The sequence below is a fragment of the Streptacidiphilus sp. PAMC 29251 genome, from assembly GCF_054208735.2.
Window position 1 is genome coordinate 2,607,706 of sequence record NZ_CM135725.2, and the last position, 113,276, is coordinate 2,720,981.

The window sequence follows — 113,276 nt, forward strand, 5'->3', positions numbered from 1 at the left end:
GCGGCTGACCGGCGGCGAGCCGCTGCTGCGGCGCGGCCTGCCGGGCCTGATCGCCCGGTTCACCGCGCTTCCCGACGCCCCCGAACTGTCGCTCACCACCAATGGCGTCGGCCTGGCCCGCAGCGCCGCCGCCCTGCGCGAGGCAGGCCTGCGCCGGGTCAACGTCAGCCTGGACACCCTGCGCCCCGAGCGCTTCGCCGAGATCACCCGCCGCGACCGGCTCGCCGACGTGCTGCTCGGGCTGGCCGCCGCGCAGGCGGCCGGGCTGGCCCCGGTGAAGATCAACGCGGTCCCGGTGCGCGGGGTCAACGACGACGAGATCGCCGACCTGGCCGGCTTCGCCGCGGAGCACGGCTACCAGTGCCGCTTCATCGAGTCGATGCCGCTGGACGCCCAGGGCGCCTGGGACCGCGCGCGGATGGTCACCGCCGACGAGATCCTGGCCAAGCTCGGCGAGCGCTTCACCCTGGAGCCGCTGCCGCGCGAGGACAACGCCCCGGCCGAGGAGTGGCGGATCGCCGGGACCGACAGCCGGGTGGGCGTGATCGCCAGCGTCACCCGCCCCTTCTGCGGCGGCTGCGACCGGGTCCGGCTCACCGCCGACGGCCAGCTGCGCAACTGCCTCTTCGCCAGCGAGGAGTCCGACCTGCGCGCCCTGCTGCGCTCCGGCGCGGACGACGGCGCCATCGAGGCCGCCTGGCGCGGCTCGGTCGCGGGCAAGGGCCCCGGGCACGCCATCAACAGCGCGGACTTCCGCCGACCGGAACGGCCGATGTCGGCCATCGGTGGCTGACCCGCCGCAGGTTCCGTCCCGATCCCGTCCCGGTCTGCGAAAGGGCCTCCCCGAACCGGCCTGGATCAGGGACGATGGTTGGGCAGTCGGAGCCCTCCAGGTCCCTCCAGCCGAACGGACGGTACGTGATGCCCGGTACGCCGCAGCCCGACAACACGGGAGCCCAGCCCGTCGGCGACAGCTCCGACGGCAGCAAGCCGTCCGCCCGCCCGGTGCGCTGTCCGTCCTGCCGCCGAGAGCACTCCTACGAGCCGCCGGTGTTCCCCTGCTCCTGCGGGGCCAACCTCAAGGTGCCGCTGCTGCGCGGCGGGATCCCGGTCCAGGTGCGGTTCCGCTCCTGGGAGGACGCCTGGCTGAGCATGCGCTGCCCGTCCTGCGGGCGCTCCGAGCAGTGGCCGCAGCCCGAGTTCACCTGTGACTGCGGGGCCCAGGTCCGGCTGCCGGTGGACACCGCCCGTCGCCCGGTCCCGGTCACCCCGGCCCTGCCCTCGGTCCAGCCGCAACCGCCGCGCAGCGCACCGCCGGCCCGCCCGGTCTCGGCCGGACGCCCGCCGCAGTCGGCCCCGGCGCCGGCCCGTGCCGCGCGGGCCGTGCCGCCGCGGCCCCCGTTCGTCCCGCACCCGGTCCGGACCTCGGACGACGCGATCCTGGCCGCCGCCCGCTACCTGGAGTGGCTGGGCTTCGGCGAGCTGGAGGTGTCCGACTCGCAGGACCGCGAGGGCGTCTGCCTGCTCGGCACCACCATCGTGGCCCAGGTCGACACCTGGACCGAGCCGGCCGACCTGCGCGCGGTCGAGTGCCTGTGGCTGAACACCCTGCACGCGGACGAGCTGCAGCCGGTGATGTTCACACTGGCCGGCTACAACCAGGAGTCCCGCAACCGGGCCGATCAACTGCTGGTCGCCCTCTTCGAGTTGGATCTCGCCGGGGTGCCGCAGCCGGTGAACTCCGCCGCCCGCGAACTGCTCCGCACCGGCGGGTCGAGCTGACGGTCCATCAGCAGGTCAGTGCGCGTGGCCGGAGCCCCGGCCAATCCCAACTGATGTTGTCATTGATCTGGCGCGGCTCCCCGACCACGTGTTGGAATTCCGTCACCACCGGCCCGCAGCACGGAGGGGAACCGTCCTTGTCGGACCATCGAACGGCGTCGGAGCAGCGCACGGCCCGGATCGACGACTCACGCGACGGCAGTGCGGCCCAGCCCCCGCCCGACACCGTCTGGCTGCTGCGCTCGCGCGGCTGCTGGCAGGCTGCCGCGGCACTGCTGGAGGGCGAGGCCGCGCACTCCCCCGGGGCCGCGCTGACCCGGGCCGAACTGCTGATCGAACGAAGTCTGTTCGAGAGCGACGGCTGGGGCGACGCCGAGAGCGCCCTGCGGCTGGCCGAGAGCGGGGCCCGCAGCGACACCGAGCGCGCCGCCGCCGCCTGCGCCCGCGGCTACCTCGCCTATGTGGCGACCCTGCTCCGGGTGCACGACCGGCTGGACGAGGCACAGGCCGCGCTGGGCCGGGCCTCGGCGATGCTGGCGCCCGGTGCGGCCGGACGGCCGCTGCTGGACTTCCGGCGCGGCCTGGTCGCCGAGAACCTGCTCAAGGACCCGGTCGCCGCCCGCACCGCCTACCGCCGCGCCCACGCCGGGGCCGAGCAGCAGCAGGACGACCTGCTGCTCTCCTACACCTGGCGGCACCTGGCCAGCATCGCCCAGCAGGACGGCAACCTGGCCGGCGCCAGGCACGGCTTCGCCGAGTCGCTGCGGCTGCGCGAGCTCACCGGCTTCGCCGTCGGTATCGCCCCGGCGCTGGCCTCGCTGGCGGACGTCTCCCCCACCCCGGAGGCCGCCGAGCTGCGCGGCCAGGCGGCGCGGCTGGTCAGCGCCTTCGGCGGCGTCCCGGTGTGGCTGGCGCAACCCGGTCCGGTGCAGGAACAGGCACCGGGGCGGGCCTAGCAGCCCTGCGCCTCCATCACGGGGACCGCCACCTCTATCACGGAGAGTAGGACGGGCGCCACCGGATACACCCGTCCTGGTGTATCAGCCCCAAAAGCACCACGGGCCACGGAAGCCTGGGCCAGCATGGTTCCCACTTCGGCCAGAGCCCATGTTCTGGTCATCAGCCGAGGTTTGGGCGAGGCATGAGACTTTCCGACATAACGCTTGGGTGGGGCGTCGCTGCCGTCGCGGGCCTCCTACTCGTCGCCGGACTGGTGACACTGCTGCGGTCACGCGGCTCGGCGGCACGCGAGAGCACCGACTCCTGGGAACGCAGCGAGGAGCGGCGGCGCAAGAAGGAGGCCCTCTACGGGTCGGCCTCCTATGTGCTGCTGTTCTGCTGCGCGGCGGTCGCCGCGGCGCTGTCCTTCCACGGGCTGGTCGGCTTCGGCATCGAGAATCTGAGCCTCTCCGGGGGCTGGGAGTACCTGGTCCCGTTCGGTCTGGACGGCGCCGCGATGTTCTGCTCGGTGCTGGCCGTGCGCGAGGCCAGCCACGGTGACGCGGCGCTGGGCTCGCGGCTGCTGGTGTGGTTCTTCGCGGGTGCCTCGGCCTGGTTCAACTGGGTGCACGCCCCGCGCGGCATCGACCACAACGGCGCCCCGCAGTTCTTCGCCGGCATGTCGCTCTCGGCCGCGGTGCTGTTCGACCGCGCGCTGAAGCAGACCCGCCGGGCCGCGCTGCGCGAGCAGGGCCTGGTGCCCCGCCCGCTGCCGCAGATCCGCATCGTCCGCTGGCTGCGCGCCCCCAGGGAGACCTACGCGGCCTGGTCGCTGATGCTGCTGGAGAACGTCCGCACCCTGGACGAGGCCGTGGACGAGGTCCGCGACGACAAGCGGCAGCGCGGCATCGACCGGGACGAGCAGCGCCGGGCCTCCCGGCACGAGCGGGCCGAGCTGCGGGCGCTGAGCAGTCGCGGCTGGCCGCGCGGCGGCCGCGCGCCCGGGGAGCTCCCGCCGCCACCGCGGACCGGCGGCGGCGAGCGCGAGTCGGTCCCCGCGGAGCCCGTCATAGCCGACCACGAGGCCGACCCCGTGGTCGAGCTGCCGGTGCGGCCCCGCCCCGCCGAGGAGCGGACCTTCGACCTGACCGCGGAGGACGACACACTGACGCTGCCCCGGCTGGACTCGCTGGAGCAGAAGCTCAAGGACCTGGAGCAGCTCTACGGCTGACCGGCCGCCGTGCTTCGTGACTACTCGCGGTGGATGAGCTCGAACCACATCCGCTTGCCGCTGCCGCGCGGGTCGACGCCCCAGGCGTCGGCCAGGGCCTCCACCAGCATCAGCCCGCGCCCGGAGGAGGCCTGCTCACCGGGCGTGCGGCGCTTGGGCCAGAGGTCGGACTCGTCGTCCACCTCCACCCGGAGCCGGGCCGGGCCGGCCGGGCCGCCCTCCTGGTAGAGCCTGGCCGTCAGCAGGGCGTCCCGGTCGGTGTGCACCAGGGCGTTGGTGACCATTTCCGAGGTGAGCAGCTCCACGGTGTCGGCCAGGTCGCCGACGCCCCAGCGGCGCACCGCGTCCCGCAGCTCGCCGCGCACCTCGGAGATCTGCTGCAGGTCGGCCTGCGGGATCCGGCGGCGCAGCTGGCGCGGCCTGGCCTCGGCCGGGCCCTCCCAGCGGAGCAGCAGCAGGGCGATGTCGTCGTCCCGCTCATGGCTGTCGGCGGCGGAGGTCGCGATCCGGTCGGCCAGCGCCTCCAGCGCGTCAGGACCCTGCGGCTGCGGCTGGGCGCCGCCGATGGCGAGCCGCAGCCGTTCCATGCCCTCGTCGATGTCGACGGTGCGGGTCTCGACCAGGCCGTCGGTGCAGAGCAGCAGCATCTCGCCCGGGTCCAGGGTGAACCGGGTGACCGGGTAGGAGTTCTCCGGGTCGATGCCCAGCGGCAGCCCGCCGGCCACCGGCTGGACCGCGCTGCTGCCGTCGGCCCGGCGCACCAGCGGGTCCAGGTGCCCGGCGCGGACCGCGTAGGCGGCCCCGTAGTCGACATTGACCTCGACATAGAGGCAGGTCGCGAAGTGGCCGGTGTCCAGGTCCGCCAGGAAGCGCGAGGCCCGGGACATCACCGCGGCCGGCGGGTGGCCCTCGGCGGCGTAGGCGCGCAGCGCGATCCGCAGCTGGCCCATCACCCCGGCGGCGTGCACGTCATGCCCCTGGACGTCGCCGATGACCAGGCCGACATGGCCGCCGGGCAGCGGCACCACGTCGTACCAGTCGCCGCCGATCTGCAGCCCGGTCCCGGCCGGGAGGTAAGCGGACGGCGCTGGTGAAGCCCGGCAGCGGCGGGATGCTGCGGGGCAGCAGCACCCGCTGCAGCCCGGCGGCCAGCTCGTGCTCGGCGTCGTGCAGCCGGGCCCTGGCCAGGGACTGCGCGACCATCCCGCCGAGGGTGCTGAGCAGGGTGCGGTCCTCGCTGTCGAGGGCGCGCTCCTCGTCGAAGCTGACCAGGCAGACCCCGATCGGCCGACCGCCGGCCACCAGCGGCAGGAAAGCCCAGGCGCAGCGCGGCGAGGGGACGACCTGCTGCCAGGCCCCCGGGAAGCGGTCCTGGTACTCGGCCCGGCTGCTCAGGAAGACCGGGGTACGGGTGCGCAGCGCCAGCGCCGCCGGGTGGTCGGCGTCCAGCGGGACGTGGTTGTGCGGCGGCGGGGACCCCTCGGGGTCGTAGCCGGTGGCGCGGAGGATCTGGATCCGGCTGCTCTCCAGGATGGCGAGGATCAGCCCGTCCGGGGGGATGCCGGGCAGCGGCAGCTCGGTGAACACCCGGGCCACGTCCTGCATGGTGGTGGCCTCGGAGAGGGCGCGGGCCGCCTCCTTGATGAAGCGGGTGCGCTCCTCGCGGAGCAGGGCGAGCCGGTCGGCGCGGACCCGCTTGTTCAGCTCGACGGTGGCGTCCCAGACGAAGCCCACCATGTGGGAGGGCCGGCCGAGCTCGTCGGCGAGGACCCGGGCGCGGAAGCGCACCGCGTGCATCTCGCCGTCCGCGAAGAGGGTGCGGTAGTAGGCGCCGCACTGGCCCAGCTCCTTGACCGCCTGCTCGACCCGGCGGCGGACTATCGGCGCGTCCTCGGGGTGCAGCAGCGCCAGGAAGGACTCGGAGTCGAGCGGGGCAGCTCCGGGTGCTCGGCGGGGTCCTCGATGCCCAGGATCCGGCAGGCCCGGGCGTCGCCGACGATGATGTCGCGGTAGAGGTCCCAGTCGAAGGAGCCGATGCCGTTGGCGGCCATGGCGGGCTCGAGCGCGATCGGCTGCTCCAGCGCGGGCTCCAGCGCGTTGACGGACTGGCGTGGCGACGGGGGTGTGGACGCCACTGCATCTCCTGCCGGTCTGCGCTTCTGGCCTTCTGGCCTGGTGGGCTGCTCGGATTCACTGGACACATGTCCGGTCTTCATCCTGTCGGATGAAACGAGCAACGGCAATGCCGACGCTCCCGCACAGCGCCGCGCGCCGCCGGGTTCAGCTCGCGACCGGCCGGGCAGACCGCAGTCGGAGGTGAGGCGTCGTGCATGACGACCGTCGGATGGTGGAGGGCCGCCTGGAACGGGCCCTGTCGCAGCACATCCGCCCCGCGAGGTACCCGCTGACCACCCCGCTGCGGGTGCTGGCCTGGCACACGCCCGGCGAGCCGGTCCCGGTCGCGGAGGCGCTGAAGGCCGAATACACCCCCTTCGCGCTGGGGACGGCCTGGGGCGCGCCCTGGTCCACCACCTGGTTCCGCTTCGAGGGCGAGGTTCCGGCCGAATGGGCCGGACGGCGGGTCGAGGCACTGTTCGACCTGGGCTACGGCGGGGTGTGGCCGGGCTTCAACGCCGAGGCCCTGGTCCATGACGCCGACGGGGTGCCGATCAAGGGCATCCACCGCGACAACCGCTGGATCGCGGTCGCCCGCCCGGCCCGCGGCGGCGAGCCGGTCCGACTGCTGGCGGAGGCCGCGGCCAACCCGGACATCTTCGTCCACGGCTTCCGTCCCACCGCCCTCGGAGACCGGCTGACCAGCGGCGACACCCCGCTCTACCGGCTGGCCCAGGCCGATCTGGCGGTGCTGGACGAGGAGGTCTGGCAGCTGGAGCTCGACATCGACGTGCTCAGCGGGCTGATGCAGGAGCTGAGCACCGACGACCCGCGCCGGCACGAGATCCTGCGGGCCCTGGAGCGGATGCTGGACGCCCTCGACCTGCACGACCTGGCCGGGACGGCCCCGGCCGCCCGGGCCGAGCTGGCCGAGACCCTGGCCCGTCCGGCCCACGCCAGCGCCCACCGGCTGTCCGCGGTCGGCCACGCCCATATCGACTCGGCCTGGCTCTGGCCGCTGCGGGAGACCGTCCGCAAGACCGCCCGTACCTTCGCCAATGTCACCGCGCTGGCGGCCGACTACCCGGAGCTGGTGTTCGCCTGCTCGCAGGCGCAGCAGTACGCCTGGACCCGGGACCACCAGCCGGTGCTGTGGCAGCGGATCAAGGACGCGGTGGCGGCCGGCACCTGGGCCCCGGTCGGTTCGATGTGGGTGGAGTCGGACACCAATATGCCCGGCGGCGAGGCGCTGGCCCGGCAGCTGGTGCACGGCAAGCGCTTCTTCCTGGACGAGCTGGGGGTGGAGACCGAGGAGGTCTGGCTGCCCGACTCCTTCGGCTACACGGCGGCGTTCCCGCAGCTGGCCCGGCTGGCCGGGGCGCGCTGGTTCCTGTCCCAGAAGATGTCCTGGAACGAGACCAACCGGATGCCGCACCACAGCTTCTGGTGGGAGGGCATCGACGGCAGCCGGGTCTTCACCCACTTCCCGCCGGTCGACACCTACAACGCGACCGTCTCCGGCCATGAGCTGGCCCACGCCGTGCGCACCTTCAGCGACAAGGGCCTCGCGACGCGCTCGCTGCTGCCCTTCGGCTACGGCGACGGCGGGGGCGGCCCGACCAGGGAGATGCTGGAGCGGGCCCGCCGGGTCCGCGACCTGGAGGGCTCGCCCCGGGTCGCGGTCGAGGCGCCCGCGACCTTCTTCGCCGCCGCCGAGGCCGAGTACGGGGCGGCGGCACCGGTCTGGTCCGGCGAGATGTACCTGGAGCTGCACCGCGCCACCTACACCACCCAGGCCGCCACCAAGCGCGGCAACCGCCGCAGCGAGCACCTGCTGCGCGAGGCCGAGCTGTGGGCGGCGACGGCGGCGGTCACCGCGGCTGGGTACGGATATCCGTACGAGCAGCTGGACCGGCTGTGGAAGACGGTGCTGCTGCACCAGTTCCACGACATCCTGCCGGGCAGTTCCATCGCCTGGGTGCACCGCGAGGCCAGGGAGACCTACCGGGCGGTGGCGGAGGAGCTGGAGGCGCTGATCGCCGAGGCGGCCGGGGCACTTTCCGGCTCTGCCGCGGGGGTGCTCAACGCCGCCTCCTTCGACCGGGCCGAGGTGGTCGACGACGGCTGGGCCACCACTCCGGCCCTCGGCGTCGGCATCGTCACGACTGACCTCCCGCCCGGCGTCGCCCCGGTGACCGTCACCCGCGGCCCCGCCGCCGACCTGGTCCTCGACAACGGCCTGCTCCGGGTCGTCGTCAACGCCGACGGCCTGCTCACCTCCGTCCGCGACCTGGCCGCCGACCGCGAGGCGCTGGCCCCCGGCAGCTACGGCAATCTGCTGCAGCTCCATCCGGACCACCCCAGCAAATGGGATGCCTGGGACATCGACCGCCACTACCGCCGCCGCTGGACCGACCTCACCGCCGCCGAGTCGGTCGCCGTCACGGCCGAGGGGCCGCTCCGCGCCGTGGTCCGGGTGGAACGCGCCTTCGGCGCCTCCCGGATCGTCCAGGAGCTGCAACTGGACGCCGGGGCGCGGCAGTTGACGGTGACCACGGACGCCGACTGGCAGGAGTCGGAGAAGGTGCTCAAGGCCGCCTTCCCGCTGGACGTCCACGCCGCCCGCTCCAGCGCCGAGATCCAGTTCGGCCATGTGCAGCGGCCCACCCACAGCAACACCAGCTGGGACGCCGCCCGCTTCGAGCTGTGCGCCCACCGCTGGGTCCACGTCGGCGAGGCCGGCTACGGCAGCGCCGTGCTCAATGACTCCACCTACGGCCATGACATCACCCGGACCAGCCACGAGGGCCGCACCACCACGACCGTCCGGCTGACCCTGCTCCGCTCCCCGCACTCCCCCGACCCGGAAACCGACACCGGACGCCACCGTTTCCGCTATGCGCTGTACCCCGGCGCGACCATCGGCGAGTCCGTCGCCGCCGGCCAGGCCCTCAACCTCCCGCTGCGCCGGGGAGCATCCCCGGCCGCCCCGCTGGTCCGCATCGACGGGCCCGGCGCCGTCGTCGAGTCGGTCAAGCTCGCCGACGACGCCTCCGGCGATGTGATCGTCCGGCTGTACGAGTCCCTCGGCGGCCGGGCCGGGCTCACCCTGTCCACCGCCTTCCCGCTGGCCGCCGCCACCCTCACCGACCTGCTCGAACGTCCCACCGAAGCACTGACCCCCAGCGGGAACGCCCTCGCCCTCGCCCTCCGCCCCTTCCAGATCATCACCGTTCGGCTAACGCCGGATAACGGAACCATCTCGCCGGGTTGATCGTCCGTACCCCATGACAGCAGCAGGGCTCGGCTCTTGAGGGGTTGAACGACGTATGAAGGTTCTGATCACCGGCGGCGCGGGATTCATCGGCAGCACGGTCGCCTCGGCCTGCCTGGACGCCGGTATCACCCCGGTCATCCTGGACAACCTGGTAACGGGCCGCCGGGAGTTCACCGAGGGACGTGCCTTCTACCAGGGCGACATCGCCGACGGGCCGCTGCTCGACCAGATCTTCGCCGAACACCCGGAGATCAGCGCCGCGATCCACTGCGCCGCGCTGATCGTCGTGCCCGAGTCGGTCGAGCAGCCGCTGCGCTACTACCGCGAGAACGTGGCCAAGACCGTGGCCCTGCTGGAACACCTGCAGCGCAACGGCTGCGAGCGACTGCTGTTCAGCTCCTCCGCCTCCATCTACACCCCCGGCGCGGACTTCTCGGTGGACGAGGACTCCGCGCTCGACCCGCTCAGCCCCTACGCCCGCACCAAGATGCTGATGGAGCTGGCGTTCAAGGACACCGCCCAGGCGACCTCGCTGCGGGTGCTGTCGCTGCGCTACTTCAACCCGGTCGGCGCGGACCCGCAGTTGCGCACCGGGCTGCAGACCCCGCTGCCCTCGCACGCGCTCGGCAAGCTGATCGAGGCCCACCGCAACGGCACGCCGTTCCGGATCACCGGCACCGACTGGCCCACCCGCGACGGCAGCGGCATCCGCGACTACGTCCACGTCTGGGACCTGGCCCGGGCCCATGTCGCCGCCCTCCAGCGCTTCGAGCTGGCGCTGCCCGCGGACGGCCCGGAGTCCTACCAGGTCATCAACCTCGGCACCGGCGCGGGCACCACCGTCCGCGAACTCATCGCCGCCTTCGAACGCGTCACCGGAACCCCCGTCCTGACCGAGGAGTCCACCCGCCGCCCCGGCGACAACGCCGGCGCCTTCACCGGCAGCACCCGCGCCGCCACCCTCCTCGGCTGGCGCCCCGAACTCACCCTCGACCAGGCCATCACCGACACCCTCGCCTGGTTCGCCCACCGCGAGTCGGTCCTCGACCTGGCCTGACCACCCCGGCGCAGCCGGGGGCGCCATCCGATTGACCCGACCGGGGAGGCCTCCCCGACGCGCGTTCGCGTCACGCTGGACAGAGGGGCAGGGGCGGGGGTTCAATACGGGCAAGAGTTTGAACGCCGTTCTAAACTTCTCCGGACGAGGCGACGAGGCACCGTGCGACTGACACCCACCGAGCGGGACCGGCTGCTGATCTTCACGGCCGCCGAGCTGGCCCGCGCCCGCCGTGCCCGGGGGGTGCGGCTGAACGTGCCGGAGGCGACCGCGCTGATCGCGGACACCGTCTGCGAGGCCGCCCGGGACGGCCGCCGGCTCGCCGAGGCGATCGAGGCCGGGCGCAATGTGCTCAGCGCCCAGGACGTGCTGCCCGGGGTGCCGGACGTGGTGACCACGCTGCAGGTGGAGGCGGTGTTCGACGACGGGACCAGGCTCTGCGTGATCAACGACCCGTTCCGCGGCGCGGGCTCGCTCGGCCCGGACGCACCCGGCGCGGCGCTCCCCGGCGACGGCACGGGCTACCAGCCGCAGCAGCCGGCGCTGCGGCTGCCGGTGCGCAACACCTCCACCGTGCCGATCAGCGTCACCTCGCACTTCCACTTCTTCGAGGCCAACCCCCGGCTCGCCTTCGACCGGGCCGCCGCCTACGGCACCCGGCTCGCCGTCCCGGCCGGGTCCACGGTCCGCTTCGACGCCGGGGCGACCGTCGAGGTCGACCTGCTGCCGATCGGCGGCGCCCGCGTCGCCATCGGCTTCGCCGGGCTGGTGGACGGGCCGCTGGACGCGCCGGGGGCGCGCGAGGCGGCGCTGGCGAAGGCCCGCGCGACCGGCTATCTGACCTCGTACGAACCGGAACAGCAGGGACAGGAACCGGAACAGCAGCAGGAGCAGCAGGAGGACGACCAGTGACCGCGAGCAGCTTCGAGGCGCGGGGCTGTCACGGCCGCCCCTCCGGCCCGTCGAACACCATCACCCCGGAGGACTACATCGCCGTGCACGGCCCCCGGGCCGGCGACCGGCTCCGGCTCGGGGATTCGGGGCTGATCGTCCGGGTCGAGTCGGACTCGCAGCAGCCGGGCGAGGAGTTCCTGGCCGGTTTCGGCAAGACCGCCCGCGACGGCCTGCACCTCAAGGCCGCCGCCGTGCGCGACACCTGCGACGTGGTGATCAGCAACGTCCTGGTGATCGACGCGGTGCAGGGCATCCGCAAGACCAGCATCGGCATCCGCGAGGGCCGGATCTCGGCCATCGGCCGGGCCGGCAACCCGGACACCCTGGACGGGGTGGAGGTGGTGGTCGGCACCGGCACCACCATCGTCTCCGGCGAGGGCATGATCGCCACCGCCGGGGCCATCGACACCCACGTCCACCTGCTGTCGCCGCGGATCATGGAGGCCTCGCTGGCCTCCGGCGTCACCACGATCATCGGCCAGGAGTTCGGCCCGGTCTGGGGCGTCGGGGTCAACTCCCCCTGGGCGCTGCGCCATGCCTTCAACGCCTTCGACGCCTGGCCGGTCAACATCGGCTTTCTGGCTCGCGGCTCCTCCTCGGACGACGCCCCGCTGATCGAGGCGCTGGCCGAGGGCGGCGCGTCCGGCTTCAAGGTGCACGAGGACATGGGCGCGCACACCCGCGCCCTGGACACCGCGCTGCGGGTGGCCGAGGACCACGACGTCCAGGTCGCCCTGCACACCGACGGCCTCAATGAGTGCCTGTCGGTCGAGGACACCCTGTCCGTGCTGGCCGGACGCACCATCCACGCCTACCACATCGAGGGCTGCGGCGGCGGGCACGTCCCCAACGTGCTGAAGATGGCCGGGGTGCCCAATGTCATCGGCTCCTCCACCAACCCGACCCTGCCGTTCGGCCGGGACGCCCTGGGCGAGCACTTCGGCATGATCGTCTCCGCGCACGACCTCAAGGTGGACCTCCCCGGCGACGCCGCGATGGCCCGGGACCGGATCCGGGCCGGGACCATGGGCGCCGAGGACGTGCTGCACGACCTCGGCGTCATCGGCATCACCTCCTCCGACGCCCAGGGCATGGGACGCGCGGGCGAGACCGTGCGCCGGACCTTCGCCATGGCCGGGAAGATGAAGTACGAACTGGGGCCGCTGGACAGCACAGGCTCCTTCGGCGAGACCGACGGCGGCGACGACAACGAGCGCGTGCTGCGCTACATCGCCAAGCTCACCATCAACCCCGCCATCGCCCACGGCCTGGCCCACGAGATCGGCTCGATCGAGGTCGGCAAACTCGCCGACCTGGTGCTGTGGCGGCCGGACCACTTCGGCGCCAAGCCGCAACTGGTGCTGAAGTCCGGCTTCCCCGCCTACGGCGTCACCGGTGACCCCAACGCCTCCACCGACCGCTGCGAACCCCTGGTCCTGGGACCGCAGTTCGGCGCGCACGGCAGCACCGCCGCGGACATCTCGGTGGCCTTCGTGGCCCAGGCCGCCGTCGACAACGGCGACCTGATGCCCACCCGGCGCCGCCGGGTCGCCGTCCGCGGCACCCGCGGCATCGGCCCCCGCGACATGGTCCGCAACGGCCGCCTCGGGACGGTCGACGTCAACCCGGCCTCCGGGCTGGTCTCGTTGGACGGCGAGCTGCTGCAGTCCGTCCCGGCCGACTCGGTCTCGCTCAGCCGCCTCTACTTCCTCTGACTTCGAAGGAGCCTCTTATGACGACCCATCAGCAGACCCCCGCCGAGCTGGGCTTCGCCATGCCCGCCGAGTGGCAGCCGCACGACCGCACCTGGATGGCCTTCCCCACCCCCAACGACACCTTCAGCGCGGACGACCTCCACGCCGCCCGCGAGGCCTGGGCCGCCGTCGCCAACACCGTGGTCCGCTACGAGCCGGTCACCCTGATCGTCAACCTGGGCGAGACCGAGCAGGCCCGCGGCTACCTCTCCGCCGAGGTCGAGATCGTCGAACGCCCGCTGGACGACGCCTGGATGCGCGACATCGGCCCGACCTTCCTCACCGACGGGAAGGGCGGCATCGCCGCCGCCGACTGGATCTTCAACGGCTGGGGCGCCCAGGACTGGGCCAGTTGGGAGCACGACCAGGACATCGCCGAGGAGATCACCACCCTCACCGGCATCCGCCGCTTCGCCTCCCGGCTGATCAACGAGGGCGGCGGCATCCATGTCGACGGCGAGGGCACGGTGCTGCTCACCGAGACCGTGCAGCTGGGCGAGGGCCGCAACTCCGACTGGACCAAGGCTGCGGTCGAGGCCGAGATCCACGCCCACCTCGGCACCACCAGGGCGATCTGGGTCCCGCGCGGCCTGACCCGCGACTACCAGCGCTACGGCACCCGCGGCCACATCGACATCGTCGCCGCCTTCCTCAAGCCCGGCACCGTGGTGGTCCACAGCCAGACCGACCCGGCCCACCCCGACTTCGAGGTCAGCAAGGAGATCATCGCGCTGCTGCGGACCGCCACCGACGCCCGCGGCCGACAGCTCCAGGTGGTCGAACTCCCGGCTCCCACCGTCCTCTTCGAGGAGGACGGCGAGCCGGTCGACTACTCCTACATCAACCACTACCTCTGCAACGGCGCGGTCGTGCTCTGCGCCTTCGACGACCCCAACGACCAGTTGGCCGCCGCCGTCTTCGCCGAGCACTTCCCCGACCGCAAGGTCGAACTCGTGGACGCCCGCGAGATCTTCGCCAACGGCGGCGGCATCCACTGCATCACCCAGCAGCAGCCGCGCCCCTGAGCGTCAGCGTTACCAGGGGTTGTCTCAGCGGTGCTTGACGTAGGCGACGTGGGAGTTCTTGTAGGCGAGGGAGTCGACCACGGCGTTGTGCGAGTTGCGCAGCGTCGCGGCGTCGGTGTCGTTGTTCCAGATGTAGTTGCCGGAACCCCAGTAGCGGTTCGCGGCGGTGTTGCCGCCCTTGCCGGTGTGCAGCACCACCGTGCCGTGGGCCTTCAGCGTGAAGGCGGTGAAGCGGTAGGTGTGGTTCTGCCGGTCCTTGACCGTCCAGCCGGTGAGGCTGACCGCGTGCGCGGTCGGGTTGACGATCTTGACCCACTCGGCGTCGCGAGAGGCGTTGGAGCGGTTGTCGCTGCCCGGCGAGTTGTAGTAGATCTCCGCGATGTAGGGGTGCCCGGTGGGAACGGCGGCGGCGGTCCCGGCCAGCGGGACGATCACGGCGGCGGCGGCAAGCGCGGCGGCGCCGACTATCTTCGCGGTCTTCATTCGGGCAACCCTACTGATCCCGAACGCCCGATCGGTGCGCGAGGGCATTATTGCCTCGGCGAATCGCGCCTACCGGGTGGGCTGGCCGACCGGCGCCGACAACGGTGCCGGGACCTCCAGCCAGACCGTCTTCCCCTGGTCCTTCCGTACCGTCCCCCACGCCGAGGCGAGCCGCTCGACGATGTGCAGCCCGTGGCCGCCCGGCCGTCCCGGCTCGTGCGGGACCCGCGGCACCGGGCTGCCGACGCCGGCGTCGGAGACCTCCACCCGCAGACAGCGGGTGGTGCCGTGCAGGGCCAGCTCGGTCGGGCCGCCTGCGTGCAGGCAGGCGTTGGTGACCAGCTCGGAGACCAGCAGCAGCACGTCCTCGGCCACCGCCGTCTGCTCCTCGGTCAGGCCCGGCAGCCACTGCCAGTCCTGCAGCGCCTCACGGGTGAACCGGCGGGCCAGTCCGACCGTGCCGCTGGTGCCGGAGAGCCCCAGCCGCCGGATCTGGCCGCCCGGCGGCAGCCCCCGGCCGGAACGCCGAGGCGCAGCGGAGTGCTTGCGGTGGTGCTGCTGCCCGGCTCCTGCGGACGAAGCGCGTTCACCACGCCTCACCCCGCTGCCAGTGCGTCGGCCAGATCCGGGTGGATGCTGAAGATGCCGCCGGCGCCGGTGATCTCGAACATCCGCACGACATGGCCGCGGAGCGCGGACAGCCGGATGTCGACGCCCACCTCCTCGGCCCGCAGTCGGGCGGTGAGCAGCACATTCAGCCCGGTGGAGTCGCAGAACCCCAGCTCGGCGCAGTCCACCACGACCACGACCGGCGCCGCCGAACCGCCCGACGCGGCTGCCGCCTCGAACACCTCGTCCAGACGTTCGCGCAGCTCAGGGGCGGTGTCGTGGTCCAACTCCCCGGTCAGCACCAGCACCGTGGCCGAACCCTCGGTCCTCACTCCGACCCCGAACCGGGGCGCGAGCGGCTCTGCCGACTCCAGCACCTGGCCCGGTTCGGGCCTCCCCTCCCTCATGACTGCTCCTCCCGCAGCTGCTGCATCACTCGTCGCCCGTCGCTCGTCGTCGCCCGTCGCTTCTCGACAGGCCGGTCACTTTTCGACAGGCCGGTCACTCCTCGACGAGCAGGTGCGCCCGCAGCTTGCCCAGGGCCCGGGCCAGCAGCCGCGAGACATGCATCTGCGAGACGCCGAGCTCGGCGCCGATCTGCGACTGGGTCATCTCGGCGACGAAACGCAGCGACAGGATGGTCCGCTCCCGCTCGGAGAGCTGGGCGATCAGCGGCTTGAGCGACTCGAGGTTCTCGATGCCCTCCATGCCGGGGTCGATGCAGCCGACCCGGTCGGCGAAGGAGCCCTCGGTGTCGTCCTCGCTGGGCTGGGCGTCCAGCGAGCTGACCGAGTACGCGTTGCTGGCGGTGAGGCCCTCGCAGACCTCCTCCTCGGTGAGGTTCAGGTGGGCGGCCAGCTCGGCGACGCTGGGGGCGCGGTCGAGCTTCTGCGAGAGCTCGTCCCCGGAGCGGGCGAGCTGCAGCCGCAGCTCCTGCAGCCGGCGCGGGACGTGCACGGCCCAGCTGGTGTCGCGGAAGAAGCGCTTGATCTCACCCAGGATGGTGGGCATGGCGAAGGTGGGGAACTCCACCTCGCGCTCCGGGTCGAACCGGTCGATCGCTTTGATCAGGCCGATCGTGCCGACCTGGACGATGTCCTCCATCGGCTCGCTGCGGGTGCGGAACCGCGCGGCGGCGAAGCGGACCAGGGCGAGGTTCAGCTCGACCAGGGTGTTGCGGACGTACTGGTACTCATGGGTGCCCTCCTCCAGGGTGGCCATCCGCAGGAAGAGGGTCTTGGAAAGGGCTCGGGCGTCCATGGGGCTCACCGCGTGCAGGTCGGAAACCGCGTGCCGATCAGGGACCTCGTGCAGGTCAGGGACCGCGGGGCAGGGGCCACGGCCTCCCGGGTCACGGTTCCTCGGACGGCGGTGGGAACGCCGCTCCTCGTCATGACCTCGGACATGCTGTTCATGGTGTGCTCCTCCCTGGAATATGACCGGCACGACTGGCTGCCGCACGGCTCCACGCTCACTGGTCAGTACTCGTTACCGGGCCTCGTGTACCCCGGTTCTCCGGGGCCATGCGCGGTGAATCACGGGAAACTGACAATCTTCTCGCCGACCCCCATTGTCCCATCCGCCACCCGACCAGGAGGCCCCGCCCTATGGCCGAGATCCCCGGACGCCGCACGGCCCCGCCCCGCGAGGAGGTGTTCGCCGCCGCGATGGCGGCCATCGCCGAACACGGTCTGGCCGAGCTGACCATGGCCGGACTCGGCCGCCGGCTCGGGATGAGCGGCGGTCATCTCCTCTACTACTTCGGCAGCAAGGACCAACTGCTGCTGGAGACCCTGCGCTGGAGCGAGGACGAGCTGGGCGAGCGCCGCCGGGCCGCGCTGGCCGCGCCCGCCTCGGCCGTCGCCCGGCTGGACGCCTATGTCGCGCTCTACCTCCCCACCGGCCCCGGGGACCCGCGCTGGACGCTCTGGGTCGAGGTGTGGGGGCGCTCGCTCGCGGTGGAGTCGATGCGGACCGGGCAGGCCGCGATCGAGGCGGCCTGGCGCACCGACCTGATCGCGCTGCTGCGCGAGGGGATCTCCGCACGGGAGTTCCGTCCGGTGGCTCCGGCCCGGTTCGCGGTGCGGCTCAGCGCCCTGCTGGACGGCTTCGGCACCCCGGTGGTGACCGGGCTCCCCGGGGCCAGCCGGGAGGCCGCGCTCGAACACATCGGTGAATACCTGGACGAGTCGCTGCACCGGCTCTGAGCAGGGCTGCTGTCCGTTCACCAAGCCGATGGACGGTCGCCGCCCAGGTCGCATACCATCAGCGCCTCCCCGCCGCCCCGGAGCGGGTCGACCTGGTGGAGTCCCGGTGCCCTGTCCGTCCTGTTCGTCCGCGTACCTCGACCCGTACGGACGCTGCCCCGCCTGCGGCTACTACGGCCCACCGGGCGCGGGCGCGTACCCGCCGCCCGCCGCGCCGGTCGTCTACGGCGCCCCGTCAGCCCCCAGCGGCGTCGCCACGGCCACCCAGATCCTGCTCGCGGTCCAGGCCTTCGCCAGTGTCTTCGGGATCGTCGCGAGCGCGGTCGCCCTGGCCTCGCTGCTCGACACCGGGTACACCAGCGACATATCGACCGCCCTGAACGCCCTGACCAGCCTGCTCGCCGCCCCGACCTTCCTGGCCGCGGTCGTGCTCTTCATCATCTGGTTCTACAAGTCCCGGGTGAACGCCGACATCCTCGCACCGGGCTCGCGCAAGGTCTTCTCCCGCGGCTGGTCCATCGGCGGCTGGTTCACCCCGATCGGCTTCTGCTTCATCCCCGCGGGGTGGCCGGGGACATCTGGGCGGCGAGCCGCCCGCTGGGGCAGGAGGACGGCCGCGACCCGCGTCGTTCCGGACTGCTGACCAGCTGGTGGATCTGCTGGTGCCTGATGTGGGTGCTCTCCACCGTGGGCGGCGGTTTCGCAGGCGCCGAACCCGGTGGCGAGACGCTGAGGGTGCGCGAGGCGGCCGCCATCATCGGCATCGCCGGCTCGATGGCGCATGTCGCCGCGGCTGTGCTGGCGCTGTTCGTGGTCCGCCGGATCACCACCATGCAGCAGATCCGCATCCTGCAGGGCCCCGGCCTGAACCACCCCTACGCACTGCAGACGCCGACGACCGGCGCTCCTGGCCTGCCGCAGCAGCAGCCGGGCTACTACCCGGCCCAGCAGTACGCACCGCAGCCGTACGCGCCGCAGCCCTACGCGCCGTCCTCGCAGCCGTACCTGCCGACCCAGCCCCAGTACCCGCCGCAGGCCGCCCCGGTCGCGGCGCCGACGCCGGCTGCGGGCCCGGAACCGACGCCGGTGGTCGCGGACCAGGTTCCCGAGGACGCCATTCCTCAAGACGCCGTCCCCGAGGACGCCAAGCCCGCCGCCGAGCCGACCGTGGACCTCGGCAAGCCCGCGCCGGACAGCGCGGACGCCCCGTAGCAGCCGTCGTCCCTCAGTCCTCCCAGATCGCCGCCGCCGTGCGGTCCGCCGCATACCCCTTGGCGCGGACCTGGACGTGGCGGAGGAAGTCCACGGTGCCCGGCGGGTGCGGGTGGGCCCAGTGGTCGGCGAGGAAGTCGGAGACCGCGGGCTCCTCCCGCAGCGGCTGAGCCAGGCCGTCGCTGCAGAGCAGCAGCACGTCGCCCGGTTCCGGCACCACCACCCGGAACCGGAAGCGGTCCAGCGGCTGCGGGTCGCCCGCCACCACCGTCGCTCCTCCCCGCCCGGCTGCTGCGCCACCAGTCGCCGACCGGCGTAGGCGTCGTACCAGGCGTCGTCGCCGAGCAGCAGCAGGCCGCCGGGGCCGAGCCCGAACCCGGCCCTGAGCCGGCTGGTCGGATCCAGCGGAGCGATCAGCGCATGCAGCGCCGCGCCGTTGCCGCCCGACGCACCGGTCGCGGACGGCGCGTTCTGCAGCCGGACCGCCGCGCGCGCGGTCAGCCGCTGCAGCCCGTAGCGCAGCCGCTCCTGGGCGCCTACCCGCAGATCGGCCAGCAGTTCGGTACGGCTGCGGCCGACCGCCGCGGCCAGTTGCCGACAGGCCTCGTCCGCGGGTGCCGGGTTGTCCGGGCGGGGCGGGGTGGCCAGCACCACCAGCAGCAGCGCCTCGCTGCCCTCGCCGAAGCGCACGGTCAGCAGCCGGTCCGAGCGGGCCGCGCCGTGGTGCCGGGCCGCGTCGCCGCGGACCGAGGCGGCACGGAGCGTCATCGTCCCGTAGCGGGCGCCGTCCAGGGCGGTATCGGGGACGATTCCGGCGAGCAGGTCCGGGTCGGCGGCCGGGAGCAGGGTGGGTTCCGGCTCGTACTCCGGCGGCTGCGCCCCGACCTGCGGCAACGGCTCGGTCGACGGCGGCTCGGCCGACAGCGGTTGGGCCGACAGCGGTTGGGCCGACAGCGGTTGGGCCGACGGCGGTTGGGTCGACGGCGGCTCGGCAAGGGAGTCGGGCTCGGTGGTCGGTTCGGCCGCGGCGGCCTCCGCCTCATTGGCGTCGCGGACGTCGTCCAGGTCGCGGACCGGGCGGTCCGGGCCGCCGCCACGGGCGTCGCTGACGGCCTTCGGCTCGGCATAACCCTCGTCGTCGTAGACGTCGTCGGCGCCATCGGCCTTGTAGCCGCCATAGGGGTCGTAGCCGCCTGCGTCCTCGAACTCGGGCTCGGTCGCCCGCGGCGCGGCCAGCCGGGGGTCCGGCGGGGGCGAGGGCTGGCGCAGGGTCAGCGGCACCGCCTGGGGCGGGATCCGCGGCGGCCGGAACGGCAGCGGGGGCAGCGGGGGCGGCGCGGGCACCCGGTCCGCGGGAGCAGCGGGCTCCGATCCGTCCGGTTCAAAGGGCGGCGGCTCAAGCGGCGCGGGCTCCGGTGGAAGCGGCTGCACCGGCTGCACCGGCACGATCGGCCGCCGATAGGACCCGGGGTCGTACGGCGGCGGCAGCGGGATCGACGGCGGGGCGGACGGCCGCGCCGGGGCAGGTCCGTCCACCAGGGTCGGCGGGCCACCGGGGACGTCGCTACCACCAGGGACGGCACCTCCGCTGGGGGCGCCACTGCCGCCTGGGGCGGCCCTGCCGCTGACCACCCCGCTCGCGGAGTCGAAGCGCTCGTCGACCGTCCCCTGGCGCGGATCCGCCCCGGGAGTGTCGGGAACCTCGTCGTCGGGGCCCTCGTAGAGGGCGTCCCACCAGGCGCCGTCCGCCTTGCCCGAGGAGGGTCCACCCTGGCTGCTCATCGATTCGTCTCCTCAGCGACATGCGGCATGCCCGGACCGTGGCCATTCTCCATGGCGGACCACCGCTCACCGGGCAGAACGGTGGAATCGGAACACTCTTGGGGCAGTAGACCTGCGCAGATCGGCTCATCGGACACAGATCCCTCACACCGGCTCAACTACCCGGAAACCACCTGGCCAGGCATGATGACCTTCAACACGCAGACCACCCCGCCGATCGGCGCGGGTCGACGGAGGAGCGAGGTGCGGGCAGGTGCTTGGCTTCGTCGGGCTGGACGAGGACAGCGAGGAGGCCTACCGGCTCCTGGTCGGCCTCGGCTCCGCCTCCGTCCCCGAACTGGCTGGCAAGCTCGGCTGCTCCGAGCAGGCGCTCGGCCGCACCCTGACCGTCCTGGAGGACCTCGGCCTGGTCGCGCAGACCGCCGGTGAACCGCTGCGCTACACGGCCGCCCCGCCCGCGGTCGCGCTGGGGGCGGCCCTCTCCCAGCGCCGGCACGAGCTGTCCCAGGCCGAACTGGCGGTCGACCTGCTGGCCCGGGAGTACCGCAACAACGCGGTCGGACTGGCCGTCAACGACCTGATCGAGGTGGTGATCGGCGCGGACGCGGTCCGGCACCGCTTCGAGCAGTTGCAGCTCGGCGCGGAGCACGAGGTGCTCGCCCTGGTCACCGACGCGCCGGTGGCCGTCCGCGGGGACGACAACGACGCCGAGCCGGTCGCGGTGGCCCGCGGGGTGTCCTACCGGGTGGTGATCGAACGCGGGGTGCTGGACGCTCCGGGCGGCATGCCGCATGTGGTGGCGGCGCTGGAGCGGGACGAGCAGATCCGGGTCGCGCTGCGGGTGCCGACCAAGCTGATCGTCGCGGACCGCTCGCTGGCGATGGTGCCGCTGCGCCCGCTGGCCTCGCCCGGCGAGCCCTCGGCGCTGGTGGTCAGGGCCGGCGGGCCGGTGGAGGCGATGGTCGGACTGTTCGACTCGGTCTGGGAGCAGTCGCTGCCACTGCGGCTGGCCTCGCCGGTCCCCGCCGGGACGGACGGCCAGCCGGCCGCCCCGGCCGAGGACCCGGAGGTGCTGATCGACGCGGGCGAGCAGCCCGACGACGTGGACCTGCAGATCCTCTCGATGCTGCTGGTGGGGATGACCGACGTGAGCGTGGCCAAGCAGCTGGACCTCGGACTGCGCACGGTCCAGCGCCGGGTGAAGCGGATGATGGACCTCGCCGAGGTCACCACCCGGATGCAACTGGGCTGGCACGCCTACGAACGCGGCTGGGTCTCCCGGCACCGGACGCTCCCCCGGACCTGAATCGTCCGTACGTCGGACTAATCTGTGCACATGCCCGAACCTGCCGCAGCACCGCCCGCTCTCGCCACTGCCACCGACCCGGCGCAGGTGCAGCGCCTGACCGATGTGGTGACCCGGCTCCGCCGCGCCCTGCGCAGCAGCATCCGCACCGAGTACCCGTGGGAGTCGCTGCCGATGGCGCAGGTCGAACTGCTGCAGACGCTGGCCTCGGGGCCGATGCGGGTGGGTGAGCTGGCGTCCCGGCAGCGGCTGGCGCCCAACACCGTGAGCGGGTTGATCGGCAAGCTGCTGGAATCAGGATTCGTCGACCGCCAGGCCGACCCGGGCGACCGCCGCACCGCGCGGATCGCCCTGACCGAGGCCGGCCACCGGCAGCTGGTGGACTGGCAGCGGGCGCACGAGCGGCGGATCGCCACCGCGCTGTCGGCGATCTCGGTGGAGGACAACGCGGCGGTGATGGACGCCCTCGGCGGCCTGGAGCGGCTGGCCGCGGCGCTGGGCGCGGAGCAGCCGCCCCCGCCGCCCGCCGACTGAGCCGTCGGCCTTGAGCCTTGAGCCGCACGGGAGCTGTCAGCTGCACAACGGCCGTCAGCTGAACAGTGCCGTCTCCGGCGACTCCAGTCGCAGCAGCAGCCGCTTGGCGTCCAGCCCCGCGGCGAAGCCGGTCAGCGAGCCGTTGGCCCCCACCACCCGATGGCACGGCCGGATGATCAGCAGCGGGTTGGCGCCGATCGCGCCGGCCACCGCCCGTACCGCGCTGGGGGGCTGGCCGGCCGCCGCGCCCAGTTGGCCGTAGGTGACGGTGCTGCCGTAGGGGATGCTGTCGAGCGCCTCCCAGACCCGGCGGCGGAACTCGCTGCCGTGCGGGGCCAGCGGCAGGTCGAACTCCTTGAGGTCACCGGCGAAGTACGCGGTGAGCTGCTCGACCGCCGCGGCGAAGGGCTCCGGATCCTCGGTCCAGGCCGGGTCGGGGCGGCTCACCTGGCCCTTGGTGTTGGGGGCGAGCGCCGCGCTCAGACTGCCGTCCTCGTCGGCGACCAGCAGCAGCGGGCCGAGCGGGGAGTCCATCGTGGTGTAACGGGTCATCAGCTGCCCCATCGTCAGTTCGTTTTGCTTCCAGGAGAGTTCACAGCGCCGAGCGCGGCCCAGAGGTGGTGCACGGCGTAGGAGCGCCAGGGCCGCCAGGCCGAGTCGTCCGGGGCCTCCGGCGCGCCGATGCCCCGCAGCCCGTGCCGGACGCCGATGTCGCTGGGCAGATAGGCGTCCGGGTCGCCGAGGGCGCGCATCCGGATGTAGGAGACGGTCCAGGGGCCGATGCCGGGCAGCGCGAGCAGCGCCGCGGCGGCCTGCTCGCGGTCGACGCCGGGGCTGAGGTCGACCGCGCCGGTGGCCAGGGCCGCGCACAGCCCCCGCAGCGCCCGCTGCCGCGCGCCGGGCATGGCCAGATCCGCGGAGTCGGCCTCGGCGAGGGCGGCCGCCCGGGGAAAGAGCCTGGTCAGGCCGCCGCTGGGGGTGGGCAGCGGTTCGCCGTAGCGCTCGGTCAGCCGTCCGGCGAGGGTGCGGGCGGCGGCCACGGTGACCTGCTGGCCGAGCACCGCGCGCACCGCCAGCTCATGCGGGTCGACATGGCCGGGCGAACGGAGCCCGGGCCGGGCGGCGACCAGCGGGGCCAGCACCGGATCCGCGCCGAGCTGCCGGTCCACCGCGTCCGGGTCGGAGTCGAGGTCGAACAGCGCCCGGATCCGCTGCACCGCGCTGGTGAGGTCGCGCAGCGAGGTGAGGGTGAGCCGGCAGTCCAGCCAGCCCTGCGGCTTGCGCGGCTGGTCCACCTCGGCGGTCCCCGGGCCGCCGGGCAGCGCCAGCGTCCGGCGGTAGCTGCGGACCCGGCCGGTGCCCGCACCGGTGCCCCCACTGCTGCCCCGGCCGGTGCTGACCACCTCCTCCACCCCCGGCACCGCACGCAGGGCCAGGAAGTCGAACAGGTGGACGGCGTCCAGCGGGCCCCGGTGCGCCAGCCGGAGCGCGATCGTCCCCGGCACCGCGGCCGGACGGCCCGGCCGGCGGCGCAGCTCGGTCGGGGTGAGCCCGTAGACCTCGCGGACGGTCTCGTTGAACTGACGGACGCTGGCGAAGCCGGCCGCGAACGCGGTGTCGGTGGCGCTGAGGTCGGTGGTCTGCAGCAGCAGCCGCGCGGTGTGCGCCCGCTGCGAGCGGGCCAGCGCCTGCGGTCCCGCGCCCAACTCGGCGACCAGTTCCCGGGTGAGGTGCCGCTCGCTGTAGCCGAGGCGGGCGGCGAGGCCGGTGACGCCCTCGCGGTCGACCACCCCGTCGCCGATCATGCGCATCGCCCGGCCGACCAGGTCCGCCCGCAGGTTCCATTCCGGCGATCCCGGCACGGTGTCCGGACGGCAGCGGCGGCAGGCCCGGTAGCCGGCGCCCTGGGCGGCTGCGGCGCTGGGGTAGAAGTGGACGTTCTGGCGCTTGGGGGTGGTCGCGGGCAGCTCGGCCGGCAGTAGATGCCGGTGGTGCGGACCGCGGTGAAGAACACGCCGTCGAAGCGGGCGTCGCGGCTGCTGACGGCTCGGTAGCTGGTCTCCTGGTCAATCACAGGGTCCAGTGTGCGGCATTTCCGGAGCCCGGACTGGCGGTGATCGGACATGGAGGTTCGCCCCGCACCGCTGGCGGAATCTTTGCGTGAGGCGGCGTCCACGCCACTCGCCGGGCCCTACCCCGGTGGCGGACGATCGTTGCACCAGCGACCGCACCCAAGGAGCCCCGATGACCGCCCCGACCGTCCCCACCAGCGCCGTCCTCGGCGTGGCCGCCGCCGACCCGGCCGTGGCCGCCGCCCACTTCGCCGCCCGGCTCGCCTTCGAGGCCGATGTCTCCGACGTCCGCGCCGACCTGCTGGCTGCCGTGCCCGGCCTGGTCCTGGTGGACTCGCGCAGCGACGTCTCCTGGGCCCAGGGCCACATCCCCGGCGCCGTGCACATCCCGACCGCACGCATCCCCGAACTCGCGCCCGGACTGGTCGACCCGGCCGCCACCGTGGTCACCTACTGCTGGGGCCCCGGCTGCAACGGCGCCACCCGCGCCGCCCTCGGCTTCGCCCGGCTCGGCTACACCGTCAAGGAGATGCTCGGCGGCTTCGAGTACTGGGCCAGGGAGGGCTTCCCCTACGAGACCGCCCAGGGCACCGACCAACGCCCGGTCGACGACCTCACCGCCCCCCGCTCCGGCATCTCCTGCGCCTGCTGAGGGCCGCCGCCGTCCGGGAACCGATCCGCCCGGCTCGGCGTCGCACCTCCGCATCGTCTACGGAGGAGAACCCATGCGCCGCGCGCCTGTTCTGATCGCCTGCACCGCCGCCGTCCTGCTCGCCGCGGGGTGCGCGGCGGCGCCCGGAAGCACCGTGCGGATCTCCGCACAGGCCGCCGCGCCCGACAAGACGATCGGGGGGACCGCCGGGAAACCCTGCCCCGGCTACGACCTGGCCCAGGCCAAGGCCCAGCCACTGCCCGAGGTCAGCGGAAACGCCGATGAACACCCCTCAGGCCGAGGAGCTGGCGCAGGCGTTGAACCCCAGGGGCGACAAGACCTTCGCGGACGTCTTCGGCACCCTGGTCGTCGACTCCCCGCCGGGACGGGTGCTGCTCTGTGTCACCGACCTGGACCAGGGCCGGAAGATGGCGGCGGCGGCCAAGAAGAAGGACCCGGGCATCGATCTGACCAGGCTCGACATCGACCAGTGCCGCTACTCCCAGCGGACCCTGGACGCCGCGATCGGCCGGTTGACCAAGGCGGTCGGCTTCAAGGCCGCCGGATTCCCGCTCTACACCTGGTCGCCCACCTCGGACTCCTCCGGCGTCACGGTGACCACCACCAAGCAGGGCGCGGCGTCCAAGGCCCTGCGCCAGAAGCTGACCGCACTGTCCGGCGGCATACCGGTCACGGTCGCCATCGGCTCAGCGGTCGTCCCGCTGTAGACGAGGATGCGCGGCCCCAGCAGGGGCCGCGCATCCTCGTCCCGTCTGCCTACTTGTAGCTGACGGTGACGGTGGTGAAGCCCAGGGAGGTCAGCAGCCCCTTGAGCATCGAGGTGGTGTTCTGCTCCGCCCTGGTGGTCAGCGCGGTGGACTTGGCCGCGTCCTGGATCTTCTGCGCCGCAAGGATGTTCAGCTTCTGCTGGTCGTTGGGGTCGCTGGAGAAGAAGTCGCCGATCCGGTTGAAGAACCCGCGCTGCTCGGCGAAGGTGTAGCTGCGCTTGGGGTCCAGCGCCGCCGAGGCCAGCTGCGCGTGCGGGAGCACCAGCGTGGCGGTCTTCCGGTCGGGAGTGACGGTCACCCCGGCCTTACCCAGGTCCACATAGGAGTCGACGGTGCCGGCCGCGACATAGAGGGTGCGCTTGCCGAGCAGCTGCGAGGGCAGGAACTTGGCTTCGCTGTCCACGTCGACGACTATCTGGAAGTTGCCGTCGGCCGCGTCGTAGCGGCTCATGTTCTCGATCGACTGGAGTACGGCCGGCTGGCTGCGGTCGACCTCCTTGGTGCCGAAGGGGTTGGGGATACCGGGCAGCCAGTTGAACTTCCCAGCGGCGATGAACAGCCCGACGATCACCACGAAGGTGATGGGGATGCTGATGTACCAGGGGATGCGGCGCGGTGCGTACCGGCGCTCCTCCGCGACGGGCGCCGCTCGGTCTCCACCGCGTCGCCACGCAGGGACCTCATGGGATGTCTCCTTCTACCAGGGGCTGGCACAGGGGCGTCGTGCTGACGCCCTCAGAGGTTCTCTTACCCAGCGTTCACCAACCCAAGGACCCCTCAGTTCGACAGTGGGGCACAACAGCTTTGTCACCGGCCGGACCCGGCCGAACCCGACCGAACCCGGACCCGGGCTCAGCGCCGCCCCTTGGCCCGCATCGCCTCGGCCCCCGCCTTTCCGATGGCCTTCCAGCGCCGCAGCTGCTCGGCCCGCAGCCGGGCGTCGGTCCGGGAGGCGATCCAGGCGTTCTCGCGGAGCAGCTTGCGGTAGCTCTCCAGCCGACGCTCGGTCAGCACCCCGTCCGCCAGCGCCTCCAGCACCGCGCAGCCGGGTTCGGCGACATGGCCGCAGTCGCCGAAGCGGCAGCCCTCGGCCAGTTCCTCGATCTCGGCGAAGACCTGCTGCAGGCCCTCCGCGGAGTCGTACATGCCGACCCCGCGCAGCCCCGGGGTGTCGATCAGCACGCCGCCGCCGGGCAGCGGCAGCAGCTCGCGGGTGGTGGTGGTGTGCCGGCCCTTGTTGTCGCCGTGCCGGGTCTCCCTGACCTCCATGACGGGCCGGCCGAGCAGCACATTGGCGATGGTGGACTTGCCCGCGCCGGACTGCCCGATCAGGGCGCTGGTGCCGGGCAGGCAGGCGGCCAGGACGTCCATGCCGCGCCCGGTGGCGGCGCTGATGACCAGCACGTCCGCGCCGGGGCAGACCTGTTCCACGTCCTCCCGGATGTGGTCGGCGTCGGGGGCGAGGTCGGACTTGGTGAGGACGACCAGCGGTTGCGCGCCGCTCTCCCAGGCCAGGGCGAGGAAGCGCTCGATCCGGCCGAGGTCGGGCGGGGTGGCCAGCGAGGCGGCGATGACGACGGTGTCGACGTTCGCGGCCAGCACCTGGCCCTCGGACCGCTGCGAGGAGGTGGAGCGGACCACCGCGGTCCGCCGCGGCAGCAGGGCCTGGACGTAGGTCCCGGCGGCGCCGGTGGCGACGGCGGCCCAGTCACCGGTGCAGGCCCAGTGCAGCGGGTCGTGGTGGCTGACGGGTCCGGTGTCGGCGCGTACGGTCGCGACGGTGTCGCCGTCGGCGATCGCCACGTCGCAGATGCCGCGGTCGACCCGGACGATGCGGCCGGGGACGAGACCCGCCTCGGCCATGGGTGCGAAGAGGTCGTCGAGCTCAGAGGTCCAGCCGTAGGAGTCCAGCGGCTGGGAGTATGCGGAAGGCAACGCGATGGGGCCCTTCGGGAGTTGCTCCCGAGGCGCAGAGTCGCTGGTGGCGCGGTGTCAGTCTGCGGCCGGGAACGGGGAGAGGTTGGCTGAGGTGCTGCCCAGGGCAGCCGTGGAGACAGTGATGTCCACGGGGCTCACCCCTCTCTCGTTGCATGGTTCCCGATGCGCGGTGCACCGAACGGGGACGAGACTACGAGGCCCGTCATCCCACCCGCAACAGGTTTTTGACCTGCGGTTTCGATCCGACCAGCAGAGCCACCCGGTCAGGGCCGGCGCCGTCCCCGGTCGCCGCGGCGCCACTTCTCCAGCTCCTCCTCCGGCGGCGGGTAGGGGTTGCGGCGCGGGTTGCCCCTGGCCTGGATCCGGCCGCGGAGATTGGTCGGCGGCAGGAAGTCGGCCCAGCGCTCCGGGTACTCGGCCGGGGCCTCGCCCTCCGCCTCCTCGCCCTCGGGGGCCGGGTTGGCCGCGTTGTTGCGCACCGCCGAACGGCGGGCCTCGGAGCGGCGTATCAGCTCGGCCGCCGCCTCCTCCCTGGCGCGCTCGTTCTCCTCGCGGGCCAGCGCGGTCTCCCGGCTGGGCCACATCCGGTCGATCGCGGCGTTCATCGCGGCGCCGATCAGCACCGCGAGCGCGGTGACCCCGATCCACAGCAGCACCGCGATCGGCGCCGCCAGCGAGCCGTAGACGGTGGGGCCCTCGACCGCGTGCACCAGGTAGAAGCGCAGGATCCCGCTGCCGATCACCAGCACCAGCAGCGCCACCAGCGCCCCCGGCAGGTCCTCCCGCCAGGGCGTCCGGACCGGCACGGCGACGTGGTAGAGCGTGGTCAGCAGCAGCACCGAGAGCAGCAGCGCGGTGGGCCAGTACAGCGCGTGGATCGGTCCCTGCGCGGCCGGGAACTCGTGCTCGACCCAGCCGGGGCCGGCCACGATCAGCGGCAGCACGATGGTGCCGACCAGCAACGCGATGATGTAGAGGCCCAGCGAGAGGATCCGGGTGTGGATGATCCCGCGGTTGCCCTCCAGCCCGTACATGATGGTGACGGTCTCGACGAAGACGTACAGCGCCCGGGAGCCCGACCACAGCGCGAGCAGGAAGCCGATCGAGATCAGATCCGGCCGGCCGCCGCTGAAGACGCTCTTGAGCAGCGGTTGGACGATCTGGTCGATGGACGACTGGGACAGCACGGTTCCGGCCGCGTTGAGGATGTTCTGCTCCACCGCCTGGATCGTCCCGGCGCTGAGGTAGCCGAGGGTCCCGGCCACCGAGAGCAGCAGCGGCGGCACGGACATCAGGGTGAAGAAGGCCACCTCGGCGGCGAGGCCGGTGACCCGGTACTCCATGCAGGTGTTGGTGGTGTCCTTGATCAGCTGCCAGACGATCACCCGGTACGACGCGCCGGAGCGCCGCCGCCCGGCACGCCGGGACGGCCGGCCCCGATGCCGGGCCTTGGGTGGAGTTTCGCCTGCTGGTTGCACGTTCAGAGACTATCCAATCCCGAACGGCGAAGAACCCGCCCCGACATGCTGTCAGGACGGGTTCTCACCAGCGGGAGCGGACCTCAGCGGCGGTCCTGCGCCTCGGCCGCGGCCTCGCTCGCGTCGAGCATCCCCTCGCGGGGGACGATCTTGATGCGCTCGCGCCCCTCGGCCGCGCCCAGGGCGCGCTCGGCGGCGTCCAGCCGGTACCAGCCGTCCCAGGTGGTGTAGCGGACGCCGGCGGCCTCCAGGAAGGCGGTGACCGCCTCCTCGGCGGGCTGGGCGGGCTCCTGCAGCCGCTCCGCGCGGAAGTCCTCGACCAGGTGCGCCACGGTCTCGTTGGCGTCGCCCTTGGTGTGGCCGATCAGGCCGACCGGGCCGCGCTTGATCCAGCCGGTGACATAGGTCGACCGCAGGTGCTCGCCGCCCTCGATCACCCGGCCGCCCTGGTGCGGGACGGTGCCGCTGTCGGTGTCGAAGGGCAGCTTGGGCAGTTCGGCGGAGAGGTAGCCGACGGCCCGGTAGACCGACTGCACGTCCCAGTCGTGGAACTCGCCGGTGCCGGTGACATTGCCGGTGCCGTCCAGCGCGGTGCGCTCGGTGCGCAGCCCGACCACCCGGCCGTCCTCGCCGAGTACCTCGGTGGGCGACTCGAAGAAGTGCAGGAACAGCTTGTGCGGGCGGTCGCCGACGTCGCGGATGGCCCAGTTCTCCAGCGTGGAGGCGACCATGTCGGCCTGCTTGTTGGAGCGGCGGGTGGTGACGCTGCCCTCGTCGTAGTCGATGTCCTCGGGGTTGACGATGACCTCGATGGTCGGCGAGTGGTCCAGCTCGCGCAGCTCCAGCGGGCTGAACTTGGCCTGGGCCGGGCCGCGGCGGCCGAAGACGTGCACCTCGAGGGCCTTGTTGGCAGCCAGGCCCGCGTAGACATTGGCCGGGATCTCGGTGGTCAGCAGTTCGTCGCCGGTCTTGGCGAGGATCCGGGCCACGTCCAGGGCGACATTGCCGACGCCGAGCACGGCGACCTTCTCGGCGGCCAGCGGCCAGCTGCGCGGCACGTCCGGGTGGCCGTCGAACCAGGAGACGAAGTCGGCGGCGCCGTAGGAGCCGTCCAGCTCGATGCCGGGGAGGTCCAGCTCCCGGTCGGCGCTGGCGCCGGTGGAGAAGACCACCGCGTCGTAGAAGGTCCGCAGGTCGTCCAGGCTGATGTCATTGGGGTAGTCGACATTGCCGAAGAGGCGGATCTGCGGCTTGTCGAGGACCTGGTGCAGGGCGCTGATGATGCCCTTGATCCGGGGGTGGTCCGGCGCCACGCCGTAGCGGATCAGGCCGAAGGGGGCGGGCATCCGCTCGAAGAGGTCGATCGAGACCCCCGGGTCGGCGGCGACGTCGGACTTCATCAGGGCATCGGCGGCGTAGATGCCGGCGGGGCCGGCTCCGACGATGGCGACCCGCAGGGGGCGAGGCATGTGATGGTTCCTTTGACTTGCGTGGCCGCGGGGGCCGGACGGGCGGACGAGCTCCGGTAAGGGTAAGCATGCCTAAGTGGCACCGCGTCACAGTACCCGGCTCCGGGCTATGGATGCATAAGCCAAATTTATGGCCCATCAAAGATCTCGATCGGTTCTGACCCCTATCGGCGCACCGCCCACCGACCTTACTGTTCAGTAAGTATCCCCAGGGAGGGTCTTCATGCCGCATGCCACGACCGGCGACGACGAGCACCACGGGCTGGTGCTGCAGCCCAGGGACGTCCACTTCGACTGGGACGCCCTGCCGATGCACTGGATCCCCGGTGAGCCCCTGGCCACCCATGTCGTCAATGTGCTGCACCTGCTGCTGCCCGAGGGCGAGCGCTGGTTCGTCCGGACCTTCAAGGAGGCGCTGCCGCTGATCAGGGACGAGCGGCTGCGCGAGCAGGTGCTCGGCTTCGTCGGCCAGGAGGCGATCCACGCCGAGGCGCACCAGGGCGTGCTGGACCACCTGCTCGCCAAGGGCCTGGACCCCCGGCCCTATGTCGCCCAGGTCGAGTACCTGTTCCAGCGGATCCTCGGCGAGCGCCCCGAACTGACCGGGACGGCCTCCCGGGAGAGCCTGATCGAACGGGTGGCCATCGTCGCCGCCATCGAGCACTTCACCGCCTTCCTCGGCGACTGGGTGCTCAACGCCGACGGCCTGGACCGGGCCGGGACCGACCCGACCATGCTGGACCTGATCCGCTGGCACGGCGCCGAGGAGGTCGAGCACCGCAGCGTCGCCTACGACCTGCTGCGGCACCTGGATCCCGGCTATCTGCGCCGGGTGCGGGCGATGGCGATCACCGGTCCGGTCATGCTCAAGCTCTGGATCAGCGGCACCCGCTTCCTGCTGGCGCACGACCCGGAACTGGCCTCCGCGGTGGTCCCGAGCTGGCGCGGCTACACCTCGGCCTCCCGGCGCGGGCTGCTGCCCCGGCTGGGACGGGCCTCCCGCTCGGCGGCGCGCTACCTCAGCCCCCGCTACCACCCCACCCAGGAGGGCTCGACCCGGCAGGCCGTCGCCTACCTGGGCACCTCCCCCGCAGCCCGCGCCGCCGCGCACTAGCGGCCACCGCCCACCTGCACCGACCGCCGGCCCCGGGCCGGGCCGGGCGCACCTTCGGACGTATGGAGAGAGGGACCAGCCGCCCCATGAGCCACGAGCTGCCTCCGGCCGACCCGCACGGTCGCCGACCCGAGGCTCCCGCCGACCCCTACGGTCACCGACCGGAGGAGCGCTACCTGCGCTTCCTGGACACCCTGGTCCGCTACTACCTGCCGCTCACCACCCGCAGGGACCGCTACGGCCGCCGCCCGCCCCAGCCCGTCAGCGACCAGCTGACGGTGCTGGTCGCCGCGCGCACGCCCGTGGCCGAGGGCGTGGTCTCGCTGCTGCTCCGGGCGCCGGACGGCGCACCGCTGCCGCCCTGGCAGCCCGGCGCGCACCTGGATCTGACCCTGCCCTCGGGCCTGCGCCGGCAGTACTCGCTCTGCGGCGATCCGGCCGACCGCAGCGGCTACCGGATCGCGGTCCGGCACCTGCCGGCCGGCGGGGGCGGCTCCGCCGAGATCCACACCGGGCTGCCGCAGGGCACCCGACTGACCGTCAGCGCCCCGCGCAACGCCTTCCCCTTCGCCGCCGACGCCTCGGTGCTGCTGGTCGCGGGCGGCATCGGGATCACCCCGATCCTGGCGATGGCCCGCGAGGCCGCCCGGCGCGGCCTCGACTGGCGGCTGGTGCACACCGGCCGATCCCGCGGGTCGATGCCCTTCGCCGAGGAACTGGCCGCGCTGGACCCCGGCGGCGAGCGGATCACCTTCTGCGCCGACGACGAGCACGGCGGCCCCGCCGAAGGGGCCGAGCTGCTGCGCGGAGCAGGCCCCGGCACCGCCGTCTATGTCTGCGGCCCGGCTCCGATGCTGGACACCGTCCGCGCCGCCTTCGAGACCTCCCCCGCCACCGCGCTGCACTTCGAGCGCTTCAGCGCCGCCCCGGTGGTCGGCGGCCGCCCGTTCACCCTGCGGCTGCGCGGCAGCGGCCGGGTGCTGCGGGTCCCGGCCGACCGCAGCGCGCTGGACGTGCTGGCGGCCGACGACCCGGGCACCGCCTACTCCTGTCGCCAGGGCTTCTGCGGGGTCTGCCGCCGCCAGGTGGTCTCCGGCACGGTCGAGCACCGCGACCGCAGGCTCAGCGACCAGGAGCGGGCCGAGGGCCAGATGCTCGTCTGCGTGTCCCGCGCCCCCGAGGGCGAATGCCTGGAACTGGAAGGATAGGCACCATGCCTGACGCACCATCAGCCCTCAAGACCGTCATCGGCTCCTCCCGCGTCCCGCTCGCGGTCCACGCCGCCGGGAACCCGGACCACCCCACCGTGCTGCTGGTGCACGGCTACCCGGACACCCACGCGGTCTGGGACGACGTGGCCGCGGACCTCGCCGCCGACCACCATGTGGTCCGCTACGACGTCCGCGGCGCCGGGGCCTCCGGCCGTCCGTCCCGGGTCAACGACTACCGGCTGGAACTCCTCGCCGACGATCTGTTCGCGGTCGCCGAGGCGGTCAGCCCCGGGCGGCCGGTGCATGTGGTGGCGCACGACTGGGGCTCGGTGCAGTCCTGGGAGGCGGTCACCCGCCCCGGTGCGGAGGTGGCGATCGCCTCGTTCACCACCATCTCCGGCCCCTGCCTGGACCATGTCGGCCACTGGCAGCGGCGCCGCGCGGGCCGGCCGACGCCGCGCCACCTGGTCCAGCTGGTCAACCAGCTCACCCACTCCTGGTACATCGGCGCCTTCCACGTCCCGGTGCTCGCCCCGGCCGCCTGGCGGTACGTCCTGGCCCGGCGCTGGGGCGCGCTGCTGCAGCGGATCGAGGCGGTCCCGCCCCGCCCCGGCCACCCGCAGGCGACGCTGGCCGAGGACGCCGTGCACGGCATCAAGCTCTACCGCGCCAATATGCTGCCCCGGCTGCTGAAGCCCCGTCAGCGGACGACCGATCTGCCGGTGCAGCTGATCACCCTCAGCCGCGACAACTACGTCCGCCCGGCCCTGAACGAGGACCTGGAGCGCTGGGTGCCGGCTCTGCGCCGGCGCACCCTGGACACCGGGCACTGGGCCGCGCTGCTGGTGCACGGGAGCGCCACAGCAGGCCTGGTCCGCGAGTTCGTCGCCGACACTGCTGGCCTCGCCCACCCTCCGGGCCTACGGTGACAGGCATGACGACGCCCCCGCCCGCGACCCACACCGTCACCAACCAGCCGCCGCCGCTGGTCGACTACGACGTCTACGCCGCGGACACCGCGCTGCGCGAGGGCGTGGCCCGCTACGCCACGCCCAAGCGGCTCGGCGAGATCGACGCGGAGCTGAGCGTGCTGGGCCGGGCGGCCGGCTCGGCCGAGGCGCAGCGCTGGGGCGAGCAGGCCAACAGCAGCGAGCCGGAGCTGCGCACCCACGACCGCTACGGCAACCGGATCGACGAGGTCGAGTTCCACCCGGCCTGGCACCAGCTGCTGGACCGCGCCGTCTCGGCGGGCCTGACCGGCGACGCCTGGACCAGGATGAACGGGCATCTGCGCCGGGCCGCGGGCTTCATGGTGTGGTCGCAGGCCGAGTACGGGCACGGCTGCCCGGTGTCGATGACCCATGCCGCTGTTCCGGCCCTGCGCGCCGACCCGGCGCTGGAGCAGCAGTGGGTGCCGCTGCTGACCTCCCGGACCTACGACCCGGGGCTGCGGGCGCCGGGCGAGAAGCGCGGGGCGCTGGCCGGGATGGGGATGACCGAGAAGCAGGGCGGCTCCGACGTCCGGGCGAACACCACGACGGCGGTGCCGCTGGCGGCCGACGGCGAGTACGCGCTGACCGGGCACAAGTGGTTCTGCTCGGCGCCCATGTCGGACGTCTTCCTGGTGCTGGCGCAGGCCCCCGGCGGCCTGACCTGCTTCGTTCTGCCCCGGGTGCTGCCGGACGGGACCAGGAACGCCTTCCGGATCCAGCGGTTGAAGGACAAGCTGGGCAACCGCTCCAACGCCTCCTCGGAGGTGGAGTTCGACGGCACCACCTGGGCCCAGCGGCTCGGCCCGGAGGGGCGCGGGGTGCCGACCATCATCGAGATGGTGGCGGCGACCCGGATGGACTGCGTGCTGGGCTCGACCTCGCTGATCCGGCAGGCGCTGGCCCAGGCCTCGCACCACGCCGCGCACCGCAGCGCCTTCGGCGGCCTGCTGCTGGAGAAGCCGCTGATGCGCAATGTGCTCGCGGACCTGTCGCTGGAGTCGGAGGCGGCCACGGTGACGGCGCTGCGGCTGGCGGCCGCCTTTGACTCGGCCACGTCCGAGGAGAGGGATTTCCGCCGCCTGGCGGTCGCCGTGTCCAAATACTGGATTACCAAGCGGGCCCCGGCCGTGGCCGCCGAGGCGCTGGAGTGCCTGGGCGGCAACGGCTATGTGGAGGAGTCGGGGATGCCCCGGCTGTTCCGCGAGTCCCCGCTGAACTCGGTCTGGGAGGGCTCCGGCAGCGTCAACGCCCTGGACGTGGTCCGGGTGCTGACCCGGGAACCGCAGGTGGTGGACGCCTTCCTGGCCGAGCTGCGACTCGCCGAGGGCGCCGACCGGCACTTCGACGCCGCGCTGAAGGAGCTGCTCACCGAGCTGGCCGACCAGGAGGGCCTGGAGGCCAGGGCGCGCCGGGTGGTCGAGCGGCTGGCGCTGCTGCTGCAGGCCTCGCTGCTGCTGCGGCAGGCCCCGGCCGCGGTCGCCGACGCCTTCTGCGTCTCCCGCCTCGGCCGCGACTGGGGTTCGACCTTCGGTACGCTGCCGGTGGGCCTCGATCTCGGTGCCATCGTGGACCGGAGCAGGCCTCTCATCAGCTGATCTCACCAGGCGAGACATATTTGTTCATATAATGGACGGTGCTGGACGCAAGAAACCTCGGCATGCGAGGCTTCTGCCATGTCTGGTTCTGGAACTGCCCTGGTCGGTCGACTTCACGTCGATCTCGGCCGCATGTCCAGCGCCATCTGTCCGGCGACCTGAGACCACACTGCCGTAGTGCTGTAACGACCCGCCGCCTGTCGGCCCGGATCAGGTCACCGCCGCGCACACCCACACGAGCCGAGACATGATCGTGCAGGTCAGCGCCGCTGTGCAGACCGGGAACCGCCGTCAGGCACCCAGGCCCCCGCCACTCTGCCGAAGGACTGCACCATGGCTTCCGCCCCCACCCCCGACGACGCCGAGCGCCGCCCGGCGGTCACCCGCAAGGTGACCCGCCACCGCGGTGAGGGTCAGTGGGCCATGGGTCACTTCACTCCGCTGAACGCCAATGAGCAGTTCAAGAAGGACGACGACGGTCTCAATGTGCGGACACGCATTGAGACGATCTACTCCCAGCGCGGCTTCGACAGCATCGACCCGGCCGACCTGCGCGGCCGGATGCGCTGGTGGGGCCTCTACACCCAGCGCAAGGCCGGCATCGACGGCGGCAAGACCGCGATCCTGGAGCCGCACGAGCTGGACGACGAGCACTTCATGCTCCGGGTCCGGATCGACGGCGGCCGGCTGACCACCGCTCAGCTGCGCGCCATCGGCGAGGTCTCCGACACCTACGCCCGCGGCACCGCCGACATCACCGACCGGCAGAACATCCAGCTGCACTGGATCAGGATCGAGGACGTCCCGGCGATCTGGCAGAAGCTGGAGGCCGTCGGCCTGTCCACCACCGAGGCCTGCGGCGACTGCCCGCGCGTCATCATCGGCTCCCCGGTCGCCGGTATCGCCGAGGACGAGATCATCGACGGCACCTGGGCCGTGGACGAGATCCACGAGCGCTACATCGGCAACAAGGAGTTCTCCAACCTCCCGCGCAAGTTCAAGACCGCGATCTCCGGATCCCCGGTCCAGGACGTGGTGCACGAGATCAACGACATCGCCTTCGTCGGCGTGGTCCACCCCGAGCACGGCCCCGGCTTCGACGTCTGGGTCGGCGGCGGCCTCTCCACCAACCCCCGGCTGGCCGAGCGCCTCGGCGCCTGGGTGCCGCTGGACGAGGTCCCGGACGTGTGGGCCGGCGTGGTCGGCATCTTCCGCGACTACGGCTACCGCCGACTGCGCACCCGGGCCCGGCTGAAGTTCCTGATGGCGGACTGGGGACCGGCCAAGTTCCGGCAGATCCTCGAGGACGAGTACCTCAAGCGCCCGCTGCTGGACGGCCCGGCCCCGGCCGAGCCCAGCACCCGCTGGCGCGACCACGTCGGCGTCCACCCGCAGAACGACGGCAACTTCTACGTCGGTTTCGCCCCCAAGGTCGGCCGGGTGGACGGGGCGACCCTGGCGAAGATCGCGGACGTCGCCGCCGCCCACGGCTCGGACCGGCTGCGCACCACGGTCGAGCAGAAGATGATCATCCTGGACGTCGCCGCCGACCAGGTCGAGTCGCTGGTCGCGGCACTGGACGCGCTGGACTTCCAGGTCCGCCCGTCCTCGTTCCGGCGCGGCACCATCGCCTGCACCGGCATCGAGTTCTGCAAGCTCGCCATCGTCGAGACCAAGGGCCTGGGCCGGGATCTGATCGCCGACCTGGAGCAGCGCCTGCCCGACTTCGACCAGCCGATCAGCATCAACATCAACGGCTGCCCCAACGCCTGCGCCCGGGTCCAGACCGGCGACATCGGGCTCAAGGGCCAGCTGGTGCTGAACGCGGACGGCGAGCAGGTGGAGGGCTTCCAGGTGCACCTCGGCGGCGCCCTCGGCTTCCAGGCCGGCTTCGGCCGCAAGATCCGCGGCCACAAGGTCACCGCCGACGAGCTCCCCGACTATGTGGAGCGGGTGCTGCGCCGCTTCGAGAAGGAGCGCACCGAGGACGAGCCCTTCGCCGAGTGGACCCTGCGCGCGGACGAGGAGGCCCTCAAGTGAGCGAGCGTGCCGCACCGTTCCACTGCCCCTACTGCGGGGACGAGGATCTGCGCCCCAGCGAGGAGGGCGGGCACGGCAGTTGGGAATGCGGCTCCTGCCGAAGGGCGTTCCAGCTGAAGTTCCTCGGCCTGCTTTCTGCCGATACGTCTTATTCTGGGGGATCGCCGGATGACCACAGAGACTGACATACCGACCCGCACACCCGAACAGCTGGAAGCCCTCGCCGTCCAGGCGGGCCATGACCTGGAGCACGCCTCCGCCCAGGAGGTGATGCGCTGGGCCGCCGAGACCTTCGGCCGGCGCTTCGCGGTCACCTCCTCGATGGAGGACGCCGTGGTCGCGCACCTGGCCTCCACCGCCCTGCCCGGGGTGGACGTGATCTTCCTGGACACCGGCTACCACTTCCCGGAGACCATCGGCACCCGCGACGCGGTGGCCGAGGTCTACCCGGTCAATGTGATCACGCTGACCCCGCGTCAGTCCGTGGCCGAGCAGGACGCCGAGTACGGGCCGCAACTGCACGACCGCGACCCCGACCTCTGCTGCAAGCTGCGCAAGGTCGAGCCGCTGAACCGCGGCCTGGCCGGCTACGACGCCTGGGCCACCGGGCTGCGCCGGGACGAGTCGCCGACCCGGGCCGACACGCCGGTGGTCTCCTACGACCCCAAGCGGCAGAAGGTCAAGATCGCCCCGATCGCCCGCTGGACCCAGGCCGACGTGGACGCCTATGTGGCCGAGCACGGCATCCTGCTGAACCTGCTGCTCAGCGACGGCTACGCGTCGATCGGCTGCGCCCCCGAGTCCTGCACCCGGCGGATCCTGGCCGGCGAGGACGCCCGCTCGGGCCGCTGGGCCGACGCCGGCAAGACCGAGTGCGGCATCCACCTCTGAGCTCCCGCCCCACCCGACACCCCAGACCTCTGGAGCAGACCTTGACCACCACAGTCGACGCAGCGCCCGCCACGGCGGCCGCCGTGGCGCAGTGCGGCGCCACCGTGTGGCTGACCGGCCTGCCCAGCGCCGGGAAGACCACCATCGCCCTCGCCCTGGCCGAGCAACTCCGGGCCGAGGGGCACCGGGTGGAGATCCTGGACGGCGACGAGATCCGCACCTTCCTCTCCGCCGGGCTCGGCTTCACCCCCGAGGACCGCGACACCAACATCCAGCGGATCGGCTTCGTCGCCGAGCTGCTGGCCTCCAACGGCGTCAAGGTGCTCGCCCCGGTGATCGCCCCCTACGCCGCCTCCCGCGCCGCCGTCGCCGCCCGCCACGCGGAGCAGGGCACGCCGTACCTGGAGGTGCACGTCGCCACGCCGGTCGAGGTCTGCTCGGTCCGCGACGTCAAGGGCCTGTACGCCAAGCAGGCGGCGGGCGAGATCTCGGGCCTCACCGGGGTGGACGACCCCTACGAGGCCCCCACCGCCCCCGACCTGCGGATCCAGGCGCACACCCAGCCGGTGGCCGACTCGGCCGCCGCCCTGCACGCGCTGCTCACCGAGAGGGGACTGGCGTGACCACCGCGACCGACATCCCGGCCTCAGCCCCGTACGACAACCCCTATGCGCTGTCCCACCTGGACGCCCTGGAGGCCGAGGCCGTCCACATCTTCCGCGAGGTGGCCGGCGAGTTCGAGCGCCCGGTGGTCCTCTTCTCGGGCGGCAAGGACTCCATCGTCATGCTGCACCTGGCGCTGAAGGCGTTCTGGCCGGCCGCGGTGCCGTTCTCGCTGCTGCACGTCGACACCGGCCACAACTTCCCCGAGGTGCTGGCCTACCGCGACCGCACCGTGGCCGAGCACGGCCTGCGGCTGCATGTCGCCTCGGTCCAGGACTTCATCGACGACGGCCGGCTGCGGGAGCGTCCGGACGGGCTGCGCAACCCGCTGCAGACCGTGCCGCTGCTGGACGGCATCGAGTCCAACCGCTTCGACGCGGTCTTCGGCGGCGGCCGCCGGGACGAGGAGAAGGCCCGCGCCAAGGAGCGGGTGTTCTCGCTCCGCGACGAGTTCGGCGCCTGGGACCCGCGCCGGCAGCGCCCCGAACTGTGGTCGCTCTACAACGGCCGGCACTCCCCCGGCGAGCACGTCCGGGTCTTCCCGCTCTCCAACTGGACCGAGCTGGACGTCTGGCAGTACATCGAGCGCGAGGGCATCGAGCTGCCGGAGATCTACTACGCGCATGAGCGCGACGTCTTCAAGCGCAGCGGGATGTGGCTGACCGCGGGCGACTGGGGCGGCCCCAAGGCGGGCGAGACGGTGGAGCGCAGGCTGGTCCGCTACCGCACCGTCGGCGACATGTCCTGCACCGGCGCGGTCGACTCGGCCGCCGCCACCGTCGCCGACGTGGTCACCGAGGTGGCCGCCAGCCGACTGACCGAACGCGGGGCCACCCGTGCCGACGACAAGGTGTCCGAGGCAGCCATGGAAGACCGCAAGCGCGAGGGGTACTTCTAGACATGTCGACCGAACTGCACAACGAATCTCCCCCGTTGGAGACCGGGTCGGCCACCGCCCTGCTGCGCTTCGCCACGGCCGGCTCCGTCGATGACGGCAAGTCAACTCTGGTCGGGCGGCTGCTTCATGACTCCAAGTCAATCCTCACCGACCAGATGGAGGCGGTCACCGACGCCTCCACCAAGCGCGGGCAGGAGGCACCCGACCTGGCGCTGCTGACCGACGGCCTGCGGGCCGAGCGGGAGCAGGGCATCACCATCGACGTGGCGTACCGCTACTTCGCCACCGCGCGCCGCCGCTTCATCCTCGCGGACACCCCGGGGCATGTGCAGTACACCCGGAACATGGTGACCGGCGCGTCCACCGCCGAGCTGGCCGTGGTCCTGGTCGACGCCCGCAACGGCGTGGTCCAGCAGACCCGCCGGCACGCGGCCGTGGCCGCGCTGCTGCGGGTGCCGCACGTGGTCCTGGCCGTCAACAAGATGGACCTGGTCGACTACGCGGAGCCGGTGTTCGCGGCCATCGCCGAGGAGTTCAACGCCTACGCGGCCTCGCTCGGCGTGCCGGACGTGACCGCCATTCCGATCTCGGCGCTGGCCGGGGACAACGTGGTGGAGCCGTCCGCGCACATGGACTGGTACGGCGGCCCGACCCTGCTGGAGCACCTGGAGACGGTCCCGGTCGGCACCGACCGCTCGGCCGAACCGGCCCGCTTCCCGGTCCAGTACGTGATCCGCCCGCAGAGCGGCGAGCACCTCGACTACCGCGGCTACGCCGGGCAGTTGGCCTCCGGGGTGCTCCGCAAGGGGGACGCCGTCACCGTGCTGCCGTCCGGGCTGACCACCACCGTGGCCGGGATCGACGTGCTCGGCAAGCAGACCGACCTCGCCTGGGCCCCGCAGTCGGTCACGGTCCGGCTGACCGACGACCTCGACGTCTCCCGCGGCGACCTGATCGCCTCCGGCACCCCGCCGGAGCCGACCAAGGACGTCGTGGCGACGGTCTCGCACCTGCACGAGCGGCCGCTGTCGGTCGGCGACAAGGTGCTGCTCAAGCACACCACCAGGACCGTCCGGGCGATCGTCAAGGACATCCCGTACCTGATCGACATCGACAGCCTGGACCGGATCGAGCGGCCGGGCAGCCTCCGGGTCAACGACATCGGCCAGGTCGTGCTGCGCACGGCCGAGCCGCTGGCGCTGGACCCGTACGCGGTCAGCCGGTTCACCGGTTCGTTCCTGCTGATCGACCAGGCGGACGGCACCACCCTCACGGCCGGCATGGCCGGCGAGGCGTTCTAGTTCTTTACAGCACCACCAACACGAAGGGTTCTCACGATGGGCGGCGAGGCATTCTCCCGCATGGCGAAGGAAGGCGGACGGGTCGGCAGCGGCGCGCTCGGCGCGGGCCAGGGCGGGATCGCCCGCTGTCGTCCCGCAGGGCGTTGACCGGGATCCGCTGATCCCGGCCCCGGATCGTCGCGGCAGCCGCGCCGCCCTCCCGGGTTCCCCGGCCCCCGCGTCCCCATGGCGCGACGGTCGAGCACCACGCCGTACCCTCCTGCCCCACCATCGTGAGGACACCTCCATGTCTGCCCTGCCCCTGCCCCTGAACCGCACCCGTGCCAGACGCGCCGCCCTTGTGGCCACCGCCGGCCTTGCCGCCGTCAGCCTGCTCAGCGCGTGCAGCTACGGCTCCAAGTCCACCACCGCGGCGGCCCCCTCCTCCTCTGCTGCTGCCGCTGGTTCCGCCTCTGCCGCCAAGCTGTCCGCGGACACGGTGCACATCGGCTACTTCGCGAACCTGACCCACGCGACGCCGCTGATCGGCATCCAGAACGGCCAGTTCCAGAAGGACCTGGGCTCGACCACCATCAAGACCCAGATATTCAACGCGGGACCCTCCGAGATCGAGGCGCTGAACTCCGGCGCGATCGACATCGCCTGGATCGGCCCCTCCCCCGCGATCAACGGCTACGTCAAGTCCAAGGGCGCCGCGCTGAAGATCATCTCCGGTGCCACCTCCGGCGGCGCCGAGCTGGTGGTCAACCCCGCGAAGATCAAGAGCGTGGACGACCTCAAGGGCAAGAAGATCGCCACCCCGCAGCTGGGCAACACCCAGGACGTGGCGCTGCTGAACTACCTGTCCACCAAGGGCTTCAAGGAGGACGCCAAGACCGGCAAGGGCGACGTCTCGGTGATCCGCACCGACAACTCGATCACCCCGACCGCGTACTCGGCCGGCTCCATCGACGGCGCCTGGGTGCCCGAGCCGACCGCCTCCAAGCTGGTGGCCGAGGGCGCGAAGATCCTGATCGACGAGAAGACGCTGTGGCCCGAGGGCAAGTTCGTCTCGACCAACGTGATCGTCTCGCAGACCTTCCTCAAGGCCCACCCGGACGTGGTCGAGGCCGTGCTGAAGGCCTCGGTGGACACCAACACCTGGATCGCGGGCAACCAGGACGCGGCCAAGAAGGACGCCAACGACGCGCTGACCACGCTGACCAAGAAGGCCCTGTCCGACAAGGTCCTCGACGCCGCCTGGTCCGAGCTCAGCGTCACCAACGACCCGCTGGCCTCCACCCTGAAGACCGAGGCGGACCACTCGGTGACGGCCGGGTTCATCACCGCCCCCGACCTGTCCGGGATCTACGACCTGACCCTGCTCAACAAGGTCCTCGCCACGGCGGGCCAGCAGCCGGTCTCCGCGGCCGGTCTCGGCGCCCAGTAGTCCCGGGATCATTGGTCCCCCGGATCATTGGTCTTCCGGATCATTGGTCTCCCGGATCCCGTGAAAAGCTCCGGTGCCCGTCCCGAGTCCGCGTCGATGCCCGTCGCAACGGACCGGGACGGGCCCCGGCCCCCTGCTTCTCCCCACCAGCCCAGCCCTGTTCCAGGAGGTGACCGGATGGCCCCGGTAGTCACCGAACCACTGCCCGGCCCCGCACTCGCCACCGAGCCCCCGGCCGTGACGCTGGACCACGTCAGCAAGTCGTTCGGGCGCGCGGGCGCCACGCACCCCGTTCTCGACGACATCAGCCTCACCGTCGCGCCCGGCGAGTTCGTCTGCCTCCTGGGAGCCTCCGGCTGCGGCAAGTCCACCCTGCTCAACCTGGTCGCCGGACTCGACCAGCCCACCAGCGGCAGCATCGAGGTGCCCGGCGGCCGGGCCGCGCTGATGTTCCAGGAGCACGCGCTGTTCCCCTGGCTCACCGCCGGCCAGAACATCGAGCTCGCGCTGCGGCTGCGCGGCCTGCCGCGGGCCGAGCGCCGGGCCGAGGCCGAGCGGCTGCTCGCCCTGGTCCGGCTCACCGGCTCGCACGGCAAGCGGATCCACGAACTGTCCGGCGGCATGCGCCAGCGCGTCGCGCTGGCCCGCGCCCTGGCCCAGGACGCCAACGTGCTGCTGATGGACGAGCCCTTCGCCGCGCTCGACGCCATCACCCGCGACGTCCTGCACGAGGAACTGACCCGGATCTGGTCCGAGACCAGCGTCTCGGTCCTCTTCGTCACCCACAACGTGCGCGAGGCCGTGCGCCTGGCCCAGCGCGTGGTGCTGCTCTCCTCCCGGCCCGGACGGGTCGCCGCCGAGTGGACCATCGACCTGCCGCAGCCGCGCCGGATCGAATCCGCCGGGGTGGCCGACCTCTCCGTCGAGATCACCGACCAACTCCGAGGGGAGATCCGCCGCCATGTCCAGCACTGACCTCACCACCGAGACCACCGAGACGCCGGTCGACGCCGTACCCGGCACCGGTCCCGGCTCCGCCTCCGCCTCCGCCGACGAGGCCGCGTCCCTCGGCGCGGGGCTCGACGCGCTGGAGGCCCAGACCGTCGAGCGCACCCCGCTGCGCAGCGTGGTGCTCAACAAGGTGCTGCCGCCGATCATCGCCATCGCGCTGGTGCTGCTGCTCTGGCAGGGCGCCTACGCGGCCCACCTCAAGCGCCCCGACCTGCTGCCCAGCCCGCTGGACGTCTGGAACAGCCTGCACGACCAGTGGCTCCAGGGCACCATCCTCGGCACCATCTGGACCTCGCTCTCGCGCGGCGCCCTGGGCTTCCTGGCCTCGGTCGTCATCGGCACCCCGATCGGCCTGCTGGTCGCCAAGGTCAGGCCGGTCCGGGCCGCGATCGGGCCGATCCTGTCCGGGCTGCAGTCCATCCCCTCGGTGGCCTGGGTCCCGGCCGCGGTGATCTGGTTCGGGCTCAGCAACGCCACCATCTACGCCGTGGTGCTGCTCGGCGCCGTCCCCTCCATCGCCAACGGCCTGGTGGCGGGCGTCGACCAGGTCCAGCCGCTCTACCTGCGGGCCGGACGCACCCTGGGCGCCACCGGACTGCGCGGCATCTGGTACGTCCTGCTCCCCGCGGCGCTGCCCGGCTACCTGGCCGGTCTCAAGCAGGGCTGGGCCTTCGCCTGGCGCTCGCTGATGGCCGCGGAGCTCATCGCCAGCTCCCCCGCGCTGGGCCTCGGTCTCGGCCAGTCGCTGGAGGATGCCCGCGAGGTCCAGGACATGCCCGGCGTGCTGTCCACCATCCTGCTGATCCTGCTGGTCGGCATCGGCATCGAGCTGCTGATCTTCGCCCCGCTGGAGCGCCGGGTGCTGCGCTCACGCGGCCTCCTGGTGGCGCGTCGATGACGTTGCACCACCCCGGCACGCTGCTGCTGGTCGCCCACGGCAGCCGCGACCCGCGCCACGCCGCCACGGTCACCGACCTGGCGGCGCGGGTGCGGGCGCTGCGGCCCGGGCTGCAGGTGGAGATCGGCTACCTGGACCACTGCGCACCGAGAATCAGCCAGCTGCTGGCCCGGCTGGACCGGGGCTCCGGCCGGGACGGCGGCTCCGGCCACAGCAGCGCGGAGGTGGTCGCCCTGCCGCTGCTGCTGAACCGGGCCTTCCACGCCCGCAGCGACATCCCGGCCGTACTGGCCGAGGCCGCCGCCGCCCACCCGGGCCTGACGATCCGTCAAGGTCCGGTCCTGGGACCGTCCGCGCTGCTGCTGGACGCCCTGGACCGACGCCTCGCCGAGCAGGGGGTGCACCCCTCCGCCGACACCGGGGTCGTGCTGGCCGCGGCCGGCTCCTCCGACCCGGCCGCCAACGCGGTGACCCGCGAGGTGGCCGCCGCCTGGCAGCGGCTCCGCGGCTGGGGCGGCGTCGAGGTCGCCCACGCCTCCGCCGCCCCGCCCCGGGTCGCCGACGCCGTCGCCGCACTGCGCGCCCGCGGCCTGCGCACGCTGGCCGTGGCCCCGTACCTGCTGGCCCCCGGGCTGCTGCCGGACCGGATCGCCGCCGAGGCCCACGCCGCCGGCGTCGACACCGTCGCCGCGCCGATCGGCGCGGCCCCGGAACTCGCCCGGCTGCTGCTGCGCCGCCACGACCAGGCGCTGCGGTCCGGATCCGTGCCGCTGCACCATCGACTGTCCCGGGTTGGCTGAAAACCACCCTTCCAGTCGACAGCAGGCTGTCAATTCGACAGAATGCTGTCATGACATCAGCGACCGAGACTGAGACCACCACAGTTCATCTGTCCGTCTACGAGGGATTCGCCGACTGGGAGCCCGCCCTCGCCGTCGCCCAGATCCGCAGCGGCAGCTTCCAGCCCGGCGGCGCCGCCCGGCACCGGATCCGCATCGTTGGCGAGAGCCGGGAGCCGGTCCGCAGCATGGGCGGCCTGCTGGTCACCCCCGAGCTGACCCTGGACGAGCTCGACCCCGCCGACAGCGCCCTGCTGATCGTCCCCGGGGGCGGCGGCTGGCACGACGGCGACCGACACGCCGCCTTCCCGCGCAAGGCCCGCGCCTTTCTGGAGGCCGCGGTGCCGGTCGCCGCGATCTGCGACGGCACGGTCGGCCTGGCCCGCGAGGGCCTGCTGGACGACCGCGACCACACCAGCTCCGACGGCGGCTACCTGGCGGCGTCCAGCGGCTACCGGGGCAGCGAGCGCTACCGGGAGGCCGACGCGGTCCGCGACCGGGGGCTGATCACCGCGGGGCCGACCGACCCGGTCGCCTTCGCCCGCGAGATCTTCGCCGAGCTGGGGCTGTGGAGCCCGGAGGTACTGGCGGCCTGGTTCCGACTCTTCTCCCGCTCCGACCCGACCGCCTACGCCGACCTGATCCGCCTCACCACCGCCGCATGACCCGCACCCCCGCCCCGGCCACCGACGCTCCGAGCACCCCTGACGCCGGCACCAGCCCCGCAGCGGAGGCCCCCGCGGAGGCCCCCACCCCCGGCGCCCTGCTCTCCGCCGCCGCCCTCGGCAGCTTCCGCCTCAACGGCCAGTTCCTGGAGGTCGCCGAGCAGTTGGCCCGGCCGGCCGGCCTCACCGCCGCCTGGTGGCAGGTCCTGGGCGCGGTGCTGCACGAGCCGCTCCCGGTGGCGGGCATCGCCCGGGCCATGGGCATCACCCGGCAGAGCGTCCAGCGGATCGCCGACCTCCTGGTCGGCAAGGGCCTCGCCGTCTACGGGCCGAACCCGGCCCACCGCACCGCCAAGCTGCTGCACCCGACCGAGCAGGGCCGCGCCGCGATCCGCGAGATCGGTCCCGGGCACGCCGCCCTCGCCGCCCGCCTGCAGCACCGACTCGGCCCGGACGCCTTCGCGGCTGCCGTGGCCGCGCTGGAAGCGCTGTCGGCAGCGCTGGACGCAGAAGGCCGGGGCCGAGTCACACCCTGAGGTGCGACTCGGCCCCGGCCCGTTCCCACTGGTTGGACTGACTGAACTACTACCGCCGCGAGTCGGCGTCCTCGCCCACGGACGCACCCTCGTGCGCCGGGACATGACCGGCGACGATCACGCTGTCACCGTGCCCCGCTCCCGCCCGGTCCGCGTGGCCGGGCCACCAGGCGGCGTGCCCGATCAGCGCGGTCAGCGAGGGGGTGAAGAACAGCGCCATCACAAAGGCGGCCAGGAAGATGCCGAAGCTGAGCGCGAAGCCCATCTCGCTGAGGAAGGCGTTGCCGCCGATCATCAGCATCGCGAAGGTCGCGGCGAGGATGAAGCCCGCCGAGGCCACCGTCGGACCGGCGTGGCGCAGCGCCTCCGCTGCCGCCTCGCGCGGGTTGCGACCCGCCTTGGCCTCTTCCCGCAGTCGAGCGATCATGAGGATGTTGTAGTCGGTGCCGATCGCGACCACGAATAGATACATGATCACTGGCAGCATGAACATCAGGCCGCTGTCGCCCTTGACGTTCTGGAAGATCACCACCGTGGCGCCCAGGGTCGCACCGAAGCCGAGGGCGACCGAGGCCATCAGGTACCAGGGGGCGACGACACTGCGCAGCAGCAGCCCCAGGATGATCATGATGAGGAGCGCCGCGACCGGGAACACCGTCCGGTAGTCGTGGTTGATGGCCGCGTTGAAGTCCTTGTAGATCGCGGACATACCGCCGACCAGGGCCTTGCTGCCTGCGGGTGCGTTGGCGTGGGCGACGTCCCTGATCCCCTGGATCGACGACAGCGCCTGGTCGGTCTCCGCCCCGTACTTCAGCTGCACGGTGTAGTCGAGCGTCGCGCCGTCCTTGCTCACCTTGGGCCCGGTGACCTGGGCCACGCCCGGTGCGGCGCGCAGCTTGTCGGCGTAGCCGGACAGCGCCGCCTGGTCCAGCGGCTTGCCGTTCTGGTTGACCAGGAAGACGTCCGTGGGCTCGGCCGCGCCGGCCGAGTAGGCGGCGATCATGTCATTCTGGACGATCATGGAGTCCGCGGTCTTGGGCACCGCTCCGGCCGACAGGTCGAAGGTGGCCTTGAACCCGGTCATGCCCAGCGAGAGGGCGATCATCAGCACACCGGAGACCACGGCGATCAGGGCGGGCCGACGCTGGACGCCACGGCCGAGCGCGGCGAAGCGGGCGCCCTCGGGCTCGACCATCCACTTCTTGGACGGCCAGAACAGCGCCTTCGGCGGGATCAGCGAACCGATAGCCGGGAAGAGGGTCAGACCGGCGAGCAGGGTGACCGCCACGGCGATGGCCAGCGCGGGGCCCATCTGCTTGAGGAAGCCCACGCTGGAGAGCAGCAGCGCCAGGAAGGCGATGATGACCGCGCCGGCCGCCGAGGCGATGGCCTCGCCGACCCGGCCGACGGCGTTGATCATTGCTTCCTTGGAATCGTCCCCCGCCCGCAGTCGTTCGCGGTAGCGGAACATCAGGAAGAGGAAGTAGTCGGTGCCCACCCCGAGCAGCACCACCAGCAGGATCTGTGAGATCTGACTGTTGGCCTGCAGCCCGAAGAGCTTGGTCGCGTCGGCGATCAGCCCGTTGGCGGTGGTCGAGACCAGCGCCAGGATGGAGACCAGCGGAACCAGCGCCAGGATCGGCGACCGGAAGATCAGCAGCAGCGAGAGCAGGATCACCAGCACGGTGCCGATGCCCATCAGCTCGGTGCTCTTCTTGGACGCGTCCTGCTGGTCCAGCGCCGTGGCGGCGCTGCCGCCGACCTTGGCGGTCAGCCCGGTGCCCTTCAGCAGGTTCGGGATGTCCTCACGAATGGTCTTCGCCGCGGTGTTCTGCGCGGGCTGACCCGTCGTCTTGCTGTTCATCTGGACCAGCGCCGTGTCGTACTTGCCGTCCTTGGAGGGAGCCCCCGGGACGACCTTCTGGACCTGGTCGATCTTCTTGGCCTGCAGGCCCTTCGCCAGGGTGGCGACACTGGCCTTGTCCGCGGCCGTGAGCGCCTGCCCGTCGGCCCGCTGGACCAGCACGATCGCGGCCGGCGTGAAGGCGGCGGGGAAGGCGCTGGTCTGCACCTGGGAGGCCTGGATGGACTCGTAGCTCTTGGGAAGGAAGGAACCCTGGTCGCTGTTGGACGGCAGCGAGGGAGCCGTGAGGCCGATCGCGACGGCTGCGACCAGCCACGCCACGATCGTCCAGATCGGGTGACGCACGACGGTGCGTCCTATCCGGTGAAACATACGGGTGCGCCTCCAAGGCGTGGATCACTCCGCCCCGGCGACACTGCTCGGGAGGTGCGATCTGATCGGCAGAACTAGCCGGTCGGCAGGTAAGTATCGTTAAGCGGCATCATAGGAAACTGGCTAGCCGCCCGGCAAGTCAGGTCTTTGGTCCCGCTCGTACTCACGGAACCCTTAGCCGACCGCGCACCCTATCTTCACCCCTCCCCACCGGGTATTTCCTCGTCCCCCGGGTGGAGTCGCCTCCCCCTCAGGGCGGAGAAAATCAGGGTCGGGGGTAGGGGAAACCCCCGAGTGACCCTGGGGCAAAGCCCAGGAACCGCTCGCCCGCTGGCTGGATGTTCCGCTCCTCCCCCGCTCCGTAGCGTCATCTGTGTGCTTCACCACAAGCAGCGACCACCCACACAGGACCGATCCCAGGGGGACGACATGACACGCCATCAGCGGAATCCACAACGGAAGGCCGGCCTCGCCGCCGCCATCGGCGGTTGGAGCGCCCGGCACCGGAAGACCGCCGTGTTCGGCTGGCTGCTGTTCGTCGTCCTGGCCACGGTCCTCGGCGGGATGGCCGGCAGCGTCCACACCACCGACCAGGACGAGGGCATCGGCCAGTCCGGCCGGGCCGAGCAGATGATCGACCGGGCCGGGATCACCTCACCGGCCACCGAGACCGTGCTGATCCAGACCAAGGCCTTCACCGCCACCGACCCGCGCTTCCACGCCGCCGTCGACGACGCCATCGGCGCCGTCAAGGCCACCGGGGCGGCCTCCGCGGTGAAGTCCCCCTACACCGACGGCGCCATCGCGCCTGACCAGCACTCGGCGCTGATCACGGTCACCATGGCCGGCGACCCGGACACCGCCGGCGACCGGGTCGCCCCGGTGCTGGCCGCGGTCGCCGCCACCCAGGCCAAGCATCCGGAGCTGACCGTCCAGGAGTTCGGCGACGCCAGCGCCGACAAGTGGTTCAACGACTCGTTCACCCATGACTTCAGCCGGGCCGAGTGGACCGCGGTGCCGCTGGCGCTGGGCATCCTGCTGATCGCCTTCGGCGCGCTGGTGGCCGCCGTGCTGCCGGTGCTGCTCGCCCTCACCGCCTTCATCGCGGCCGGCGGACTGGTCGCCCTGAGCAGCCACTTCCTGCACACCAGCGACGACGCCTCCTCGGTGATGCTGCTGGTCGGACTGGCCGTCGGCGTCGACTACTGCCTCTTCTACCTGCGCCGCGAGCGTGAGGAGCGGGCCAGGGGACGCTCTGCGGAGGCCGCCCTCGCCATCGCCGCCGCGACCTCGGGACGCGCCGTCCTGGTCTCCGGGCTCACCGTGGTGGTGGCCATGGCCGGGATGTTCCTCACCGGGATCGCCGACTTCAAGGCCATGGGCATGGCCACCATCCTGGTCGTGATCACCGCCGTGCTCGGCTCGGTCACCGTGCTGCCGGCCCTGCTCTCGATGCTGGGCGACCGGGTCGCCAAGGGCCGCGTCCCCTTCCTGGGACGCCGGATGAACGCCCCACCAACGAGGCCGGCAGCCGCTTCTGGCGGGCCGTGCTCGGCCGGGTGCTGCGCCGTCCGGTCATCTCGGCCGGGATCGCCACCGCGTTCCTGCTGGCCCTGGCCGCGCCGCTGCTCGGCATGCACACCGCTAACCTGACCTTCGCCCAGCAGCTGCCCAAGGGCAACGCCCTGGTCGCGGCCCAGCAGCGGATCGCCGACGCCTTCCCCGGCAACCCCAACCAGGCCACCGTGGTGGTCACTTCCGATCAGATCGGCAGCCCGGCGATGACGGCCGCGCTGGCCGACTTCAAGAAGCAGGCGGTCGCCACCGGGCTGCTGCACGAGCCGATCACCGTCACCAGCTACCCCGCCAAGCACATCGAACTGGTGGACGTGCCGATGGCCGGCAGCGGCAATGACACCACCAGCGGCAAGGCGCTGACCGCGCTGCGCGGCACGGTCGTCCCGCACACCTTCGGCGCCGTCAGCGGCGCTCAGGCCGCGGTCACCGGGCAGACCGCGGGCTCGGAGGACTTCAACGCGCAGATGACCGGAAGCCTGCCGGCCGTGTTCGCCTTCGTGATGGGCTTCGCCTTCCTGCTGATGCTGCTGTCCTTCCGCTCGGTGACCGTCGCGATCACCGCGCTGGTGCTCAACCTGCTCTCGGTGGCGGCCTCCTACGGGGCGCTGACGCTGATCTTCCAGCACGGCTTCGGCGCCTCGCTGATCGGCACCTCGGGGGTCGGCGCGATCGAGAGCTGGGTCCCGCTGTTCCTCTTCGTCATCCTGTTCGGGCTGAGCATGGACTACCACGTGTTCGTGGTCTCCCGGATCAAGGAGGCCCACGACCGCGGCCTGGCCACCCGGGCGGCCGTCGCCCACGGCATCACCAGCACGGCCGGCGTGGTCACCAGCGCGGCGGCGATCATGGTCGCGGTGTTCGCGGTCTTCGGCACCCTGGACATGGAGTCCATGAAGCAGATGGGCATCGGCCTGGCCGTGGCCGTCCTGATCGACGCCACGATCATCCGCGCGGTGCTGCTGCCCTCACTGATGAGCCTGCTGGGCGAGCGCAACTGGTACCTGCCGAGCTGGCTCTCCTGGCTCCCCGACTTCGGCCACGGCGAGCCCGCGGTCGAGCCCGAGCGGGACGCCGACCTGGAGCCCGCCCCCCGGCTGACCGTCTGAAGCTGACCGTCTGACCCAGCGACACGGTCAGCAACGACCGGGCTGATCCGCTCCGCACGGGGGGAGCGGATCAGCCCTTCGTCGCGTCCACGGCCTCGCGCATCGGCCAACTGCCGTCCACCACGGCCTGCGGCTCCTTGCTCTTGCGGAGCCACTCCTGCAGGCTGCCGGCCCAGGAGGCGTGCCAGTCGACCTGGCGGCGGTGCAGCTCGGCCGGTTCCAGGCCGCCGACCTCGCCCGGGTACTTCCGGGCCAGCGCCAGCGCCACATGCAGCGCGGCCAGCGCGTCGCTGCCGGCCTGGTGGGCGTCGGCGAGCTCGACCCCGTAGACCGCGCAGGCGCTCTGCAGGGTGCGCGAGCCCTTGCGGTACTTGTCCACGGCGCGGTCCACCGTCAGCGGGTCGAGCACAGGACCGAGCGGGGCCCCGTCCAGCCGCTGCTCCAGCGAGGGCAGGCCGTGCCGCCGCAGTTCGGCGCTGAGCAGGCTGAGGTCGAAGGAGGCGTTGAAGACCACGACCTGGATCCCGGCCCGCCAGTACTCGCACAGCGCCGCGGCCACCTCGTCGGCGACCTCGGCGACCGGACGGCCCTCGGCGACGGCCCGCTCGGTGCTGATCCCGTGGATCGCGGCGGCCTCGGCCGGGATCGGCACACCGGGGTCGGCCAGCCAGTCCCGCTGCCGGACCACCTCGCCGCCCTTCGCCTCCACCAGGGCGGCGGTGACGATCCGCGACTCGGCCGTCTCGGTTCCTGTCGTCTCCAGGTCGAACCCGACCAGGGTTTCGTGCAGCCAGCTCATGCGCGTGTCGTCCTCTCGTCCGCGTGCTCCACCATCATCGCGTGCACCACTGACAACACCGACGGCGGCCTCAAGCCCAGGGGCTCCAAGCCGCAGGGCGGTCAGGAGACGGGTCTGGAGTCGCTCCAGACGCCCTCGAACTCCTCCTGGTACACCTGGAACAGCCCCGGCTCCGGCGGACGTCCGGACAGGATCGGCCCCGGGGTGCCGCCGCGCAGCACCAGCGCCGGGGACTCGATCCCGCGGGCCCGGCGCAGATAGGACTGGACGATGCCGAGCCCGTCCGGGCCGTCCCCGTCGACCAGGTAGGCGGTGAACCGGGGCAGTTCGTCGTAGACCCGGATCTCGAACGCGCCCGCGTCCCGCAGCCGGGCGCGGACCCGGCGGACATGCATGATGTTGGTCTCCACGGCCTTGCCCAGCTCGCCGCGGCCGAGGCCCAGCTCCCGCTCGCGGCGGCGCAGCGCGCTGCTCGCGGGGTTGAGGAAGAGCAGCCGGACCCGGCAGCCGCTGTCGGCCAGGCCGACCAGCCGCCGCCCGGTGAAGTTCTGGCAGAGCAGGTTGAGCGATATCCCTATCGCGTCCAGCCGCCGCGCCCCGGCCAGCAGGTCCTCCACCGGCAGGTCGCGCTGCAGCCTGACCCGGTCCGGGTGGACCCCGATCACGTCGGCGTAGCGGTCGCCGACCAGTTCCTCGACCACGTCCACCGGGGCCCGCAGCCCGCCCGCGTCGGCCCCGCCGTCCAGCAGCATCAGCAGCCGGACCGCGGCCCGCTCGGCCTGCGCCAGTACGTTCTCGGACAGCGCCCGGTTGCGGGAGACCACGTGCCGGGCCACCTCCAGCTCGTCCAGGGCGACCTCCACCTCCCGACGGTCGCTCAGATACGGCTCGAAGCAGGGCCAGTGCTGGATCATCAGCTCACGCAGCTGAGGCAGGGTCAGAAAGACCACCAGCGCGTCGTCGTCGGGATCCAGCAGATAGCCCTTGCGCCGGCTGACCTCGCGCACCGCGCCGGCCCGCTGCACCCACTCCTCGCCGGCCGGTCCGGCGGCGGCGATCACCCAGTCCTCGCCGTGCACCGGCTCGTAGACCGGGCGCAGCACCTCGGCGACGACGGAGCGCAGCCGCTGCTCGACCAGGTTGAGCCAGACATAGGCGCGGCCGGCCCGGCGGACCCGGAGCCTGGCCTCGTCCCAGGCGGCGGCGGGCCAGGCCAGGGAGGGCTCCAGCGGCCCCGGCTGGTGCGGCGCGGTCCGTCCGGACGCGGTGCGGACGACCGTGGTCGGGACCTCGCCCCGCACCGTGCCCCCTGCGGCACCCCCGTCGGGGACGACCATCCCGGACCTCACCGTTCCTCTCGTACAGCTCTCCGCGCGTCATCCCGCGGGCCACCGCGTGCACGTGAGTGCGCTGCGGGACAACGTACCGCGCCAGGAGGCCCGGAGTAGGCCGTCCGGGTGACTCCGAACGATCAAGAGTACTTTGTCACCATCCAGCCCGTCGTCCAAGCTGCTAGCGGGGTAGTGGAGTGGTGGCGGTACGTCACCCAGGCCCCCTGGGACACCCGTTCGGGCGAAGTACTATCGAAACCCCCATGAGCGGGTCACCGCTGAGACACCATGCGAAGGGACATGACGGGCTCTTTCCCTGGGCATAGGGCACGTGACAGTTGCCGATCCCCTCAACGGAGGGGGTCGGCGCGGCGCTATCGGGAGTTGTTGACGACGATGCAGGTCTGGCCGGGACATCCCTACCCCCTGGGTGCCACCTACGACGGCGCCGGAACCAACTTCGCCGTGTTCTCCGAGGTCGCGGAGCGAGTGGAGCTGTGCCTCCTCGCCGACGACGGCTCGGAGACCTCGGTGGAGCTGCGGGAGACCGACGCCTTCGTCCGGCACGCCTACCTGCCGGGGATCCAGCCCGGCCAGCGCTACGGCTTCCGGGTGCACGGCCCCTTCAAGCCGGAGCAGGGCGACCGCTGCAACGGCTCCAAACTGCTGCTGGACCCCTACGCCAAGGCCATGAGCGGCAGCATCGACTGGGACGAGTCCGTCTACGGCTACCACTTCAACTCGCCCGAGCAGCGGAACGACCTGGACTCCGCCCCGCACACCATGTCCTCGGTGGTGGTGAACCCCTTCTTCGACTGGGGCAACGACCGCCCCCCGCGCACCGACTACCACCGCACGGTCATCTACGAGGCCCATGTGAAGGGTCTGACGAACCTTCACCCCGGCATCCCGGACGAGATCCGCGGCACCTACGCCGGGATCGCGCACCCGGCCGTGATCGAGCACCTGGTGAAGCTGGGCGTCACCGCCATCGAGCTGATGCCGGTGCACCAGTTCGTCCACGACCACCGGCTGATGGACCTCGGCCTGGCCAACTACTGGGGCTACAACACCATCGGCTTCTTCGCCCCGCAGGGCGCGTACTCCTCGCTCGGGGACCGCGGCCAGCAGGTGCAGGAGTTCAAGTCGATGGTGAAGTCGCTGCACGCGGCCGGCATCGAGGTCATCCTCGACGTGGTCTACAACCACACCGCCGAGGGCAACCACCTCGGCCCCACGCTGGCCTTCCGCGGCCTGGACAACGCCGCGTACTACCGGCTGGCCGAGGACCGCCGCTACTACGAGGACACCACCGGCACCGGCAACAGCCTGCTGATGCGGCATCCGCACGTACTCCAGCTGATCATGGACTCGCTGCGCTACTGGGTCACCGAGATGCACGTCGACGGCTTCCGGTTCGACCTCGCGGCGACCCTGGCCCGGCAGTTCCACGAGGTGGACCGGCTGTCCTCGTTCTTCGACCTGGTCCAGCAGGATCCGGTGGTCTCCCAGGCCAAGCTGATCGCCGAGCCCTGGGACATCGGCGAGGGCGGCTACCAGGTCGGCAACTTCCCGCCGCTGTGGACCGAGTGGAACGGCCAGTACCGGGACACCGTCCGCGACCTGTGGCGCGGCGAGAACGCCGCGCTGGCCGAGTTCGCCTCCCGGCTGACCGGCTCCTCCGACCTCTACCAGGACGACGGCCGCCGGCCCATCGCCTCCATCAACTTCGTCACCTGCCACGACGGCTTCACCCTGCGCGACCTGGTCTCCTACAACAACAAGCACAACGACGCCAACCACGAGAACAACCGGGACGGCGAGAGCCACAACCGCTCCTGGAACTGCGGCGCCGAGGGCGAGACCGAGGACCCGGAGATCCTGGCGCTGAGAGGCCGTCAGCAGCGCAACTTCATCGCCACCCTGATGCTGTCCCAGGGCGTGCCGATGCTCTCGCACGGCGACGAGTTCGGCCGGACCCAGGGCGGCAACAACAACACCTACTGCCAGGACAGCGAGATCTCCTGGGTGAAGTGGCCGGACGCCGCGATCGGCCCGGTCCGGATGCCCACCGAGCCGCTCGGCTCCGGCAACGAGCACCCGGAGGAGATCGAGACCCCCAGCACCGAGGACCAGGCCGCGCAGCTGCTGGACTTCACCCGGCACATGGTCTGGCTGCGCCGGGACCACCCGGTGTTCCGCCGCCGCCGCTTCTTCCACGGCCGCCCGGTCTCCGGCACCCATGACGACCTCACCGACATCGCCTGGTTCACCCCGGCCGGCGAGGAGATGACCGACAAGGACTGGAGCGCCTCCTACGCCAAGTCGCTCAGCGTCTTCCTCAACGGCTACGCCATCTCCGAGCCGGACCGGCGCGGCGGTCGGATCACCGACGACTCCTTCCTGATGCTGTTCAACGCCGGGGACGCCGGCCTGGACTTCACCGTCCCGGTCAACCACGGCCGGGAGTGGCAGGTCGTGGTCGACACCGCGCTGCCGTGGACCATCGCGCCGGGGACCGGGGCCAAGATCCGGGCGGGCGACAGCGTGCACCTGACCGACCGCTCGATGATGGTGCTGCAGCGGCCGGCCTGACCGTTCACTCTGCTGGCCCGCCGGGTCGTGCGGGGCGCCCCGGCGGGGTAGGCGTAGGCCATGACCCCCGTACGCGTGAGCGCACCGACGGCCAGTTACCGCCTCCAGCTCCAGCCGGGCTTCGGTTTCGCCGAAGCCCGGCTCGCTGTGCCCTACCTGGCCCGGCTGGGGGTGTCGCACCTGCACCTCTCACCGGTCCTGGAGGCCGCCCCCGGCTCCACCCACGGCTACGACGTGGTGGAGCACAGCCGGATCAGCGAGCAGCTCGGCGGCGAGGACGGACCAGACGGCCTGCGCGCCCTGGCCGACGCGGCCCATGAGCACGGACTCGGGCTGATCGTGGACACCGTGCCCAACCACATGGCCGCCCCGGTCCCGGCCTCGCTGAACCAGGCCTGGTTCACCCTGCTCCGCGAAGGCCCCGACTCCGAATACGCGGACTGGTTCGACGTCGACTGGGCGGCCCAGGGCGGCCGGGTGATGCTGCCGGTGCTCGGCGACCGGCTGAGCGCCGAGCTGCCCGAGCTCAAGCGGGACACCCTGGACGGCGCGCCGGTGCTGCGCTACCACGACCAGGTGTTCCCGCTGCGGGCCGGCACCGAGCAGCTGCCGCTGACCGAGCTGCTGGACCGCCAGTTCTACCGGCTGGCCTGGTGGCGGCTGGCCCGGACCGAGCTGAACTACCGCCGCTTCTTCACCGTCTCCGACCTGGTCGGCGTCCGGGTCGAGCACCCCGAGGTGTTCCGGCGGACCCACGGCACGCTGCTGCGGCTGCACGCCGAGGGCGTCATCGACGGGTTCCGGATCGACCACCCGGACGGCCTGGCCGACCCGCGCGGCTATCTGCGCCGGCTGGCCGAGGCCACCGGCGGCGCCTATGTGGTGGTGGAGAAGATCCTCACCGGCGAGGAGGAGCTGCCCGCCGACTGGGAGTGCGCCGGCACCACCGGCTACGACGCGCTGCGCCGGATCGACGGGGTGCTGACGGACCGCCCGGGGGCGGCGGCGCTGGCCGAGGTCTACACCGGCTACCTGGGCACCGACAGCGCCGCGACCGCCGGCGCCACCACGGACAGCGCCACCCCCGACAGCGCTAGCGCCGCCGCCCGGCGCGGCCGGACCGAGATGACCGCGCCGCGGGGCGAGCTGGCGGCCGAGGTGAACCGGCTGGCCCGGGTCGCCGAGCGGGTCTGCGCGGAGGACCCCGCCCTGCGGGACCACCCCCGTTGGGCGCTGCGGCAGGCCCTGGCCGACACCCTCGCCGCCTACCCGGTCTACCGCCCCTACCCGGTCCCCGGCGAGCCGGACGCCCCGGCCGACCTGGAACGGCTCACCGCCGCCACCGCGGCCGCCCGGGCCCGGCTCGGTCCGGACCACGCCGCCACCGCCGACCTGGTCCGCGATCTGGCGCTGGGACGGCACGGCCGCAGCCCGGGCAAGGACGAGTTCCGGATACGGCTGGCGCAGACCGCCTCCGCGGTCGCCGCCAAGGGCGTCGAGGACACCGCCTTCTACCGCCGCTACCCGCTGCTGTCGCTGAACGAGGTCGGCGGCGAGCCGGGGCGGGCCGGACTGGCCCCGGAGGAGTTCCACGGCTACTGCGCCCGGATGCAGCGGGACCGCCCGGCCGCCATGACCGCGCTGTCCACCCACGACACCAAGCGCAGCGCGGACGCCAGGGCCCGGCTGGCCGTGCTGGCCGAGCTGCCCGCGGAGTGGGCCGATGAGATCGCCCGCTGGACCGCGCTCTGCCCCGAGCCGGTCGAGGATCCCAACGCCGCGTACCTGCTCTGGCAGACCGCCCTCGCTTCCTGGCCGATCGACGCCGACCGGCTGGCCGCGACCGCGCTGAAGTCGGTCCGCGAGGCCAAACTGCGCACCACCTGGACCGAGCCCGACGCCGAGTACGAACGCGCGGTCGAGCGGCTGGCCCGGTCGATCCCGGCCACCCCGGCCCTGGCCGCCGCGGTCGCCGCCTTCACCGAGCGGACAGCCCCGTACGCCCGGGTGAACACCCTCTCCTCGGCCCTGCTGCACCTGACCATGCCGGGCGTGCCCGACCTCTACCAGGGCAGCGAGGAGCCGCTGCGGACCCTGGTCGACCCCGACAACCGGCACCCGGTGGACCTGGCCGGCCTGGCCGCCCGGCTGGACTCTGCCGATGCGGAGGCCGACCCGGAGGCCGACCCGGAGGCCGCCGCCGCGGCCGAACCGCTGCAGTTCGAGAAGCTGCACCTGACCGCCACCGCGCTGCGGCTGCGCCGGGCCCGCCCGGAGAGCTTCGCCGGCTCCTACACCCCGGTCGACGCGGATCCCCATCTGGTCGCTTATCGCCGCGGCGAGGACGTGCTCGCCGTGGCCACCCGGCTGCCGCTGGGCCTGGAGCGACGCGGCGGCTGGACCACCGAGACGATCACCCTGCCCCCGGGCCGCTGGACCGAGGCCCTGTCCACCCGCGACGGCTTCCACGGCGCCGTCCGCCTCGCCGACCTGCTGGCCCACCTCCCGGTCGCCCTGCTCACCCGCGACCCCGCCTCCACGGAGCTCTGACGTGCACCGCTTCGAACTCTGGGCCCCTCCGCCGACCACCGCGCCACCCTGGACCTGGACGGCGCCGCCCACCCCATGCGCCGCGACCCCGACCGCCCCGGCTGGTGGCTGGCCGAGGCCGACGCCGACCCGGACGGCAGCCGCTACGGCTACCGGCTGGACGACGATCCACTGCTGCTCCCCGACCCGCGCTCACCGCGCCAGCCGGACGGGCCCGACGGACCGTCACAACTGGTGGACCACAGCGCCTTCCGCTGGTCCGACACCCCCTGGCAGGGCCGCGCCCTGCCCGGCAGCAGCATCTACGAGCTGCACATCGGCAGCTTCACCCCCGAGGGCACCTTCGACGCCGCCGCCGCCCGTCTCGACCACCTGGTGGAGCTGGGCGTGGACCTGGTCGAGCTGATGCCGGTCTGTCCCTTCCCCGGCACCCACGGCTGGGGCTACGACGGCGTCTCGCTGTGGGCGGTGCACGAGCCCTACGGCGGGCCCGAGGGCCTGAAGCGCTTTGTCGACGCGGCCCATCGCCGAGGCCTGGGCGTGGTGCTGGACGTGGTCCACAACCACCTCGGCCCCTCCGGCAACTACCTGCCCCGCTTCGGCCCCTACTTCACCGAGCGGCACCACACCCCCTGGGGTGCGGCGGTGAACCTGGACGCGCCCGGCTCCGACGAGGTGCGCGACTACCTGATCGGCAGCGCGCTGAGCTGGCTGCGCGACTACCGCATCGACGGGCTGCGGCTTGACGCGGTGCACGCCCTGGTGGACACCCGCGCCCTGCACTTCCTGGAGCAGCTCTCCACCGCCGTGGACGGGCTGGCCGCCGCCACCGGCCGCCCGCTGTTCCTGATCGGCGAATCCGACCTCAACGACCCTCGCCTGATCACCCCGCGCGAGGCCGGCGGCCTCGGCCTCAGCGCCCAGTGGAGCGACGACCTCCACCACACCCTGCACACCACCCTCACCGGCGAGGCCGGCGGCTACTACGCCGACTTCGCCGTCGCCCCGCTGGCCGGGCTCGCCCGGACCCTCACCCACGGCTGGTTCCACGGCGGCGGCTGGTCCTCGTTCCGGGGCCGCAGCCACGGCCGCCCGCTGGACCGGACCCGCACCCCGGCCCACCGGCTGCTCGGCTATCTGCAGACCCACGACCAGATCGGCAACCGGGCGCTGGGCGACCGGCTCTCCGCCACCGTCGACCCGGGGCTGCTGGCGGGCGGCGCCGCGCTGGTGCTGACCGGACCGTTCACCCCGATGCTGTTCATGGGCGAGGAGTGGGGCGCCGGCACCCCCTGGCAGTACTTCACCGACCACCAGGACCCGGCCCTGGCCGAGGCGGTACGAACCGGGCGCCGCCGCGAGTTCGCCGCCCACGGCTGGTCCCCCGAGGAGGTCCCGGACCCGCAGGCGGCGGCCACCTTCCTCGGCTCCAAGCTCGACTGGACCGAGCCGGACCGCAAGCCCCACGCCGAGCTGCTCGGCTGGTACCGCACCCTGCTGGCGCTGCGGCGGACCCACCCGGAGTTCACCGACCCGGACCTGTCCGCGGTCCGGGTCGACTTCGACGAGGAGGCCCGCTGGCTGGTGCTGCACCGGGGCCGGTTCCGCACCGCGGTCAACCTCTCCGACCAGGAACGGACCGTCCCGCTGGGCGCGGCCTTCGCGGACGCGCTCGCCGGCTACGGCTCCTACCGGGGTTCGGGGGACACCGTTACGCTCGCGGCCCGCTCGGCGGCGGTCATCCTGACCAGTTAACCCTGGTCGGTCGCGCGGAGCCGCAGTTCGGCCCAGAGGGTCTGCAGCTGCGGCTCCAGCCGCTCCAGCGGGCCGTCGTTGTCGATCACCAGATCGGCGATGGCGAGCCGCTCCTCGCGGCTCGACTGCGCGGCCATCCGGGCCCGCGCCTCGCCCTCGGCCATCCCGCGGAGCCGCACCAGGCGATCCAGCCGGGTGTCGTCGGCCGCGTCCACGACGACGACCAGGTCGTAGCGGGAGGAGAGCTTGTTCTCGGTCAGCAGCGGGACGTCGTGGACCACCACGTCGTCCGGCCCGGCCTGGGCGGCGAGTTCCGCGGAGCGGTGGCCGACCAGGGGGTGCACGATCGCGTTCAGCGCGGCGAGGCGGGCCGGGTCGGCGAAGACCACGGAGCCGAGCTTCGGCCGGTCCAGCGCGCCGTCCGGCAGCAGCACGTCCGTCCCGAACTCGGCCACGACGGCAGCGAGGCCGTCCGTTCCGGGCGCGACCACCTCCCGCGCGATCAGGTCAGCGTCCACGACCACCGCGCCCAGGGCGCCGAGCCGCCGCGACACCTCGCTCTTGCCCGCACCGATGCCGCCCGTAAGGCCCACTCTCAACATGACCGCAGCTTAACGGGGGCGGTGCATGCAGAAGGACCCCCACCCAGGTGACCGGGTGGGGGTCCTTCGCTGTCAAGCTACCTACTGCTCAGCGCACAGCGCTCAGCTCTGGCCGCCCGCGAGCTTCTCGCGCAGCGCGGCGAGGGCCTCGTCGGTCGCCAGGGCGCCCGAGGTCTCGTCGCTGCTCGAGGAGTACGAACCGCCGGAGAGCGCACTGGCGGCACCCGCACTCGCGGCACCGGCCTCGGGAGCCGCACCCTCGCCCGCCGCAGCGGCCTCGGCGTCGGCCTCGCGGCTCTTGATGACCTGGGCCTGGTGCTGCTCGAAGCGCTGCTGCGCCTCGGCGTACTGGCCCTCCCAGGTCTCGCGCTGCTTCTCGAAGCCGGGCAGCCAGTCGTTCGCCTCGGGGTCGAAGCCCTCCGGGTAGATGTAGTTGCCCGCATCGTCGTAGGAGGCAGCCATGCCGTAGAGGGTCGGGTCGAACTCGACCGTCGCCGGGTCGGCACCGAGGGACTCGTTGGCCTGCTTCAGCGAGAGGCTGATGCGACGACGCTCGAGGTCGATGTCGATGACCTTGACGAAGATCTCGTCGCCGACCTGGACGACCTGCTCCGGGATCTCCACGTGGCGCTCGGCCAGCTCGGAGATGTGGACCAGGCCCTCGATGCCCTCGTCGACGCGCACGAACGCACCGAACGGAACCAGCTTGGTGACCTTACCGGGGACGACCTGACCGATCTGGTGCGTCCGCGCGAACTGCTGCCACGGGTCCTCCTGGGTCGCCTTCAGCGACAGGGAGACGCGCTCGCGGTCCATGTCAACGTCGAGAACCTCGACGGTGACCTCCTGGCCGACCTCGACAACCTCGGACGGGTGGTCGATGTGCTTCCAGGACAGCTCGGAGACGTGCACCAGGCCGTCGACGCCGCCCAGGTCCACGAAGGCACCGAAGTTGACGATGGAGGAGACGACGCCGGAGCGCACCTGACCCTTCTGCAGGGTGGTGAGGAAGGTCTGACGGACCTCGCTCTGGGTCTGCTCCAGCCAGGCACGGCGGGACAGGACCACGTTGTTGCGGTTCTTGTCCAGCTCGATGATCTTGGCCTCGAGCTCCTTGCCCACGTAGGGCTGGAGGTCGCGGACACGACGCATCTCGACCAGCGAGGCCGGCAGGAAGCCACGAAGGCCGATGTCGAGGATGAGACCACCCTTGACGACCTCGATGACGGTACCGGTGACGATGCCGTCCTCTTCCTTGATCTTCTCGATCGTGCCCCAGGCGCGCTCGTACTGAGCCCGCTTCTTGGACAGGATGAGACGACCCTCCTTGTCCTCCTTCTGGAGAACAAGGGCCTCGATGTTGTCGCCGACCTTGACGACGTCATGGGGATCGACGTCGTGCTTGATGGACAACTCGCGGGACGGGATGACGCCCTCGGTCTTGTAACCGATGTCGAGGAGAACCTCGTCACGGTCGACCTTCACGATGATGCCCTCGACGATGTCGCCATCGTTGAAGTACTTGATGGTTTCGTCGATCGCCGCGAGGAAGGCTTCTGCGTCGCCGATGTCGTTGACCGCCACCTGCGGGGTGGTACGGGCCTCAGTGCTGCTGGTCGTCATTAGGAAGGGGGCTCCGGATACGGGCATGAAGTCGTAGGTACTACTACGCCGGGGACCCGTTATCGCTCCACCGAAGACGAGACAGGGCAGAGCCGGAGTATCGAAACCTCCCGACATGCTCCGAGGAGCAACGATCCGGAAGCCGATACCCCGAAACGTCTGAAAACTGTGGGGTCTTCAACAGATGCGAGCGCGACCTACTCCGTCCGAGGCGCGCAGGCCCGCAGCGCAACTTGTAGCATACGGGGCCAGCCAGGCATGGTCAATGCGGTATGCCGCAGTGCGGGAGACCCCCACACAGACCGGGCTGAACCGGTCATTCCGGCACACGCACGGCGACCATTCCGACGACGCCCGACGCTACACAGCCAAGGCTACGCTACTGCCGAGATGACCGAGCACACCGCAAGCACCGATGACGATTCCGAGGCCGTGCGCCGCCACGCGGACACCGCCGAGAGCAGCAGCGCCAACCGCCACTGGTGGGACCGCAACGCCGACGACTACCAGGACGAGCACGGCTCCTTCCTCGGCGACGCCCGCTTCACCTGGTGCCCCGAAGGACTGGACGAGGCCGAGGCCCGGCTGCTCGGCGACCCGGCCGAGCTGCGCGGCCGCCGCGTCCTGGAGATCGGGGCCGGCGCCGCCCAGTGCTCCCGCTGGCTGGTGGCCCAGGGGGCCAGGCCGGTGGCGCTGGACCTGTCGCACCGCCAGCTGCAGCACTCGCTGCGGATCGACCAGGGGCTCGGCTGGCCGCCGGTCCCGCTGGTGCAGGCGGACGCGACCGTACTGCCCTTCGCCGACGCCAGCTTCGACCTGGCCTGCTCCGCGTACGGGGCGGTGCCCTTCGCCGCCGACACGCTGCGGCTGATGCGGGAGGTGCACCGGGTGCTGCGTCCGGGCGGGCGCTGGGTCTTCTCGGTCACCCACCCGGTCCGCTGGGCCTTCCCGGACGAGCCGGGCCCGGAGGGGCTGACCGCCCTGTCCTCCTACTTCGACCGCACCCCCTATGTCGAGCAGGACGAGGAGGGCAACGCCGTCTATGTGGAGCACCACCGGACCCTGGGCGACCGGGTGCGCGAGCTGGTCTCAGCCGGATTCGACCTGGTCGACCTGGTCGAGCCCGAGTGGCCGGACGGACTGACGCAGGAGTGGGGCGGCTGGAGCCCGCTCCGGGGCCGGCACCTGCCGGGCACGGCGATCTTCGTCAGCACCCGGCGGAGCTGACGGCTCCGGCGCTGACGGCTCTCGGTCGCGCCACTCCAGCAGGAGGGCGGCGCCGAGCAGCAGCAGGGCCAGGGGCGGCGCCCCCCACGGGACGTAGTCGCGCAGGGCGAGCACCAGCTGGCGTTCGCCCTTGACCTGGGCGACGGTGGCGGCCAGGTAGTCGGGGCGGATCTTCACATCCCCGTTGAAGATGACGACCGGCGCCTTGTGCGCGCTCGCCGGGAAGCGCAGCTGCTCGCGGTGCTGCTCCTCGCCGTTGACCGGGGCGCCGGTGACCGGGTCGACCCAGAAGTCACGCACGGTGGTGTACCAGCGCTGCAGCCCGGAGCTCGCGATGCTGGCCGGGGTCATCCCGTCGATGCCGGCCGGCATGGTCTTCGGGAAGCCGACCTGGGTCCACGGGACGGTCTCCTGGAAGTGGTAGACCCGCAGCCCCCGGTAGGTCTCGGTGCCCAGGTAGCGGATCGGCGCGGAGCTGCGGGTCTGCGGGTCGTAGTACTGGTAGTCGCGGGGCTGGGTGTCGAAGGGGAACTTGTACTCGATGCCGGTGCGGGTCACCGGGTCGCCGTCCACGCTCTCGCCGCAGCAGTGCACCGGCTCCTGGGTGTGCGCGTCGTAGACATAGACCTCGGGGATGGCCGAGATCATCTTTCCGTCGTCGCCGAGGACGTAGGAGAGGGTGTCCCAGACCACCACGTCGCGCCCGGTGCGCTTCTTCTCCGCGGCAGCCGCGGCGGCGTCCCCCTTGAGGGTCTGCACGATGGTGACGGTGCGGTGCGGGACGCCGGTGAGCGTGCTGTAGTCGATCAGGGTGGCGTCCTTCGCCTGCAGCACCACGGCCTGGTAGGTGTTCGCCGGGACCTCGACCACCCGCGGGTAGTCGTACCAGCGCAGCAGCGGTCCGAGCGCGGCCAGGAAGGCGGCGACGGCGACCAGGAGCAGGCTCGACCTGCGACGCACGGCCGGCCCCCTAGGGATGCGCCGGAGCGCTGGTCAGCAGGGGCTTGGGGGAGGTGGGTCCGCCCTGGTGCGCGAGCGGCACCAGGACCAGGGCCACCCCCAGCGCCAGCACCATCCCGATCGCCGCAGCCAGCACCGCGCGCATGGGCCACCGCCTCCTCGTCTCGACGGCCCGCACCGTAACCCCTGGGCGTTGAGATGAGAACACGTTCTACCCAATTGCCGGGCCCGTGCGCAGCGCGCCCCCCGCCGGGTGGGCGTTGCGCTGACCCTCCCTCACATCCATTGGTGCGTCCGGGACTTCAGTGCGCCGCGGTCTCCCAGTCCCGGCCGCAGCCCACCGAGACGTCCAGCGGGGCGCGCAGCGGGTACGCCCCGGCCATCTCCCGGCGGACCAGCTGCTCCACCTGCTCCCGCTCGCCCGCGGCGACCTCCAGCACGATTTCGTCGTGCACCTGGAGCAGCATCCGGGTGGAGAGCCCGGCGGCGGTCAGCGCCGCGTCCACGTTCAGCATCGCGATCTTGACGATGTCCGCGGCCGAGCCCTGGATCGGCGCGTTCAGCGCCATCCGCTCGGCCATCTCCCGGCGCTGGCGGTTGTCGCTGGTCAGGTCGGGGAGGTAGCGGCGGCGGCCGAGCACGGTCTCGGTGTAGCCGGTGGTGCGGGCCTCGTCCACGACCCGGCGCAGGTAGTCCTGGACTCCGCCGAAGCGCTCGTAGTAGGTGTCCATCAGCCCCTGCGCCTCCTTGGTGGCGATGTTCAGCTGCTGCGACAGCCCGAACGCCGAAAGACCGTAGGCCAGGCCGTAGGACATGGCCTTGATCTTGCGCCGCATCTCCGCGTCCACGGCGGCCGGTTCGACCGAGAAGACCTGGGAGCCGACCGTGGTGTGCAGGTCCTCGCCGCTGTCGAAGGCGGCCAGCAGCGCCTCGTCCTCGGAGAGGTGCGCCATGATCCGCAGCTCGATCTGGCTGTAGTCGGCGGTCAGCAGCTCCTGGTAGCCCGCGCCGACCACGAAGGCCCGGCGGATCATCCGACCCTCCTCGGTGCGGACCGGGATGTTCTGCAGATTGGGGTCGGTGGAGGACAGCCGGCCGGTGGCGGCGACCATCTGGTTGAAGGTGGTGTGGATCCGGCCGTCCGCGGCGACGGTCTTGATCAGGCCCTCGACCGTGCTGCGCAGCCGGGTCTGGTCCCGGTGCCGGAGCAGCAGCACCGGCAGCTCGTGCGGGGTCTGCGCGGCCAGCCAGATCAGCGCGTCGGCGTCGGTGGTGAACCCGGTCTTGATCTTCTTGGTCTTGGGCAGGCCCAGCTCGGTGAAGAGGATCTCCTGCAGCTGCTTGGGCGAGCCGAGGTTGAACTCGTGGCCGACGGCGGCGTGCGCCTCCTTGACCGCCTGCTGGACGGCCGCGCCGAACTGGATCTCCAGCTGGGTGAGCCACTCCCGGTCGGCGGCGATCCCGGCCCGCTCCATCCGGGCCAGCAGGGTCGCGATCGGCAGCTCGACGTCCCGCATCAGCTCCAGCGCGCCGTCCTTGGCCAGCCGCACCTCGAACACCTCGGCGAGATCCAGCACGGTGCGGGCGTGCACCATCAGCAGCTGGGCGGCGGCCAGCGCCTCGTCGGCGGCGTCGGCGGCGTCCTCGCCGAAGGCCAGCTGCCCGCTGTCGGCGGTGATGGCCGTGCCGAGCTGCCGGCCCAGGTACTCCTCGGCCAGGACGTCCAGGCCGAAGGTGCGCCGACCCGGCTTCTCCAGATAGGCGGCCAGGGCGCTGTCGGCGACCACCCCGGCGATCTGCCAGCCGTGCTCGGCGAAGGCCCGGATCACCTGCTTGGCGATGTGCAGCGCCTTGGGGCGCTCCGGGTCGGCCAGCCAGCCGGCCAGGGCCTGCTCGTCCGCCTCGGCCAGCGCGGTCGGGTCCAGCCAGCCGGTCGGGCCGCCCTCGACGGCCAGCGCCACCGCGGTGACCCGGCCCTCGCCGAGGGCCCAGGTGTAGTCGGCGGCCAGCCCGGTGCGGGCCGCGCCGGAGGCGTGCTCGGCCAGCCAGGCGGCGACCGCGCCCTCGGCGGTGAGCAGCTCGCCCTCGACCTCGATGCCGGGCGCGGCGGGCGGCCCGGCCGGCTGCTCGGCGCCCTCGGCCCCGGGGTCGACCGCGAACAGCCGGTCCCGCAGCGCCTGGTGGCGGAACTCCAGGGTGTCCAGCAGCAGCACCGTGGCGTCCCGGTCGTAGGGCTTGCGGCCCAGGTCCTCGACGCCGAGCGGCAGTTCCACGTCCCGGACCAGCTCGGTCAGCTCGCGGTTGAGCTTCACCGCGTCCAGGCCGGCCCGCAGCTTCTCGCCGATCTTGCCCTTGACCTCGTCCACGTGGTCCACCAGCTCGGCGAAGGAGCCGTACTGGCCGATCCACTTGGCGGCGGTCTTCTCGCCCACGCCGGGGATGCCGGGCAGATTGTCGGACGGGTCGCCGCGCAGCGCCGCGAGGTCCGGGTACTGGGCCGGGGTGACGTTGTACTTCTCGAGCACCTTCTCCGGGGTGTAGCGGGTCATCTCGGAGACGCCCTTGGTCGGGTAGAGGACGGTGACGTCCTCGGTGACCAGCTGCAGCGCGTCCCGGTCGCCGGTGAGGATCAGCACCTCGTAGCCGTCCGCCGCGGCGCGGGTGGCCAGGGTGGCGATGATGTCGTCCGCCTCGAACTCGGCCAGCCGCAGATGCGGCACCTGCATCGCGTCCAGCAGCTCGCTGACCAGCTCCACCTGGCCCCGGAACTCCTCCGGGGAGGCCGAGCGGTTGGCCTTGTACTCCGGGTAGATCCCGGCCCTGAAGGTCTTCCTGGACACGTCGAAGGCCACCGCGAAGTGGGTCGGGGCCTCGTCCCGGAGGATGTTGGCGACCATCGAGGCGAAGCCGTACACCGCGTTGGTGGGCTGCCCGGTGCTGGTGGCGAAGTTCTCCGCGGGGAAGGCGTAGAAGGCCCGGTAGGCCATCGAGTGGCCGTCGAGGAGCAGCAGCCGGGGCCGCGCTTCCTTAGTGCTGTTGCCGGTCCTGCTCGCCATCGCTGCCACCGTTTCCACCGTCGAGCCTCACTGCCGAGAGAAATCCTATGGCCCGCCACTGACAACACCGCCCACCGGCGACGCGCGCCGGAGTCGTACGATCGCTGACAGTCCGACGCACCCAGTCCGACCACCGACATCAGGAGCACCATGTCCGAGCGGCACCCGGAGTCCGGCCTCACCCTCAACCTCCCCCAGGACGTGATCGACCACTTCGCCAAGCTCGGCGTCGAGCCCTCCACCTTCTCCGGGGGCGAGTTCGGCGAACGGCTGGGCATCCGGATCGTCGAGGCCTCCCCCGAACGTGTCGTCGGCACCATGCCGGTGGAGGGCGCCCGGCAGCCCTACGGCCTGCTGCACGGCGGCGCCTCGGCCGCCCTGGCCGAGACCCTCGGCTCGGTCGGCGCGATGCTGCACGCCGGACCGGGCCGCTACGCGGTGGGCGTGGACCTCAACGCCACCCACCACCGCTCGGCGACCTCGGGCCTGGTCACCGGCGTCGCCACCGCGGTCTTCCGCGGCCGCACCGCCGCCACCTACGAGGTCGCGATCACCGACGACCAGGGCCGCCGGATCACCAGCTGCCGCCTCACCTGCATGCTGCGCGACACCTGAGCCGCCGCCCGACCCGGCGCGGTCCCGGCGCGGTCCCGGCGCGGGACGTTTCGGACCCGCCCGCGCCGGGCAGGGCATGCAGCGGATGAAGAGGGGTGCGCGATGGCCGGTGGCAAGCGGGCCGAGGACCGGCTGGCCGGAGCCGTGGGCCCGATCGAGACCCCGTCCGAGGCGGGCCGGGCGGACCGGCTCGGACCACTGCCCGATCTCGTCAGCTCCGTCAGTGAAACCGACGGCCTCGCCGTCGAACGCCGGTTGGAGCGCTGGTGGCACGGCCTCAACCCCCGCCGCCGCCGACTGGGCGGGCTCACCGCCGGCGCGCTGGCCCTCGGCCTGATCGCGACCGCGGTCACCGTCGCGATCGGGCACTCCGACGGCAACTCGGCCGCGCCGCTACCGCCCTGGCCGATCGAGGCGGTCAAGGTCACCTACGACGGGCTGATGCAGGACGGCGGCGGACCAGTCGGTTTCACCGTGCTGCTCACCGTCGCCAACAGCACCGGCGCGATCCTGACGGTCAGCGGCGTCGCCCAGCCCTACCGGGGCGTCAGCGCCGCCTCGGTGCTGCCGCTCCCGCTACGGGTGCGGCAGGGCGCGCCCCAGCTCCTCCGGGTACGGATGGCGGTCAAGGACTGTTCGCAGACGCCCCGAGCGGACGACCTGCCTTTCATAGACGTAACGTTGAGTAACGCGCGCGCAATACAGACGCAAAGCGAAATTCTCGGCGGCAGCTACGCCAGCGACCTCCACGCGGCAATCCTGGACGTCTGCCCGGCGGTCCCGCCCCCGCCGCGAAATCCGCTGCCGCGCAACTTTCCCCGGTGGCCCTGACCTGCCTCTTGATCGAACTCATGCGTGAACCACGCAAGTTCTTAGCATTGAACACCCCGGTGGAGGGTGTCCGGATCGAGCCTCAAATTTTCCTCAGGTCATAACAAGAACATCACATAAGGCGTGTTCACTCTGCCTTTTGCGCTGATGGGGGCCTAAAGTCACGCCCAGTCACCGCGCCATCGGATCGACAGGTCGGGGCCTGCGCGCGGTTCGACCCTCGTCCAGAGGAAAGGACTGAACGTGCGAAACCGTTCTCTTGTTATCGCCACCACTCTTGCCGTTACCGGCGCCCTCAGCCTCACCGCCTGCGGTTCCCGCGGCAGCTCCTCCAGTAACAGCGCTGCGACCACCACAGTCACCATCGGTGTCGACGCACCGCTCACCGGTTCACTGACCGCCCTGGGCCAGGGCATCAAGAACTCGGTCGACCTCGCGGTCAAGACCGCCAACAGCACCAAGGAGGTCCCCGGGGTCACCTTCAAGATCGAGTCCCTGGACGACCAGGCCCAGCCCTCCTCGGGTCAGCAGAACGCGGCCAAGCTGGTCGCCGACGCCAGCGTCGTCGGCGTGGTCGGACCGCTGAACTCCAGCGTGGCCCAGTCGATGCAGAAGGTCTTCGACAACGCCAACCTGGTCGAGGTCTCCCCGGCCAACACCAACCCCACCCTGACCCAGGGCCCCGACTGGGCCAAGGGCACCAAGACCCGGCCGTTCAAGTCCTACTTCCGTACCGCCACCACGGACGCGATCCAGGGCCCGTTCGCCGCCCAGTACGCCTACAGCACCCTCGCCAAGAAGAAGGTCTTCCTGGTCGACGACCAGCTGACCTACGGCGTCGGCCTGGTCGGCACCTTCGAGACCGAGTTCAAGACCCTCGGCGGCGCCGTGGCCGGGCAGGACCACGTCACCGACGGCACCAAGGACTTCTCGGCCCTGGTCTCCAAGATCAAGGCCTCCGGCGCCGACCTGGTCTACTACGGCGGCCAGTACCCCGAGGCCGGCCCGCTCAGCGGCCAGCTCAAGGCGGCCGGCGTCAACATCCCGCTGATCGGCGGCGACGGCATCTTCGACCCCGCCTACATCACCGCCGCCAACGGCAAGGCCGACGGCGACTACGCGACCTCGGTCGGCGCGCCGGTCGAGACCCTCGACTCCGCCAAGACCTTCGTCGCCAACTACGACAAGGGCGGCTACTCCGCCCCCTACGCGGCGTACGGCGGCTACTCCTACGACAGCGCCTGGGCCATCATCGAGGCCGTCAAGTCCGTCGCCGCCGCCAACAGCGGCAAGCTCCCGGCCAACCCGCGCCAGGCCATCGAGACCGCCATGGCCAGTGTCAACTTCCAGGGCGTGACCGGGACCGTCTCCTTCGACCAGTACGGTGACGCCACCAACAAGCAGCTCACCGTGTACGTCGTCAAGGGCGGCAAGTGGGTCGCGGCCAAGACCGGTACCTTCACCGGCTGACCCCAGCGCACCCACCGATCTGCCGGAACGCACCGGCGGAGGCGCCGCACGACCTGCGGCGCCTCCGCCCCCGCAACCCCACACACCCGGGCAACACCGCAACGGCACACCCGGCGACACCCACGGAGGCCCTGCGGTGCACGAACTGCCGCAACAGCTGGTCAACGGCCTGATCCTCGGTTCGCTCTACGGACTGATCGCGATCGGCTACACGATGGTCTACGGCATCGTCCAGCTCATCAACTTCGCCCATGGCGAGATCTACATGATCGGCGGCTTCGGCTCGCTGACCGTGTACCTCGCCCTCCCCCACGGCGTCAGCATCTGGCTCGCGCTGCCCCTGATGCTGCTCGGCGGCATCATCGCCTCCGTCGCCGTCGCCATGCTCGCCGAGCGCTTCGCCTACCGGCCCCTGCGCAACGCCCCCAAGCTGGCCCCGCTGATCACCGCCATCGGACTCTCGCTGGCCCTGCAGCAGGCCATCTGGGCCTGGTACCCGCACGCCACCGACATCCGCACCTTCCCGCAGCTCCCCGGCGGCCCGTTCCACCTCGGCTCCGTCATCATCGAGCCCGCTGACATCTTCATCCTGCTCGCCGCGCCGGTCTCCATGGTCATCCTCGGCACCTTCGTCGGCCGCACCCGCACCGGACGCGGCATGCAGGCCACCGCCCAGGACCCGGACACCGCCAAGCTGATGGGCGTCAACACCGACCGCATCATCGTGATCGCCTTCGCGGTCGGCGCGGTCTTCGCCGCCGTCGGCGGCGTCGCGCACGGGCTGCGCTACGGCCAGATCGACTACCGGATGGGCTACAGCGACGGCCTCAAGGCCTTCACCGCGGCCGTCCTCGGCGGCATCGGCAACATCTACGGCGCCATGCTCGGCGGCCTGGTCCTCGGCCTCGCCGAATCCCTCACCACCGCCTACATCCAGAACGTCCCCGGCATGGAGCAGCTCGGCGGCGGGGCCTGGGACAACGTCTGGGCCTTCGTGCTCCTCATCCTCATCCTCCTGCTGCGCCCACAGGGCCTGCTGGGCGAACGCGTCGCGGACAGGGCGTGACCACATGACGACCATCGCGCACAGCGCCGCTCCCCGGAGCACCGCACCCACCCGCACCGCCATCCCGCTGCCCCCGACGGCGGCCCTCGGCCTCATCGCCGCAGGCTCCCTGATCGCCGTCGTCTCCACCTTCCTGTCCTGGACCTGGACCGCGGCCTTCCCCGGCGACCTCACCGTCAACGGCAACCCCGGCGGCCTGCAACTGCTCACCCTGGTCGCAGCGATCATCACGCTCGTCTACGTGCTGGTGGCCTACGGGGTCCGCGGCACCCGCTGGCTCGCCCCGGCCGGAGCCCACGCGGCCCTGGTCGCCCTGGCCCTCGGCACCTTCGGCACCACCTGGTACACCATCATCGCCATCAGCGACGAGCTCGGCGGCGTGGCCAACCTGAACGCGGGCGCCTGGATCGCCGGAGCAGGCACCCTGCTGGCCCTGGTCGGCGCCCTCGCCCTGCCGCAGAACGGGGCGCCCACGGTGGCCGGCCGGAACACCGGCAACCCGGTCAGCGCCGCCTACTGGGAGACGCTGCGGACCATCCGCAACTACCTCGGCGAGCGGCCCGACGTCAAGCCGGTCCGACCGCTGCCGCGCTGGGCCGACACCCTGATCATCATCGCCGTCCTGGCCATCGGCCTGGAGGTCTTCGCCTACGGCATCGACACCTCCTACGGCGAGCTCTTCGTCGGCTTCCTGATCGTCGCCGTCTTCACCGCCTGGGGCCTGGTCCGCTCGGGTGTCACCGAACGGCTCTCCGCGATCCTGGCCCGCAACGCCATCACCACCGGCGTGGCCGCGTTCATCGCCGCTGCGGCCTTCCCGTTCACCCAGAGCAACGACCAGTACACCAGCATCGGCGCCAACATCCTGATCTTCGGCACCGTCGCCCTCGGCCTCAACGTCGTGGTCGGCCTGACCGGCCTGCTGGACCTCGGCTACGTCGCCTTCCTCGGCGTCGGCGCCTACACCGCCGCCCTGGTCTCCGGAGCCGCGACCTCGCGCTTCCACGTGGTCTTCCCCTGGTGGGCCGCGGCCCTGGCCGGCGCGGCCGCCTCGGCCCTGGCCGGACTCATCATCGGCGCCCCCACCCTGCGGCTGCGCGGCGACTACCTGGCCATCGTCACCCTCGGCTTCGGAGAGATCTTCCGGATCGCGGTCAACAACATGGACGGCGTGGCCGGGCCCAAGCTCACCGGCGGCCCCAACGGCATCCCCAACATCCCCGACATCGAGCTCTTCGGGGTCAACCTCGGTGATGCGCACAATGTGCTCGGGCACAACCTCGGCCGGTTCTCCAACTACTACCTGCTGATGCTGGTGTTCACCGTGATCACCGTCGTGGTCTTCTCCAGAGCCGCAGGCTCCCGGATCGGACGCGCCTGGGTCGCCATCCGCGAGGACGAGACCGCGGCCCAGGCCATGGGCATCAACGGGTTCCGCTTCAAACTCCTCGCCTTCACCCTCGGCGCCTCGCTCGCCGGACTCGCCGGACTGGTCTGGGCCCACGTGCTCTTCAGCGTCACCCCCGACCCCTACCAGTTCGCCAACTCCGTCCCACCCAACTCCGCGTTCCTGCTCGCGGCCGTCGTCCTCGGCGGCATGGGCACCGTCAGCGGGCCGCTGCTCGGCGCCACGCTGCTGTTCCTGATCCCGGCCAAGCTCCAGTTCATCGGCGACTACCAGCTGCTGGCCTTCGGCATCGCCCTGATCCTGCTCATGCGCTTCCGCCCGGAGGGCCTGATCGCCAACCGGCGCAACAAGCTCGAGTTCCACGAGGCCGAGATCGAGGACAACCAGAACCTGGCAGACGTGGAAGCCGTCCAGACCAGCCCCGGCAACCCGGGCACCGGCCTCAGCGAAGCAGGGGCGTGAACGCCATGACCATCAGCCCCATCGAGACCACCCCCGCCCCCTCGGCCGCCCCCGGCACCCCGCTGCTGGAGGCCAGCGGCGTGGTGATGCGCTTCGGCGGCCTCACCGCCGTGAACAACATCGACCTCACCGTCAACACCGGTGAGATCATCGGCCTGATCGGCCCCAACGGCGCCGGCAAGACCACCTTCTTCAACTGCCTGACCGGCCTCTACATCCCCACCGAGGGGACGGTCAGCTACCAGGGCAAGGTCCTGCCGCCCAAGCCCTACAAGGTGACCAAGGCCGGTGTCGCCCGCACCTTCCAGAACATCCGGCTGTTCAAGAACATGACGGTCGTCGAGAACGTCATCGTCGGGCGGCACACCCGCACCCGCGAAGGCCTCGTCTCGGCGCTGCTCCGCGGCCCCGGCTACCACCGCGCCGAACGCGAGGCCCGGGACAAGGCGATGGAGCTGCTCCGGTTCATCGGCCTGGAGCACAAGGCGGAGCACCTGGCCCGGAACCTCCCCTACGGGGAGCAGCGGAAGCTGGAGATCGCCCGCGCCCTCGCCAGCGACCCCGGACTGCTGCTGCTGGACGAGCCCACCGCCGGAATGAACCCCCAGGAGACCCGGGCCACCGAGGAGTTGGTCTTCGCGATCCGGGACAAGGGCGTCTCCATCCTGGTGATCGAGCACGACATGAGGTTCATCTTCAACCTCTGCGACCGCGTCGCCGTGCTGGTCCAGGGCGAGAAGCTGGTCGAAGGCACCTCGGCGGTGGTCCAGGCCGACGAACGCGTCGTCGCCGCGTACCTCGGCACCCCCTACGAACCGGCGGACACCGCCGGCGGCACTGCCGGTGAGACTGCCGGCTCCGTTGACGAGGAGGACCAGACGTGACCGCCCTTCTCGAAGTAGAGGACCTCCGCGTCGCCTACGGCAAGATCGAAGCCGTGAAGGGAATCTCCTTCAGCGTCGAAGCCGGACAGGTGGTCACCCTGATCGGCACCAACGGCGCCGGCAAGACCACCACCCTGCGCACCATCTCCGGGCTGCACCCGCCGCTCAGCGGCAGCATCACCTTCGAGGGAAAGCCGCTGGCCAACGTGCCCGCGCACGAGATCGTGGCGCTCGGCCTGGCCCACTCCCCCGAAGGCCGGCACATCTTCCCCCGGATGACGGTCGAGGAGAACCTCCTCCTCGGCGCCTTCCTGCGGAAGGACAAGGAGGGCATCCAGACCGACATCGCCCGCGCCTACGACCTCTTCCCGATCCTCGGGGAGCGGCGGAAGCAGGCGGCAGGACTGTTCTCCGGCGGCGAGCAGCAGATGCTCGCGATGGGACGGGCGCTGATGTCCCGGCCCAAGCTGCTGATGCTGGACGAGCCGTCGATGGGGCTCTCGCCGATCATGATGCAGAAGATCATGGCGACCATCGTCGAACTGCGTTCCCAGGGCACCACGATCCTGCTCGTCGAGCAGAACGCCCAGGCCGCACTGTCGCTCGCGGACACCGGGCATGTGATGGAGGTCGGCCGGATCGTCCTCTCCGGACCGGGCTCCGAACTGCTCACGGACGAGTCCGTCCGCAAGGCGTACCTCGGCGAGGACTGACGTTTTTCCGAGCGCACGAACGGAGGCCGCCCGGTGGAATTCCACCGGGCGGCCTCCGTTGGTGTTGCTGGGCCCCTGCCTTTTGGCTTATGCGTCCGCGGCGGGATCGGTCAGGCTCGGCTCCGACGACGGGGCCTTCTTCTTGGCGTCCTGGGCCGCGCCCTCCTCGATGACGGCCTCGGCGACGGCCTTCATCGTCATCCGGCGGTCCATCGAGGTCTTCTGGATCCAGCGGAAGGCGGCGGGCTCGGTCAGCCCGAACTTGGTCTGCAGCACGCTCTTGGCGCGGTCCACCAGCTTGCGGGTGTCCAGCCGCAGGCTCAGGTCGGCGATCTCCGACTCCAGCGCGCGGATCTCGCTGTACCGGGAGACCGCCATCTCGATGGCCGGCACCAGGTCGCTCTTGTTGAACGGCTTGACGATGTAGGCCATCGCCCCGGCGTCCCGGGCCCGGTCGACCAGCTCGCGCTGCGAGAACGCGGTCAGCATCAGGGTCGGCGCGATGTGCGCCTCATGGATCTGCTCGGCAGCGGACAGACCGTCCAGGATCGGCATCTTCACATCAAGGATCACCAGGTCGGGCCGCAGCTCGGTGGCGAGCTTCACCGCCTCGGCACCGTCGCCGGCCTCACCGACCACGGTGTAGCCCTCTTCTTCCAGCATCTCCTTGAGGTCGAGGCGGATCAGCGCCTCGTCCTCGGCGATGACCACACGGGTCGTCGTCGGCGGGACATGCTGCTCATGCTGCTCGTCGGCGGCGGTCACGGTGCTCCTCGTTGACGCGGGGGTACGTGCACGAGCCTACCCAGACACGGTATGTTGGGGGCACGCAGGGCGAAGTCTAACCTTCGAATTGCAGCAAGCCCCGGTAGCCCAGCGGTAGAGGCAATGGATTCAAAACCCATCCAGCGTCGGTTCGAATCCGACTCGGGGTACTTTTCCTTCATTCCGAAGGCCCCAGGAAAAGTAGCGACCTTCATCACAACTGATGATCATCTCGCATGGTGAACACCCCGCCGAGTTCCTGGCGGCGAGAGGGCCACGGGCGCCCGTCGGACATAGCGGCAACTGGTCGGCCGGCCAGGACGAAGTCGTTGTACTCGTCCTGGGTCATGCTGTCGTTGACCCATCGGTCACGGAATGCGCCCGTCAGCTCCTCGGCCGTGGCGAGTGCGCCGAGCGGATCGTCCGAGGAGGCGATCAGGGCCCCTGTACCGAGCGGCCCGAGGAACTGGGAGACGGACAGGCCACGCCGAAGCGCGCCCAGGGCAAACGGTCTGGCGAGATAGCGCACCGCAGCAGCCTGATGCCGGTGACCACCCACCACCTTGTACGAAGCAGCAGTGCGCGATACTCGTCGGGTGGAGTGGTGGTTCGAGCGGGCCCAAGCGGCGGAACGGCTCCAGCATTGGGATGCGGCTATCGAGTTGGTCAGCGCCCGCGCCGAGTGCTACTCCACTGATCACTACATGCACGACAACCATCTGTGGCACATGCGTTTTGCTCGCCCGCGCGGAACGGTTCGCAGAACTCACGGAACGCGCCCTCACCGACGTCCATGCACGTCGGAGACTCAATAAATCGCTTGGCGAGCAGGGGATGGAAACGGCGCTGCGTAGCCGCGCTGCACATGGCGACCGCGATGCCCTGTACGTCCTCGCTCGGTTGCTGTGCGAGTCTCATCGGGTTCGTGAGGCCCATCAGGCAGTCCAGGAACTTGGCCCAGAGGATCGGTACGCGCACCAGCTTGTGGCCCACTTTCGATCCCCATCGAGCGACGCGCCGTAGCGCTCGGCACGGAGCGGGCGTTTCGTCTGATCGTGTCGGGGGGCGGGACTGGTGGGCACACCTATCCCGCGCTGACCGCGGTACGGGCGCTGGCCACGCGGCTGGCGGGGCATAGCCGCGCACTGGAGGTGCTGTGGGTCGGCACCGCCGGGAGCCTGGAGGAGCGCGTTGCCACAGCAGAGGGCATCGCGTTCGCTCCGGTGGCCACCGGCAAGATCCGCCGCTCCAGCAACCCGTTGAAGATGCTGTCCGTGGCCAACGCGAAGGACATGGGACGCGTGCCGTTGGGCGCCGCGCAGGCGCGTTCGATCGTCTCCCACTTCCGCCCGGACGTAGTGCTGGGCACCAGCGGCTACGTGGCCGTCCCCATCGGGCTGGCGGTACGGGTTCGACCGCAGGCTGCCGACCGTCTACGTCACCGGCGGCGCGCAGGGGGCCCGGCAGATCAACCAGGCCGTGGGCGCCGTCCTGCCGTGGCTGCTGGAGCGGGCCAATGTGGTGCACCAGTGCGGGCCGACTGCTGACGAGGGGCTGGCGGCCCAGGCCGCCGCGCTCCCGGTGGATCTGGCGGCCCGCTACTTCCTGACCGGGTTCGTCGGCCCGGAGCTGCCTGACGTGCTGGCCCTGACCGACGTGGTGGTCTCGCGCAGTGGTGCAGGCACCATCGCGGAGATCACCGCTCTCGGCAAAGCGTCGGTGCTGGTGCCGCTGGCCACCTCGGCCGGCAGCGAGCAGGCCCACAACGCCGCCCACCTGCAGCAGGCCGGGGCCGCCGTAGCGTTGCTCGGCGAGGTGACCCCAGAGACGCTGCGCGAGGCTGTCGCCCCGCTGCTGGCTGCCCCCGAGCGGCGTGCCGAGGTGGCGCGGCAGGCGCGTGCTCACGGTCGCCCCGAGGCAGCCGAACTGCTGGTCGACGTCCTGCTGTCCGTCGTCGCCGAGGGGCGCCCGTAGTACGACGCGGTGGCCCAGCACGCCGCTCCGGAGGACGTCCGCCGCCCCGCAGTAGCGGAGGACGCGACCGCTACCGGTGGGCCGAGGCCCTCGACCTCCCGCGAGATACGCCGCACGGCAGCTGCGCGGCGGCGGCCCGTGGGATTGATGGGCGAGCAGGTCGGAATGAAAAGTTAATCATCGGAATACATTCCCACCCGATGGGCACAGGAGTGGTGTTCGTTGCCCAGGGGAACCCGTATGACTCACCGAGGCTCAAGGAATCCTCAAGTTCTGCAATCAGCTCATGTTTACCGCGTCCGGGAGCACCAGTAGGGTCTGGGCCAGGGATGATGTCTGCCCCGGCGCTTCTTTACCTATGCCGTGAATCAGCTGCGCAGTGCGTGTGAAAATACTCAACGGAACACATGTATTCAGCATCAGCATCTATGCATGGGGCCAATCTGCGCCTAATCTGAGGCAGCTCTCACCGCCCCGCCACGTATTCGAGAGGCGCTCACCATGGCACCCACAGACCAGTTGTCCAAACCAGCCGCCTCCGGCGGCACACTGCGCCGGGAGATCGGCCTGATCGGCCTGATGTGGGCCTCCGTCGGGTCGATCATCGGCTCGGGTTGGCTGTTCGGGGCCAAGGAGGCGGTCGTGGTCGCCGGGCCCGCGGCGATCATCTCCTGGGGGATCGGCGCGGTAGCGATCATCCTGCTGGCGCTGGTGCACGCCGAACTCGGCGGCATGTTCCCGGTCGCCGGCGGAACGGCACGGTATCCGCACTATGCGTTCGGCGGGCTCGCCGGTATGTCCTTCGGCTGGTTCTCCTGGCTGCAGGCGGCGACCGTCGCGCCGATCGAGGTCGAGGCCATGATCGGCTACGCCCAGCACTGGACCTGGGCGAACGGCTTCCAGCACGCCAACGGGACGCTCACGCTGAGCGGCTTCGTGGTCGCCGTGGTGCTGATGGCCGTGTTCGTCGCGGTCAACTTCCTCGGGGTGCGGCTGCTGGCCCGTACCAACAGTGCGGCCACCTGGTGGAAGATCGCGATCCCCCTCCTCGCGATCTTCGTACTGGCGCTGACCCACTTCCACGGCAGCAACTTCACCTCGAAGGGCTTCGCCCCGTTCGGTGCGAAGGGCATCCTCGCCGCGATCAGCACCAGCGGCATCATCTTCGCCCTGCTGGGCTTCGAGCAGGCGATCCAGCTCTCCGGTGAGAGCCGCAACCCGAAGAAGGACATCCCCCGCGCGGTGCTGGGCTCGGTGGCCATCGGCGCGCTGATCTACATGCTGCTGCAGGTCGTCTTCATCGGCGCGCTGCCGGGTTCGTCCTTCGTCCATGGCTGGGCGACCCTGGCGTACGCGGGGATCAGCGGCCCGTTCGCGGGCCTGGCGACGGTGATCGGCCTGGGCTGGCTGGCCACGATCCTCTACCTGGACGCGATCATCTCCCCGGCCGGCACCGGCCTGATCTACACCACCTCCACCTCCCGGATCTCCTACGGGCTGAGCCGCAACGGCTACGCCCCGCAGCTGTTCGAGGCGACGGACGCGCGCGGCGTGCCGTGGTTCGGCCTGATCATCTCCTTCGTCACCGGCGTGATCTGCTTCCTGCCGTTCCCCAGCTGGCAGCAGCTGGTCAGCTTCATCACCTCGGCGAGCGTGCTGATGTACGCCGGCGCCCCGCTCGCCTACGGCGTGATGCGGAAGCGGCTGCCGAACCGGGAGCGGCCGTACCGGCTGCCGGCCGGCCAGATCATCTCCCCGCTGTCCTTCGTGATCGCCAGTCTGATCATCTACTGGGCGGGCTGGGCCACCCTGTGGCGCCTCGGCCTGGCCATCATCCTGGGCTACCTGCTGCTCGGCTCCTACGCCGCCTACGCCACCTCCAAGCGGCTTCCCAACGCGCCGCGGCTGGACTGGAAGGCCGCGCAGTGGCTGCCGGTCTACCTGATCGGGATGGGCGTCATCTCCTGGCAGGGCGGCTTCGGCGTCGGCTCGGAGGGCAACCTCCCGCTCTGGTGGGACATGGGCCTGATCGCCGTGTTCTCGCTGGTGATCTACTACTGGGCGCTCGCGGTGGGCCTGAAGACCGAGATCATCGAGCAGAACATCGAGGAGATCGAGGTCGTCGACGCGGGCGGTCACTGACAGCCACTGACAGCCACTGATGAAAGGGGCCCGGCCGGTGTGCCTACCGGTCGGGCCCCTTTCATCGGTCAAGCGGCGGTCAGTGCAGCCGGCTGTTGGCCGGGTTGTCGTCCTCGCCCACGTGGTGGACCCGGACCAGGTTGGTGGAGCCCTCCAGCCCGGGCGGGGAGCCGGCCGTGATCACCACGATGTCGCCGGGCCGGCAGCGGCCGATGGCCAGCAGCGCGGCGTCGACCTGGGCCACCATCTCGTCCGTGGTCTCCACCAGCGGGCCCATGAAGGTCTCCACGCCCCAGCTCAGCGCGAGCTGACTGCGGACCGCGGGCTCATAGGTGAACGCCAGCACCGGGATCGGCGACCGGTAGCGCGACAACCGCCGCGCGGTGTCGCCGGACTGGGTGAAGGCGACCAGGTAGCGGGCGCCCAGGAAGTCGCCGATCTCGGCCGCGGCGCGGGCCACCGCCCCGCCCTGGGTCCGCGGCTTGTTGTTCTCGGTGAGCGGCGGCAGCCCCGCCTCGATGATGTCCTCCTCAGCGGCGCAGATGATGCGGGCCATGGTGCGGACGGTCTCGGAGGGGTACTTGCCGACGCTGGTCTCGCCGGAGAGCATCACCGCGTCGGTGCCGTCCAGCACCGCGTTGGCGACGTCGGAGGCTTCGGCCCGGGTCGGCCGGGAGGCGCTGATCATGGAGTCCAGCATCTGGGTCGCCACGATCACCGGCTTGGCGTTGCGGCGGCAGAGCTTGATGGCGCGCTTCTGGACCAGCGGGACCTGCTCCAGCGGCATCTCCACCCCGAGGTCGCCGCGGGCGACCATGATCCCGTCGAAGGCGTTGACGATGCCTTCGAGGTTCTCCACCGCCTGCGGCTTCTCGATCTTGGCGATGACCGGGACGGTGCGCGCCTCCTCGTGCATGATCCGTCGCACGTCGACGATGTCGTCGGCGCTGCGGACGAAGGAGAGCGCGATCACGTCGGCTCCGATGCGAAGCCCCCAGCGCAGGTCGGCGACGTCCTTGTCGCTGAGCGCGGGGACACTGACGGCAACGCCGGGGAGGTTGATGCCCTTGTGGTCGGACACCATCCCGCCCTCGACCACGGTGCAGCGGACGTGCGGGCCCTCGACTGCGACGACCTCCAGGCAGACCCTGCCGTCGTCGATCAGGATGCGTTCGCCCGGGGTGACGTCCCCGCACAGGCCCTTGTAGGTGGTGCCGCAGCGGTTCCGGTCCCCGGCGACGTCCTCGGTGGAGATGGTGAACTCGTCACCGCGCTCCAGCAGGACCGGGCCCTCCGCGAATGTTTCCAACCGGATCTTCGGGCCCTGCAGGTCGACGAGGATGCCGACGCTGCGGCCGGACTCGTCGGCGGCCTTGCGGACCCGGCGGTAGCGCTCCTCGTGTTCGGCGTAGGAGCCATGACTGAGATTGAAGCGGGCCACGTCCATACCGGCGTCGACCAGGGATTTGATCTGGTCGTACGAGTCGGTGGCGGGGCCTAGCGTACAGACGATTTTTGCTCGGCGCATATATCGAGCGTAGGTCTTACCGGCGAGTAGTGATAAAGCCCTCATGGGTAGTCAGATGTCCCCTGCGTGACGGTTGGTTGAACATTTCGGCGTGATCTTCTCCTTTGCCGCGAGGTGAACGGCGGTGGAATTCTGGGAGTGGCTGCCTTCTGAGCTACCGGAGGCGGCTTGAGGGTGCCTAGCATCGAGCCTCGAGACGCAGGTCGGAGCGGGTGTTCGGGCAGGGTGGGGTGGCGTGGTGCGCAGCTGGGGTCGGCCGTGGGTGGCCGCCGGATCGGTGCTCGCGATCGTGGCGGTCGGCGGGGGGACGGCGTTCTGGGCGGACGCCGCCGGCTCCGGAAAAGCCAAGGCCGTCGCGGTGGCCGACGACGGGTACCCGACGTTGCCGCACACCACGGTGCAGGTGTCGCCGGGCGGTTGCGGCGCCGGGTGGACGGATCCGAAGCCGGGGCTGCAGGTGTTCGACGTGACCAACACCGGGGTCGGTTCGGAGGAGGCGTACATCAAGGACGCCACCACCGGAGCGGTGCTCGGCGAGGTGGAGAACCTCGCCCCCGGGCGGTCCCGGCCGATGGTGGTGCGGCTGGCGGCGGGGAGTTACGCCTTCCTGTGCCTGCCACAGGACGTCGAGGCGGTGACCGGGCCGACCGTGAAGGTGGCCGGCGGCGGCACTGGCGGCCCCGCGGTGGTGCCGGTGACCCAGCAGGACCTGATCCCGCCGACGCTGGCCTACCAGAAGTGGGTGGCCGGGCAACTGCCCGCCCTGGCGACCGCGGTGGACGCGCTGCGCGCCGCGGTGAACCGGGGCGATCTGGCCGGCGCGCGGGCCGCCTGGCTGCCGGCCCACCTCGCCTATGAGCGGCTGGGCGCGGCCTACGGGACCTTCGGTGATCTGGACGGGAGCATCAACGGGACCGCCAAGGGCCTGCCGGGTGGTCTGACCGATCCCGGGTTCACCGGCTTCCACCGGCTGGAGTACGGCCTGTGGCACGGGCAGTCGGCAGCGGTGCTGAAGCCGGTGGCGGCGCAGTTGGCGACGGATGTGGCGTCCTTGCGGACGCAGTGGGCCTCCGAGCAGATGGATCCGCTGGATCTGGGGCTGCGGGCCCACGAGATCGTGGAGAACACGATCCAGTTCGAGCTGACGGCGCGCACGGACTACGGCAGCGCGTCGAATCTGGCGACGGCGCAGGCGAATCTGCAGGGCACGGCGGAGGCGCTGTCGCTGCTGCGGCCACTGCTGGTGCCGCGGATGCCCGCGCTGCCGCGGATCGACGCGGCGATGGCGGCAGCATCGACGGAGTTGACGAAGTTGGGCGCGGCGAAGCCGGCCGGGGTGCTGTTGACCTCGCTGTCGACAGCTGACCGTGAGCGGTTGAACGCGGTGTTCGGGGAGCTGGTGACCGAGTTGGCGCCGGTGGCGGCGGTGTGTGATGTGCGGAGGACGTCGTGACGGCGAGCGGTACAACAGGTGCAGGTGCTGGAACGGTGCCGGGAGTGGGCCGGCGTTCGGTGCTGCGGGGGGCGGCGGCGTTGACCACGGTCGCAGCGGTGGCCGGGAGCGCCCAGGCCTCGGCGGCGGGGGCGACACCCGACCCGATAGCCACGGCAGCGAACGGCGGCTACCCCTTCGAGGGGGTGCACCAGTCGGGGGTGCTGACACCGAAGCAGCGTTGCGCGGCCTTTGTGGCCTTCGATGTGACGGCGGCGGACCGGGCCGGCCTGGAGACGCTGTTCCGTACGCTCACCGAGCGGCTGCGGTATCTGACTTCGGGCGGGGTGCCGGAGCCGCTGGGGATCAGCGCTCCGCCTTCGGACTCGGGGGTGCTCGGCCCGGTGGTGCCGGTGGACGGGCTGACCGTGACGCTGGCGGTGGGCTCGTCGTTGTTCGACGCCCGGTTCGGGCTGGCGGCGCGGAAGCCGCTGCGGCTGAAGCCGATGGAGTCCTTCCCGGACGACGACCTGGATCCGGCCTGGTGCCAGGGCGATCTGCTGCTGCAGCTGGGCGCGGACAACGCCGACACGGTGGCGCACGCGCTGCGCGACCTGGCGCAGCACACCCGTGGGGCGATGCAGGTGCGTTGGCGCATCGACGGCTTCCAGTCACCGCCGCGGCCCACCGGAACGCCGCGCAACCTGCTGGGTTTCCGGGACGGCAGCGCCAATCCGGATCCGGCCGACGGCCGGACCATGGACCAGGTGGTCTGGGTGCGCCCGGGCCTCGGTGAGCCGGCCTGGGCGGTGGACGGGTCGTACCAGGCGGTACGTTTGATCAGGATGCTGGTGGAGTTCTGGGACCGGGTGTCGCTGAACGAGCAGGAGCGGATGTTCGGCCGGGTGAAGGCGTCGGGGGCGCCGCTGGACGGCGTGGCGGAGACGGACGCGCCGCGTTACTCGGCGGATCCGACCGGTGACGTGATCCCGATGGACAGCCATATGCGGCTGGCGAATCCGCGCACGGCGGGGACCGACAAACTGCGGATGCTGCGGCGCGGCTTCAACTACGACCGGGGCACCGACAGCAACGGCAACCTGGACATGGGCCTGGTGTTCTGCGCGTTCCAGCAGGATCTGGACCGGCAGTTCATCGCGGTGCAGAAGCGGTTGGCGGGCGAGCCGCTGGTGGACTACATCACCCCGTTCGGCGGCGGCTACTTCTTCGTGCTGCCGGGGGCCAGGGACGCCAAGGACTGGCTCGGCCGCGGCCTGCTGGATCAGTGACAGACCGTCTACGCGCGCTGACACCCCGTTTTCTCATGGGGCGTTCATCTGGCGGTCACCCTGACGCACGCGTGTGGTCGTGCGCCGGGCAAAGGATGCGGGACGACAGTGTGTGGACTTGGTGTCCTGTGGAGGGGTCTGGAATGGCGATAGTGGCTGGTAGCAAGCGGGGAGCCCGTTGGGCGGCCCTGGTGGGGGCTGCCGCGATGGTGGCGGTGGCGGGTTCCTCTCCGGCGTGGGCGAAGGACGGCGGCTCGGACCACCGTCCGGCTCCGGTCTATGTGAAGACCTCGACCCCGATCAAGCACCTGGTGGTCATCTACGACGAGAACGTCTCGTTCGACCACTACTTCGGCACGTACCCGAAGGCGGCGAACACCGACGGCACCCCGTTCACCGCGGCGAAGAACACCCCGAAGAACACGAACAACCTGGTCAACTCGGGTCTGCTGAAGAAGAACCCGAACCTCTACGCCCCGCAGCGGCTCGCCTCCACCCAGGCGCTGACCTGCGACCAGAACCACAACTACGGTCCTGAGCAGCTCTCCTACAACGGTGGCAAGGCGGACCTGTTCGTCCAGCACACCGACACCGACACCTGCTCCGGCGGCCTGTTCGCGGCCCCCGGCCTGGGCATGGACTACTACGACGGCAACACCGTGACGGCGCTGTGGAACTACGCGCAGCACGGCGTGCTGGCCGACAACTCCTTCAGCAACAACTACGGTCCGTCCACCCCCGGTGCGCTGAACCTGATCTCGGGCCAGACCCACGGTGTGATCTCGGTGGACGGCAAGGGCAGCACCACCGACCCGGTGCAGACCGCCACCCCGGACACCTACGCGGTGCACTCGCCGGACGCCAAGGGCGTCGGCACGGTCATCGGCGACCCGGACCCGGCGTTCGACGACTGCTCGGACAGCTCGCACACCAGCACCAGCGCGCTGGCGGAGCTGCAGGGCCAGAACGTCGGCGACCTGCTCAACGCCAAGAACGTGACCTGGGGCTGGTTCCAGGGCGGCTTCACCCCGAGCACCGCGTACACCGGCGCGGCCGGCACCTACGCCAAGTGCACCGGGACGACGCACACCAACATCGGCGGCGCGGCGTCGGTGGACTACAGCCCGCACCACAACCCGTTCGCGTACTACAAGTCGACCGCGAACCCGCACCACACCCTGCCGACCGGTCTCAGCGAGATCGGCCACGCGGGCCCGGCGAACCACAACTACGACCTGTCGTACTTCGACCAGGCCGTCGCCGCGGACAAGCTGCCGGCGGTGAGCTTCCTCAAGGCCGCCGAGTACCAGGACGGCCACGGCGGTTACTCCGACCCGATCGACGAGCAGAACTTCCTGGTCAAGGAGATCAACGCGCTGGAGAAGTCGCCGGAGTGGTCCTCGACCGCCGTCGTGATCGCCTACGACGACTCGGACGGCTGGTACGACCACGTCTACCACGCGCCGACCAACGGCTCCGCTGACCCGGCCCAGGACGCCGCGGCCTGCACCGCCGCCGCCGCCAAGAAGTCGACCGCGCCGCTGAACGGCTACGCCGACCGCTGCGGCCCCGGCCCGCGCCAGCCGCTGCTGGTGGTCTCGCCGTACGCGAAGACCAACCACCTGGACCACACCTTCACCACCCAGGCGTCGATCACCGCGTTCATCGAGCAGAACTGGAAGACCAAGAAGGTCGGCGACGCCTCCTTCGACGCGACGGCGGGCTCGCTGAAGCCGGCCTTCGACTTCCAGCACCCGAACAACGAGCAGGTGCTGCTGAACGCCAACGGTTCGGTGGCCTCGGTGAAGAAGATCCACAACCGGGACGACCGTGACACGGTCGCCAGCTTCGCGGCGCAGGACACCTCCTCCGCCGCCTCGGGCACCGGTTCCTCGGCCCTGCTGTCGGTGGGCCTCAGCGCGGCCGCGCTGGCCGCATTGGGCACCGGCTTCACGGTCTCCCGCCGCAACCGCCGCCGCGCGGGCGCCAACGCCTAGTCAGCGGTACCAAGGAGGGCCCGGGCGCTCGCGCCCGGGCCCTCCCACGTTCGGCGGCACGCTCTGCTCGGCGCAGCCGAAAAAGCGGCGGCACCTGCCTCTCCACCTTGGTCGGGGACGAGAGGCAGGTGCCTTGGTGGTTCTCCGCGTGCGATCCGGCGGCGCTGGCGGGGACGCGGTGGTGCAGCCCGTTCGGGCCGCCCCTGTACGACCAGTGTTACACGAATGTCACACGGTCAGGGGACGGTCCGTCGGGCGGATCGGGGCCGGCAGCGTGGAGGAGCGGCCGGAGAGGTAGCTGTCGACCGCCTTGGCCGCGGAGCGGCCTTCGGCGATCGCCCAGACGATCAGCGACTGGCCGCGGCCGGCGTCGCCGGCCACGAAGACGCCGTCGACATTGGTCGCGAACTTGGCGTCCCGGCCGACGTTGCCACGGGCGTCCAGGTCGGCGCCGAGCTGCTCGACCAGGCCGTTCTGGACGTCGGTGCCGGTGAAGCCCATGGCCAGGGTGACCAGCTGGGCCGGGATGGACCGCTCGGTGCCCTCGACCGGCTGGAACCGTCCCTCGGCGAAGACCACCTCGACCAGGTGCAGCTCCTGGACGTTGCCGTCCTCGTCGCCGGTGAAGTGGGTGGTGTTGACGGCGTAGACCCGCTCGCCGCCCTCTTCGTGGGCCGAGGTGACCTTGTAGACCATCGGCATCGACGGCCAGGGCTGGTTCGCCGGGCGGTCGTCGCCGGGGCGGGGCATGATCTCCAGCTGGGTGACCGAGGCCGCGCCCTGACGGGTCGCGGTGCCGAGGCAGTCCGCGCCGGTGTCGCCGCCGCCGATGACGATGACGTGCTTGCCGGCGGCGCTGATCGGCGACTCGACGTAGTCGCCCTCCTGCACCTTGTTGGACAGCGGCAGGTACTCCATGGCCTGGTGGATGCCCTTGAGCTCGCGCCCGGGTACCGGCAGGTCACGCGCCGTGGTGGCGCCGGCCGCGACCACGACCGCGTCGAAGCGCTCGCGCAGCTGACGGCCGGTGATGTCCACGCCGACCTCGACCCCGGTGCGGAACCGGGTGCCCTCGGCGCGCATCTGCTCGACCCGCCGGTTGATGTGGCGCTTCTCCATCTTGAACTCGGGGATGCCGTAGCGCAGCAGGCCGCCGATGCGGTCGGCGCGCTCGTAGACGACCACGGTGTGGCCGGCCCGGGTGAGCTGCTGGGCGGCGGCCAGGCCGGCCGGTCCTGAGCCGACCACGGCCACGGTCTTGCCGGAGAGGCGCTCGGGCGGCTGCGGGGCGACGCCGCCGTTGTCCCAGGCCTTGTCGATGATGGTGACCTCGACGTTCTTGATGGTCACCGGGTCCTGGTTGATACCCAGCACACAGGCGGACTCGCAGGGCGCGGGACACAGCCGCCCGGTGAACTCCGGGAAGTTGTTGGTCGCGTGCAGGCGCTCGATGGCGCCGTTCCAGTCGTCCCGGTAGGCGAGGTCGTTCCACTCGGGGATGAGGTTCCCGAGCGGGCAGCCGCTGTGGCAGAACGGGATGCCGCAGTCCATGCAGCGGCCGGCCTGCTTGGTGATGATGGGCAGGAGGCTGCGTTCGACGTAGACCTCGTTCCAGTCCTTGATCCGGACGTCGACGGGGCGTCGCTCGGCGAGTTGCTTGGGCGTGGTGAGGAAGCCCTTGGGGTCAGCCACGGTTGGCAGCCTCCATCATCTTCGCGGTGGTCTCGGACTCGGAGAGCCCGTCTCGCTCGGCGGCGTCCTTGGCGGCGAGCACGGCCTTGTAGTCACGGGGCATGATCTTGGAGAAGCGGGAGACCCCGCCGCCCCAGTCGGCGAGCAGATCGGCGGCCACGGTGGACCCGGTCTCCTCGTAGTGCTGCTGGACGGTGTCGCGCAGCCACTCGCGGTCCACGGCGTCGGGGGCCTCGATGCCCACCATGCCGGTGTTGACGTTGTTGGGGCGAATGTCCAGGACGTAGGCGATGCCGCCGGACATGCCGGCCGCGAGGTTCCGCCCGGTCTCGCCGAGGATGACCACCTTGCCGCCGGTCATGTACTCCAGGCCGTGGTCGCCCACGCCCTCGACCACCAGGGTGGCGCCGGAGTTGCGGACGGCGAAGCGCTCGCCGGCCTTGCCGCGGAGGTGGATCCGGCCCGCGGTGGCGCCGTAGCCGATGGTGTTGCCGGCGATGACGTGGTGCTGGGCGTCGGCGCCGATGGCGGCGGCGTCCCGGGACGGGCGGACGATCACGACGCCGCCGGAGAGGCCCTTGCCCACGTAGTCGTTGGCGTCGCCCTCGAGCCGCAGGGTGATCCCGCGCGGCAGGAAGGCGCCGAAGGACTGGCCCGCGGACCCGGTGAAGGTGATGTCGATGGTGCCCTCGGGCAGGCCCTCGCCCTGGTACCGCTTGGTCACCTCGTGGCCGAGCATGGTGCCGACGGTGCGGTTGACGTTGCGGATCGGGACCTGGGCCCGGACCGCCTCGCCGTGCAGCAGGGCCTGCTCGGCCAGCTCGATCAGCTGGTTGTCGAGGGCCTTGTCCAGGCCGTGGTCCTGGGTGGTGGTCTGGTGCAGCGACGCGCCCTCGGGCAGCGCCGGGACGTGCAGCAGCGGGGCGATGTCCAGCCCGTTGGCCTTCCAGTGGTCGACCGCCTTGGTGGCGTCGATCAGCTCGGCGTGGCCGACGGCCTCCTCGATGGTGCGGAAGCCCAGCTCGGCGAGGATCTCGCGGACCTCCTCGGCGATGAACTCGAAGAAGTTGACCACGAACTCCGGCTTGCCGTTGAAGCGCTCGCGCAGCACCGGGTTCTGGGTGGCCACGCCGACCGGACAGGTGTCCAGGTGGCAGACCCGCATCATGATGCAGCCGGAGACGACCAGCGGCGCGGTGGCGAAGCCGAACTCCTCGGCGCCGAGCAGCGCGGCGATGACCACGTCACGGCCGGTCTTGAGCTGGCCGTCGGTCTGCACCACGATGCGGTCGCGCAGGCCGTTGAGCAGCAGGGTCTGCTGGGTCTCGGCGAGGCCGAGCTCCCAGGGGCCGCCCGCGTGCTTGAGGCTCGTCAGCGGCGAGGCGCCGGTGCCGCCGTCGTGTCCGGAGACCAGGACCACGTCCGCGTGGGCCTTGCTGACGCCGGCCGCGACCGTGCCCACGCCGACCTCGGAGACCAGCTTCACATGGATGCGGGCCGCCGGGTTGGCGTTCTTGAGGTCGTGGATCAGCTGGGCGAGGTCCTCGATGGAGTAGATGTCGTGGTGCGGCGGAGGGGAGATCAGGCCCACGCCGGGGGTGCTGTGCCGGGTCTTGGCGACCCAGGGGTAGACCTTGTGCCCGGGCAGCTGGCCGCCCTCGCCGGGCTTGGCGCCCTGGGCCATCTTGATCTGGATGTCGTCGGCGTTGACCAGGTACTCGCTGGTGACGCCGAACCGTCCGGAGGCGACCTGCTTGATCGCCGAGCGGCGGGACGGGTCGTGCAGCCGCTCCGGGTCCTCGCCGCCCTCGCCGGTGTTGGACTTGCCGCCGATGCTGTTCATCGCGATGGCGAGGGTCTCGTGCGCCTCCATGGAGATGGAGCCGTAGGACATGGCGCCGGTGGAGAAGCGCTTGACGATGTCGGAGACCGACTCGACCTCGTCGATGGAGATCGGCGAGCGGCCCTCGGTGGCGAACTTGAACAACCCGCGCAGCGTCATCAGCCGCTCGGACTGCTCGTTCACCCGGCCGGTGTACTGCTTGAAGATGTCGTAGCGCTTGGTGCGGGTGGAGTGCTGGAGCCGGAACACCGTCTCCGGGTCGAACAGGTGCGGCTCGCCCTCGCGGCGCCACTGGTACTCGCCGCCGATCTCAAGCCGGCGGTGCGCCGGGGAGATGCCGGAGACCGGGTAGGCCTGGGCGTGCCGGGCGGCGGTCTCCTGGGCGATCTGGTCCAGGCTGATGCCGCCGAGCTTGGTGGTGGTGCCGGCGAAGTAGGTGTCCACCAGGTCCTGGGAGAGGCCGATGGCCTCGAAGACCTGCGCGCCGCGGTAAGAGGCGACGGTGGAGATGCCCATCTTGGACATCACCTTGAGGACGCCCTTGCCGAGGGCGTAGATCAGGTTGCGGATGGCCTTCTCGGCCTCCACCCCCTCGATGCTGGGGTCCTGGAAAAGCCCGCCCTCGGTCGCCATGTCCTCGACCGACTCCATGGCGAGGTACGGGTTCACCGCGCCGGCGCCGTAGCCGATCAGCAGCGCCACATGGTGCACCTCGCGGACGTCCCCGGCCTCGACGATCAGGCCGACGTGGGTGCGCTGCTTGGTGCGGATCAGGTGGTGGTGCACGGCCGCGGTGAGCAGCAGCGAGGGGATCGGCGCGTGCTCGGCGTCGGAGTGCCGGTCGGAGAGCACGATGATCCGGGCGCCGTCGGCGATCGCGGCGTCGGCCTCGGCGGCGATCTCGGTCAGCCGGGCGGCCAGGGCCGCGCCGCCGCCGGAGACCTTGTAGAGGCCGGAGAGGGTGACCGCCTTGAGTCCGGGCAGGTCGCCGTCGGCGTTGATGTGGACCAGCTTGGCCAGCTCGTCATTGTCTATCACCGGGAAGGGCACCGTGACCGAGCGGCAGGAGGCCGCCTCGGCGTGCAGCAGGTTGCCCTCCGGGCCGAGGTTGCTGGACAGCGAGGTGACCAGCTCCTCGCGGATGGCGTCCAGCGGCGGGTTGGTGACCTGCGCGAACAGCTGGGTGAAGTAGTCGAACAGCAGCCGGGGCTTCTCGGAGAGCGCGGCGATGGGCGAGTCGGTGCCCATCGAGCCGAGCGGCTCGCCGCCGGTCTTGGCCATCGGCGCGAGGATCAGCCGCAGCTCCTCCTCGGTGTAGCCGAAGGTCTGCTGGCGGCGGGTGACCGAGGCGTGGGTGTGCGCGATGTGCTCGCGCTCGGGGAGGGCGTCCAGGGTGATCGAGCCGGCGTGCAGCCACTCCTGGTACGGGTTCTCGGCGGCGAGCGCCGACTTGATCTCCTCGTCCTCGATGATCCGGCCCTGGGCCGTGTCGATCAGGAACATCTTGCCGGGCTGCAGCCGGCCCTTGCGGACCACCTGGTCCTGCGGGATGTCCAGCACGCCGACCTCGGAGGCGAGGACGACCAGGCCGTCCTCGGTGATCCAGTAGCGGGCCGGGCGCAGGCCGTTGCGGTCCAGGACCGCGCCGATCTGGGTGCCGTCGGAGAAGGTGACGCAGGCCGGGCCGTCCCAGGGCTCGATCAGGTTGGCGTGGAACCTGTAGAAGGCGCGGCGGGCCGGCTCCATGGTGGCGTGGTTCTCCCACGCCTCCGGGATCATCATCAGCACCGCGTGCGGGAGCGAGCGTCCGCCCAGGTGCAGCAGCTCCAGCACCTCGTCGAAGGAGGCGGTGTCGGAGTGGTCGGGCGTGCAGACCGGGAAGATCCGCTCCAGGCCCTCGCCCTTGCTGTTGACCGGGATGAGGTCGGTGGCGAGCTGGGACTCGCGCGCGGTCATCCAGTTGCGGTTGCCCTTGACCGTGTTGATCTCGCCGTTGTGGGCGATGAACCGGTACGGGTGGGCCAGCGGCCAGCTCGGGAAGGTGTTGGTGGAGAAGCGGGAGTGGACCAGGCCGATCGCGGAGGCGAAGCTGCGGTCGGACAGGTCGGGGAAGAACGGCTCCAGCTGCCCGGTGGTGAGCATGCCCTTGTAGACCAGGGTGCGCGCGGACAGGGAGGGGAAGTAGACACCGCTCTCGCGCTCGGCGCGCTTGCGCAGCACGAACGCGACCCGGTCCAGCTCCAGGCCGGACCTGACACCGGCGGTGTCGCTGACGAAGACCTGGCGGAATCGCGGCATCACCGAGCGGGCGGTGTCGCCCAGCAGGTCGGGGGTGACCGGGACGTCGCGCCAGCCGAGGACGGTGAGGCCCTCCTCGGCGGCGATGGCCTCGATGCCGGCGACCGCGGCCGCGTCGGCGGCGTCGTCGTCGGGGAGGAAGGCGATGCCGACCGCGTAGGACCCGGCCGCCGGAAGCTCGAAGCCGACCTTGGTCCGCAGGAACGCGTCCGGGACCTGGGTCAGGATGCCGGCGCCGTCGCCGGAGTCGGGCTCGGCGCCGGTGGCGCCGCGGTGCTCCAGGTTGCGGAGGACCGTCAGGGCCTGCTCGACGATGCGGTGCTCGGCCTTGCCGGTGAGCGTCGCCACAAAGCCGACGCCGCATGCGTCGTGCTCATTGCTGGGGTCGTACAGGCCCTGCTGAGCGGGGCGCGCGTCCGCCAGAGCCCAGTAGGGCTGAGGGGCCCGGTTGGTGCCAGGGGCGGAGTGCGGGGACGCAGACAGCATCGGCTCTCCCGTCGTGTCGTCGTGTTCGGCATGGTCACAATTCACATGCGCATCCGGGACGACGCTGGCCCTCTGCGATTTCGTGCAGGTTACATGATGCCTGAGATTCCACCAAGTGGATTCTTTAGTCCATCATGTGGACTACCCAGCAGGTCAGGCCCCATGTGATGGCCAAGCTCGGGGATAGGAGACGCCCGGTCTCCACCAGGGTGTCGGGGGAACTCGGACGTTCTCGCAAGTGTGCCCGAACAAACGCCCTACGAAACAGTGGGTTTACCTCACCGCACGGTGTGAGTAACACCACGCATGGTTTTGCACCCTGTCATCAACCGACCTGCGCACCTATCAGACTGCCCAGCAGAAAGGTGATCGCCGCGGCGGCGGTGCCCAGGGTCAGCTGCCGCAGGCCGCTGAACCACCAGCTGCGGGCGGTCACCCGGCTCACCACCGCGCCACAGGCGAACAGCCCGGCCAGGGCCAGCCCCAGCGAGGGCAGCAGCGTGGTCGCCCCCAGCAGATACGGCAGCAGCGGCAGCAGCGCGCCCAGCGCGAACGCCGCGAACGAGGAACCGGCCGCCAGGAGGGGGGAGGGCAGGTCGGCCGGGTCGATGCCCAGCTCCTCCCGGGCGTGGACCTCCAGCGCCCGCTCCGGGTCGGCGGTCAGCTGCTGCGCCACCTCGAACGCCAGCCGCGGCTCCACCCCGCGGTCCACATAGAGCTGCGCCAGCTCGGCCAGCTCCTCGGCCGGGTGGCGGCGCAGCTCGATCCGCTCGATCTCCAGCTCCGCCTGCACCAGCTCGCCCTGCGAGGCCACCGAGGTGTACTCCCCCGCCGCCATCGAGAACGCCCCGGCCGCGAGGCCGGCCAGACCGGTCAGCACGATCGCCTGGTGACTCACGTCGCCGCCGACGACCCCGGCCATCAGCGCGAAGTTCGACACCAGCCCGTCCATCGCCCCGAACACCGCCGGACGCAGCCAGCCGCCGTTCACATCGCGGTGGGTGTGCGCGTATGCCTCGGCGGTGGCGGCTATGGACTCGGCGGAGGGGACGGGGGTGCTGGGGAAGCTGGGCGTCGCAGTGGTGGTCACGTCAAGGAAAATAGTCTTCCTCGAGCATTTGTTCCAGCAAGGCAGTACTGCCTTACCACCCCCTCTGACCTGCAAGGTAAGGCTTGCCTTCAGCGGAAGAAGGCCCGCTCGCCCGCTCTTCCCGGGATCGCCTTGCCTAGCAGTCCGCCCTTCCGGCATTTCACGAACCAGTGCTCGGCGGTACCACTCGTGACCCCGAACTCTTCAGCTACGGCAATGGCAGGAGGCCGTCCTGCCGCGTGAGCCTCACGGTACAGCCGCACAACGCTGGCCATGTGCTCTGCGTCCAGGCAATACCGCCGGGCAGGGGTGCGGCCTCGTTGCAAGGGGATCGGAGCCACCAGAGGATCGGCCACCCAAATCCGACACCGGACAATCTGGCCGATGAGCGATGGGGATACGCCGAACTTCGTCGCCAAGCACTTCTGCGTCACGTTGCCGAGTGCGTACTGACACCTGATCTCCCTGACGTTCTCCCAAGTCAGCCGAGCGGCCGGGTTGCGGTCGCCCGAGGACCGAGCTGAAAGCTCGGCTCGGAGCATCGCCCCTCGCTCACCCTCGAACATCCTCCGCATCGCCTCAACCTTGCGCTGACGCACCTCTGGCTGAGCGCACACGGCCTTGAGCAGCGCACTGTGCGCTTCCTTGGCACCCGGCTTGGCCCACTGCATCTTCGTTTGTGCCGAAAGGCGGCGCCGCCCCTCCGGTCCGGCGTATCGCTCGGTCATCAGGCGGGAGTAGAAGGCCCGTTCGACCGGATTGTTCTCGAACCTGCGACGGTTTGCGGCCGACTGACGCGCTCGCGTCTGCACTGTCGGGTTGTATTGCTCGGGCCCCTCACCGCCGGATGTGGCATTCGTGAGCCGGAATCCCGCCTCCCTCAGTGCGTGAATCCACTGACACTCGGCAACGATGCGATCCTTCCGAGGAACTTCGGCAAGCACGGTCACGTGCGGGTGGTATCCCTCCCGAGCGAGGGCGCGGATCCACGCGATCTTGTGGGTGACCCGGTAGCGCCAATCTCCATTGGGCATACGGGAGAGAGCGTTCGTGACGTGGGCATTCAGGCGGATCGTGAGGGCGACGCTACGGCCTACATAGCGGTAGTCATGGGGAGTCCGAGGGTCAGAAAGTGCATAGATGGTTGCCGTCCGGCCAGCTTCCTTCATGTACATCAGCGTACATGAAAGGACATGTGAGTACGCTGCTGTTATGAAGGAGCCCTCGATCGAACTGTCCGTCGCCCAGACTCGTGCTCGTCTCGCCGACGTTCTGAACGACGCATCCGCACGCGACCGAATCACGTACGTCACCAGCCGGGGCAGACGGGTGGCCGCCGTCGTACCACTCGCCATCGCTGAGGCCGCCGATCTGCAGAGGTCGAGCGAATCGTCGGCCTGAGAGCTATGGCGAACACCGCCAAAAGCGAAGGAACGATCATCCCAGCCGGCCGTCGGTGAGGTGGAGGACCTGGTCGGCGTGGTTCAGGAGGGTGGGGTCGTGGGTGACCAGGAGGGTGGCGGTGTGGTGGGTGCGGGTGATGTCGGCGAGGAGGGTGGTGATCTGGGCGCCGCGCTCGTGGTCCAGGGCGGAGGTGGGTTCGTCGACCAGGAGGACGGCGGGCTCGGGGAAGAGGGCGCGGGCGATGTTGACCCGCTGGCGCTCGCCGCCGGAGAGCTGGTGCGGGCGGCGGTGCTGCTTGCCGTCGCTGAGGCCGACCGAGGCGAGCAGTTGCTCGGCCCGCGGGCGGGCCGCCCTGGGGCGCTCGCCGCGCAGGTGGGCGACGGCGAGCAGCTGCTCCAGCGCGGTCAGCGAGGCCAGCAGGTTGGACTGCTGGAAGACGATGCCGATCCGCTCCCGGCGCAGCGCGGTGGCCTGCTTGGCGGTGAGCGCGGTGAGGTCCCGGCCGTCGACCAGGACGCGGCCCGAGTCGGGGCGCAGCAGCGTCGCCGCCACCGCCAGCAGGCTGGACTTGCCGGAGCCGGAGGGCCCGACGATCGCGGTCAGCTCGCCGGGGGCGGTGTGCAGGCTGACCGCGTCCAGCGCGGTGAGCCGGCGGTCGCCGTCCCGGTAGCTGAGAACGACATCCTGCAGGGTGAGACCGGTCATCGGTTGGCTCCCAGGGCGGTCAGCGGGTCGACGGAGGTGATGCGGCGGACCGCGAGGGCCGCCCCGGCCAGTCCGAGCAGCACCATGGCCAGCACCGGGACGGCCGCGGTGGCGGCGCTCAGCGCGAACGGCAGCCCGTTGCCGCCCAGCACCGCCCCGCCGGCCGATCCCACGGCGGCCCCGGTGAGCGCGCCGCCGAGCAGCAGCACCAGCGCCTGCGTCAGCGCGTCCCTGACCAGGTAGCCGCTGGAGGCGCCGACCGCCTTGAGCACGGCGATGTCGGGGCGGCGCTGGACCGTCCAGACCGTGAAGAAGGCGCCGATGACCAGGGCGCTGACGGCGAGCAGAAAGCCCTGGATCATCCGCAGGCTGCCCTGTTCGGCGGAGTAGCCGTCGATGCCGGCCAGGGCGTCGGCGCGGCTCACGGTGCGGGTGTTGGCGGACCGGTCGAGGGACACACCTTCAAGGGGGCTGACCGCGAGGGCGCTGGGCTCGGTGGCGCCGCTGATCTGCTGCCAGGTGTGCTCGGTGGTCCAGACGCTGGGGGCGTGGCCGTAGGAGCGGTCGGCGGTGATCGCGGAGACGGTGAGGGTCCGCGTGCCCACGGTGACCCGGCTGCCGAGGGTGGCGGCCGTGCCCGCGCCGACCGCGACCTGGCCGTCGGCCGGTGGGCGGCCGGACTCCAGCGGGGGCAGCAGCGCGGCCGGGACGCCCAGCACGCTGACCGAGCGGGTGGTGCCGGCCGAGGTGAGCCTGGACATGGCGATGCCCAGCGGCGCGACCGGCCCTGCCCCCGGCGCGGACTGCCAGGCGGCCAGCTGGGCGGCGCTGATGCCGCTGTTGCTGAAGGACACCTCGGGGGCGGCACCCTGGGGAGCGCCGAAGACGATGTCCCGGGCCGGCAGCCCGGAGACCGCGGAGGAGGAGTCGGCGGCGAGGCCGCCGGTGAGCCCGTAGAGCAGCACGACCAGGGTGGTGATCAGCGTGACGACCGCCCCCATCAGGGCGAACCGGCCCCGGGCGAAGCGGATGTCACGCAGGGCGACGAACAAGGGGATCCTCCGGCGGCGGGCTCGGTGCTCGGGCGGGCACTCGGTGCTCCCCACCCTCCGCGAGTCGCGTCCTGGATCCATCGGGGAGAGGAGTGGTCCCCCCTCCATCAAAGGGTTGATGTCCGGCACCACCCTCCCGGCCGTAGGCTCGACGGTTGTGACCAGCACCGACGCCCCAGCCCCCGTCCACCTCCCCGCGCTGCGGGTGATGAGCGCAGCGCTGCATCTGATGTTCTACGCCCTGCTGGTGGCCGGACTGGTCAATGGCGCGGGGGTGGCCGCCGCCGCGCTCGGGGCGCTGCTCGGCCTGGCCTACGCCGCGGGCGGCCTGCCGGCGGTACGGTCCTCCGGGCGGGTTGCGTCCCGGGGCTGGCTGGGCGGGGTGGTGCTGCTCTGGGCGGGGCTGACGGCGCTGGACCCGGCGGCGGGCTATGTGGCCTTCCCGCTGTTCCTGATCTGCCTGCACCTGCTGCCGCGCCGCTTCTCCCTGCCCGCGATCGTCGCCATGACCGGGGTGGTGGTGGCCGCACAGGCGACCACGCCCGGCGGACTGACCACCGCGAAGGTGCTCGGTCCCTGCATAGGGGCGCTGGTCGCGGTGCTCACCGCCTACGGCTACGCGGTGCTCTACCAGGAGAGCAGCCGGCGCCAGCAGCTGATCGACGACCTGGTGCGGACCCGCGACGAGCTGGCCGCCACCCAGCGCGAGGCCGGGAAGCTGGCCGAACGGCAGCGGCTGGCCCGGGAGATCCACGACACCCTGGCCCAGGGGCTGTCCAGCATCGTGCTGCTGTCCCGGGCCGCCGAACGCGCCCTGCCGCCGGACGCCGTGGCCTCGGCCGCCGCGGCCCGGATGATCCGCGAGATCGGCGCGACCGCCTCGGACAACCTCACCGAGGCCCGGCGCTTCGTCGCCGCGCTCACTCCCCCGGCGCTGCAGGACGCCACCCTGGCCGAGGCGCTGCGCCGGGTCGCCGCCGGGTGCGGTCCGGTGCCCGAGGTGGCGTTCCGGATGGACGGGGAGCCGTATCCGCTGCCGGTGGAGGCGGAGGTGGCGCTGCTGCGGCTGACCCAGGAGGCGCTGGCCAACGTCCAGCGGCACGCCGGGGCCGAGCGCGCCGCGGTCACCCTCTGCTATCTGGACGACCAGGTGACCCTGGACGTCTACGACGACGGCTGCGGCTTCGTCTCCGAAACGGCGCTCAGCACCGGCCGACGCTTCGGGCTGCACGGGATGCGGGAGCGGATCACCGACCTCGGCGGGGTGCTCTCGATCGAGTCCGCGCCGGGCGAGGGCACCGCCGTCGCCGTCGCCCTGCCGCTGACGGCCGTGATGGGTGCTGTCCGATGATCCGGGTGCTGCTGGTGGACGACCACCCGGTGGTGCGGCGCGGGCTGCGGGCGCTGCTGGAGGAGCTGGCCGGGGTGGAGCCGGTCGGCGAGGCCGCCGACGGGGCTGCCGCGCTGCGGCTGCTGGAGCAGCTGGACCAGGCCGGCGGGCCGCCCGTGGACGTGGTGCTGATGGACCTGCAGATGGGCGAGGGCATGCACGGGGTCGAGGCCACCCGGCGGATCACCGCGCTGCCCGACGCCCCGTCAGTACTGATCCTCACCACCTACAGCACGGACGCCGACATCCTCGCCGCGGTCGAGGCCGGGGCCACCGGCTATCTGCTCAAGGACGCCCCGCCGGAGGAGCTGGCGGCGGCGGTCCGCGCGGCGGCCAGGGGCGAGACGGTGCTGGCCCCGCCGGTCGCGGCCCTACTGCTCGGCCGGGTCAGGTCCTCCGGCGGGCCACGGCTCTCGCCCCGGGAGGAGGAGATCCTGGGGCTGCTCGCCGAAGGGCTGGCGAACCGTCAGATCTCCAAGCGCCTCTTCATCAGCGAGGCCACCGTGAAGACCCATCTGGTCCATGTCTACGACAAGTTGGGGGTGGACAGCAGGACCGCCGCGGTGGCCGCCGGCGTGCGGCGCGGCCTGATCCGGCGGTCCCGCTGAACCACCCCCTGTTTGGGGACTACTTGGTGTTGCCCGCCGTCGGCGACGCCAGGGCGGCGGCGCTGGCCGGGGTCAGCACGGCCGGGGTCTTGCCCTTGTTGGCGGCGTCCACCCAGCCGATCAGGGCCGCAGGGGTGATCTGCGTGCCGTTGTAGGTGGGGTAGGCCGAGGTGCCGTTGAGCAGGATGGTCGGCGTCGAGGTGTAGCCGGACTTGTCGAAGTCGGTCTGCACCGCCGTCACCCAGGAGCCGAAGGTGTTGCCGTTGACGCAGGACTCGAAGGCCGGGGTGTCCAGCGCCGGGGCCTGCTTGGCCAGGGTGATCAGCGCGCTCTTGTCGGCCCAGGCGTCGTCGGTCTCGTCCGGCTGGTTGGCGTAGATCACGTCGTGGAAGTTGTGGAACTTGCCGGTGTTCTGGGCGCAGGCCAGCGCGTTGGCGGCGTTCTTGGAGCCGCTGCCCTGGTCGTGCCGGTCGATGAACGACACCACGTGGTACTGGACCTTGATCTTGCCCTCGCTCAGCAGCTTGTTGACCGTGCTGTGGAAGGCGGTCTCGAACTCGCCGCAGGCGGGGCAGCGCGGGTCCTCGTACACCGTCAGCGTGGAGGGGGCGGCCTCGGCGCCGACCGGGATGATCAGGCTGTTGGCGCCGGTCGTCCCCGCCGGGGCGTCGGTGGCCGAGTACGAGCTGGTCTTGTGGTTCATCACCAGGACGCCGACCACGACCGCGACGACCAGGACGGCCAGCACGGTCCCGATGATGCCGAGCTTGCGCAGCCGCTGGGCCTTGGCCTCCTCGGCGGCACGCTCCTCCTGCATCCGGTCGCGCGCGCTGCGCCTGGCCTCAGTGTTCTTCTGACTCATGTAGCTTCCATCACCAACTGCGAAGGGACAGGGATCTTCAAGGGGTGGTTCATGGGGCGGCTCACGGGGTGGCGAGCCACCCGTCCAGGGAGAACCGGGACCGGGGCCGCCACAGCAGCCAGCCGGTGACCAGCAGGAATCCCAGGTCGCGCAGGATCTCCTGGAGGTACGCGGTCTTGGACGCGCTCACCGCGCCGCCGCCGCCGAAGCAGCCGCAGTCGATGGAGATCCCGCGGGCCCAGACCGAGGCGATGGAGCCGATGTAGACCAGCAGCAGCAGCCCCGACAGCGCGGCGGCGATCCTCGTGCCCAGGCCCACCACCAGCAGCAGCGCCAGCGCCATCTCCAGGAACGGCAGGCCGTAGCCGAACGGCTTGACCAGCGCCTCCGGCAGCAGCCGGTAGGCCCGGACGGCCTGCGCGGCGGCCTCGGGATCGCCGATCTTGGCGAAGCCGGCCCAGCCCCAGACGACCGCGAGGCCGAGTCTGGCCGCCGTGCCGATCCAGTCGAAGACGGTCTCCCGACCGCTCGTTCCCCCCGTTGTCGCGCGATCCGTTCGAACCGTCTGATCCGCGATCATTGGCATCGCCTCCCTGCGATCTGCACTTCTCTGCTGCTCTCTTCTGTTCTCTGGTTTCACTGCACGTCAGTTGGCCCGGGCCGCCTGCTGCACCAGGGCGCCGAGCGCGGCCGGGTCGGTCAGCAGCCGGGGCTGTGCGCCGAGGTCGACCTCCTGGCCGTTCAGCAGCATCGAGGGGGTGCCGTGGTGCACGTGCGCGTCGGTGTAGGCGGTCTGCGCCTGGCCGACCCAGCTGCGGTACCAGAGGTCGTGCAGCTCGGCGTCGAAGGCCTTGCCGCGCAGCTTCGGGACCGAGGAGGCCAGCTGCAGCAGCCTGGCCTCGGTGAAGCCGTTGGTGTACTCGTCCGGCTGGTTGGCGAACAGCAGCGCGTGGTACTCGGGGAATCCGCCGTGGGCCAGCGCGGCGCGGGCGGCGTTGGTGGCCAGCAGCGCGCCGGGCCCGGGCAGCCGCTGGTCCAGCGAGGACTCCAGCACATAGCGCACCAGCACCTGGTGGGCGGCGGCGAGGGCGGCCAGCTTCGCGCCCTGGGCCGTCTCGAAGGCCGCGGTCGAGGAGCAGCGGAAGTCCTCGAACAGGGTCAGCGTGACCGGGGCGTCGGCATAACCGACGTCGATCCCGGCGCCGTCCGGGGAGAGCCGGGCCGGCAGCCCGAGCAGGATCTTGCGCTGGGCCACGTCCTTGACCAGCGGGGCCCGCGGGAGGCCGCGGCTCGCGGCGACCGGTGCCATCCGCTGCTCGGCGGACTGGACCGACGACCGGACCGCACCGGGGCGCTGCAGGCCGCCCTCGGACAGGGCCTTGGCCACGGTGGCCTCACCGCCGACGGCGACGGCCAGGGCAACGGCGGCGACAGCGGCCTGGGCAACCCGGACACGGGGTGAAGCAGCCACGGAGGACCTCCTCGGATCGCGGTCGTGCAGGTTCGCACGGGCGACGCCGAAAAGACGCCGTCTGCCGGATCATCAACGAGAAGCACACCCCCGCGGGTACGCGCCACGCGGCCACTCACCTGAACGAGTGACCGCGTGGCGGGTTTGCCGCAGGTTTCCCTGAAGGCTCGGGCTCAGCGCTTGCGGACGCCCTCGGCCAGCTCGGCCGCCAGCTCGCGGACCGCCGCGTAGCCGGCCTCGGCCGAGGCCGCGTCCAGCATCCGCTGGACGAAGGCGGAGCCGACGATCACGCCGTCGGCGAAGGCCGCCACCTCGGCGGCCTGGGCCGCGGTGGACACGCCGAGACCGACGCAGACCGGGAGTTCGGTGGTCGCCCGGGTGCGCTTGACCAGGTCCTCGGCCATCTCGCCGACCTGGTTGCGGGTGCCGGTGACGCCCATCACCGCGGCGGCGTAGACGAAGCCGGTGCCGCTGGCGGTGATCAGCGCCAGCCGCTGGTCCCGGCTGGACGGGGCCACCACGAACACCGTGGCCAGGCCCAGTTCCGCGGCGGCCTCGGTCCAGGCCGAGGACTCCTCGACCGGCAGGTCGGGCAGGATGCAGCCGGCTCCCCCGGCGGCGGCCAGGTCGGCGGCGAAGCGCGCGGCCCCGTACCGGTCCACCGGGTTCCAGTAGGTCATCACCAGCACCGGCACGGACGGGTTGGCGCTGGTGACCTGACGGACCGTCTCCAGCACGTCGCGGGTGCGGATGCCGTTGCGCAGCGCGATGTCGTCGGCGGTCTGGATGACCGGGCCGTCGAGCACCGGGTCGCTGTGCGGCAGCCCGATCTCGACCACGTCGACGCCGCCGTCGATCAGCGCCTGCACCGCGTCGGTGGCGCCGGCGATGCTCGGGAAGCCGGCCGGGAGGTAGCCGATCAGCGCGGCCCGGTTCTCGGCCTTCGCCGCGGCCAGGGTGGTGTCGAGCAGCGTCACTTGGTACCCCCCTGGGTGTGGGTCGGAGCGAAGTCGTTGAACAGGCCGAAGTACTCGGCGGCGGTGTGCATGTCCTTGTCCCCGCGCCCGGAGAGGCTGACCAGGATCACCGCGTCCGGGCCCAGTTCGCGGCCCAGCACCAGCGCCCCGGCGAGGGCGTGGGCGCTCTCGATGGCCGGGATGATGCCCTCGGTGCGGGAGAGCAGCCGCAGCGCCTCCATGGCGTCGGCGTCGGTGCAGGGCCGGTACTCGGCCCGCCCGATGTCCTTGAGGTAGGAGTGCTCGGGGCCGACTCCCGGGTAGTCCAGACCGGCCGAGATGCTGTGGCTCTCGATGGTCTGCCCGTCCTCGTCCTGCAGCACGTAGGTGCGGGAGCCGTGCAGCACGCCGGGGTCGCCCTTGGTCAGGGTGGCCGCGTGCCGGGGGGTGTCGACGCCCTCGCCGGCCGCCTCGATGCCGATCAGCCGGACACCCGCGTCGGGGATGAAGTCGTAGAAGATCCCCATCGCGTTGGAGCCGCCGCCGACGCAGGCGACGACCGCGTCCGGCAGCGCGCCGGTGCGGTCCAGGACCTGGGCCCTGGCCTCGATGCCGATCACCCGGTGGAAGTCGCGGACCATCATCGGGAACGGGTGCGGTCCGGCGACCGTGCCGAAGAGGTAGTGGGTGGAGTCGACGTTGGCGACCCAGTCACGGAACGCCTCGTTGATGGCGTCCTTGAGGGTGCGGCTGCCGGAGGTGACCGGCACCACCTCGGCGCCGAGCATCCGCATCCGGGCCACGTTCAGCGCCTGGCGCTGGGTGTCGACCTCGCCCATGTAGATGGTGCAGTCCAGGCCGAACAGCGCGGCGGCGGTGGCGGTGGCCACGCCGTGCTGGCCTGCGCCGGTCTCGGCGATCAGCCGGGTCTTGCCCATCCGGCGGGTCAGCAGGGCCTGGCCCAGCACATTGTTGATCTTGTGTGAGCCGGTGTGGTTGAGGTCCTCGCGCTTGAGCAGGACGCGGGCGCCGCCCGCCTCCGCGGAGAAGCGGTGGACGTCGGTGAGCGGGCTGGGGCGCCCGGTGTAGTCCTTCAGCAGGGCGGCGAGCTCGGCGCCGAAGGCCGGGTCGGCCTTGGCCTTCTCGTACTCGTCGGCGACCTGCTCGACGGCGGCGACCAGCGCCTCCGGGATGAAACGCCCGCCGTACGCGCCGAAGTACCCGCGCGCGTCGGGGGTGACGATATCTGGGGTGATGTCGTTGGACGACATGGTTGATGGTCCCTCAGGTGTGTGAGCCGATGGATGACAGAAGACAGAACGATCTAGCGACCGTTGGGTCCCTGCCATCGGGCGCCCGGCACCTGGCCCGGCTCGGCGCCGATCACATAGCGCACCCGCCGCCCCAGCACCCGGCGTGCGGGCGCGCGGCAGCCACGGGGCTTGCAACCGGGCTGGAGGCGGGCGGACATGGCCATGAGAATAGAGGTCAGCCGCGACTGTGGCGAATCGCCGGATGCGCGCCCGCGGCCACCAGATCGGCGACGGCCGAACGCGGGTCGCGGCCGGTGACCAGGGACTCGCCGACCAGGACGGCGTCGGCGCCCTCGTTGGCGTAGGCGATCAGGTCGTGCGGCCCGCGCACCCCGGACTCGGCGACCTTGACGATGTGGGACGGGATCGAGGGCGCGACATTGGCGAAGGTGTCCCGGTCGACCTTGAGGTCCTTGAGGTTGCGGGCGTTGACGCCGATGATCCGGGCCCCGGCGTCCACCGCGCGGGCCACCTCCTCCTCGTCGTGCACCTCGACCAGCGGGGTGAGCCCGATCGACTGGGCCCGCTCGATCAGCGACTCCAGCGCGGGCTGCTCCAGCGCGGCGACGATCAGCAGGGCCAGGTCGGCGCCGTAGGCGCGGGCCTCCCACAGCTGGTAGGCGGTGACGATGAAGTCCTTGCGCAGCACCGGCGTGTCGACCGCGTCGCGGACCGCCTTGAGGTCGGCCAGCGAGCCGCCGAAGCGGCGCTGCTCGGTGAGCACCGAGATCACGGCGGCGCCGCCGGCGGCGTAGTCGGCGGCCAGCGCGGCCGGGTCGGCGATGGCGGCCAGCGCGCCCTTGGAGGGGCTGGACCGCTTGACCTCGCAGATGACCCGGACGCTGTCGCCGCGCAGCGCGGCCACGCCGTCCTTGGCCTCCGGCGCGCGCACCGCGAGGGCCTTGAGGTCGTCCAGGGACACCCGGCTCATGCGCTCTTCGAGGTCCTCACGGACCCCGGCGATGATCTCGTCGAGCACGCTCACGCTGAATGCCCCCTTCTTCAGTGTTGCTCCGGCGCTTCGGGACGGCTGTTCGAATGCTGACAGCCTGCTCCGATGGTATCCGCAGCGGTGCCCCGCGCCCGCATCGACAGCATCGAGATCTCGACCGGCGGACATGGGAACCGAAGCAGCAGCTCAGCCAGAGACGGCGGGCGGGGCCAGCCAGCTCCCCCACGGGGTGTTCCGCAGCACCGCGAAGACCAGCAGGCCGCCGAGCACCACCCACATCCAGCCCCGGCCGAGGCCCGGCACCGCGCTCGGCAGGCCGCGCCAGCCGCGGTAGGCCCAGCGCAGCCACAGCAGCGCCGCCACCGTTCCGGCGACCACCACCAGCACATTGTCGTGCAGCGCCGTGCCCAGGTCACCCCTGGTCAGCGCGTGGACGCAGCGCAGACCTCCGCAGGCCGGGCACCACCAGCCGGTGACCCGCAGGAACGGGCAGACCGGGTAGTGGCCCGGCGTGTCCGGCGAGACCGCCGCGACGTACCCGGTCGCGGCGGCGACCGTCGCCAGCACCACCGCGGGCCCGGCCAGGGCCCGCCGGGCGGGGCGTCCCGCCGTCAGCGACATGTCAGACCGGCCCCTTCGTCAGGAGGAGACGCCCGAGCCGACCGGGGTCTTCTGCAGGGTGGTGTGGGCCGAGCCGGAGTCGGTCTTCTTGCCGAAGCCGGCCGCCGACATCAGCTTGCCGACGACCGGGGCGATCGCGGCGATGACCAGGCCGACCACGACGAGCCAGGGCTGGGGCAAGACCATGGCCACAGCCGCGACCATGAAGCCGATGAAGCAGATCGTCACCGCGGTCCAGGCTGCGGTGGTGTGTCCGTGGGCGCTACCCGACATTGCTGCTCCTAGGTTGAACGTTGGCTCTCGACAGACATTGTTCCGTACGGCGGTGCGCGTCGCCGTACGGGGTGGCACCCTGCGGTTCAGCGTGTCGGGTCCTCGCCCCGGTCCAGGGCCTTCCAGAGGTCCGCGGGGGAATCCGGATCGGGCGTGGCGGCCCGTCCGCGGGCCGTCGCGGCGGCTCCGGCCGCGCCGGGGGCCTCGTAGCGGGAGGACATCCCGGGCCAGTCCCGGCCCCTGGCCAGCACCAGCAGCCCGGCCAGCAGCAGCAGCAGGCCGCCCAGGGCGGAGACCCAGGGCCAGCCGGTGTGGCTGATGCCGGTGGCGGTGGCCCGGGTCAGCCCGACCGCGCGGGCCGCCCTGCTGTCCAGGGCCCCGGCGCCGGTGGCGGCGACCAGCGCGGAGGCGGCGGTGCCGGCCCCGGCCAGCGCCAGCAGCACCCCGATCGCCTGCCGGCCCCGGCCGCGGACCGCGAAGACCGCGACCGCGGCGGCCAGCCCGACCAGGGCGAGCGCGCCGGGCAGCCCGCTGGTCTGCGAGCCGCTGGCGGAGACCTTGAGCGGGGTGCCCTGGAAGTCGACGCTGCCCCTGGCCCAGGTCTGCCCGGCGACGAGCAGCACCAGCGCCGCGCCCAGCACGGTGAACAGCAGCATCAGCGCGAGGCTGCGCCGGTCCGGACGCGGCGGCGCGGCCTCGGCCGTGGTCTGGTCGACGGGGGCGGGCTGCTCGGTGCGGGGCGGGGGCAGTGCGGTCACCGCTCCAGTGTGCCCTGCACGCTGTCGGCGGCCGGACGCAGGGTGCTCGCCCCGGCGACGGCACGCAGCACCGCCGCCGCCTTGTTGCGGCACTCGGCGTCCTCGTTCTCGGGCACCGAGTCGGCGACCACCCCGGCCCCGGCCTGGACGTAGGCCCGGCCGTCGCGGATCAGCGCGGTGCGGATGGCGATCGCGGTGTCGGAGTCCCCGGCGAAGTCCAGATAGCCGACGCAGCCGCCGTAGAGGCCGCGCCGGGTGGGTTCCAGCTCCTCGATGATCTGCATGGCCCGGGGCTTGGGCGCGCCGGACAGCGTCCCGGCCGGGAAGCAGGCGGTGAGCACGTCGAAGGCGGTGCGGTCCTCGGCGACCCGCCCGGTGACGGTGGAGACGATGTGCATGACGTGGCTGTACCGCTCCACGGTCATGAACTCCACCACCTCGACGCTGCCGGGGGCGCAGACCCGGCCCAGGTCGTTGCGGCCCAGGTCGACCAGCATCAGGTGCTCGGCCCGCTCCTTGGGGTCGGCGAGCAGCTCGGCGGCGAGGTCGGCGTCCTCCTCGGGGGTGGCGCCGCGGTGCCTGGTCCCGGCGATGGGGTGCACCATGGCCCGGCCGTCCTCCACCTTGACCAGGGCCTCCGGGCTGGAGCCGACCACGTCGAAGCCCTCGAAGCGGAACAGGTACATGTAGGGGCTGGGGTTGGTGGTCCTGAGCACCCGGTAGACGTCCAGCGCGCTGGCCGGGCAGGGGACCTCGAACCGCTGCGAGGGGACCACCTGGAAGGCCTCACCGGCCCTGATCCGCTCCTTGACCTCCTCGACGGCGGCCCGGTAGGGGGCCCCGCCGAAGGGTGAGACGGCGTCGACGGAGGTGACCGGGGCCAGCGCGGCGGCCCCGGTGCCGACCGGACGGGCCAGGTCGGCGGTCATCGCGTCCAGCCGGGCCACCGCGTCCGAGTAGGCGCCGTCCACGCCGGTGGGGCGGTCGTCATGGTTCACCGCGTTGGCGATCAGGATCACGCTGCCGTTGGCGTGGTCCAGGACGGCGAGGTCGGTGGCGAGCAGCATGGTCAGCTCGGGCAGGCCCAGGTCGTCCGGGGCGATCACCGGCAGCTTCTCCAGCCGGCGGACCACGTCGTAGCCGAGGTAGCCGACCATGCCGCCGGTGAACGGCGGCAGTTCGCCGGTGCGATGCAGGTCCCGCGGGGTGTGCAGGGCCTCGATGGTGGCCCGCAGCACCTGCAGCGGATCGCCCTCGGTGGGCACCCCGACCGGGGGCTCGCCGAGCCAGCGTGCGCCGCCGTCCTGGTCCACCGTCAGCGCGGCGCTGCTGCGGACCCCGACGAAGGAGTAGCGGGACCAGGACCGGCCCTGCTCGGCGGACTCCAGCAGAAAGGTGTTGGGGCGCTCGGCGGCCAGCTTGCGGTAGAGGCCGACGGGGGTGTCCCCGTCCGCGAGCAGCCGCCGGACGACCGGAACGACCCGGCGGTCGACGGCCAGCTTGCGGAAGGTCTCGAGGTCGGGAGTCACGGTACCGGTGGTCATGGTCGCTGAGCCTACTGGTCGCCGGGGGTCTGGATCAGGGCGATCCCACCCGCGTCGAAGCAGGTCCGGTCGCCGGTGTGGCAGGCGGCGCCGACCTGGTCGACCTTCACCAGCAGGGTGTCCCCGTCGCAGTCCAGGGCGACCGACTTCACCAGCTGGAGATGCCCCGACGTGTCGCCCTTGACCCAGTACTCGCGGCGGCTGCGGGACCAGTAGGTGCAGCGCCCGGTGCTGAGGGTGCGGTGCAGCGCCTCGTCGTCCATCCACCCCAGCATCAGCACCTCGCCGGTGTCGTACTGCTGCGCGACGGCGGGCACCAGGCCCTGCGGGTCGCGCTTGAGCCGGGCGGCGACGGCCGGGTCGAGCGCGGTGCTGCCCGCCCGGGCGGGTGCTGCGGTGGTGTCTGACATGGCTCCATTCTGCCAAAGCCCGGACCGCCGGCGCCGACGCCCCATGACGCCGGCCCAGGACGCCCCATGGTGAACCGGCCGGTGTTGCGGGCATTCTGGTGCGCATGAGTGCCGACGAGCCATCCGCAGCCTCCCCCCGCCGGGGCCCCAGCCGCCGTACCGGCTTCGTCGCGGCCGGGGTGCTGCTCCTGCTGGTCGTCGCCGTGGTGCTGGTGGTGGCGCTGTCGGGCGGGAAGAAGAAGGCCCCGGTGGCCGCGCCGCCCAGCACCCCCTCGGCCGCCCCGAGCAGCACGCCCCCGCCGCCGCCGAGCCCGACCCCCACCCCGGTGCCGCAGACCTTTCCCTATGTGGTGCTGCAGGCCGGGGACTGCGTCAGCGACCCGAGCATCACCTCCTCGCTGAAGAAGGTCACCAAGCACGACTGCCACAGCCCGCACGACGCCCAGATCACCGGTCTGGTGCAGCTCCCGGCCGGTCTGAAGACCGCGTTCGACGTCAACAAGCAGGGCCGGACGCTCTGCAAGACGCTGAACGACGCGGCCTGGCACCAGCAGCCCGCCGCCCTGGCCGACCGGCTGAACGAGGGGATCTACTTCCCCGACCTCAAGCCCTACCGGGCCGGGACGCACACGGTCACCTGCATGCTGGAGATCGGATTCCGCGCTTCCAAGCTCACGGCACCGCTGCATTGACGGGGCATCAGTCGTAGGGTGGCCGGTATGTCGAACCATGCCCGCCGGGAACGCCTGCTGCTCGCCGATCTGCTGGAAAGCGTCGGACCCGACGCGCCGACCCTCTGCGAGGGCTGGACCACCAGGGAACTCGCCGCCCACACCGTGATCCGGGAACGCCGGCCCGACGCCGCCGCCGGCATCATGATCAAGCCGTTGGCCGATCGGCTGGCCAAGGTACAGGGCGAATTCGCCGCCAAGCCCTACGAGGAGCTGCTCGAACTGATCAGGACCGGGCCGCCCCGGTTCTCGCTGTTCGGGATCCCCGGCGCGGACGAGGTCGCCAACACCGTGGAGTTCTACGTCCACGGCGAGGACGTGCGCCGGGCCCAGGACGGCTGGTCACCGCGGGTGCTGGACGCCGAGTTCGCCGAGGTGCTGTGGAAGCGGCTGGTCCGGATGGCCGGGATGAGCGGACGGCGCTCGCCGGTCGGCCTGGTGCTGCGCCGCCCGGACGGGCAGACCGTGGTGGCCCGCAAGGGCTCGCCGGTGGTCACCGTGACCGGCGAGCCCGGCGAGCTGCTGCTGTTCAGCTCCGGACGGCAGGACAAGGCCGAGGTCACCGTGGAGGGCGACAAGGACGCGGTCAGCAAGGTGCAGACGGCGCAGCTCGGCATGTGACTCGGTGACCCGCCCACGGTCGGGCGGCCTCGCAGGCCTCAGCGGACCGGGTGGCCGGCCTCCCGCAGGGCCTGCTTGACCTGGCCGATCCGCAGGTCGCCGAAGTGGAACACGCTGGCGGCCAGCACCGCGTCCGCGCCCGCCGCCACGGCGGGCGCGAAGTCGGCCAGCCGTCCCGCGCCGCCGCTGGCGATCACCGGGATGCTCACCGACTTCCGGACCGCGCGCAGCAGTTCCAGGTCGTAGCCGTCCTTGGTGCCGTCCGCGTCCATGGAGTTGAGCAGGATCTCGCCAGCGCCGAGCTCGGCCGCCTGCTCGGCCCAGGCCACCGCGTCGAGGCCGGTGCCGTTGCGGCCGCCGTGGGTGGTGACCTCGAAGCCGGAGTCGGTCTCCGTCCCGTCCTGCACCCGGCGGGCGTCGATGGAGAGCACCAGCACCTGCCGGCCGAACCGCCGGGCGATCTCGCGCAGCAGCTCGGGACGGGCGATCGCGGCGGTGTTGACGCCGACCTTGTCCGCGCCGGCCCGCAGCAGCCGGTTGACGTCCTCGACCTCGCGCACCCCGCCGCCCACGGTCAGCGGGATGAACACCTGCTCGGCGGTGCGGCGGACCACGTCGTAGGTGGTCTCCCGGTCGCCGGAGGAGGCGGTGATGTCCAGGAAGGTCAGCTCGTCGGCGCCCTCGGCGTCATAGAGCTTGGCCATCTCGACCGGGTCGCCGGCGTCGCGGAGGTTCTGGAAGTTGACGCCCTTGACCACCCGCCCGGCGTCCACGTCCAGGCAGGGGATCACACGTACGGCAAGGGTCATGCGGCGGGCTCCGGCTTCTTTCGGTAGGCCTCGACCTCGACCTCCACGGCCATCCGGGAGTCGAGCAGGGCGCTGACGACGACGATGGTGGCGGCGGGCTTCACCGCGCCGAAGAGTTCCTTGTGGACCCGGCCGACGTCCTCCACATCACGGGCGTGGGTGACGTACATCCGGGTCCTCACCACGTCGTCGACGGACAGCCCGAAGCCGGCGATGGCGTCGAGGGCCACCCCGAACGCGGTGCGGGCCTGGTCGTGCGGCGAGCCCTCGAACAGGATCCGGCCGTCGTCCCAGGCGGTGCAGCCGGAGACGAAGACGAAGTCGCCGACCGCGACAGCCCGGGAGAAGCCGAACTGGTCCTCCCAGGGGCTGCGCCCGTTCACTCGTACCGGCTGCAGTTCCTGACGCTCCGTCATACCGGACCCATTTTCTTCGGAAGGACCCTCAGGACACTGTGGCCAGTGCCTCTTCGAGGGTGAATGCCTGAGCGTAGAGGGCCTTCCCGACAATCGCCCCTCCACCCCGCTGCCGACCAGGGTGGCGATGTCGCGCAGGTCCTGCAGCGAGGACACGCCGCCGCTGGCCACCACCGCGCGGTCGGTGGCGGCGCAGACGTTGCGCAGCAGTTCGAGGTTGGGCCCGGTGAGGGTGCCGTCCTTGTCGACGTCGGTGACCACGTAGCGGGCGCAGCCCTCGGCGTCCAGGCGGGCCAGCGCCTCGTAGAGGTCGCCGCCCTCGCTGGTCCAGCCGCGGCCGCGCAGGGTGGTGCCGACCACGTCCAGGCCGACCGCGATCCGGTCGCCGTACTCGGCGATGGCCTTGGCGACCCACTCCGGGGCTTCCAGCGCGGCGGTGCCGAGGTTGACCCGGGCGCAGCCGGTGGCGAGCGCGGCGCGCAGCGAGTCGTCGTCGCGGATGCCGCCGGACAGCTCGACCTTCACGTCCAGGCGGCCGATGACCTCGGCCAGCAGCGCCCGGTTGTCGCCGGTGCCGAAGGCGGCGTCCAGGTCGACCAGGTGGATCCACTCGGCGCCGGCGCTCTGCCAGGCCAGCGCGGCGGCGAGCGGCTCGCCGTAGGAGGTCTCCGAGCCGGAGGCGCCCTTGACCAGGCGCACGGCCTGGCCGTCGCGGACGTCGACGGCGGGGAGGAGGACGAGCTTCTTGTCGGTGGTACCAGGGGTGCTCACAGCGAGTCGATCCAGTTCTTCAGCAGGGTCGCGCCGGCGTCGCCGGACTTCTCGGGGTGGAACTGCGTCGCGGCCAGCGGCCCGTTCTCGACCGCGGCGACAAAGGGCTCACCGTGCTCGGCCCAGGTCACCCGGGCCGGGCGCAGCTGCTCGATCGGCGCCAGTTCCCAGCGCCGGACGGCGTAGGAGTGGACGAAGTAGTAGCGGGCGTCGGCGTCCAGGCCGGCGAACAGGGTGCTGTCCGCGGCGGCCTTGACCGTGTTCCAGCCCATGTGCGGGACGATCGGGGCCTGCAGCGGCTCGACCGTGCCGGGCCACTCGTCGCAGCCCTCGCTCTCGATGCCGTGCTCGACCCCGCGAGCGAACAGGATCTGCATCCCGACGCAGATGCCCAGCACCGGGCGCCCGCCGGACAGCCGGCGGCCGATGATCCGCTCGCCGCGGACCGCCCGCAGGCCCTCCATGCAGGCGGCGAAGGCGCCGACGCCGGGGACCAGCAGCCCGTCCGCGTCCAGCGCGGTCTGGAAGTCGGAGGTGACCTCGACCTCGGCGCCGACCCGCTCCAGCGCCCGCTGCGCGGACCGGAGGTTGCCGGAGCCGTAGTCCAGCACGACCACTCGCTTGGCCATCAGGGCAAGCCTTTCTTTAGCTGGCTCTCGGTAGCTGGCTCTCGGTGGCTAGGCGATCCTCAGCACCGCGGTGGCCAGGCAGAGGCCGGAGCCGAGGGCGAGCAGCAGGGTGACGCCCTTGGGCAGCTTCTGCTTCCAGAAGGAGATCACCCCGCCCAGCAGGAACAGGCCGAGGAAGAGGATGACGATGGTCGAGGTGCTCATGGCTACAGCGCGCCCTTGGTCGAGGGAAGGATCCCGGCCGCGCGCGGGTCCAGCTCGCTGGCGTACCGCAGCGCCCGGGCGAGCGCCTTGAACTGGCACTCGACAATGTGATGGGCATTGCGTCCATACGGTACGTGGATGTGCAGGGCGATCTGCGCCTGGGCTACGAAGGACTCGAAGATGTGCCGGGTCATGGTGGTGTCGTAGGCGCCGATCATCGGCGCCATCCCGGCCGGTTCCTCGTGCACCAGGTAGGGGCGTCCGGAGAGGTCCACGGTGACCTGGGCCAGCGACTCGTCCAGCGGGACGGTGCAGTTGCCGAAGCGGTAGATGCCGACCTTGTCGCCCAGCGCCTGCTTGAAAGCCGCGCCCAGCGCCAGCGCGGTGTCCTCGATGGTGTGGTGGGTGTCGATGTGCAGGTCGCCGTCGGTCTTGACGGTGAGGTCGAACAGGCCGTGCCGGCCGAGCTGGTCCAGCATGTGGTCGTAGAAGCCGACCCCGGTGCTGATGTCGGTCCTGCCGCGGCCGTCGAGGTCGATCTCGACCTTGACCGAGGTCTCCTTGGTGGTGCGCTCGACGCGCCCGATACGGGTCATGGTTGCTCAAAGCTCCTTGGTAACTGCGCG

At 71.6% G+C, this 113,276-nt stretch carries 101 protein-coding genes, 1 tRNA gene and 6 pseudogenes (2 of these 108 only partly in view); 58 read left to right on the top strand and 50 right to left on the bottom strand.

Annotation, left to right across the window (positions count from 1 at the left end):
• From moaA to ACXKR8_RS12200, 4 genes are all read left to right on the top strand, one after another.
• Positions 1-793 carry the 3' portion of a GTP 3',8-cyclase MoaA gene (gene moaA, locus ACXKR8_RS12185; RefSeq protein WP_458272915.1) on the top strand. It extends 212 nt beyond the left edge of the window, so the window shows 793 of its 1,005 coding nt (coding positions 213-1,005); its start codon lies beyond the left edge, outside the window; the stop codon is at positions 791-793.
• Positions 794-921: 128 nt separating this feature from the next.
• Positions 922-1,782, top strand: coding sequence for a hypothetical protein (locus ACXKR8_RS12190; protein WP_458272916.1), 861 nt, complete (start codon positions 922-924; stop codon positions 1,780-1,782).
• Between the two features lie 179 nt (positions 1,783-1,961).
• On the top strand, positions 1,962-2,738 hold the full coding sequence (locus ACXKR8_RS12195; protein WP_458274962.1) for a hypothetical protein: 777 nt from the start codon (positions 1,962-1,964) through the stop codon (positions 2,736-2,738).
• Between the two features lie 185 nt (positions 2,739-2,923).
• Entirely contained in the window at positions 2,924-3,952 is a 1,029-nt protein-coding gene (locus ACXKR8_RS12200; RefSeq protein ID WP_458272917.1) for a DUF2637 domain-containing protein, read from the top strand.
• 20 nt (positions 3,953-3,972) lie between these two features.
• Here the strand turns inward: ACXKR8_RS12200 and ACXKR8_RS12205 are convergent, their stop codons facing one another.
• Genes ACXKR8_RS12205 through ACXKR8_RS12215 form a run of 3 tightly spaced genes read right to left on the bottom strand, consistent with a single transcriptional unit; the run spans position 3,973 to position 6,087 of the window.
• On the bottom strand, positions 3,973-4,980 hold the full coding sequence (locus ACXKR8_RS12205) for a SpoIIE family protein phosphatase (RefSeq protein ID WP_462100471.1): 1,008 nt from the start codon (positions 4,978-4,980) through the stop codon (positions 3,973-3,975).
• Positions 4,922-5,932 carry a GAF domain-containing protein gene (locus ACXKR8_RS12210; protein ID WP_462100675.1) on the bottom strand — a complete coding sequence of 337 codons (1,011 nt, stop codon included), beginning with the start codon at positions 5,930-5,932 and terminating at the stop codon, positions 4,922-4,924. The genes ACXKR8_RS12205 and ACXKR8_RS12210 overlap by 59 nt, the downstream gene beginning before the upstream one ends.
• Entirely contained in the window at positions 5,830-6,087 is a 258-nt protein-coding gene (locus ACXKR8_RS12215; protein ID WP_462100472.1) for a hypothetical protein, read from the bottom strand. Before ACXKR8_RS12215 ends, ACXKR8_RS12210 begins: the two co-directional genes overlap by 103 nt.
• A 191-nt stretch (positions 6,088-6,278) precedes the next feature.
• Between ACXKR8_RS12215 and ACXKR8_RS12220 the strand changes: the two genes are divergently transcribed.
• The 5 genes from ACXKR8_RS12220 to ACXKR8_RS12240 all read left to right on the top strand — a co-directional run bounded on the left by ACXKR8_RS12220 (position 6,279) and on the right by ACXKR8_RS12240 (position 14,134).
• A complete protein-coding gene (locus tag ACXKR8_RS12220; RefSeq protein WP_458272919.1) occupies positions 6,279-9,341 on the top strand; it encodes an alpha-mannosidase in 3,063 nt (1,020 codons plus the stop codon).
• A 55-nt stretch (positions 9,342-9,396) separates the two neighbouring features.
• Positions 9,397-10,401, top strand: a complete 1,005-nt coding sequence (gene galE, locus ACXKR8_RS12225; RefSeq protein WP_458272920.1) for a UDP-glucose 4-epimerase GalE — start codon at positions 9,397-9,399, stop codon at positions 10,399-10,401.
• A gap of 162 nt (positions 10,402-10,563) precedes the next feature.
• The gene (gene ureA / locus ACXKR8_RS12230) at positions 10,564-11,313 is read left to right on the top strand and encodes an urease subunit gamma (protein WP_458272921.1); all 750 of its coding nucleotides are present in this window, start codon (positions 10,564-10,566) and stop codon (positions 11,311-11,313) included.
• A 59-nt stretch (positions 11,314-11,372) separates the two neighbouring features.
• Positions 11,373-13,070, top strand: a complete 1,698-nt coding sequence (locus tag ACXKR8_RS12235; protein ID WP_458274963.1) for an urease subunit alpha — start codon at positions 11,373-11,375, stop codon at positions 13,068-13,070.
• A 17-nt stretch (positions 13,071-13,087) separates the two neighbouring features.
• Positions 13,088-14,134 (top strand): agmatine deiminase family protein, encoded by a 1,047-nt coding sequence (locus tag ACXKR8_RS12240; protein WP_458272922.1) that lies wholly within the window; start codon positions 13,088-13,090, stop codon positions 14,132-14,134.
• 24 nt (positions 14,135-14,158) lie between these two features.
• Here the strand turns inward: ACXKR8_RS12240 and ACXKR8_RS12245 are convergent, their stop codons facing one another.
• The 4 genes from ACXKR8_RS12245 to ACXKR8_RS12260 form a co-directional block, all read right to left on the bottom strand.
• Positions 14,159-14,617, bottom strand: coding sequence for a lamin tail domain-containing protein (locus ACXKR8_RS12245; RefSeq protein WP_458272923.1), 459 nt, complete (start codon positions 14,615-14,617; stop codon positions 14,159-14,161).
• Positions 14,618-14,686: 69 nt separating this feature from the next.
• On the bottom strand, positions 14,687-15,217 hold the full coding sequence (locus ACXKR8_RS12250) for an ATP-binding protein (protein ID WP_462100473.1): 531 nt from the start codon (positions 15,215-15,217) through the stop codon (positions 14,687-14,689).
• The gene (locus tag ACXKR8_RS12255; RefSeq protein WP_458272925.1) at positions 15,214-15,633 is read right to left on the bottom strand and encodes an STAS domain-containing protein; all 420 of its coding nucleotides are present in this window, start codon (positions 15,631-15,633) and stop codon (positions 15,214-15,216) included. The genes ACXKR8_RS12250 and ACXKR8_RS12255 overlap by 4 nt, the downstream gene beginning before the upstream one ends.
• Before the next feature lie 94 nt (positions 15,634-15,727).
• Positions 15,728-16,663, bottom strand: coding sequence for an RNA polymerase sigma factor SigF (locus tag ACXKR8_RS12260; protein ID WP_462100676.1), 936 nt, complete (start codon positions 16,661-16,663; stop codon positions 15,728-15,730).
• Positions 16,664-16,833: 170 nt separating this feature from the next.
• On the opposite strand from ACXKR8_RS12260, the gene ACXKR8_RS12265 reads away from it, so the two are divergent.
• The 3 genes from ACXKR8_RS12265 to ACXKR8_RS12275 all read left to right on the top strand — a co-directional run bounded on the left by ACXKR8_RS12265 (position 16,834) and on the right by ACXKR8_RS12275 (position 18,645).
• The gene (locus ACXKR8_RS12265) at positions 16,834-17,433 is read left to right on the top strand and encodes a TetR/AcrR family transcriptional regulator (protein WP_458272927.1); all 600 of its coding nucleotides are present in this window, start codon (positions 16,834-16,836) and stop codon (positions 17,431-17,433) included.
• A 106-nt stretch (positions 17,434-17,539) separates the two neighbouring features.
• Positions 17,540-18,076, top strand: coding sequence for a DUF4328 domain-containing protein (locus ACXKR8_RS12270; protein WP_462100474.1), 537 nt, complete (start codon positions 17,540-17,542; stop codon positions 18,074-18,076).
• Entirely contained in the window at positions 17,998-18,645 is a 648-nt protein-coding gene (locus ACXKR8_RS12275; protein ID WP_462100475.1) for a DUF4328 domain-containing protein, read from the top strand. Before ACXKR8_RS12270 ends, ACXKR8_RS12275 begins: the two co-directional genes overlap by 79 nt.
• A gap of 13 nt (positions 18,646-18,658) precedes the next feature.
• Here the strand turns inward: ACXKR8_RS12275 and ACXKR8_RS12280 are convergent, their stop codons facing one another.
• The gene (locus tag ACXKR8_RS12280) at positions 18,659-18,910 is read right to left on the bottom strand and encodes a protein phosphatase 2C domain-containing protein (protein ID WP_462100476.1); all 252 of its coding nucleotides are present in this window, start codon (positions 18,908-18,910) and stop codon (positions 18,659-18,661) included.
• 375 nt (positions 18,911-19,285) lie between these two features.
• Between ACXKR8_RS12280 and ACXKR8_RS12285 the strand changes: the two genes are divergently transcribed.
• The 4 genes from ACXKR8_RS12285 (at position 19,286) to ACXKR8_RS12300 (ending at position 22,267) form a co-directional block, all read left to right on the top strand.
• Positions 19,286-19,423, top strand: a complete 138-nt coding sequence (locus tag ACXKR8_RS12285) for a hypothetical protein (protein ID WP_462100477.1) — start codon at positions 19,286-19,288, stop codon at positions 19,421-19,423.
• Between the two features lie 69 nt (positions 19,424-19,492).
• Positions 19,493-19,774: a hypothetical protein gene (locus tag ACXKR8_RS12290; RefSeq protein ID WP_462100478.1), complete on the top strand. Its 282-nt coding sequence runs from the start codon at positions 19,493-19,495 to the stop codon at positions 19,772-19,774.
• Positions 19,775-20,680: 906 nt separating this feature from the next.
• Positions 20,681-21,733 carry a helix-turn-helix domain-containing protein gene (locus ACXKR8_RS12295; RefSeq protein WP_458272930.1) on the top strand — a complete coding sequence of 351 codons (1,053 nt, stop codon included), beginning with the start codon at positions 20,681-20,683 and terminating at the stop codon, positions 21,731-21,733.
• Between the two features lie 30 nt (positions 21,734-21,763).
• On the top strand, positions 21,764-22,267 hold the full coding sequence (locus ACXKR8_RS12300) for a MarR family winged helix-turn-helix transcriptional regulator (protein WP_458272931.1): 504 nt from the start codon (positions 21,764-21,766) through the stop codon (positions 22,265-22,267).
• A 54-nt stretch (positions 22,268-22,321) separates the two neighbouring features.
• Here the strand turns inward: ACXKR8_RS12300 and ACXKR8_RS12305 are convergent, their stop codons facing one another.
• On the bottom strand, positions 22,322-22,819 hold the full coding sequence (locus ACXKR8_RS12305; RefSeq protein ID WP_458272932.1) for a methylated-DNA--[protein]-cysteine S-methyltransferase: 498 nt from the start codon (positions 22,817-22,819) through the stop codon (positions 22,322-22,324).
• Positions 22,820-22,833: 14 nt separating this feature from the next.
• Positions 22,834-24,392, bottom strand: a pseudogene (locus ACXKR8_RS12310) (AlkA N-terminal domain-containing protein).
• A gap of 119 nt (positions 24,393-24,511) precedes the next feature.
• Here ACXKR8_RS12310 and ACXKR8_RS12315 point away from each other — a divergent pair.
• Positions 24,512-24,991: a rhodanese-like domain-containing protein gene (locus ACXKR8_RS12315; RefSeq protein ID WP_458272934.1), complete on the top strand. Its 480-nt coding sequence runs from the start codon at positions 24,512-24,514 to the stop codon at positions 24,989-24,991.
• A 281-nt stretch (positions 24,992-25,272) separates the two neighbouring features.
• Positions 25,273-25,719, top strand: a complete 447-nt coding sequence (locus ACXKR8_RS12320; RefSeq protein ID WP_462100479.1) for a hypothetical protein — start codon at positions 25,273-25,275, stop codon at positions 25,717-25,719.
• Positions 25,720-25,768: 49 nt separating this feature from the next.
• On the opposite strand, the gene ACXKR8_RS12325 is transcribed toward ACXKR8_RS12320, so the two are convergent.
• The 4 genes from ACXKR8_RS12325 to ACXKR8_RS12340 all read right to left on the bottom strand — a co-directional run bounded on the left by ACXKR8_RS12325 (position 25,769) and on the right by ACXKR8_RS12340 (position 30,664).
• Positions 25,769-26,353, bottom strand: coding sequence for a DUF4230 domain-containing protein (locus ACXKR8_RS12325; protein ID WP_462100480.1), 585 nt, complete (start codon positions 26,351-26,353; stop codon positions 25,769-25,771).
• 278 nt (positions 26,354-26,631) lie between these two features.
• Entirely contained in the window at positions 26,632-27,714 is a 1,083-nt protein-coding gene (gene rsgA, locus ACXKR8_RS12330; protein WP_458272937.1) for a ribosome small subunit-dependent GTPase A, read from the bottom strand.
• 266 nt (positions 27,715-27,980) lie between these two features.
• The gene (locus ACXKR8_RS12335; RefSeq protein WP_458272938.1) at positions 27,981-29,195 is read right to left on the bottom strand and encodes a YihY/virulence factor BrkB family protein; all 1,215 of its coding nucleotides are present in this window, start codon (positions 29,193-29,195) and stop codon (positions 27,981-27,983) included.
• Between the two features lie 83 nt (positions 29,196-29,278).
• The gene (locus ACXKR8_RS12340) at positions 29,279-30,664 is read right to left on the bottom strand and encodes an FAD-dependent oxidoreductase (RefSeq protein WP_458272939.1); all 1,386 of its coding nucleotides are present in this window, start codon (positions 30,662-30,664) and stop codon (positions 29,279-29,281) included.
• A gap of 223 nt (positions 30,665-30,887) precedes the next feature.
• On the opposite strand from ACXKR8_RS12340, the gene ACXKR8_RS12345 reads away from it, so the two are divergent.
• The 17 genes from ACXKR8_RS12345 to ACXKR8_RS12425 all read left to right on the top strand — a co-directional run bounded on the left by ACXKR8_RS12345 (position 30,888) and on the right by ACXKR8_RS12425 (position 46,747).
• Positions 30,888-31,778, top strand: coding sequence for a metal-dependent hydrolase (locus ACXKR8_RS12345; RefSeq protein WP_458272940.1), 891 nt, complete (start codon positions 30,888-30,890; stop codon positions 31,776-31,778).
• An 86-nt stretch (positions 31,779-31,864) separates the two neighbouring features.
• Positions 31,865-32,986 carry a PDR/VanB family oxidoreductase gene (locus tag ACXKR8_RS12350; RefSeq protein WP_458272941.1) on the top strand — a complete coding sequence of 374 codons (1,122 nt, stop codon included), beginning with the start codon at positions 31,865-31,867 and terminating at the stop codon, positions 32,984-32,986.
• A 5-nt stretch (positions 32,987-32,991) separates the two neighbouring features.
• Complete coding sequence (locus tag ACXKR8_RS12355; RefSeq protein ID WP_458272942.1) at positions 32,992-33,918, top strand: alpha/beta fold hydrolase; 927 nt, start codon at positions 32,992-32,994, stop codon at positions 33,916-33,918.
• 5 nt (positions 33,919-33,923) lie between these two features.
• The gene (locus tag ACXKR8_RS12360) at positions 33,924-35,576 is read left to right on the top strand and encodes an acyl-CoA dehydrogenase family protein (RefSeq protein WP_458272943.1); all 1,653 of its coding nucleotides are present in this window, start codon (positions 33,924-33,926) and stop codon (positions 35,574-35,576) included.
• Between the two features lie 78 nt (positions 35,577-35,654).
• A complete protein-coding gene (locus ACXKR8_RS12365; RefSeq protein ID WP_380513258.1) occupies positions 35,655-35,738 on the top strand; it encodes a putative leader peptide in 84 nt (27 codons plus the stop codon).
• Between the two features lie 171 nt (positions 35,739-35,909).
• Positions 35,910-37,616 carry a nitrite/sulfite reductase gene (locus tag ACXKR8_RS12370; protein ID WP_458272944.1) on the top strand — a complete coding sequence of 569 codons (1,707 nt, stop codon included), beginning with the start codon at positions 35,910-35,912 and terminating at the stop codon, positions 37,614-37,616.
• Positions 37,613-37,801: a hypothetical protein gene (locus tag ACXKR8_RS12375; RefSeq protein ID WP_458272945.1), complete on the top strand. Its 189-nt coding sequence runs from the start codon at positions 37,613-37,615 to the stop codon at positions 37,799-37,801. The genes ACXKR8_RS12370 and ACXKR8_RS12375 overlap by 4 nt, the downstream gene beginning before the upstream one ends.
• A complete protein-coding gene (locus ACXKR8_RS12380; RefSeq protein ID WP_458272946.1) occupies positions 37,785-38,507 on the top strand; it encodes a phosphoadenylyl-sulfate reductase in 723 nt (240 codons plus the stop codon). The genes ACXKR8_RS12375 and ACXKR8_RS12380 overlap by 17 nt, the downstream gene beginning before the upstream one ends.
• A gap of 41 nt (positions 38,508-38,548) precedes the next feature.
• A complete protein-coding gene (gene cysC, locus ACXKR8_RS12385) occupies positions 38,549-39,130 on the top strand; it encodes an adenylyl-sulfate kinase (RefSeq protein WP_458272947.1) in 582 nt (193 codons plus the stop codon).
• On the top strand, positions 39,127-40,068 hold the full coding sequence (gene cysD, locus ACXKR8_RS12390) for a sulfate adenylyltransferase subunit CysD (RefSeq protein ID WP_458272948.1): 942 nt from the start codon (positions 39,127-39,129) through the stop codon (positions 40,066-40,068). The genes cysC and cysD overlap by 4 nt, the downstream gene beginning before the upstream one ends.
• 2 nt (positions 40,069-40,070) lie before the next feature.
• Positions 40,071-41,369 carry a sulfate adenylyltransferase subunit 1 gene (locus tag ACXKR8_RS12395; protein WP_458272949.1) on the top strand — a complete coding sequence of 433 codons (1,299 nt, stop codon included), beginning with the start codon at positions 40,071-40,073 and terminating at the stop codon, positions 41,367-41,369.
• A 286-nt stretch (positions 41,370-41,655) separates the two neighbouring features.
• Positions 41,656-42,798, top strand: a complete 1,143-nt coding sequence (locus ACXKR8_RS12400) for an aliphatic sulfonate ABC transporter substrate-binding protein (RefSeq protein WP_458272950.1) — start codon at positions 41,656-41,658, stop codon at positions 42,796-42,798.
• Positions 42,799-42,975: 177 nt separating this feature from the next.
• On the top strand, positions 42,976-43,773 hold the full coding sequence (locus ACXKR8_RS12405) for an ABC transporter ATP-binding protein (RefSeq protein ID WP_458272951.1): 798 nt from the start codon (positions 42,976-42,978) through the stop codon (positions 43,771-43,773).
• Positions 43,760-44,707, top strand: a complete 948-nt coding sequence (locus tag ACXKR8_RS12410; RefSeq protein ID WP_458272952.1) for an ABC transporter permease — start codon at positions 43,760-43,762, stop codon at positions 44,705-44,707. The genes ACXKR8_RS12405 and ACXKR8_RS12410 overlap by 14 nt, the downstream gene beginning before the upstream one ends.
• Positions 44,704-45,507: a sirohydrochlorin chelatase gene (locus ACXKR8_RS12415; protein ID WP_458272953.1), complete on the top strand. Its 804-nt coding sequence runs from the start codon at positions 44,704-44,706 to the stop codon at positions 45,505-45,507. The genes ACXKR8_RS12410 and ACXKR8_RS12415 overlap by 4 nt, the downstream gene beginning before the upstream one ends.
• 50 nt (positions 45,508-45,557) lie before the next feature.
• Positions 45,558-46,211, top strand: coding sequence for a DJ-1/PfpI family protein (locus ACXKR8_RS12420; protein ID WP_458272954.1), 654 nt, complete (start codon positions 45,558-45,560; stop codon positions 46,209-46,211).
• Positions 46,208-46,747 (top strand): MarR family winged helix-turn-helix transcriptional regulator, encoded by a 540-nt coding sequence (locus tag ACXKR8_RS12425; protein ID WP_458272955.1) that lies wholly within the window; start codon positions 46,208-46,210, stop codon positions 46,745-46,747. The genes ACXKR8_RS12420 and ACXKR8_RS12425 overlap by 4 nt, the downstream gene beginning before the upstream one ends.
• A gap of 49 nt (positions 46,748-46,796) precedes the next feature.
• Here the strand turns inward: ACXKR8_RS12425 and ACXKR8_RS12430 are convergent, their stop codons facing one another.
• Entirely contained in the window at positions 46,797-48,983 is a 2,187-nt protein-coding gene (locus ACXKR8_RS12430; RefSeq protein ID WP_458272956.1) for an MMPL family transporter, read from the bottom strand.
• Positions 48,984-49,412: 429 nt separating this feature from the next.
• Here ACXKR8_RS12430 and ACXKR8_RS12435 point away from each other — a divergent pair.
• A pseudogene (locus ACXKR8_RS12435) lies at positions 49,413-51,667 on the top strand (MMPL family transporter).
• A 70-nt stretch (positions 51,668-51,737) separates the two neighbouring features.
• Here ACXKR8_RS12435 and ACXKR8_RS12440 read toward each other — a convergent pair.
• Both ACXKR8_RS12440 and ACXKR8_RS12445 read right to left on the bottom strand, forming a co-directional pair.
• A complete protein-coding gene (locus ACXKR8_RS12440) occupies positions 51,738-52,466 on the bottom strand; it encodes an exonuclease domain-containing protein (RefSeq protein ID WP_458272958.1) in 729 nt (242 codons plus the stop codon).
• Between the two features lie 101 nt (positions 52,467-52,567).
• Positions 52,568-53,803, bottom strand: coding sequence for an SAV2148 family HEPN domain-containing protein (locus ACXKR8_RS12445; RefSeq protein WP_458272959.1), 1,236 nt, complete (start codon positions 53,801-53,803; stop codon positions 52,568-52,570).
• A gap of 390 nt (positions 53,804-54,193) precedes the next feature.
• Here ACXKR8_RS12445 and glgX point away from each other — a divergent pair, with 390 nt between their 5' ends.
• The 3 genes and pseudogenes from glgX (at position 54,194) to treZ (ending at position 60,697) form a co-directional block, all read left to right on the top strand.
• A complete protein-coding gene (gene glgX / locus ACXKR8_RS12450) occupies positions 54,194-56,392 on the top strand; it encodes a glycogen debranching protein GlgX (protein ID WP_458274964.1) in 2,199 nt (732 codons plus the stop codon).
• A 60-nt stretch (positions 56,393-56,452) separates the two neighbouring features.
• Positions 56,453-58,942, top strand: coding sequence for a malto-oligosyltrehalose synthase (gene treY, locus ACXKR8_RS12455; RefSeq protein ID WP_458272960.1), 2,490 nt, complete (start codon positions 56,453-56,455; stop codon positions 58,940-58,942).
• A gap of 1 nt (position 58,943) precedes the next feature.
• Positions 58,944-60,697 (top strand): annotated as a pseudogene (treZ, locus tag ACXKR8_RS12460) (malto-oligosyltrehalose trehalohydrolase).
• Here the strand turns inward: treZ and coaE are convergent.
• Together coaE and rpsA are read right to left on the bottom strand one after the other, a co-directional pair.
• On the bottom strand, positions 60,694-61,299 hold the full coding sequence (gene coaE / locus ACXKR8_RS12465) for a dephospho-CoA kinase (RefSeq protein ID WP_458272962.1): 606 nt from the start codon (positions 61,297-61,299) through the stop codon (positions 60,694-60,696). The pseudogene treZ and the gene coaE overlap by 4 nt on opposite strands.
• A 102-nt stretch (positions 61,300-61,401) precedes the next feature.
• Positions 61,402-62,922 carry a 30S ribosomal protein S1 gene (rpsA, locus tag ACXKR8_RS12470; protein WP_458272963.1) on the bottom strand — a complete coding sequence of 507 codons (1,521 nt, stop codon included), beginning with the start codon at positions 62,920-62,922 and terminating at the stop codon, positions 61,402-61,404.
• A 390-nt stretch (positions 62,923-63,312) separates the two neighbouring features.
• On the opposite strand from rpsA, the gene ACXKR8_RS12475 reads away from it, so the two are divergent.
• Entirely contained in the window at positions 63,313-64,149 is an 837-nt protein-coding gene (locus tag ACXKR8_RS12475; protein WP_458272964.1) for a class I SAM-dependent methyltransferase, read from the top strand.
• Positions 64,150-64,251: 102 nt separating this feature from the next.
• On the opposite strand, the pseudogene ACXKR8_RS12480 reads toward ACXKR8_RS12475, so the two are convergent.
• From ACXKR8_RS12480 to polA, 3 genes and pseudogenes are all read right to left on the bottom strand, one after another.
• Positions 64,252-65,109, bottom strand: a pseudogene (locus ACXKR8_RS12480) (PorA family protein); the annotation flags it as partial.
• Positions 65,110-65,119: 10 nt separating this feature from the next.
• Positions 65,120-65,254 (bottom strand): SPW_0924 family protein, encoded by a 135-nt coding sequence (locus ACXKR8_RS12485; RefSeq protein ID WP_458272965.1) that lies wholly within the window; start codon positions 65,252-65,254, stop codon positions 65,120-65,122.
• A 157-nt stretch (positions 65,255-65,411) separates the two neighbouring features.
• Positions 65,412-68,165: a DNA polymerase I gene (gene polA / locus ACXKR8_RS12490; protein WP_458272966.1), complete on the bottom strand. Its 2,754-nt coding sequence runs from the start codon at positions 68,163-68,165 to the stop codon at positions 65,412-65,414.
• A 150-nt stretch (positions 68,166-68,315) separates the two neighbouring features.
• On the opposite strand from polA, the gene ACXKR8_RS12495 reads away from it, so the two are divergent.
• The 7 genes from ACXKR8_RS12495 to ACXKR8_RS12525 all read left to right on the top strand — a co-directional run bounded on the left by ACXKR8_RS12495 (position 68,316) and on the right by ACXKR8_RS12525 (position 75,614).
• Positions 68,316-68,780, top strand: coding sequence for a PaaI family thioesterase (locus ACXKR8_RS12495; RefSeq protein ID WP_458272967.1), 465 nt, complete (start codon positions 68,316-68,318; stop codon positions 68,778-68,780).
• Between the two features lie 102 nt (positions 68,781-68,882).
• On the top strand, positions 68,883-69,611 hold the full coding sequence (locus ACXKR8_RS12500; protein WP_458272968.1) for a hypothetical protein: 729 nt from the start codon (positions 68,883-68,885) through the stop codon (positions 69,609-69,611).
• Between the two features lie 243 nt (positions 69,612-69,854).
• Positions 69,855-71,081 (top strand): branched-chain amino acid ABC transporter substrate-binding protein, encoded by a 1,227-nt coding sequence (locus ACXKR8_RS12505; RefSeq protein WP_458272969.1) that lies wholly within the window; start codon positions 69,855-69,857, stop codon positions 71,079-71,081.
• 136 nt (positions 71,082-71,217) lie between these two features.
• Positions 71,218-72,147 (top strand): branched-chain amino acid ABC transporter permease, encoded by a 930-nt coding sequence (locus tag ACXKR8_RS12510; RefSeq protein WP_458272970.1) that lies wholly within the window; start codon positions 71,218-71,220, stop codon positions 72,145-72,147.
• Between the two features lie 4 nt (positions 72,148-72,151).
• The gene (locus ACXKR8_RS12515) at positions 72,152-74,017 is read left to right on the top strand and encodes a branched-chain amino acid ABC transporter permease (protein WP_458272971.1); all 1,866 of its coding nucleotides are present in this window, start codon (positions 72,152-72,154) and stop codon (positions 74,015-74,017) included.
• A 5-nt stretch (positions 74,018-74,022) separates the two neighbouring features.
• Positions 74,023-74,901: an ABC transporter ATP-binding protein gene (locus ACXKR8_RS12520; RefSeq protein WP_458272972.1), complete on the top strand. Its 879-nt coding sequence runs from the start codon at positions 74,023-74,025 to the stop codon at positions 74,899-74,901.
• Positions 74,898-75,614 (top strand): ABC transporter ATP-binding protein, encoded by a 717-nt coding sequence (locus tag ACXKR8_RS12525; protein WP_458272973.1) that lies wholly within the window; start codon positions 74,898-74,900, stop codon positions 75,612-75,614. Before ACXKR8_RS12520 ends, ACXKR8_RS12525 begins: the two co-directional genes overlap by 4 nt.
• A gap of 87 nt (positions 75,615-75,701) precedes the next feature.
• Here the strand turns inward: ACXKR8_RS12525 and ACXKR8_RS12530 are convergent, their stop codons facing one another.
• The gene (locus ACXKR8_RS12530; RefSeq protein ID WP_458272974.1) at positions 75,702-76,379 is read right to left on the bottom strand and encodes an ANTAR domain-containing response regulator; all 678 of its coding nucleotides are present in this window, start codon (positions 76,377-76,379) and stop codon (positions 75,702-75,704) included.
• Between the two features lie 97 nt (positions 76,380-76,476).
• Here ACXKR8_RS12530 and ACXKR8_RS12535 point away from each other — a divergent pair.
• Positions 76,477-76,549 (top strand) — tRNA-Leu (locus tag ACXKR8_RS12535).
• A gap of 44 nt (positions 76,550-76,593) precedes the next feature.
• Here the strand turns inward: ACXKR8_RS12535 and ACXKR8_RS12540 are convergent.
• Entirely contained in the window at positions 76,594-76,908 is a 315-nt protein-coding gene (locus ACXKR8_RS12540; protein WP_458272975.1) for a hypothetical protein, read from the bottom strand.
• Positions 76,909-77,434: 526 nt separating this feature from the next.
• Between ACXKR8_RS12540 and ACXKR8_RS12545 the strand changes: the two are divergent.
• Positions 77,435-78,353, top strand: a pseudogene (locus ACXKR8_RS12545) (UDP-N-acetylglucosamine--N-acetylmuramyl-(pentapeptide) pyrophosphoryl-undecaprenol N-acetylglucosamine transferase).
• Between the two features lie 501 nt (positions 78,354-78,854).
• Entirely contained in the window at positions 78,855-80,495 is a 1,641-nt protein-coding gene (locus ACXKR8_RS12550) for an APC family permease (RefSeq protein ID WP_458272977.1), read from the top strand.
• A gap of 79 nt (positions 80,496-80,574) precedes the next feature.
• Here ACXKR8_RS12550 and pyk read toward each other — a convergent pair whose 3' ends face one another.
• Positions 80,575-82,023, bottom strand: coding sequence for a pyruvate kinase (gene pyk, locus ACXKR8_RS12555; protein ID WP_458272978.1), 1,449 nt, complete (start codon positions 82,021-82,023; stop codon positions 80,575-80,577).
• A 235-nt stretch (positions 82,024-82,258) separates the two neighbouring features.
• Here pyk and ACXKR8_RS12560 point away from each other — a divergent pair, with 235 nt between their 5' ends.
• The 3 genes from ACXKR8_RS12560 (at position 82,259) to ACXKR8_RS12570 (ending at position 86,741) form a co-directional block, all read left to right on the top strand.
• On the top strand, positions 82,259-83,476 hold the full coding sequence (locus ACXKR8_RS12560) for an EfeM/EfeO family lipoprotein (protein ID WP_458272979.1): 1,218 nt from the start codon (positions 82,259-82,261) through the stop codon (positions 83,474-83,476).
• A gap of 35 nt (positions 83,477-83,511) precedes the next feature.
• Positions 83,512-84,744: an iron uptake transporter deferrochelatase/peroxidase subunit gene (efeB, locus tag ACXKR8_RS12565; protein ID WP_458272980.1), complete on the top strand. Its 1,233-nt coding sequence runs from the start codon at positions 83,512-83,514 to the stop codon at positions 84,742-84,744.
• Positions 84,745-84,887: 143 nt separating this feature from the next.
• Complete coding sequence (locus ACXKR8_RS12570; RefSeq protein ID WP_458272981.1) at positions 84,888-86,741, top strand: phospholipase C; 1,854 nt, start codon at positions 84,888-84,890, stop codon at positions 86,739-86,741.
• 228 nt (positions 86,742-86,969) lie between these two features.
• Here ACXKR8_RS12570 and ACXKR8_RS12575 read toward each other — a convergent pair whose 3' ends face one another.
• From ACXKR8_RS12575 to ACXKR8_RS12590, 4 genes are all read right to left on the bottom strand, one after another.
• A complete protein-coding gene (locus ACXKR8_RS12575; RefSeq protein ID WP_458272982.1) occupies positions 86,970-88,433 on the bottom strand; it encodes a glutamate synthase subunit beta in 1,464 nt (487 codons plus the stop codon).
• Positions 88,426-93,060, bottom strand: a complete 4,635-nt coding sequence (gene gltB / locus ACXKR8_RS12580; protein WP_458272983.1) for a glutamate synthase large subunit — start codon at positions 93,058-93,060, stop codon at positions 88,426-88,428. The genes ACXKR8_RS12575 and gltB overlap by 8 nt, the downstream gene beginning before the upstream one ends.
• Before the next feature lie 325 nt (positions 93,061-93,385).
• Positions 93,386-94,093, bottom strand: a complete 708-nt coding sequence (locus ACXKR8_RS12585; protein WP_458274965.1) for a VIT1/CCC1 transporter family protein — start codon at positions 94,091-94,093, stop codon at positions 93,386-93,388.
• Positions 94,094-94,239: 146 nt separating this feature from the next.
• Positions 94,240-95,319, bottom strand: a complete 1,080-nt coding sequence (locus ACXKR8_RS12590; protein WP_458272984.1) for a hypothetical protein — start codon at positions 95,317-95,319, stop codon at positions 94,240-94,242.
• A 43-nt stretch (positions 95,320-95,362) separates the two neighbouring features.
• Between ACXKR8_RS12590 and ACXKR8_RS12595 the strand changes: the two genes are divergently transcribed.
• Positions 95,363-95,551: a type II toxin-antitoxin system prevent-host-death family antitoxin gene (locus tag ACXKR8_RS12595; protein WP_458272985.1), complete on the top strand. Its 189-nt coding sequence runs from the start codon at positions 95,363-95,365 to the stop codon at positions 95,549-95,551.
• A 36-nt stretch (positions 95,552-95,587) separates the two neighbouring features.
• On the opposite strand, the gene ACXKR8_RS12600 is transcribed toward ACXKR8_RS12595, so the two are convergent.
• Together ACXKR8_RS12600 and ACXKR8_RS12605 are read right to left on the bottom strand one after the other, a co-directional pair.
• Positions 95,588-96,259, bottom strand: coding sequence for an ABC transporter ATP-binding protein (locus ACXKR8_RS12600; protein ID WP_458272986.1), 672 nt, complete (start codon positions 96,257-96,259; stop codon positions 95,588-95,590).
• Positions 96,256-97,311, bottom strand: coding sequence for an FtsX-like permease family protein (locus ACXKR8_RS12605; RefSeq protein ID WP_458272987.1), 1,056 nt, complete (start codon positions 97,309-97,311; stop codon positions 96,256-96,258). Before ACXKR8_RS12605 ends, ACXKR8_RS12600 begins: the two co-directional genes overlap by 4 nt.
• A 118-nt stretch (positions 97,312-97,429) precedes the next feature.
• On the opposite strand from ACXKR8_RS12605, the gene ACXKR8_RS12610 reads away from it, so the two are divergent.
• Together ACXKR8_RS12610 and ACXKR8_RS12615 are read left to right on the top strand one after the other, a co-directional pair.
• Positions 97,430-98,662: a sensor histidine kinase gene (locus ACXKR8_RS12610; protein ID WP_458272988.1), complete on the top strand. Its 1,233-nt coding sequence runs from the start codon at positions 97,430-97,432 to the stop codon at positions 98,660-98,662.
• A complete protein-coding gene (locus ACXKR8_RS12615; RefSeq protein WP_458272989.1) occupies positions 98,659-99,309 on the top strand; it encodes a response regulator in 651 nt (216 codons plus the stop codon). The genes ACXKR8_RS12610 and ACXKR8_RS12615 overlap by 4 nt, the downstream gene beginning before the upstream one ends.
• Positions 99,310-99,328: 19 nt before the next feature.
• Here ACXKR8_RS12615 and ACXKR8_RS12620 read toward each other — a convergent pair whose 3' ends face one another.
• From ACXKR8_RS12620 to hisI, 12 genes are all read right to left on the bottom strand, one after another.
• Complete coding sequence (locus tag ACXKR8_RS12620; protein ID WP_458272990.1) at positions 99,329-100,171, bottom strand: DsbA family protein; 843 nt, start codon at positions 100,169-100,171, stop codon at positions 99,329-99,331.
• 61 nt (positions 100,172-100,232) lie between these two features.
• Entirely contained in the window at positions 100,233-100,751 is a 519-nt protein-coding gene (locus ACXKR8_RS12625; RefSeq protein WP_458272991.1) for a MauE/DoxX family redox-associated membrane protein, read from the bottom strand.
• A 66-nt stretch (positions 100,752-100,817) separates the two neighbouring features.
• Positions 100,818-101,642 (bottom strand): DsbA family protein, encoded by an 825-nt coding sequence (locus tag ACXKR8_RS12630; protein ID WP_458272992.1) that lies wholly within the window; start codon positions 101,640-101,642, stop codon positions 100,818-100,820.
• Between the two features lie 173 nt (positions 101,643-101,815).
• Positions 101,816-102,619: a tryptophan synthase subunit alpha gene (gene trpA, locus ACXKR8_RS12635; RefSeq protein WP_458272993.1), complete on the bottom strand. Its 804-nt coding sequence runs from the start codon at positions 102,617-102,619 to the stop codon at positions 101,816-101,818.
• Positions 102,616-103,869, bottom strand: coding sequence for a tryptophan synthase subunit beta (gene trpB, locus ACXKR8_RS12640; protein WP_458272994.1), 1,254 nt, complete (start codon positions 103,867-103,869; stop codon positions 102,616-102,618). Before trpB ends, trpA begins: the two co-directional genes overlap by 4 nt.
• A gap of 53 nt (positions 103,870-103,922) precedes the next feature.
• Entirely contained in the window at positions 103,923-104,075 is a 153-nt protein-coding gene (trpM, locus tag ACXKR8_RS12645) for a tryptophan biosynthesis modulator TrpM (protein ID WP_458272995.1), read from the bottom strand.
• Positions 104,076-104,086: 11 nt separating this feature from the next.
• Positions 104,087-104,896 carry an indole-3-glycerol phosphate synthase TrpC gene (gene trpC, locus ACXKR8_RS12650; protein WP_458272996.1) on the bottom strand — a complete coding sequence of 270 codons (810 nt, stop codon included), beginning with the start codon at positions 104,894-104,896 and terminating at the stop codon, positions 104,087-104,089.
• Between the two features lie 153 nt (positions 104,897-105,049).
• Positions 105,050-105,484 carry a DUF2752 domain-containing protein gene (locus ACXKR8_RS12655; protein WP_458272997.1) on the bottom strand — a complete coding sequence of 145 codons (435 nt, stop codon included), beginning with the start codon at positions 105,482-105,484 and terminating at the stop codon, positions 105,050-105,052.
• An 18-nt stretch (positions 105,485-105,502) separates the two neighbouring features.
• A complete protein-coding gene (locus ACXKR8_RS12660) occupies positions 105,503-105,757 on the bottom strand; it encodes an HGxxPAAW family protein (protein ID WP_458272998.1) in 255 nt (84 codons plus the stop codon).
• Positions 105,758-105,843: 86 nt separating this feature from the next.
• Positions 105,844-106,515, bottom strand: a complete 672-nt coding sequence (locus ACXKR8_RS12665; protein WP_458272999.1) for a TIGR02234 family membrane protein — start codon at positions 106,513-106,515, stop codon at positions 105,844-105,846.
• Positions 106,512-108,059 carry an anthranilate synthase component I gene (locus ACXKR8_RS12670; protein WP_458273000.1) on the bottom strand — a complete coding sequence of 516 codons (1,548 nt, stop codon included), beginning with the start codon at positions 108,057-108,059 and terminating at the stop codon, positions 106,512-106,514. Before ACXKR8_RS12670 ends, ACXKR8_RS12665 begins: the two co-directional genes overlap by 4 nt.
• An 11-nt stretch (positions 108,060-108,070) precedes the next feature.
• On the bottom strand, positions 108,071-108,469 hold the full coding sequence (hisI, locus tag ACXKR8_RS12675) for a phosphoribosyl-AMP cyclohydrolase (RefSeq protein ID WP_458273001.1): 399 nt from the start codon (positions 108,467-108,469) through the stop codon (positions 108,071-108,073).
• A 104-nt stretch (positions 108,470-108,573) separates the two neighbouring features.
• Here hisI and ACXKR8_RS12680 point away from each other — a divergent pair, with 104 nt between their 5' ends.
• The gene (locus ACXKR8_RS12680; protein WP_458273002.1) at positions 108,574-109,161 is read left to right on the top strand and encodes a hypothetical protein; all 588 of its coding nucleotides are present in this window, start codon (positions 108,574-108,576) and stop codon (positions 109,159-109,161) included.
• Positions 109,162-109,188: 27 nt separating this feature from the next.
• On the top strand, positions 109,189-109,821 hold the full coding sequence (locus tag ACXKR8_RS12685) for a TIGR03085 family metal-binding protein (RefSeq protein ID WP_458273003.1): 633 nt from the start codon (positions 109,189-109,191) through the stop codon (positions 109,819-109,821).
• A gap of 38 nt (positions 109,822-109,859) precedes the next feature.
• On the opposite strand, the gene hisF is transcribed toward ACXKR8_RS12685, so the two are convergent.
• From hisF to ACXKR8_RS12720, 7 genes and pseudogenes are all read right to left on the bottom strand, one after another.
• Positions 109,860-110,630: an imidazole glycerol phosphate synthase subunit HisF gene (gene hisF / locus ACXKR8_RS12690; protein ID WP_458273004.1), complete on the bottom strand. Its 771-nt coding sequence runs from the start codon at positions 110,628-110,630 to the stop codon at positions 109,860-109,862.
• On the bottom strand, positions 110,627-111,046 hold the full coding sequence (locus ACXKR8_RS12695) for a RidA family protein (RefSeq protein WP_458273005.1): 420 nt from the start codon (positions 111,044-111,046) through the stop codon (positions 110,627-110,629). The genes hisF and ACXKR8_RS12695 overlap by 4 nt, the downstream gene beginning before the upstream one ends.
• Positions 111,047-111,074: 28 nt before the next feature.
• Positions 111,075-111,817: pseudogene (gene priA, locus ACXKR8_RS12700) on the bottom strand (bifunctional 1-(5-phosphoribosyl)-5-((5-phosphoribosylamino)methylideneamino)imidazole-4-carboxamide isomerase/phosphoribosylanthranilate isomerase PriA).
• The gene (gene hisH / locus ACXKR8_RS12705; protein ID WP_458273007.1) at positions 111,814-112,446 is read right to left on the bottom strand and encodes an imidazole glycerol phosphate synthase subunit HisH; all 633 of its coding nucleotides are present in this window, start codon (positions 112,444-112,446) and stop codon (positions 111,814-111,816) included. Before hisH ends, priA begins: the two are co-directional and overlap by 4 nt.
• 48 nt (positions 112,447-112,494) lie before the next feature.
• Positions 112,495-112,650 (bottom strand): hypothetical protein, encoded by a 156-nt coding sequence (locus ACXKR8_RS12710; protein ID WP_458273008.1) that lies wholly within the window; start codon positions 112,648-112,650, stop codon positions 112,495-112,497.
• Between the two features lie 2 nt (positions 112,651-112,652).
• Positions 112,653-113,246: an imidazoleglycerol-phosphate dehydratase HisB gene (gene hisB, locus ACXKR8_RS12715; protein WP_458273009.1), complete on the bottom strand. Its 594-nt coding sequence runs from the start codon at positions 113,244-113,246 to the stop codon at positions 112,653-112,655.
• Positions 113,247-113,252: 6 nt separating this feature from the next.
• Positions 113,253-113,276, bottom strand: the 3' end of a protein-coding gene (locus tag ACXKR8_RS12720) for a histidinol-phosphate transaminase (protein WP_458273010.1). The gene runs 1,074 nt beyond the window's last position; only the last 24 of its 1,098 coding nucleotides appear in the window; its start codon lies off the right edge, out of view — the gene reads right to left on this strand; the stop codon is at positions 113,253-113,255.

What these genes read in the sequence shown, in the direction of transcription:
- ACXKR8_RS12190 (WP_458272916.1), top strand. Translation starts at nt 922, where the DNA reads ATGCCCGGTACGCCGCAGCCCGACAACACGGGAGCCCAGCCCGTCGGC.
- ACXKR8_RS12200 (WP_458272917.1), top strand. Translation starts at nt 2,924, where the DNA reads ATGAGACTTTCCGACATAACGCTTGGGTGGGGCGTCGCTGCCGTCGCG.
- galE (WP_458272920.1), top strand. Translation starts at nt 9,397, where the DNA reads ATGAAGGTTCTGATCACCGGCGGCGCGGGATTCATCGGCAGCACGGTC.
- ACXKR8_RS12240 (WP_458272922.1), top strand. Translation starts at nt 13,088, where the DNA reads ATGACGACCCATCAGCAGACCCCCGCCGAGCTGGGCTTCGCCATGCCC.
- ACXKR8_RS12245 (WP_458272923.1), bottom strand. Translation starts at nt 14,617, where the DNA reads ATGAAGACCGCGAAGATAGTCGGCGCCGCCGCGCTTGCCGCCGCCGCC.
- ACXKR8_RS12255 (WP_458272925.1), bottom strand. Translation starts at nt 15,633, where the DNA reads ATGAGGGAGGGGAGGCCCGAACCGGGCCAGGTGCTGGAGTCGGCAGAG.
- ACXKR8_RS12265 (WP_458272927.1), top strand. Translation starts at nt 16,834, where the DNA reads ATGGCCGAGATCCCCGGACGCCGCACGGCCCCGCCCCGCGAGGAGGTG.
- ACXKR8_RS12300 (WP_458272931.1), top strand. Translation starts at nt 21,764, where the DNA reads ATGCCCGAACCTGCCGCAGCACCGCCCGCTCTCGCCACTGCCACCGAC.
- ACXKR8_RS12305 (WP_458272932.1), bottom strand. Translation starts at nt 22,819, where the DNA reads ATGACCCGTTACACCACGATGGACTCCCCGCTCGGCCCGCTGCTGCTG.
- ACXKR8_RS12315 (WP_458272934.1), top strand. Translation starts at nt 24,512, where the DNA reads ATGACCGCCCCGACCGTCCCCACCAGCGCCGTCCTCGGCGTGGCCGCC.
- ACXKR8_RS12320 (WP_462100479.1), top strand. Translation starts at nt 25,273, where the DNA reads ATGAACACCCCTCAGGCCGAGGAGCTGGCGCAGGCGTTGAACCCCAGG.
- ACXKR8_RS12340 (WP_458272939.1), bottom strand. Translation starts at nt 30,664, where the DNA reads ATGCCTCGCCCCCTGCGGGTCGCCATCGTCGGAGCCGGCCCCGCCGGC.
- ACXKR8_RS12345 (WP_458272940.1), top strand. Translation starts at nt 30,888, where the DNA reads ATGCCGCATGCCACGACCGGCGACGACGAGCACCACGGGCTGGTGCTG.
- ACXKR8_RS12350 (WP_458272941.1), top strand. Translation starts at nt 31,865, where the DNA reads ATGAGCCACGAGCTGCCTCCGGCCGACCCGCACGGTCGCCGACCCGAG.
- ACXKR8_RS12355 (WP_458272942.1), top strand. Translation starts at nt 32,992, where the DNA reads ATGCCTGACGCACCATCAGCCCTCAAGACCGTCATCGGCTCCTCCCGC.
- ACXKR8_RS12360 (WP_458272943.1), top strand. Translation starts at nt 33,924, where the DNA reads ATGACGACGCCCCCGCCCGCGACCCACACCGTCACCAACCAGCCGCCG.
- ACXKR8_RS12365 (WP_380513258.1), top strand. Translation starts at nt 35,655, where the DNA reads ATGTCTGGTTCTGGAACTGCCCTGGTCGGTCGACTTCACGTCGATCTC.
- ACXKR8_RS12370 (WP_458272944.1), top strand. Translation starts at nt 35,910, where the DNA reads ATGGCTTCCGCCCCCACCCCCGACGACGCCGAGCGCCGCCCGGCGGTC.
- ACXKR8_RS12380 (WP_458272946.1), top strand. Translation starts at nt 37,785, where the DNA reads ATGACCACAGAGACTGACATACCGACCCGCACACCCGAACAGCTGGAA.
- ACXKR8_RS12395 (WP_458272949.1), top strand. Translation starts at nt 40,071, where the DNA reads ATGTCGACCGAACTGCACAACGAATCTCCCCCGTTGGAGACCGGGTCG.
- ACXKR8_RS12400 (WP_458272950.1), top strand. Translation starts at nt 41,656, where the DNA reads ATGTCTGCCCTGCCCCTGCCCCTGAACCGCACCCGTGCCAGACGCGCC.
- ACXKR8_RS12405 (WP_458272951.1), top strand. Translation starts at nt 42,976, where the DNA reads ATGGCCCCGGTAGTCACCGAACCACTGCCCGGCCCCGCACTCGCCACC.
- ACXKR8_RS12410 (WP_458272952.1), top strand. Translation starts at nt 43,760, where the DNA reads ATGTCCAGCACTGACCTCACCACCGAGACCACCGAGACGCCGGTCGAC.
- ACXKR8_RS12415 (WP_458272953.1), top strand. Translation starts at nt 44,704, where the DNA reads ATGACGTTGCACCACCCCGGCACGCTGCTGCTGGTCGCCCACGGCAGC.
- ACXKR8_RS12420 (WP_458272954.1), top strand. Translation starts at nt 45,558, where the DNA reads ATGACATCAGCGACCGAGACTGAGACCACCACAGTTCATCTGTCCGTC.
- ACXKR8_RS12425 (WP_458272955.1), top strand. Translation starts at nt 46,208, where the DNA reads ATGACCCGCACCCCCGCCCCGGCCACCGACGCTCCGAGCACCCCTGAC.
- ACXKR8_RS12430 (WP_458272956.1), bottom strand. Translation starts at nt 48,983, where the DNA reads ATGTTTCACCGGATAGGACGCACCGTCGTGCGTCACCCGATCTGGACG.
- ACXKR8_RS12440 (WP_458272958.1), bottom strand. Translation starts at nt 52,466, where the DNA reads ATGAGCTGGCTGCACGAAACCCTGGTCGGGTTCGACCTGGAGACGACA.
- ACXKR8_RS12445 (WP_458272959.1), bottom strand. Translation starts at nt 53,803, where the DNA reads ATGGTCGTCCCCGACGGGGGTGCCGCAGGGGGCACGGTGCGGGGCGAG.
- glgX (WP_458274964.1), top strand. Translation starts at nt 54,194, where the DNA reads ATGCAGGTCTGGCCGGGACATCCCTACCCCCTGGGTGCCACCTACGAC.
- treY (WP_458272960.1), top strand. Translation starts at nt 56,453, where the DNA reads ATGACCCCCGTACGCGTGAGCGCACCGACGGCCAGTTACCGCCTCCAG.
- coaE (WP_458272962.1), bottom strand. Translation starts at nt 61,299, where the DNA reads ATGTTGAGAGTGGGCCTTACGGGCGGCATCGGTGCGGGCAAGAGCGAG.
- rpsA (WP_458272963.1), bottom strand. Translation starts at nt 62,922, where the DNA reads ATGACGACCAGCAGCACTGAGGCCCGTACCACCCCGCAGGTGGCGGTC.
- ACXKR8_RS12475 (WP_458272964.1), top strand. Translation starts at nt 63,313, where the DNA reads ATGACCGAGCACACCGCAAGCACCGATGACGATTCCGAGGCCGTGCGC.
- ACXKR8_RS12485 (WP_458272965.1), bottom strand. Translation starts at nt 65,254, where the DNA reads ATGCGCGCGGTGCTGGCTGCGGCGATCGGGATGGTGCTGGCGCTGGGG.
- polA (WP_458272966.1), bottom strand. Translation starts at nt 68,165, where the DNA reads ATGGCGAGCAGGACCGGCAACAGCACTAAGGAAGCGCGGCCCCGGCTG.
- ACXKR8_RS12495 (WP_458272967.1), top strand. Translation starts at nt 68,316, where the DNA reads ATGTCCGAGCGGCACCCGGAGTCCGGCCTCACCCTCAACCTCCCCCAG.
- ACXKR8_RS12500 (WP_458272968.1), top strand. Translation starts at nt 68,883, where the DNA reads ATGGCCGGTGGCAAGCGGGCCGAGGACCGGCTGGCCGGAGCCGTGGGC.
- ACXKR8_RS12515 (WP_458272971.1), top strand. Translation starts at nt 72,152, where the DNA reads ATGACGACCATCGCGCACAGCGCCGCTCCCCGGAGCACCGCACCCACC.
- ACXKR8_RS12520 (WP_458272972.1), top strand. Translation starts at nt 74,023, where the DNA reads ATGACCATCAGCCCCATCGAGACCACCCCCGCCCCCTCGGCCGCCCCC.
- ACXKR8_RS12550 (WP_458272977.1), top strand. Translation starts at nt 78,855, where the DNA reads ATGGCACCCACAGACCAGTTGTCCAAACCAGCCGCCTCCGGCGGCACA.
- pyk (WP_458272978.1), bottom strand. Translation starts at nt 82,023, where the DNA reads ATGCGCCGAGCAAAAATCGTCTGTACGCTAGGCCCCGCCACCGACTCG.
- ACXKR8_RS12570 (WP_458272981.1), top strand. Translation starts at nt 84,888, where the DNA reads ATGGCGATAGTGGCTGGTAGCAAGCGGGGAGCCCGTTGGGCGGCCCTG.
- gltB (WP_458272983.1), bottom strand. Translation starts at nt 93,060, where the DNA reads ATGCTGTCTGCGTCCCCGCACTCCGCCCCTGGCACCAACCGGGCCCCT.
- ACXKR8_RS12590 (WP_458272984.1), bottom strand. Translation starts at nt 95,319, where the DNA reads ATGAAGGAAGCTGGCCGGACGGCAACCATCTATGCACTTTCTGACCCT.
- ACXKR8_RS12595 (WP_458272985.1), top strand. Translation starts at nt 95,363, where the DNA reads ATGAAGGAGCCCTCGATCGAACTGTCCGTCGCCCAGACTCGTGCTCGT.
- ACXKR8_RS12600 (WP_458272986.1), bottom strand. Translation starts at nt 96,259, where the DNA reads ATGACCGGTCTCACCCTGCAGGATGTCGTTCTCAGCTACCGGGACGGC.
- ACXKR8_RS12610 (WP_458272988.1), top strand. Translation starts at nt 97,430, where the DNA reads ATGTCCGGCACCACCCTCCCGGCCGTAGGCTCGACGGTTGTGACCAGC.
- ACXKR8_RS12615 (WP_458272989.1), top strand. Translation starts at nt 98,659, where the DNA reads ATGATCCGGGTGCTGCTGGTGGACGACCACCCGGTGGTGCGGCGCGGG.
- ACXKR8_RS12620 (WP_458272990.1), bottom strand. Translation starts at nt 100,171, where the DNA reads ATGAGTCAGAAGAACACTGAGGCCAGGCGCAGCGCGCGCGACCGGATG.
- ACXKR8_RS12625 (WP_458272991.1), bottom strand. Translation starts at nt 100,751, where the DNA reads ATGATCGCGGATCAGACGGTTCGAACGGATCGCGCGACAACGGGGGGA.
- trpB (WP_458272994.1), bottom strand. Translation starts at nt 103,869, where the DNA reads ATGTCGTCCAACGACATCACCCCAGATATCGTCACCCCCGACGCGCGC.
- trpM (WP_458272995.1), bottom strand. Translation starts at nt 104,075, where the DNA reads ATGGCCATGTCCGCCCGCCTCCAGCCCGGTTGCAAGCCCCGTGGCTGC.
- ACXKR8_RS12655 (WP_458272997.1), bottom strand. Translation starts at nt 105,484, where the DNA reads ATGTCGCTGACGGCGGGACGCCCCGCCCGGCGGGCCCTGGCCGGGCCC.
- ACXKR8_RS12660 (WP_458272998.1), bottom strand. Translation starts at nt 105,757, where the DNA reads ATGTCGGGTAGCGCCCACGGACACACCACCGCAGCCTGGACCGCGGTG.
- ACXKR8_RS12670 (WP_458273000.1), bottom strand. Translation starts at nt 108,059, where the DNA reads ATGACCACCGGTACCGTGACTCCCGACCTCGAGACCTTCCGCAAGCTG.
- hisI (WP_458273001.1), bottom strand. Translation starts at nt 108,469, where the DNA reads ATGTCAGACACCACCGCAGCACCCGCCCGGGCGGGCAGCACCGCGCTC.
- ACXKR8_RS12680 (WP_458273002.1), top strand. Translation starts at nt 108,574, where the DNA reads ATGAGTGCCGACGAGCCATCCGCAGCCTCCCCCCGCCGGGGCCCCAGC.
- ACXKR8_RS12685 (WP_458273003.1), top strand. Translation starts at nt 109,189, where the DNA reads ATGTCGAACCATGCCCGCCGGGAACGCCTGCTGCTCGCCGATCTGCTG.
- hisF (WP_458273004.1), bottom strand. Translation starts at nt 110,630, where the DNA reads ATGACCCTTGCCGTACGTGTGATCCCCTGCCTGGACGTGGACGCCGGG.
- ACXKR8_RS12695 (WP_458273005.1), bottom strand. Translation starts at nt 111,046, where the DNA reads ATGACGGAGCGTCAGGAACTGCAGCCGGTACGAGTGAACGGGCGCAGC.
- hisH (WP_458273007.1), bottom strand. Translation starts at nt 112,446, where the DNA reads ATGGCCAAGCGAGTGGTCGTGCTGGACTACGGCTCCGGCAACCTCCGG.
- ACXKR8_RS12710 (WP_458273008.1), bottom strand. Translation starts at nt 112,650, where the DNA reads ATGAGCACCTCGACCATCGTCATCCTCTTCCTCGGCCTGTTCCTGCTG.
- hisB (WP_458273009.1), bottom strand. Translation starts at nt 113,246, where the DNA reads ATGACCCGTATCGGGCGCGTCGAGCGCACCACCAAGGAGACCTCGGTC.